The 112959-nt window shown below is 70.3% G+C and carries 99 protein-coding genes, 2 tRNA genes, 4 pseudogenes and 1 other annotated feature (2 of these 106 only partly in view); of the genes and pseudogenes, 59 read left to right on the top strand and 46 right to left on the bottom strand.

Annotated elements, in window-relative coordinates:
• A protein-coding gene (locus DK412_RS00620) for a LysR family transcriptional regulator (RefSeq protein WP_109970355.1) crosses the window boundary here: on the top strand, positions 1-172 show its final stretch. Its footprint begins 755 nt before the window's first position; 172 of the gene's 927 nt are visible here — the last part of the coding sequence; its start codon lies beyond the left edge, outside the window; its stop codon occupies positions 170-172.
• Positions 173-176: 4 nt separating this feature from the next.
• Here the strand turns inward: DK412_RS00620 and DK412_RS00615 are convergent, their stop codons facing one another.
• Entirely contained in the window at positions 177-626 is a 450-nt protein-coding gene (locus DK412_RS00615; RefSeq protein ID WP_245447365.1) for a MarR family winged helix-turn-helix transcriptional regulator, read from the bottom strand.
• 210 nt (positions 627-836) lie between these two features.
• Between DK412_RS00615 and DK412_RS00610 the strand changes: the two genes are divergently transcribed.
• Entirely contained in the window at positions 837-3317 is a 2481-nt protein-coding gene (locus tag DK412_RS00610) for a PAS domain S-box protein (RefSeq protein ID WP_109970354.1), read from the top strand.
• Between the two features lie 251 nt (positions 3318-3568).
• On the opposite strand, the gene DK412_RS00605 is transcribed toward DK412_RS00610, so the two are convergent.
• Both DK412_RS00605 and DK412_RS00600 read right to left on the bottom strand, forming a co-directional pair.
• Positions 3569-4669, bottom strand: a complete 1101-nt coding sequence (locus DK412_RS00605; RefSeq protein ID WP_109970353.1) for a tartrate dehydrogenase — start codon at positions 4667-4669, stop codon at positions 3569-3571.
• A 14-nt stretch (positions 4670-4683) separates the two neighbouring features.
• Positions 4684-6063, bottom strand: coding sequence for an aspartate aminotransferase family protein (locus tag DK412_RS00600; RefSeq protein WP_109970352.1), 1380 nt, complete (start codon positions 6061-6063; stop codon positions 4684-4686).
• A 420-nt stretch (positions 6064-6483) separates the two neighbouring features.
• Between DK412_RS00600 and argE the strand changes: the two genes are divergently transcribed.
• From argE to DK412_RS00530, 15 genes are all read left to right on the top strand, one after another.
• Positions 6484-7632: an acetylornithine deacetylase gene (gene argE / locus DK412_RS00595; protein ID WP_109970351.1), complete on the top strand. Its 1149-nt coding sequence runs from the start codon at positions 6484-6486 to the stop codon at positions 7630-7632.
• 72 nt (positions 7633-7704) lie between these two features.
• Positions 7705-7992 carry a hypothetical protein gene (locus DK412_RS30780; protein WP_109970350.1) on the top strand — a complete coding sequence of 96 codons (288 nt, stop codon included), beginning with the start codon at positions 7705-7707 and terminating at the stop codon, positions 7990-7992.
• A gap of 853 nt (positions 7993-8845) precedes the next feature.
• Complete coding sequence (locus tag DK412_RS31300; protein ID WP_280953967.1) at positions 8846-8977, top strand: hypothetical protein; 132 nt, start codon at positions 8846-8848, stop codon at positions 8975-8977.
• A 136-nt stretch (positions 8978-9113) separates the two neighbouring features.
• A complete protein-coding gene (locus tag DK412_RS00585; protein ID WP_109970349.1) occupies positions 9114-10550 on the top strand; it encodes an aldehyde dehydrogenase family protein in 1437 nt (478 codons plus the stop codon).
• A gap of 4 nt (positions 10551-10554) precedes the next feature.
• Positions 10555-11709 (top strand): CaiB/BaiF CoA-transferase family protein, encoded by a 1155-nt coding sequence (locus tag DK412_RS00580; protein ID WP_109970348.1) that lies wholly within the window; start codon positions 10555-10557, stop codon positions 11707-11709.
• Positions 11710-11848: 139 nt separating this feature from the next.
• Entirely contained in the window at positions 11849-13360 is a 1512-nt protein-coding gene (locus DK412_RS00575; RefSeq protein ID WP_109970347.1) for a fumarate hydratase, read from the top strand.
• Positions 13361-13641: 281 nt separating this feature from the next.
• On the top strand, positions 13642-14319 hold the full coding sequence (locus DK412_RS00570) for a DUF1045 domain-containing protein (RefSeq protein ID WP_109970346.1): 678 nt from the start codon (positions 13642-13644) through the stop codon (positions 14317-14319).
• Positions 14320-14321: 2 nt separating this feature from the next.
• Positions 14322-14939: a chloramphenicol acetyltransferase gene (locus tag DK412_RS00565; protein WP_109970345.1), complete on the top strand. Its 618-nt coding sequence runs from the start codon at positions 14322-14324 to the stop codon at positions 14937-14939.
• A gap of 75 nt (positions 14940-15014) precedes the next feature.
• Complete coding sequence (gene phnC, locus DK412_RS00560) at positions 15015-15836, top strand: phosphonate ABC transporter ATP-binding protein (RefSeq protein ID WP_245447364.1); 822 nt, start codon at positions 15015-15017, stop codon at positions 15834-15836.
• Between the two features lie 32 nt (positions 15837-15868).
• Positions 15869-16795, top strand: coding sequence for a phosphonate ABC transporter substrate-binding protein (gene phnD / locus DK412_RS00555; RefSeq protein ID WP_109970344.1), 927 nt, complete (start codon positions 15869-15871; stop codon positions 16793-16795).
• Positions 16796-17078: 283 nt separating this feature from the next.
• Complete coding sequence (gene phnE, locus DK412_RS00550) at positions 17079-17963, top strand: phosphonate ABC transporter, permease protein PhnE (RefSeq protein WP_109970343.1); 885 nt, start codon at positions 17079-17081, stop codon at positions 17961-17963.
• A complete protein-coding gene (phnE, locus tag DK412_RS00545) occupies positions 17960-18829 on the top strand; it encodes a phosphonate ABC transporter, permease protein PhnE (protein ID WP_109970342.1) in 870 nt (289 codons plus the stop codon). Before phnE (DK412_RS00550) ends, phnE (DK412_RS00545) begins: the two co-directional genes overlap by 4 nt.
• Before the next feature lie 191 nt (positions 18830-19020).
• The gene (locus tag DK412_RS00540) at positions 19021-19767 is read left to right on the top strand and encodes a YebC/PmpR family DNA-binding transcriptional regulator (protein WP_093570442.1); all 747 of its coding nucleotides are present in this window, start codon (positions 19021-19023) and stop codon (positions 19765-19767) included.
• 199 nt (positions 19768-19966) lie between these two features.
• Entirely contained in the window at positions 19967-20479 is a 513-nt protein-coding gene (locus DK412_RS00535) for an Hsp20 family protein (RefSeq protein WP_109970341.1), read from the top strand.
• Between the two features lie 91 nt (positions 20480-20570).
• Complete coding sequence (locus DK412_RS00530) at positions 20571-21110, top strand: hypothetical protein (protein WP_109970340.1); 540 nt, start codon at positions 20571-20573, stop codon at positions 21108-21110.
• Between the two features lie 123 nt (positions 21111-21233).
• Here DK412_RS00530 and DK412_RS30775 read toward each other — a convergent pair whose 3' ends face one another.
• From DK412_RS30775 to DK412_RS00510, 4 genes are all read right to left on the bottom strand, one after another.
• Entirely contained in the window at positions 21234-21431 is a 198-nt protein-coding gene (locus tag DK412_RS30775) for a LysM peptidoglycan-binding domain-containing protein (protein WP_348629358.1), read from the bottom strand.
• A gap of 205 nt (positions 21432-21636) precedes the next feature.
• Entirely contained in the window at positions 21637-23433 is a 1797-nt protein-coding gene (locus tag DK412_RS00520; RefSeq protein WP_109974976.1) for an ABC transporter ATP-binding protein, read from the bottom strand.
• A complete protein-coding gene (locus DK412_RS00515; protein WP_109970338.1) occupies positions 23423-24550 on the bottom strand; it encodes a beta-glucosidase in 1128 nt (375 codons plus the stop codon). The genes DK412_RS00520 and DK412_RS00515 overlap by 11 nt, the downstream gene beginning before the upstream one ends.
• Entirely contained in the window at positions 24547-26694 is a 2148-nt protein-coding gene (locus DK412_RS00510) for a sugar nucleotide-binding protein (protein ID WP_109970337.1), read from the bottom strand. The genes DK412_RS00515 and DK412_RS00510 overlap by 4 nt, the downstream gene beginning before the upstream one ends.
• Before the next feature lie 316 nt (positions 26695-27010).
• Between DK412_RS00510 and DK412_RS00505 the strand changes: the two genes are divergently transcribed.
• From DK412_RS00505 to DK412_RS00480, 6 genes are all read left to right on the top strand, one after another.
• Positions 27011-28270, top strand: a complete 1260-nt coding sequence (locus tag DK412_RS00505) for a glycosyltransferase (protein WP_245447363.1) — start codon at positions 27011-27013, stop codon at positions 28268-28270.
• 34 nt (positions 28271-28304) lie between these two features.
• Positions 28305-29465, top strand: coding sequence for a UDP-galactopyranose mutase (gene glf / locus DK412_RS00500; protein WP_109970336.1), 1161 nt, complete (start codon positions 28305-28307; stop codon positions 29463-29465).
• 211 nt (positions 29466-29676) lie between these two features.
• Complete coding sequence (locus tag DK412_RS00495) at positions 29677-30069, top strand: DUF2231 domain-containing protein (protein ID WP_245447681.1); 393 nt, start codon at positions 29677-29679, stop codon at positions 30067-30069.
• Complete coding sequence (locus DK412_RS00490) at positions 30066-31376, top strand: sorbosone dehydrogenase family protein (protein ID WP_109970334.1); 1311 nt, start codon at positions 30066-30068, stop codon at positions 31374-31376. The genes DK412_RS00495 and DK412_RS00490 overlap by 4 nt, the downstream gene beginning before the upstream one ends.
• A gap of 26 nt (positions 31377-31402) precedes the next feature.
• Positions 31403-32080, top strand: coding sequence for an alpha/beta fold hydrolase (locus DK412_RS00485; RefSeq protein ID WP_109970333.1), 678 nt, complete (start codon positions 31403-31405; stop codon positions 32078-32080).
• 49 nt (positions 32081-32129) lie between these two features.
• On the top strand, positions 32130-33440 hold the full coding sequence (locus tag DK412_RS00480) for an erythromycin esterase family protein (RefSeq protein ID WP_109970332.1): 1311 nt from the start codon (positions 32130-32132) through the stop codon (positions 33438-33440).
• A 133-nt stretch (positions 33441-33573) separates the two neighbouring features.
• Here DK412_RS00480 and DK412_RS00475 read toward each other — a convergent pair whose 3' ends face one another.
• Together DK412_RS00475 and DK412_RS00470 are read right to left on the bottom strand one after the other, a co-directional pair.
• Positions 33574-34206 carry a GDSL-type esterase/lipase family protein gene (locus DK412_RS00475; RefSeq protein WP_109970331.1) on the bottom strand — a complete coding sequence of 211 codons (633 nt, stop codon included), beginning with the start codon at positions 34204-34206 and terminating at the stop codon, positions 33574-33576.
• 98 nt (positions 34207-34304) lie between these two features.
• Positions 34305-35168: an alpha/beta hydrolase gene (locus tag DK412_RS00470; RefSeq protein WP_109970330.1), complete on the bottom strand. Its 864-nt coding sequence runs from the start codon at positions 35166-35168 to the stop codon at positions 34305-34307.
• A gap of 219 nt (positions 35169-35387) precedes the next feature.
• Here DK412_RS00470 and DK412_RS00465 point away from each other — a divergent pair, with 219 nt between their 5' ends.
• Positions 35388-35882: a hypothetical protein gene (locus tag DK412_RS00465; protein WP_348629357.1), complete on the top strand. Its 495-nt coding sequence runs from the start codon at positions 35388-35390 to the stop codon at positions 35880-35882.
• A gap of 83 nt (positions 35883-35965) precedes the next feature.
• Here the strand turns inward: DK412_RS00465 and DK412_RS30770 are convergent, their stop codons facing one another.
• Both DK412_RS30770 and DK412_RS00455 read right to left on the bottom strand, forming a co-directional pair.
• A complete protein-coding gene (locus tag DK412_RS30770; RefSeq protein WP_245447362.1) occupies positions 35966-36724 on the bottom strand; it encodes a hypothetical protein in 759 nt (252 codons plus the stop codon).
• The gene (locus DK412_RS00455; protein WP_109970328.1) at positions 36721-37101 is read right to left on the bottom strand and encodes an SPW repeat protein; all 381 of its coding nucleotides are present in this window, start codon (positions 37099-37101) and stop codon (positions 36721-36723) included. Before DK412_RS00455 ends, DK412_RS30770 begins: the two co-directional genes overlap by 4 nt.
• 340 nt (positions 37102-37441) lie before the next feature.
• Here DK412_RS00455 and DK412_RS00450 point away from each other — a divergent pair, with 340 nt between their 5' ends.
• Together DK412_RS00450 and DK412_RS00445 are read left to right on the top strand one after the other, a co-directional pair.
• Entirely contained in the window at positions 37442-38500 is a 1059-nt protein-coding gene (locus tag DK412_RS00450; RefSeq protein WP_109970327.1) for an SDR family NAD(P)-dependent oxidoreductase, read from the top strand.
• Positions 38501-38759: 259 nt separating this feature from the next.
• Positions 38760-41666 (top strand): formate dehydrogenase subunit alpha, encoded by a 2907-nt coding sequence (locus DK412_RS00445; protein WP_245447361.1) that lies wholly within the window; start codon positions 38760-38762, stop codon positions 41664-41666.
• A gap of 136 nt (positions 41667-41802) precedes the next feature.
• On the opposite strand, the gene DK412_RS00440 is transcribed toward DK412_RS00445, so the two are convergent.
• The 4 genes from DK412_RS00440 to DK412_RS00425 all read right to left on the bottom strand — a co-directional run bounded on the left by DK412_RS00440 (position 41803) and on the right by DK412_RS00425 (position 43914).
• The gene (locus tag DK412_RS00440; RefSeq protein WP_162596062.1) at positions 41803-41961 is read right to left on the bottom strand and encodes a hypothetical protein; all 159 of its coding nucleotides are present in this window, start codon (positions 41959-41961) and stop codon (positions 41803-41805) included.
• 442 nt (positions 41962-42403) lie between these two features.
• Positions 42404-42700: a hypothetical protein gene (locus tag DK412_RS29895; protein WP_162596061.1), complete on the bottom strand. Its 297-nt coding sequence runs from the start codon at positions 42698-42700 to the stop codon at positions 42404-42406.
• Positions 42701-42964: 264 nt separating this feature from the next.
• A complete protein-coding gene (locus DK412_RS00430; protein WP_109970323.1) occupies positions 42965-43207 on the bottom strand; it encodes a hypothetical protein in 243 nt (80 codons plus the stop codon).
• Positions 43204-43914: a Crp/Fnr family transcriptional regulator gene (locus tag DK412_RS00425; RefSeq protein WP_109970322.1), complete on the bottom strand. Its 711-nt coding sequence runs from the start codon at positions 43912-43914 to the stop codon at positions 43204-43206. The genes DK412_RS00430 and DK412_RS00425 overlap by 4 nt, the downstream gene beginning before the upstream one ends.
• Before the next feature lie 384 nt (positions 43915-44298).
• Here DK412_RS00425 and DK412_RS00420 point away from each other — a divergent pair, with 384 nt between their 5' ends.
• Positions 44299-44721, top strand: coding sequence for a cyclic nucleotide-binding domain-containing protein (locus DK412_RS00420; protein WP_109970321.1), 423 nt, complete (start codon positions 44299-44301; stop codon positions 44719-44721).
• Here DK412_RS00420 and DK412_RS00415 read toward each other — a convergent pair.
• The 4 genes from DK412_RS00415 to DK412_RS00400 all read right to left on the bottom strand — a co-directional run bounded on the left by DK412_RS00415 (position 44689) and on the right by DK412_RS00400 (position 48815).
• A protein-coding gene (locus DK412_RS00415) for an IS3 family transposase (protein WP_109970320.1) occupies positions 44689-45872 on the bottom strand; the annotation gives its coding sequence in 2 pieces (ribosomal slippage) (positions 44689-45608 and positions 45608-45872; 1185 coding nt in all). The two genes, DK412_RS00420 and DK412_RS00415, sit on opposite strands and share 33 nt — an antisense overlap.
• A gap of 33 nt (positions 45873-45905) precedes the next feature.
• Complete coding sequence (locus DK412_RS00410; RefSeq protein WP_245447360.1) at positions 45906-46397, bottom strand: hypothetical protein; 492 nt, start codon at positions 46395-46397, stop codon at positions 45906-45908.
• A 118-nt stretch (positions 46398-46515) separates the two neighbouring features.
• Complete coding sequence (locus tag DK412_RS00405) at positions 46516-47994, bottom strand: protein adenylyltransferase SelO (protein ID WP_109970319.1); 1479 nt, start codon at positions 47992-47994, stop codon at positions 46516-46518.
• A gap of 569 nt (positions 47995-48563) precedes the next feature.
• Positions 48564-48815 carry a hypothetical protein gene (locus DK412_RS00400; protein ID WP_109970318.1) on the bottom strand — a complete coding sequence of 84 codons (252 nt, stop codon included), beginning with the start codon at positions 48813-48815 and terminating at the stop codon, positions 48564-48566.
• Between the two features lie 160 nt (positions 48816-48975).
• Here DK412_RS00400 and DK412_RS00395 point away from each other — a divergent pair, with 160 nt between their 5' ends.
• Together DK412_RS00395 and DK412_RS00390 are read left to right on the top strand one after the other, a co-directional pair.
• Positions 48976-51297, top strand: a complete 2322-nt coding sequence (locus DK412_RS00395) for a CHASE3 domain-containing protein (RefSeq protein ID WP_245447359.1) — start codon at positions 48976-48978, stop codon at positions 51295-51297.
• Between the two features lie 623 nt (positions 51298-51920).
• Positions 51921-52214, top strand: a pseudogene (locus tag DK412_RS00390) (response regulator); the annotation flags it as partial.
• Here DK412_RS00390 and DK412_RS00385 read toward each other — a convergent pair.
• Both DK412_RS00385 and DK412_RS00380 read right to left on the bottom strand, forming a co-directional pair.
• Complete coding sequence (locus tag DK412_RS00385) at positions 52175-54718, bottom strand: HWE histidine kinase domain-containing protein (RefSeq protein WP_109970316.1); 2544 nt, start codon at positions 54716-54718, stop codon at positions 52175-52177. The pseudogene DK412_RS00390 and the gene DK412_RS00385 overlap by 40 nt on opposite strands.
• Positions 54719-54847: 129 nt before the next feature.
• On the bottom strand, positions 54848-55432 hold the full coding sequence (locus DK412_RS00380; protein ID WP_109974974.1) for a hypothetical protein: 585 nt from the start codon (positions 55430-55432) through the stop codon (positions 54848-54850).
• 264 nt (positions 55433-55696) lie between these two features.
• Here DK412_RS00380 and DK412_RS00375 point away from each other — a divergent pair, with 264 nt between their 5' ends.
• A complete protein-coding gene (locus tag DK412_RS00375; RefSeq protein WP_109974973.1) occupies positions 55697-58525 on the top strand; it encodes a PAS domain-containing sensor histidine kinase in 2829 nt (942 codons plus the stop codon).
• Between the two features lie 279 nt (positions 58526-58804).
• Here DK412_RS00375 and DK412_RS00370 read toward each other — a convergent pair.
• A pseudogene (locus DK412_RS00370) lies at positions 58805-59026 on the bottom strand (IS701 family transposase); the annotation flags it as partial.
• Between the two features lie 47 nt (positions 59027-59073).
• Between DK412_RS00370 and DK412_RS00365 the strand changes: the two are divergent.
• A pseudogene (locus tag DK412_RS00365) lies at positions 59074-59739 on the top strand (transposase); the annotation flags it as partial.
• Positions 59356-59494, top strand: a sequence feature (AL1L pseudoknot). (Overlaps the previous pseudogene by 139 nt.)
• Before the next feature lie 7 nt (positions 59740-59746).
• Here DK412_RS00365 and DK412_RS00360 read toward each other — a convergent pair.
• Complete coding sequence (locus tag DK412_RS00360) at positions 59747-61147, bottom strand: IS30 family transposase (protein ID WP_109970315.1); 1401 nt, start codon at positions 61145-61147, stop codon at positions 59747-59749.
• A gap of 44 nt (positions 61148-61191) precedes the next feature.
• Between DK412_RS00360 and DK412_RS00355 the strand changes: the two are divergent.
• Positions 61192-61518, top strand: a pseudogene (locus tag DK412_RS00355) (integrase core domain-containing protein); the annotation flags it as partial.
• A 36-nt stretch (positions 61519-61554) separates the two neighbouring features.
• Here the strand turns inward: DK412_RS00355 and DK412_RS00350 are convergent.
• From DK412_RS00350 to DK412_RS00340, 3 genes are all read right to left on the bottom strand, one after another.
• Complete coding sequence (locus DK412_RS00350; RefSeq protein WP_348629356.1) at positions 61555-62514, bottom strand: DUF6538 domain-containing protein; 960 nt, start codon at positions 62512-62514, stop codon at positions 61555-61557.
• Positions 62515-62887: 373 nt separating this feature from the next.
• Positions 62888-63697 carry an AP2 domain-containing protein gene (locus DK412_RS00345; protein WP_109970313.1) on the bottom strand — a complete coding sequence of 270 codons (810 nt, stop codon included), beginning with the start codon at positions 63695-63697 and terminating at the stop codon, positions 62888-62890.
• Positions 63698-63870: 173 nt separating this feature from the next.
• A tRNA-Ser gene (locus DK412_RS00340) sits at positions 63871-63962 on the bottom strand.
• A 199-nt stretch (positions 63963-64161) separates the two neighbouring features.
• Between DK412_RS00340 and DK412_RS30765 the strand changes: the two genes are divergently transcribed.
• Together DK412_RS30765 and DK412_RS30760 are read left to right on the top strand one after the other, a co-directional pair.
• Positions 64162-64494: a hypothetical protein gene (locus tag DK412_RS30765; protein ID WP_245447358.1), complete on the top strand. Its 333-nt coding sequence runs from the start codon at positions 64162-64164 to the stop codon at positions 64492-64494.
• A gap of 602 nt (positions 64495-65096) precedes the next feature.
• Positions 65097-65354, top strand: coding sequence for a hypothetical protein (locus DK412_RS30760; RefSeq protein WP_245447357.1), 258 nt, complete (start codon positions 65097-65099; stop codon positions 65352-65354).
• A gap of 11 nt (positions 65355-65365) precedes the next feature.
• Here DK412_RS30760 and DK412_RS00325 read toward each other — a convergent pair whose 3' ends face one another.
• The 6 genes from DK412_RS00325 to DK412_RS00300 all read right to left on the bottom strand — a co-directional run bounded on the left by DK412_RS00325 (position 65366) and on the right by DK412_RS00300 (position 71743).
• Entirely contained in the window at positions 65366-66343 is a 978-nt protein-coding gene (locus DK412_RS00325; protein ID WP_109970311.1) for an alpha/beta hydrolase, read from the bottom strand.
• Between the two features lie 189 nt (positions 66344-66532).
• Positions 66533-67738 carry an acyl-CoA dehydrogenase family protein gene (locus DK412_RS00320; protein WP_109970310.1) on the bottom strand — a complete coding sequence of 402 codons (1206 nt, stop codon included), beginning with the start codon at positions 67736-67738 and terminating at the stop codon, positions 66533-66535.
• Between the two features lie 110 nt (positions 67739-67848).
• On the bottom strand, positions 67849-68385 hold the full coding sequence (locus DK412_RS00315; protein WP_109970309.1) for a hypothetical protein: 537 nt from the start codon (positions 68383-68385) through the stop codon (positions 67849-67851).
• Complete coding sequence (locus DK412_RS00310; RefSeq protein ID WP_109970308.1) at positions 68382-70205, bottom strand: PQQ-dependent dehydrogenase, methanol/ethanol family; 1824 nt, start codon at positions 70203-70205, stop codon at positions 68382-68384. The genes DK412_RS00315 and DK412_RS00310 overlap by 4 nt, the downstream gene beginning before the upstream one ends.
• 215 nt (positions 70206-70420) lie before the next feature.
• The gene (locus tag DK412_RS00305) at positions 70421-71002 is read right to left on the bottom strand and encodes a Rieske (2Fe-2S) protein (RefSeq protein WP_162596060.1); all 582 of its coding nucleotides are present in this window, start codon (positions 71000-71002) and stop codon (positions 70421-70423) included.
• A gap of 168 nt (positions 71003-71170) precedes the next feature.
• Complete coding sequence (locus tag DK412_RS00300; RefSeq protein ID WP_162596059.1) at positions 71171-71743, bottom strand: SCO family protein; 573 nt, start codon at positions 71741-71743, stop codon at positions 71171-71173.
• Positions 71744-72035: 292 nt separating this feature from the next.
• Between DK412_RS00300 and DK412_RS00295 the strand changes: the two genes are divergently transcribed.
• Positions 72036-72536, top strand: coding sequence for a cupin domain-containing protein (locus DK412_RS00295; protein ID WP_109970305.1), 501 nt, complete (start codon positions 72036-72038; stop codon positions 72534-72536).
• A gap of 134 nt (positions 72537-72670) precedes the next feature.
• Here the strand turns inward: DK412_RS00295 and DK412_RS00290 are convergent, their stop codons facing one another.
• From DK412_RS00290 to hisC, 4 genes are all read right to left on the bottom strand, one after another.
• On the bottom strand, positions 72671-73399 hold the full coding sequence (locus tag DK412_RS00290) for an SDR family oxidoreductase (RefSeq protein WP_109970304.1): 729 nt from the start codon (positions 73397-73399) through the stop codon (positions 72671-72673).
• Positions 73400-73409: 10 nt separating this feature from the next.
• A complete protein-coding gene (locus DK412_RS00285; protein WP_204165469.1) occupies positions 73410-74615 on the bottom strand; it encodes a patatin-like phospholipase family protein in 1206 nt (401 codons plus the stop codon).
• Between the two features lie 117 nt (positions 74616-74732).
• On the bottom strand, positions 74733-75665 hold the full coding sequence (locus DK412_RS00280; RefSeq protein ID WP_109970303.1) for a prephenate/arogenate dehydrogenase family protein: 933 nt from the start codon (positions 75663-75665) through the stop codon (positions 74733-74735).
• Positions 75658-76791, bottom strand: coding sequence for a histidinol-phosphate transaminase (hisC, locus tag DK412_RS00275; RefSeq protein ID WP_109970302.1), 1134 nt, complete (start codon positions 76789-76791; stop codon positions 75658-75660). Before hisC ends, DK412_RS00280 begins: the two co-directional genes overlap by 8 nt.
• A gap of 240 nt (positions 76792-77031) precedes the next feature.
• On the opposite strand from hisC, the gene DK412_RS00270 reads away from it, so the two are divergent.
• A complete protein-coding gene (locus DK412_RS00270) occupies positions 77032-77811 on the top strand; it encodes a DUF1499 domain-containing protein (RefSeq protein WP_109970301.1) in 780 nt (259 codons plus the stop codon).
• Positions 77812-78177: 366 nt separating this feature from the next.
• Here DK412_RS00270 and DK412_RS00265 read toward each other — a convergent pair whose 3' ends face one another.
• Both DK412_RS00265 and DK412_RS00260 read right to left on the bottom strand, forming a co-directional pair.
• A complete protein-coding gene (locus tag DK412_RS00265; protein ID WP_109970300.1) occupies positions 78178-79104 on the bottom strand; it encodes an MBL fold metallo-hydrolase in 927 nt (308 codons plus the stop codon).
• 352 nt (positions 79105-79456) lie between these two features.
• Positions 79457-80461, bottom strand: coding sequence for a DUF2865 domain-containing protein (locus tag DK412_RS00260; protein WP_245447356.1), 1005 nt, complete (start codon positions 80459-80461; stop codon positions 79457-79459).
• 259 nt (positions 80462-80720) lie between these two features.
• Here DK412_RS00260 and DK412_RS00255 point away from each other — a divergent pair, with 259 nt between their 5' ends.
• Positions 80721-81074: a CsbD family protein gene (locus DK412_RS00255; RefSeq protein WP_109970299.1), complete on the top strand. Its 354-nt coding sequence runs from the start codon at positions 80721-80723 to the stop codon at positions 81072-81074.
• A 94-nt stretch (positions 81075-81168) separates the two neighbouring features.
• Here the strand turns inward: DK412_RS00255 and DK412_RS00250 are convergent, their stop codons facing one another.
• Together DK412_RS00250 and DK412_RS30755 are read right to left on the bottom strand one after the other, a co-directional pair.
• Complete coding sequence (locus tag DK412_RS00250; protein ID WP_093570421.1) at positions 81169-81891, bottom strand: sigma-70 family RNA polymerase sigma factor; 723 nt, start codon at positions 81889-81891, stop codon at positions 81169-81171.
• Between the two features lie 471 nt (positions 81892-82362).
• Positions 82363-82680 carry a hypothetical protein gene (locus DK412_RS30755; protein WP_245447355.1) on the bottom strand — a complete coding sequence of 106 codons (318 nt, stop codon included), beginning with the start codon at positions 82678-82680 and terminating at the stop codon, positions 82363-82365.
• A gap of 309 nt (positions 82681-82989) precedes the next feature.
• Between DK412_RS30755 and pstS the strand changes: the two genes are divergently transcribed.
• The 6 genes from pstS to phoB all read left to right on the top strand — a co-directional run bounded on the left by pstS (position 82990) and on the right by phoB (position 88600).
• Positions 82990-84030 carry a phosphate ABC transporter substrate-binding protein PstS gene (gene pstS / locus DK412_RS00240; RefSeq protein ID WP_109970298.1) on the top strand — a complete coding sequence of 347 codons (1041 nt, stop codon included), beginning with the start codon at positions 82990-82992 and terminating at the stop codon, positions 84028-84030.
• A gap of 242 nt (positions 84031-84272) precedes the next feature.
• On the top strand, positions 84273-85247 hold the full coding sequence (gene pstC, locus DK412_RS00235) for a phosphate ABC transporter permease subunit PstC (protein ID WP_109970297.1): 975 nt from the start codon (positions 84273-84275) through the stop codon (positions 85245-85247).
• 33 nt (positions 85248-85280) lie between these two features.
• The gene (gene pstA / locus DK412_RS00230) at positions 85281-86189 is read left to right on the top strand and encodes a phosphate ABC transporter permease PstA (protein ID WP_109970296.1); all 909 of its coding nucleotides are present in this window, start codon (positions 85281-85283) and stop codon (positions 86187-86189) included.
• Between the two features lie 27 nt (positions 86190-86216).
• Positions 86217-87029: a phosphate ABC transporter ATP-binding protein PstB gene (gene pstB / locus DK412_RS00225; RefSeq protein WP_109970295.1), complete on the top strand. Its 813-nt coding sequence runs from the start codon at positions 86217-86219 to the stop codon at positions 87027-87029.
• A gap of 80 nt (positions 87030-87109) precedes the next feature.
• A complete protein-coding gene (gene phoU / locus DK412_RS00220; protein WP_109970294.1) occupies positions 87110-87829 on the top strand; it encodes a phosphate signaling complex protein PhoU in 720 nt (239 codons plus the stop codon).
• A gap of 69 nt (positions 87830-87898) precedes the next feature.
• Positions 87899-88600 (top strand): phosphate regulon transcriptional regulator PhoB, encoded by a 702-nt coding sequence (gene phoB / locus DK412_RS00215; RefSeq protein WP_109970293.1) that lies wholly within the window; start codon positions 87899-87901, stop codon positions 88598-88600.
• Between the two features lie 262 nt (positions 88601-88862).
• Here the strand turns inward: phoB and DK412_RS00210 are convergent, their stop codons facing one another.
• A complete protein-coding gene (locus tag DK412_RS00210; RefSeq protein ID WP_109970292.1) occupies positions 88863-89375 on the bottom strand; it encodes a GcrA family cell cycle regulator in 513 nt (170 codons plus the stop codon).
• A gap of 618 nt (positions 89376-89993) precedes the next feature.
• On the opposite strand from DK412_RS00210, the gene DK412_RS00205 reads away from it, so the two are divergent.
• Positions 89994-90887: a cell envelope integrity EipB family protein gene (locus tag DK412_RS00205; RefSeq protein WP_109970291.1), complete on the top strand. Its 894-nt coding sequence runs from the start codon at positions 89994-89996 to the stop codon at positions 90885-90887.
• Between the two features lie 35 nt (positions 90888-90922).
• On the opposite strand, the gene DK412_RS00200 is transcribed toward DK412_RS00205, so the two are convergent.
• Both DK412_RS00200 and DK412_RS00195 read right to left on the bottom strand, forming a co-directional pair.
• Positions 90923-92248, bottom strand: coding sequence for a DNA polymerase IV (locus DK412_RS00200; RefSeq protein ID WP_109970290.1), 1326 nt, complete (start codon positions 92246-92248; stop codon positions 90923-90925).
• Positions 92245-92532 (bottom strand): DUF3572 domain-containing protein, encoded by a 288-nt coding sequence (locus tag DK412_RS00195; protein WP_245447354.1) that lies wholly within the window; start codon positions 92530-92532, stop codon positions 92245-92247. The genes DK412_RS00200 and DK412_RS00195 overlap by 4 nt, the downstream gene beginning before the upstream one ends.
• A 135-nt stretch (positions 92533-92667) precedes the next feature.
• Between DK412_RS00195 and DK412_RS00190 the strand changes: the two genes are divergently transcribed.
• A complete protein-coding gene (locus tag DK412_RS00190) occupies positions 92668-93048 on the top strand; it encodes a response regulator (RefSeq protein ID WP_093570411.1) in 381 nt (126 codons plus the stop codon).
• A 27-nt stretch (positions 93049-93075) separates the two neighbouring features.
• Positions 93076-94443 carry a PleD family two-component system response regulator gene (locus DK412_RS00185; RefSeq protein ID WP_109970289.1) on the top strand — a complete coding sequence of 456 codons (1368 nt, stop codon included), beginning with the start codon at positions 93076-93078 and terminating at the stop codon, positions 94441-94443.
• A gap of 260 nt (positions 94444-94703) precedes the next feature.
• On the opposite strand, the gene DK412_RS00180 is transcribed toward DK412_RS00185, so the two are convergent.
• Positions 94704-96206: an NAD(P)H-hydrate dehydratase gene (locus DK412_RS00180; RefSeq protein WP_109970288.1), complete on the bottom strand. Its 1503-nt coding sequence runs from the start codon at positions 96204-96206 to the stop codon at positions 94704-94706.
• Positions 96207-96408: 202 nt separating this feature from the next.
• On the opposite strand from DK412_RS00180, the gene DK412_RS00175 reads away from it, so the two are divergent.
• The 8 genes from DK412_RS00175 to rpmG all read left to right on the top strand — a co-directional run bounded on the left by DK412_RS00175 (position 96409) and on the right by rpmG (position 104117).
• Positions 96409-96747 carry a P-II family nitrogen regulator gene (locus DK412_RS00175; protein ID WP_060845473.1) on the top strand — a complete coding sequence of 113 codons (339 nt, stop codon included), beginning with the start codon at positions 96409-96411 and terminating at the stop codon, positions 96745-96747.
• 100 nt (positions 96748-96847) lie between these two features.
• Positions 96848-98260: a type I glutamate--ammonia ligase gene (gene glnA / locus DK412_RS00170; RefSeq protein WP_093570408.1), complete on the top strand. Its 1413-nt coding sequence runs from the start codon at positions 96848-96850 to the stop codon at positions 98258-98260.
• A 101-nt stretch (positions 98261-98361) separates the two neighbouring features.
• The gene (locus DK412_RS00165) at positions 98362-98703 is read left to right on the top strand and encodes a hypothetical protein (RefSeq protein WP_109970287.1); all 342 of its coding nucleotides are present in this window, start codon (positions 98362-98364) and stop codon (positions 98701-98703) included.
• 144 nt (positions 98704-98847) lie between these two features.
• Positions 98848-101127 carry a ribonuclease R gene (gene rnr / locus DK412_RS00160; RefSeq protein ID WP_245447679.1) on the top strand — a complete coding sequence of 760 codons (2280 nt, stop codon included), beginning with the start codon at positions 98848-98850 and terminating at the stop codon, positions 101125-101127.
• Entirely contained in the window at positions 101124-101642 is a 519-nt protein-coding gene (locus DK412_RS00155; protein ID WP_109970286.1) for a DUF983 domain-containing protein, read from the top strand. Before rnr ends, DK412_RS00155 begins: the two co-directional genes overlap by 4 nt.
• Entirely contained in the window at positions 101608-102336 is a 729-nt protein-coding gene (locus DK412_RS00150) for an NUDIX hydrolase (protein ID WP_109970285.1), read from the top strand. The genes DK412_RS00155 and DK412_RS00150 overlap by 35 nt, the downstream gene beginning before the upstream one ends.
• A gap of 316 nt (positions 102337-102652) precedes the next feature.
• A complete protein-coding gene (locus tag DK412_RS00145) occupies positions 102653-103822 on the top strand; it encodes an MFS transporter (protein WP_109970284.1) in 1170 nt (389 codons plus the stop codon).
• Between the two features lie 127 nt (positions 103823-103949).
• Complete coding sequence (gene rpmG, locus DK412_RS00140; RefSeq protein WP_048427126.1) at positions 103950-104117, top strand: 50S ribosomal protein L33; 168 nt, start codon at positions 103950-103952, stop codon at positions 104115-104117.
• 89 nt (positions 104118-104206) lie between these two features.
• Here the strand turns inward: rpmG and DK412_RS00135 are convergent, their stop codons facing one another.
• Both DK412_RS00135 and DK412_RS00130 read right to left on the bottom strand, forming a co-directional pair.
• A complete protein-coding gene (locus DK412_RS00135; protein ID WP_109970283.1) occupies positions 104207-104671 on the bottom strand; it encodes a hypothetical protein in 465 nt (154 codons plus the stop codon).
• A 377-nt stretch (positions 104672-105048) separates the two neighbouring features.
• Positions 105049-106476, bottom strand: a complete 1428-nt coding sequence (locus DK412_RS00130; protein WP_109970282.1) for a multicopper oxidase family protein — start codon at positions 106474-106476, stop codon at positions 105049-105051.
• A gap of 177 nt (positions 106477-106653) precedes the next feature.
• Here DK412_RS00130 and DK412_RS00125 point away from each other — a divergent pair.
• From DK412_RS00125 to lon, 5 genes are all read left to right on the top strand, one after another.
• A tRNA-Leu gene (locus tag DK412_RS00125) sits at positions 106654-106738 on the top strand.
• A 135-nt stretch (positions 106739-106873) separates the two neighbouring features.
• Positions 106874-108298: a trigger factor gene (gene tig, locus DK412_RS00120; RefSeq protein ID WP_109974967.1), complete on the top strand. Its 1425-nt coding sequence runs from the start codon at positions 106874-106876 to the stop codon at positions 108296-108298.
• Between the two features lie 111 nt (positions 108299-108409).
• Complete coding sequence (locus tag DK412_RS00115) at positions 108410-109039, top strand: ATP-dependent Clp protease proteolytic subunit (protein ID WP_048427128.1); 630 nt, start codon at positions 108410-108412, stop codon at positions 109037-109039.
• Between the two features lie 273 nt (positions 109040-109312).
• Complete coding sequence (gene clpX, locus DK412_RS00110) at positions 109313-110584, top strand: ATP-dependent Clp protease ATP-binding subunit ClpX (RefSeq protein WP_048445376.1); 1272 nt, start codon at positions 109313-109315, stop codon at positions 110582-110584.
• A gap of 270 nt (positions 110585-110854) precedes the next feature.
• A protein-coding gene (gene lon / locus DK412_RS00105; protein ID WP_109970281.1) for an endopeptidase La crosses the window boundary here: on the top strand, positions 110855-112959 show its 5' portion. The gene runs 319 nt beyond the window's last position; 2105 of the gene's 2424 nt are visible here — the first part of the coding sequence; it begins with the start codon at positions 110855-110857; the stop codon falls past the right edge of the window.

The following is a 112959-nucleotide window of genomic DNA, read 5'->3' as shown; positions in this document are numbered from 1 at the left end:
GGTGGCCGACGGACTCCTGGTCGCCCTGCCGCTGGCCGATCCCGGCCTCACCGCCGTCGAGGCCCGGATCGTCACCCGCCTCGGCCGCCAGCTCTCGCCGGCGGCGGCCAAGCTCCTGCAGCACCTCGCCCGCGGGATGGCGGGGGAGGGGAAGGGCGCGGCAGGCTCCTGACCGGTCAGGGCTCCGCCCCGAACGCCTCCCGGAACTCCGGCCGAGCCAGCCGGTGCAGGAGGTCGCGCAGGAGGTCGGCCTGATCGGGCCCGAAGGCGGTGTCGAAGCGGTCCTGGGCCGCGCGCCACAGCGGCGTCGCCTCGGCGAGCTTGGCGGTGCCGGAGGGAGTGAGGGCGATGCGCCGCGCCCGGCGGTCCTGCGGGTCCGGCACCACGCTGACGTAGCCGTCGCGGGTCAGGGGCTTCAGGGTGTGGGCGAGCCCCGAAAGGTCCATCACCATCGCGTCGGCCAACTCGCCCATGGTCGGCGTGCCGAGGCGTCGGATCGTGCCGAGCAGGCCGAACTGCGTCGTGCGCAGGCCGCTCGGCGCCAGGGCGTCGTCGTAGAGCTGCCCGACGCTGCGCGTCGCCCGGCGCAGGGCCGCGTTGCTGCAACGGGTCGGTGGGATCGTCACGCAGTCCTCCGGGCCCGGTCGGCGCGGGGCCGCCCTTAGATATGCGTCCTTCGCCGCCCCGCCGCAATGCGGCCCCCGATGCGGGCCATGACCCCCGCGGATGGTCGCGGGCGGGAGGGTGGAGACGCAGGAGCGGCCTCCGCTATATGGGCGACGGGGATGAGGCGGACCCGCGCGAGACCGCGCGGCGCCGGTGCGGATGGGAGAGGAATGGCGGATCCCGGAGACGGCCCGGACCTCGCCGCGGAGAATGCGCGGCTGCGCGCCGCCCTGGCGGCGGCGGAGCAGGCGCGGGCGAAGGCCGAGGCGGCCACCGAGGCGGCCTTGGACGAGGCGGCGCTGGCACGGGCCGGACGGCCCCGGGACGGGGGCGGCGTCCTGACGGATCCGCGCCTGCACGCCGCCCTCGACATCGAGACCGTCGGGGCGATCGTCTTCGACATGGCCGGCCGGGTGCGGGAGGCCAACGACACCTTCCTGGCGATGAGCGGCTACAGACGCGAGGACCTGGATCGCGGCCGGCTCACCGGCGCCACCCTGGTGCCGCCGGAATGGCAGGCGACGTCCCGGCGCGTCATCGCCGAGCTGCAGGCGCGGGGCCGCTCGGACTCGACCGAGCGGGAATACCTGCGCCGGGACGGCTCGCGGTTCTGGGGCCTGTGCGCGGCGACGCGCCTGGCCGAAGGCACCGGCTTCGAGTTCATCATCGACATCACCGCCCGGCGGGAGGCTGAGGAGGCCCTGCGGCGCAGCGAGGCGCGCTACCGCACCCTGTTCGAGGCGATCGATGCCGGCTTCTGCGTCGTCGCCCTGCGCTTTACCGCGGAGGGCCGGGCCGAGGATTACCGCTTCCTGGAGGTGAACCCGGCCTTCGCCCGCCAGACCGGCCTCGACGACGCGGCCGGGTGCTGGATGCGCGACCTCGCCCCGGATCACGAGCAGCACTGGTTCGACCTCTACGGCCGTGTGGCGCTGACCGGCGAGTCCGTGCGCTTCGTCAAGCCGGCGCAGGCGCTCGGCGAGCGCTGGTACGAGGTCTACGCCTTCCGGGTCGATCCGCCGGAGGCCCGCCACGTCGCGATCCTGTTCAACGACATCACCGCCCGGCGCCGGCTCGAGGACGCGTTGCGCGGCCTCAACGAGACCCTGGAGCGGCAGGTCGCCGCCCGCACCGCCGAGCGCGACCGGATCTGGCAGGTGAGCCGCGACATGCTGGGCGTGGCCGATGCCGACGGCGTCTGGCTCAGCGTCAACCCGGCCTGGACGGCGATCCTCGGCTGGGAGCCCGCGGAGGTGGTGGGACGCACCTCCGCCTGGCTCGAGCACCCGGACGATCAGGACCGGACCCGGTCCGAGATCCGCCACCTCGGCACCGGCGAGCCGACCACCTCGTTCGAGAACCGGTTCCGCACCCGGGACGGGGGCTACCGCACCCTGTCCTGGCGCGCGGTGCCGTTCGAGGGCAGCCTGTACTGCGTCGCCCGCGACGTCACCGAGCAGCGCGAGCGGGCGCAGCGCCTGCTCCAGGCCGAGGAGGCCTTGCGGCAGTCGCAGAAGATGGAGGCGGTAGGCCAGCTGACCGGCGGCGTCGCCCACGACTTCAACAACCTGCTCACCATCATCCGCTCGTCGGTGGACTTCCTGCGCCGGCCCGAGCTGCCGGAGGCACGGAAACGCCGCTACCTCGACGCGGTCTCCGACACGGTCGACCGCGCCGCCAAGCTCACCGGCCAGCTCCTCGCCTTCGCCCGCCGCCAAGCCCTCGCGCCGGAGGTGTTCGACGTCGTCGCCCGGCTCCAGGGCGTCGCCGACATGCTCGACACGGTCACCGGCGCGCGCATCCGCGTGGTGACGGAAGGACCCGACCGGCCGTGCTTCGTGCGCGCGGACCTGAGCCAGTTCGAGACCGCGCTGATCAACATGGCGGTCAATGCCCGCGACGCGATGGAGGGGGAGGGGACCCTGACCCTCGCGGTCGCGTGCGGGGCGGAGAAGCCGGAGATCCGCGGCCACGCCGCGGCAACAGGGCCCTTCGCGGCGATCGCGCTCACCGATACCGGCACCGGCATGACGCCGGCGGTGATCGAGAGGATCTTCGAGCCGTTCTTCACCACCAAGGAGGTCGGCAAGGGCACGGGTCTGGGCCTCAGCCAGGTGTTCGGCTTCGCCAAGCAGTCCGGCGGCGACGTCGACGTGACGAGCCGTCCGGGCGAGGGCTCCACCTTCGTCCTCTACCTGCCCGAGGCGGCGGCACCCACCGATGCCGACCGGCCGGCGCCGGTGGACGAGGGCCTGGCGCCGGCCCGGGCCGGCCAGCGGGTGCTCCTCGTCGAGGACAATGTCGGGGTCGGCCGCTTCGCCGCGCAGATCCTCACCGATCTCGGCTACGTCGCCACCTGGGTCACCAACGCCGAAGCCGCCCTCGACGTGCTGGCGCAGGACGCCGCCTACGACGCGGTGTTCTCCGACGTGGTGATGCCCGGCATGGGCGGCATCGAGCTCGGCAAGGTCCTGCGCCGGCGCCATCCCGGCCTGCCGGTGATCCTCACCTCCGGCTACAGCCACGTGCTGGCGCAGGAGGGCTCCCACGGCTTCCCGCTGCTGCACAAGCCGTACTCGGCCGAGCAGCTCTCGCGCATGCTGGCGGGCGCGATCGGGCAGCGGCGGCGGGACGTGGTGGCGGCGACTTAGTGCACCTCACAAAACTCCCGCCGCGCTGACGCCGCCACAGCCAGCGACAACGGCGATCGGGAGTTTTGTGAGAGACACTAAGATCCAGGGCATGCGGCTCGACCCCGCCGAGCGTTTTGGTCGGCATCCGAGTCGACAGGCTTCCTGGTTGTCATCGCGGCGCACTCGTTCGGCGTGACGATGCCATGTCGGGTCCCGTGCCGCCATCGCGGATGAGCCGGACGCCTCGCGCATCCGGCCCACCCCACGCCTCACCCCGCCACGAACGCCCGCAGCACCGCCTCGCCCGCCTCGCGGGTCGTCGCCGTACCCTTGAGGTCGCGGGTGCGGGACGCCGGCTCGCGGAGCGCCGTCTCGATCGCCGCCACGACGGCACCCGCCGCCTCGACCTCGCCGAGATGCTCCAGCATCATCGCGGCGGTCCAGATCTGGCCGACCGGATTGGCGATGCCCTGGCCCGCGATGTCCGGCGCCGAGCCGTGGACGGGCTCGAACAGCGAGGGGAAGCGCCCCTCCGGGTTGATGTTGGCCGAGGGCGCGATGCCGATCGTGCCGGTGCAGGCGGGACCCAGATCCGACAGGATGTCGCCGAACAGGTTCGAGCCCACCACCACGTCGAACCGGTCGGGATTGAGCACGAAGTGCGCCGTCAGGATGTCGATGTGGTACTTGTCGCGCCGGACATCGGGATAGCGCTCGCCCATCGCCTCGACGCGCTGGTCCCAGTACGGCATCGTGATGGCGATGCCGTTCGACTTGGTGGCCGAGGTCAGGTGCTTCTTCGGGCGCGACTGCGCGAGGTCGAAGGCGAATTTCAGGATCCGGTCGACGCCGTGGCGGCTCATCACCGTTTCCTGGATCACGATCTCCCGCTCGGTGCCCGGATACATCGTGCCGCCGACGGAGGAATACTCGCCCTCGGTGTTCTCGCGCACGACGTAGAAGTCGATGTCGCCGGGCGCGCGGCCGGCGAGCGGGCAGGGCACGCCCGGCATCAGCCGGACGGGACGCAGGTTGACGTACTGGTCGAACTCGCGCCGGAACTGCAGCAGCGAGCCCCAGAGCGAGACGTGGTCCGGCACGGTGGCCGGCCAGCCGACGGCGCCGAAGAAGATCGCGTCGGTGGGGGTGAGGATCTCCTTCCAGTTCGCCGGCAGCATCGTGCCGTGCGCGGCGTAGTAGTCGCAGGAGCCGAAGGCGTGGTGCTGCAGGTCGAGGCGGAAGCCGAACTTCTCCGCGGCGGCCTCGAGGACGCGGACGCCTTCCGGCACCACCTCCTTGCCGATGCCGTCGCCGGGGATCACCGCGATGCGGTAGTGGCGGTTCTTGCAGGGCCGAGTCTTGCCGGTCATGTCCGAGAGCCTTCTCACGCCAAAGCGGCGCGCACGTCGGCGACGTCGAGGACGTCGTTCAGCGTCTGCTCGAAGCGGGCGAGCAGGGTGTCGATGTCCGCGTCGGTGCAGCAGAGCGGCGGTGCGAAGCCGACGATGTCGTCGGCGAAGGCGCGGAAGATCACGCCGTTCTTGTAGCCGAAGCGGGCAAGGTGGCCGGAGATGCCGAGCTCGGCCGAGGGCTTCGTGCGCTTCGCCTTGTCGGTGACGAGCTCGACGCCGGCCAGCAGGCCCCGCACCCGCACGTCGCCGACGAGGGGATGGTCGGCGAGGCGCTGGAGGCCCGCGGTGAAGCGCGCCCCGGCCCGGCGGCCGTTCTCCAAAACGCCGCCCTCGGTGTAGAGCCGCAGAACCTCGAGGCCGACCGCGGCGCTGACCGGATGCGCCGAGTAGGTGAAGCCGTGGCCGATCGGCTTGCCCGCCGGGGCATGATCCGCGATGGCGCGGTAGATCCGGTCGGACATCAGCACCGCGCCCATCGGGCTGTAGCCCGAGGTGAGGCCCTTGGCGGTGGTCATCAGGTCCGGCACCACGCCGTCGTGCTCGACGCCGAAGAGCGGGCCGGTGCGGCCGAAGCCGGTGATGACCTCGTCGGCGACGAACAGGATGTCGAGCTCGCGCGCCGCCTCGCGCATCGCCTTCAGCCAGCCGTCCGGCGGCACGATCACGCCGCCCGAGCCCTGGATCGGCTCGGCGAAGAAGGCCGCGACGGTATCCGCGCCCAGCTCCTCGACCTTGGCCTTCAGCGCCGCCACCGAGGCGGCGATCACCGCCTCGTCGCCGTCGCCGGCCGGGTTGCGGTAGGGATAGGGCGAGGGGATGTGGTGCTGGAGCTGCGTCGGCGCGTCGAAGCCGTCGTGGAAGGCCGGGATCGCCGTGAGCCCGGCGCCGATGGTCGAGGAGCCGTGGTAACCCCGCTCCAGGGCGATCATGTGCTTCTTCGCCGGCCGGCCGGTGACGTTGTAGTAGTAGCGGATGAACCGCACCGCCGAATCGACCGCGTCCGAGCCGCCCAGCGTGAAGTAGACGTGGTTGAGGTCGCCCGGCGCCAGCTCGGCGAGGCGGGCGGCGAGCCGGATCGCCGGCTCGCTCGAGAAGTGGAAGTAGCCGGTGGCGTAGGGCAGCCGCCGCATCTGCTCGGCCGCCGCTTCCACGATCGACTCGTGGCCGTAGCCGACATTGACGCACCACAGGCCCGAGAACCCGTCGAGCAGGGTGTGGCCTTCCGCGTCGGTGAGATATGCGCCTTGCGCCGATTGCAGCACCGTGGCGCCACGCGCCTCGTGGCCCTTCCACGAGATCACCGGGTGGATGAGGTGGTCGCGGTCGAGCTCGATCAGGGAATTGGGGCGCATGGGGCAGGCTCCGGGCGGCGAGGCCCCGACCATGCGCGGAGGGCGGCGGGATATTTTGCCGATCTGGCCCCACCGCACCGCGCGGGGTGCGGGTTTGGCGGGGCGAGGCGGCAGAAATGACGGGCGGGTCGGGATCGCGTCGGCTCCGGGCCGGCGGCGCGGACGGCGTTGCGCGATCTGACCGATCTCCCTCCGCGACGCGCCGGCCCGCTTGCACTCCACGTCGGAGCGCCGGCCGGATCGGCGGTGACCGGAATTGTCACCTGGCAACTCGCGCGGAACCGTACCCTCCCGAACGATGACGGTTTCCTGCCGCGCCGGGCGTCTCCCGCCGCAGGTTCTGCCGCCGGAGCCCCCGGTTCGGCCGGAGCGCGACCGCCCGCCCGGTTTATGCTCCGTCGAAGCCGCCCGAGAGCCCCGATGACCGACGCCGCCGCCCTCCTCTCCGACCTCGTCGCGTTCCCCTCCGTCTGCCGCACGCCGAACGGCGCGATCGTGGAGTGGGTGCGCGACACCCTCGCCCGCCACGGCGTCGAGGCTCGTGTCCTGCCGGGGCCGGAGGGCGACCGCGCCAACCTGTTCGCCACGATCGGCCCGCGCGACGTGCCGGGCATCATCCTGTCGGGCCATCTCGACGTGGTGCCGGCCGGCGAGGGCTGGAGCGGCGACCCCTTCGCCCTGCGGTCGATCGGGGACCGCCTGGTCGGGCGCGGCGCCGTCGACATGAAGGGCTTCGTCGCCTGCCTGCTGGCGCTCGTGCCCGAGATGGTGCGGGCACCTCTCACCCGCCCGATCCACCTCGCCCTGTCCTACGACGAGGAGGTCGGCTGCGTCGGCGTACGCCACATGATCGCACGGTTGCCCGAACTCTGCGCGCGGCCTGCGGCCTGCCTAGTCGGCGAGCCTTCCGAGATGCGCCCGGTCCTGCGCCACAAGGGCAAGGTGGCGGGGCGCCTCACGGTGCGCGGCCGGGCCGGCCATTCCTCGCGGCCGGACCTTGCCGACAACGCGGTGCACCTCGCCGCCGACATCGTCGGGCTGGTGCGCAGCCTGCACGAGGGGTTCTCCCGGCAGGGGCCGTTCCACCCGTTGTTCGAGCCGGCCGCCTCGACGCTCCAGGTCGGGATCATCGCCGGCGGCACCGGGGTCAACGTCGTGCCCGACACCTGCCGGGTCGAGTGGGAGGCCCGCGCGGTGCCCGGCACCGACCCGATGACGATCCACGACGCGCTCCAGGCCGGCATCGAGACCCTCGTGGCGCCGCTCCGCGCGGCCGGGCGCACGATCGCGGTCGAGAGCGAGGTGCTGTCGCTCTACCCCGCCCTCGACCTGCCCGACGAGGCCCCCTTGCGCGGGCTCGCCGAGGCCTGGTCCGGCCGGGAGGCCCTGGGGGCGGTGAGCTACGGCACCGAGGCGGGCCTGTTCCAGGCCGCCGGCATCCCGTCGATCATCTGCGGGCCCGGCCGCATCGCCGAGGCGCACCGGCCCGACGAGTCGATCGGGCGCGCCGATCTGGAGGAATGCTGCACGATGCTGCGCCGCATCATCGTGCATCACAGTCGAAAGTAGTTGAACCGGACCAGTTTGCGCGCGTTGTCGGGTCCAGGATCTAAAGAATTCGGGATCCGACAGGAGAGCAGCATGCGTTCGATTTTCGCAGGACTCGCCGCCGGCCTTCTCGTCGCCGGCGCGGCGTCGGCCCAGACCGCCGCCCCCTCCACGGCCCCCGGCACCATGCAGACGGGACCTGCCACCACCGGCACCGTGGCACCGATGCAGAACAACACCGGCGGCGGCGCCGGCGGCGTGATCGCGCCCGGACCGACCGGCGCCTCGACCATCACCAACAACTCGGCCGCCGGCGGCAATGCCGGCCAGCCGGAGCGGGCGGTGCCGCAGGGCAGCAGCAACAGCGGCGGCGGCAAGTAAGGCAAGCGAACAAGTAACGCGAGAAAACCGGAGTGGGGACGGAGCGCGCCGCGCGCCGTCCCCGCCTTGGCAACCGGCCGCGGCCTCGACAATTCGAAGGCAACGATCCCCGGAGCGATCCGGGCCGGCCCCTTCATGCTGTCGAGGTCGCCCCATGGCCCGCCGAGGCCACCGGGCCGGCGCGCTCGGTCCGGTTCATCGCCACCGGCGTGGATGACGGCGGGGCGCAGAGCGTCTTCGCCCTCGTCGACGGCGCCGACGGGCACGTCTTCGCGGCCTTGCTGACGAAGCACGGCCACGGCCTGCGCGAGACCGTGCTGCAGGACGATGTCGGCCCCGAGGGCTCCGCCCAGTTCCTCGACGGGGTCGCGCGGACCATCGACTTCTTCGACACCTCGCCCGGCTTCGTCCGCGACCTGATCGCCCACGGCCTCGCCACCGGCTTGGCGGCGGGGGAGCCGCCGCCCTTCGATCTGCTCCGCTTCCTCGACCTCGTCGGCCTGCCGCCGATCGCGCCGGCGCGCCTGGAGCCCGAGCAGATCGTGGCGCAACTCCTCGACGGACTGCCTGGGGAGCGCCGCTCGGACGGCGCCACGAAGACGGCGCTCGCCGCGTCGGGTACTGGGCAAAGGCCTATCATTTCCCGGAAAGCTGGTTCGAGCCGGACGCGATCAAGGTCACGGTCACCACCCTCACCACCGGCCGCAAGCGGCAGGGCGCGGTGCTGTCGCGGATCGTGGAGCCGCAGCGGGCCACTTTCGGGGAACTGCTCGCCTGGATCGCCAAGGCCGCGTAGGGTGGGGCGGAGACGCGTGCGCGCGCGCCGGCCAAGGTCGGCCGCGGCCGGCGCAAGGTGCCGGCGGCCGACGCCTGGATCGACCTGGCCCTCGTCGCCCGCGCCTTCCCGGACGTGACGCCGATCGACGAGATCCCGCTTGCCGCCGCGATCGCCCGTCAGACCGTCGCGGTGCAGGGCCGCGGCTGAGGCTCGGCGCCATATCGCGATTCTATCGCGTGCACCTGTCGATGATATTGGATTACGACCTCCCGGCGCGGTAACACCGCGCCCAAGAGTGGGCCGGCTGCCGCCAGGGGAGCCGGCCGCCACGGGAGGTTGAAGCATGAACGCCCACCAGCATTTCATCGGCGGCACCTGGACCGGCAGCGAGGCGACCCTGCCGGTCGTGAACCCGTCGCACGGCCAGGAGATGGCCCGCATCGCCCGCGGCGGCGCCAAGGAGATCGACGACGCCGTCAAGGCCGGCCACGCCGCCATGGACGGCGAGTGGGGCCGCCTCGATGCCGCCTCCCGCGGCCGGCTGCTGCTGAAGCTCGCCGAGCTGATCCGCCGCGACGCCGAGATCCTCGCCAAGATGGAGAGCGAGGACGTCGGCAAGCCGCTGACGCTCGCCCGCAACGACGCCCAGGTCTGCGCCCGCTACTTCGAGTATTACGGCGGCGCCGCCGACAAGGTGCACGGCGACACAATCCCGTTCCAGAACGGCTTCACCGTCATGACCGTCTACGAGCCGCACGGCGTCGTCGGCGTGATCGTGCCGTGGAACTATCCGCTCCAGATGACCGGCCGCTCGGTCGCCCCGGCGCTCGCCATGGGCAACGCGGTCGTGCTCAAGCCCGCCGAGGACACCTCGCTCTCGGCGCTCCACCTCGCCAAGCTCGCGGCGGAAGCCGGGTTCCCGGCCGGCAGCCTCAACGTGGTGACCGGCCTCGGCGAGGAGGCGGGCGCGGCGCTCGCCTCCCACAAGGGCATCCACCACATCAGCTTCACCGGCTCGCGCGAGGTCGGCACGCTGATCCAGACCGCGGCGGCCAAGAACACGATTCCGGTCACGCTCGAGCTCGGCGGCAAGTCGCCCCAGGTCGTCTTCGCCGATGCCGACCTGTCCGAGGCCGGCAACGTCATCGTCAAGGCGATCACCCAGAATGCCGGCCAGACCTGCTCGGCCGGCTCCCGCGTCGTGATCGAGGACACGATCTACGACAGCTTCGTCGCCGATCTCGCCAAGCGCTTCAAGGACCTGCGCGTCGGCTCGGGCGAGCAGGACCTCGACCTCGGCCCGGTCGTCAACGCCAAGCAATGCGAGCGGGTGCAGAGCTACATCGATCTCGCCCGCCGCGACGGCCTGACCATCCTGGCCGAGGGCGAGCTCGGCACCAACGTCCCGGGGGACGGCTACTACGTCCGTCCGACCCTGATCGGCGACGTGCCGCCGGACCACCGCCTCGCCCAGGAGGAGATTTTCGGTCCCGTCCTGGTGGCGATCCGGGTGCGCGACGAGGCCGAGGCGCTGAAGGTGGCGAACGGCACCGAATATGGCTTGGCCGCCGGCATCTGGACCTCGGACCTCGGCCGGGCGCTTCGGCTGTCGAAGGGCATCAAGTCGGGCCAGGTCTTCGTCAACAATTACGGCGCGGGCGGCGGCGTCGAGCTGCCCTTCGGCGGCGTGAAGGGTTCGGGCCACGGCCGCGAGAAGGGCTTCGAGGCGCTCTACGGCTTCGGCTCGATGAAGATGATCGCGATCAAGCACGGAGTCTGAGGCGATGGCAGCGGGGCGCGGGGCAGTGGGGAATGGGGTCCTGCCCCTCAAGGGCCTGACCGTGGTGGCACTCGAGCAGGCGGTGGCAGCCCCCTACTGTTCCTCGCGCCTCGCCGACGCGGGCGCCCGCGTCATCAAGATCGAGCGGCCGGAGGGCGACTTCGCCCGCGGCTACGATGCCACGGTGAACGGCCTGGCGAGCTACTTCGTCTGGCTCAACCGCGGCAAGGAGAGCCTGGTCGCCGACATCAAGGACCCGGGCGACGCGAAACTCCTGCACGCCGTCCTCGCCGGGGCCGACGTGTTCATCCAGAACCTGGCGCCGGGTGCGGCCGCCCGCGCCGGGTTCGGCTCGGACGACTTGCGGGCACGCTATCCGCGGCTCATCACCGTGGACGTCACCGGCTACGGCTCCGGCCATGCCTACTCGGACATGAAGGCCTACGATCTCCTGGTCCAGGCCGAGAGCGGGCTGGCCGAGATCACCGGCCACCCGGCCGGTCCCGGCCGGGTCGGGGTGTCGGTCTGCGACATCGCCTGCGGCATGGCGGCCCATTCCGCCGTGCTGGAGGCGCTGATCGCCCGGGGCATCACCGGGGAGGGCGCCAAGCTCGAGGTCAGCCTGTTCGACGGCATGGCCGACTGGATGAACGTGCCGCTGCTCTACTTCGAGGGCACCGGCCGGGCGCCGCAGCGGGTCGGCCTCGCCCACCCGTCGATCTGCCCCTACGGCGCCTTCCCGACCCGGGACGGGGCCCTGGTGCTGATCTCGATCCAGAACGAGCGCGAGTGGCGCAAGTTCTGCGCCGGGTTCCTGCGCCAGCCCGACCTGCCGGCGCGCGCGGGCTTCGAGAGCAACAACGCCCGGGTGGCGAACCGCCCCGAGGTCGACGCCGTGGTGGCGCAGGTCTTCTCGGACCTCAGCCGCGACGAGGCGGCGGCGCGGCTGCGCGAGGCCGGCACGGCCTTCGGCTTCGTCAACGGACTCGCCGACCTCGTCTCGCATCCGGCGCTCAGGCGGGTGACCGTCGAGACCCATGCCGGCCCGGCCTCGATCGTCGCGCCGCCGGCGCTCCGCAACGGGCAGGCGCCGGTGCTGGGGCGCGTGCCGGGGATCGGCGAGCACAGCGAGGCGATCCGGCGGGAATTTGCAGTTTAGACTTTTGCCGACATCAGTGAGTCGGGCGCACTCCCCTCTCCCACACCTTGGAGCGATACCGGGCAAGGATCTCTGGCAAGCCCGGCATCGCCTGGAGAGGGGATCCGGCGATTCGATAAAAAGCCCCGGGAGGACCACCATGGCCACCATTCGCGAAGACGACCTGGTCGCCTCCATCGCCGACGCCCTGCAGTTCATCTCGTACTACCACCCGGCGGACTACATCCAGAACCTCGCCGAGGCCTGGCGGCGCGAGGAGAGCCCGGCGGCGCGGGACGCGATGGCGCAGATCCTGGTCAATTCGCGCATGGCCGCCTTCGGGCGCCGGCCGATCTGCCAGGATACCGGCACCGCGCAGATCTTCATGAAGGTCGGGCTGAACGCCCGCATCGTCTCGAACCGCTCGCTGCAGGAGATCGTCGACGAAGGCGTGCGCCGGGCCTGGCGCGAGGAGCGCAACCCGCTGCGCGCCTCGGTCGTGTCCGAGCCGCTGTTCGGCCGCCGCAACACCGGCGACAATGCGCCCGCCATGCTCCACGTCGAGATGGTGGCGGGCGAGACGGTCGAGGTCCACGTCGCGGCCAAGGGCGGCGGCTCGGAGAACAAGGCGAAGTTCGCCGCCCTCAATCCGAGCGACTCGGTCGCCGATTGGGTGGTGCGCACCGTCGAGACGCTCGGCGCCGGTTGGTGCCCGCCCGGCATGCTCGGCATCGGCGTCGGCGGCTCGCCCGAGAAGGCGATGACGCTGGCCAAGCTCTCGCTCCTCGATCCGATCGACCTGCCGCAGATCCGCGCCCGGGGCCCGTCCTCGAAGGAGGAGGAACTGCGCCTCGAGATCTTCGAGCGCGTCAACGCGCTCGGCATCGGCGCGCAGGGGCTCGGCGGCCTCACCACGGTGCTCGACGTGAAGCTGAAGACCTTCCCGGTCCACGCCGCCTCGTTGCCCGTCGGCCTGATTCCGCAATGCGCCGCCGACCGGCACGCCCACTTCACCCTCGACGGCAGCGGCCCGGCGGTCTTCTCCCCGCCCTCCCTCGATCTCTGGCCGCAGGACATCAGCGTCGCGACGGCCGCCGGGCGGCGGGTCGATCTCGACCGGCTGACCCGCGAGGAGGTGGCGACCTGGCGCGCCGGCGAGACCCTGCTGCTGTCGGGCCGGCTGCTCACCGGGCGTGACGCGGCGCATCTGCGCCTGACCCGGATGCTGGAGGCGGGCGAGCCGCTGCCGGTCGATCTGCGCGACCGGGCGATCTACTATGTCGGGCCGGTCGACGCCGTCGGCGACGAGGCGGTGGGGCCCGCGGGGCCCACCACCGCGACCCGGATGGACAAGTTCCTGGAGCCGATCCTGTCGCAGACCGGCCTCCTTGTCATGGTCGGCAAGGCCGAGCGGGGCCCGGCGGCGGTCGAGACCATCGCCCGCCACGGCGCCGCCTACCTGATCGCGGTGGGCGGTGCGGCCTATCTCGTGTCGAAGGCGATCAAGGCGGCGCGGGTGCTCGCCTTCGCCGATCTCGGCATGGAGGCGATCCACGAATTCGTCGTCGAGGACATGCCGGTGACGGTCGCGGTCGACGCCGCCGGAACGTCGGTGCACCGCGACGGGCCGGCGAGATGGCGCCGGCCGGTGCGGGAGATGGCGCCGGCGTAACGGGAAATCGGTCGAGCGCGGGCTGAGCCCTCCCCCCTCTGCGGGGGAGGGTGCCCCACGGAGTGGGGCGGGAGAGGGGACGCCGCTTCCGGAGAATGTCTTGCGCTTCATGAAGGGCGCCACCTGGAAGAACGTCGCGCTGCCCCTCTCCCGGCCTACTCCGTAGGCCACCCTCCCCCGCAGAGGGGGGAGGGTTCATGCTCCCGATCCTCGCGCCCGTCCCCCACCGTCACCGTTCAGTCACGCCCCCGTGCTGAATCACGCGGAACAAGGAGAACCGCGTGACCGGCATCCCCCGCTACGCCCTCTACTTCACGCCGAAGCCCGGGTCGGACCTCGCCCGCTTCGGCAACGCCGTGCTGGGCACCGACAACCACACCGGCGCCGAGATCCCCCGCCCCGACGGGATGGCCGACCTCGCCGGCGTGACCGAATCCCCCCGCCGCTACGGCTTCCACGCCACCCTGAAGGCGCCGATGCGTCTCGCCCCCGGCGTGGGCGAAGCCGACCTCCTGGAGGCGGCGACCGCCCTGGCGGCGGATCACCCCCCGGTCCCGGTCGGTCCCTTGCGGGTCGCGACGCTCGGGGCCTTCACGGCGCTCATCCCGCAAGCCGCGCCGCCCGAGCTCGGCCTGTTCGCCGCCGAATGCGTCGCCGCCTTCGAGCCGTTCCGCGCAGCCCTCACCGAGGCCGAGACCGCGCGCCGGCATCCGGAGCGCCTGAGCCCCCGCGGCCGCGCGCTGCTGGCGCGGTGGGGCTACCCGCACGTCTTCGAGGAATTCCGCTTCCACATGACCCTGACCGACGCCCTGCCGGAGGAGGCCCGCGTCCCCTGGCGCGAGCGGCTGGCGGCAGCCTACGGCGCGGGCGAAAACCTCACCCTCGACGCCCTGTCGGTTCTGCGCCAGGACGGCTCGGGCCCGTTCCGGGTCGTGCAGCGCATTCCGTTCGGAGGTTGATCATGGCCGGACAGCTCGGGCTAGACCCCGCCATCGACCCGACCGCCCGGGTGCGGGAATGCCGCCTCGGCCGCTACACCGAGATCGGCCCGCGCACGCAGCTCACCGAGACCGTGCTCGACGATTATTCCTACATCGGCAACGACGGCGAGGTGATCTACACCACGATCGGCAAGTTCTGCTCGATCGCCGCGATGGTGCGGATCAACCCGGGCAACCACCCGATGGAGCGGGCCTCGCAGAGCCACTTCACCTACCGCGCCGCCTCGTACTGGCCGGAGGAAGCGAACGAGCCCGCCTTCTTCGAGCGTCGCCGGGCGAGCCCGGTGACGATCGGCCACGACGTCTGGATCGGCCACGGGGTCGTGGTGCTGCCCGGGCGCCGCATCGGCACCGGCGCGGTGGTCGGGGCGGGCGCGATCGTCACCCGGGACGTCGCGCCCTACACCATCGTGGTCGGCAATCCGGCCCGCCCCGTGCGGCGGCGCTTCGACGAGGCCACCGCCGAGCGCCTGCTCGCCCTCGCCTGGTGGGACTGGGACCACGACCGGTTGCGCGACGCCCTTCCGGACTTTCGCCAGCTCACGATCGAATCCTTCCTTGATAAGTATGCCGGCTAAGCACTGACGGACTGTCATCCAGCTGTCGTTGAACCGGCGTTTACGTTCGCCCGAACAGTGAAATCGGGCGAACGGATGCTGGTTGTCGAGAATCTCACGCGCCAATACAGGACGCGCCGGGCCGTGGATGGCGTCGGCCTCGCCATCGAGCGCGGCAGCTTCGTCGGCGTGATCGGGCGCTCGGGCGCCGGCAAGTCGACCCTGCTGCGGATGATCAACCGCCTCGCCGATCCGACGGCGGGGCGCATCCTCTACGACGGCACCGACGTCACCGCCCTGCGCGGCAGGGCCTTGCGCGCCTGGCGCGCCCGCTGCGCGATGATCTTCCAGCAGTTCAACCTCGTCGGACGGCTCGACGTGATGACGAACGTGCTGATGGGCCGGCTCGACCAGGTCCCGGCGCACCGCTCGCTCCTCAAGCTGTGGCGCGAGGAGGACAAGGCGCTGGCGCTGGCCGCGCTGGAAAACTTCGACATGGGGGGCTTCGCCGCCAACCGGGCCGACCAGCTCTCGGGCGGCCAGCAGCAGCGGGTCGCCATCGCCCGCGCCCTGGTGCAGGAGCCGGAGATCATCCTGGCCGACGAGCCGGTGGCCTCCCTCGATCCGCGCAACACCCGCCTGGTGATGGACGCGCTCGCCGACGCCAACCGGCGCTACGGCATCACGGTGCTCTGCAACCTGCACTCCCTCGACCTCGCCCGCGCCTATTGCGACCGGCTGATCGGCCTCTCGGCCGGCCGGGTGGTGTTCGACGGCCGCGGCTTCGACCTCACCGAGGACGTCGCCCGCACCCTCTACGGGCTCGAGGCCGGCGAGGTGATGGACCGGGGCGAGCCCGAGCCCGGGCGCTTCGCGGCCCCGATCCCGGTCCGCCACGCCGAGGCGCTGAGCGCCTGAGACATTCCCCGTTCCAAGAAGGACCCAGACCGATGCTGAACCGTCGCACCCTCGTGGGCGCCGCCGCGCTGCTGCTCGCCGCCGGCCCGGCCCTGGCGCAGGACTGGAAGGCCAAGTATCCCGAGCTGACGCTGGGCGTCATCCCGGCCGAGAACGCCTCCGGCACCGTCGACCGCTGGACGCCGCTCACCGCCTACCTCACCAAGGCGCTCGGCGTTCCGGTGAAGCTGCGGGTCGCCAACGACTACGCCGCGGTGATCGAGGGCCAGCGCGCCGGCAACATCCAGATCGGCTTCTACGGCCCGGCCTCCTTCGCCCGCGCCGTCATCACCGGCGTGAAGATCGAGCCGGTGGTCAACCAGAAGCACGAGACCGGCGTGTCGGGCTACTACTCGGTGATCTACGTGCGTGCCGACAGCCCGTACAAGACGATCGAGGACTTGAAGGGCAAGAGCCTCGCCCTGGTCGATCCGAACTCGACCTCCGGCAACCAGGCCCCGCGCTTCTTCCTGCACAAGGCCGGTCACGACGTCGACAAGCTCTTCGGAAAGACCTTCTACGCCGGCAGCCACGAGAACGCCGTCCTGGCGCTCGCCCAGGGCACCGCGGACGCCGCCGCCAACTTCTGGAACTCCGACACCGACAGCAACCTGTCCCGCATGCTGACCAAGGGCATGGTGAAGAACGCCGACGGCACGCCGATGAAGCAGTCGGACTTCCGCATCGTCTTCAAGTCCGAGTTCCTGCCCGAGGGCCCGTTCGCGGTGCTCTCGAGCCTGCCCGACGACCTGAAGACGGCGATCCGTCAGGCCTTTGTCGATCTGCCGACCAAGGACAAGGCCGCCTTCGACAAGCTCTCGGACGGCAAGGATCTCGATCTCACCCCGGTGACGCTGAAGGACTACCAGCCGATCATCGAGATGCTTCGCCACAACGACGAGCAGCGCAAGCGGTCGTGAGGGTGGCCGCCCTCCTCCGCTGAGGAGGGCCGCTACGACACCAGGACAAGGCGCGGGTCTCCCCTCTCCCGTTTGGGAGAGGGGCCGGGGGTGAGGGTGGCGCGCTTCCGCTCAAGGCGCTGAGCGTGGTGCTGGCAGCATGACGATTCAGATCTATCCTGAAGCGTGCCACCCTCACCCCTACCCCTCTCCCATACGGGAGAGGGGGTCCCGCGCTCCGAATTTTGCCGGACGGTCCTCCGAGGAGAGGGTGCTCCATCCGGCCCCGGAGACGCAAGCACCCGTGACCGTCCAGATCGACAGACTGCCCCCCGAGCGCGAGACGACGCTGCTCGCGACCTATTCCGGCGCCGTCGCCTCCACCCGCCTGCGCACGCTGGCGGTCTTCGTCGCGGTCGGGGCGCTCTATCTCCTCGCCGGCTGGATGGCCGAGGTGCGGCCGCTCACCTTCCTCGACAACATCCAGAACTTCACCGCCTACATCACCCAGATCCTGCCGCCGCTGACCTGGGCGAACCTGCCGGCCGACCTCGCGGCCTGGTACTGGGGCCTGCCGAAATGGCTCGCTCTCCTCGCCGAGACCATCCTGATGGCCTATCTCGGCACGCTGTTCGGCGGCCTCGCGGCCTTCGTCCTGTGCTTCCTCGCCTCCGCCAACCTGGTGCGCTCGGCCACGCTCCGCTTCTGCGCCCGGCGCTTCCTGGAAGTGTGCCGCACCGTGCCGGAGGTGGTGTTCGCCCTCATCTTCGTCATCGCCTTCGGGCTCGGGCCGATGGTCGGCGTGCTGGCGCTCGCCATCCACACCACGGGGGCGCTCGGCAAGCTCTTTTCCGAGGTCGTCGAGAACATCGACATGAAGCCGGTCGAGGGCCTGACCGGCACCGGCGCCGGCCTCATTGAGACCGTGCGCTTCGCGGTGGTGCCGCAGGTCCTGTCGAACTTCGCCTCCTACGCGCTGCTGCGCTTCGAGATCAACGTGCGGGGGGCCGGCGTGATGGGGTTCGTCGGCGCCGGCGGCATCGGCCAGGAGTTCCTGGTGGCGATCCGCAACTTCTACTACGCGGACGTGAGCGCGATCCTGCTCCTCATCATCCTCACCGTGGTGACGATCGACCTCGCCACCGAGCGGTTGCGCCACCACCTCCTCGGCCGGGAGGCCCACGCGTGACACGCCGCCCGCCCTCTCCCTTGCGCCAGGCCGCGCTCGCCGACCTCGACGGGTTGCGCGCCCGCCACCCCAAGGTCTTCCGGGCCTCGTGGTCGCGCCGCGCCGTCGTCCTCGGCACCCTCGCGGCGGTCATCGGCCTTGCCGTCGTCGCGATGGTCCGGCTCGACTTCTCGCTGCTGCGGATCCTCCACGGCCTGCACCGCCTCGGCGACTTCGCCGGCATGATGCTGCCGCCCTCGGCGCAAGGGCGCCTCGGCCTGTTCCTGACCGCGCTCGGGGAGACCCTGGCGATCGCCTTCCTGGGCACGCTGACGGCGGCCTGCCTCGCCTTTCCGATGGCGTTCCTCGCCGCCCGCAACGTGGTGCCGAACCCCTTCCTGCGCTTCGGGGTCCGCCGCGGCTTCGACGTGATCCGCTCGGTGGACGTGCTGATCTGGGCCCTGATCTGGATCAACGTCGTCGGCCTCGGGCCCTTCGCCGGCGCGCTCGCCATCGCGTGCTCGGATGTCGGGGCGTTCGGCAAGCTCTTCTCCGAGGCGATCGAGACCGCCGACCGCAAGGCGCAGGAGGGCGTGACGGCATCGGGCGGCAGCCGGCTGCACCGGGTGCGCTTCGGCCTGGTGCCGGCGGTGCTTCCCGTCCTGGCGAGCCAGGTGCTGTACTTCTTCGAGTCGAACACCCGCTCGGCCACCATCATCGGCATCGTCGGGGCCGGGGGCATCGGCCAGTACCTCACCGAGCTGATCCGGGTGCTGGAGATGCAGCAGGTCGCCTTCCTGGTGCTGATGATCCTCGTCACCGTGGCGCTGATCGACCTCGTCTCGGGCCGCCTGCGCCGGGCGATCATCGGGGGTGCGGCGCACTGATCCGCATCGCGTAGGGGCCTGATTCCACCGCGCTTTCGCGCCCGCGAAGGCGCCTGGAAACCGCGCGCGGCGCCATTGTCTTACCCCTGGGCGGGCGCCTATAAGCCGGCTGTCTCACGCGTCCCTCGCGGTGTCGAGAGCCCCGCCGGGCGCTCTCCGCGCGCGAGGACGATCATCCGCCGGGGAGCACCATGGCCGGGCATTCACAGTTCAAGAACATCATGCACCGCAAGGGCCGCGTCGACGCGGTCCGCTCGAAGGTCTTCTCCAAGCTCGCCCGCGAGATCACCGTGGCGGCCAAGCTCGGCACGCCGGATCCGTCGATGAACCCGCGCCTGCGCGCCGCCATCCTGGCGGCCCGGGCCGAGAACATGCCCAAGGACAACATCGAGCGCGCCATCAAGAAGGCGGCCGGCGGCGACGCGGAGAACTACGAGGAGATCCGCTACGAGGGCTACGGCCCCGGCGGCGCCGCCCTGATCGTCGAGGCGCAGACCGACAACCGCAACCGCACCGCTTCGGACGTGCGCTCGGCCTTCACCAAGTCCGGCGGCAGCCTCGCCGAGACCGGCGCCGTGTCGTTCATGTTCGACCGCGTCGGCCTCGTCGCCTTCGACGCCAAGGTGGCCGATGCCGACACGATGCTGGAGGCCGCCATCGAGGCCGGCGCCGACGACGTGAAATCCGACGAGAGCGGCCACGAGATCACCTGCGAGCAGGGGGCGATGGGGGAGGTCTCCAAGACCCTGGAGGCCCGCTTCGGCGAGCCCCGCCGCACCGCCCTGATCTGGCGCGCCCAGAACACCGTCGACGTCGACGACGAGACCGCCGAGAAGCTGATCCGCCTCGTCGAGACCATCGAGGACCAGGACGACGTGCAGAACGTCTTCGTCAACTTCGCGGTCTCGGACGCCATGCTGGCGAAGATGCAGGGGTGAGGCGGAGGGGCGGCCCTGTCGCGGCCGCCCAAAAAATTGTGCCGATCCGCGGAACCCGTCGCGGCTCGGCGCGTTCCCTGCGCGCGAGGCCCCGATGGGCTCGCAATTCGGGCGCCGGACCCACCGTCCGACGACGCGGACGATGCTCCAGGTCTCCGGCGGCCCTCGTCATCACGTTGCTCTTCAGGAGGATGTGGTCATGAGGACTTACGACTTCGCCCCGCTCTACCGCTCCACCGTCGGCTTCGACCGCCTGTTCTCGATGCTCGACCAGGCCGCCCGGGTCGAGCCGTCGACGCAATGGCCGCCCTACGACATCGAGAAGGTCGCGGACGACGCCTACCGCATCACCATGGCGGTGGCCGGCTTCTCGCCGGACGAGATCGAGCTGACCCAGCACGACACCACGCTGGTCGTCACCGGCCAGAAGAAGGACCGGGACGCCGAGCGCGCCTACCTGCACCGCGGCATCGCGGCCCGCGCCTTCCGCCAGACCTTCAACCTGGCCGACCACGTGACGGTCACGGGTGCCAGCCTGGAGCACGGCCTGCTCGCCGTCGACCTCAAGCGCGAGGTGCCCGAAGCGCTCAAGCCGCGCCGCATCGCCATCGGCGGCGGCCAGGCCGCCCTCGGGCAGGACAACGCGCCGGCGCGGGTCGAGGACCGGAGCGCCGAGGAGCGCGCCCAGGAAGACCGCGCCAAGGCCGCCTGATCCCTGCCCGATCCGTGGAGGAAGCGACCTCGGGGGCAGGTGCCCCCGGGGACCGGCCCCGTTTCGTCGTGCACATCAGGGAGGATGATCCATGTCGACGATGGAGACGCATCTCACCCGCTCCGGACCCGTGAATTCCGGACCCATCAACCCGCCGACCATGCCGCCGGCCTCGTTCGACGCCTGGCAGGCCCTCGTCGCCCCCGGCGACGTTTTCCGGCATCCGCGGGAGGTGCTGGCGCACCCGCACCTGACGCGGGCCGAGAAGCGCGCGGTCCTGGCCTCCTGGGCGTCGGATGCCTGCGCCCTCGAGGGGGCGCCGGGCCTGCGCTGCCTGGCCGGTGCCAGGGCCGAGCCCGTCTCGGTGGATGCCGTGCTGGCGGCGCTGGCGCAGCTCGACCACGACGCGGCCCACCCGGCGAGGAGCGAGCCGCCGCGCAAGCGCCCGCGTGGTCTCGCGACCCTGCGCCGTTATGTCCGGCCCCGCCGGCGGGACGACGATGACGATCCGCCGCCATGCCCGGCGGTGGCGATGCCCCGGCCGCGGACGCCGGCGGGCGCCGCGGCGCTCGCCCTCGGTGGCGTCGCGCGCTGCGGACCCGAGGCGCGCCTGCACGCGGCTCTTGCATGACCGGAAGGCGGCGGCCGGCCCGGACCGGCCGCCGCCTTTCTTTCTGCGGAACCCGGCGGTGATCCTCGCCTGCGGTCGCGACCGAGGCCGGATCCGCGCCTTAGCCGGGGATGGAACTCCGGTTCATTCGCGCTTCCCCTCCTGGCCGGTGTCGCGAATCTCCTGGTTCGGCAGGACCAGGACCTGTCCGGGGTAAATGAGATCCGGGTCGCGGATCTGGTCCTGATTGGCGCCGTAGATCGCGGAATGGCGCTCCCCCTCGCCATAGGTGCGCCGGCTGATCCGCCACAGGCTGTCGCCCCGCACGATGCGGTCCGTCACGATTCCCGAAATGTACACTTCGGAAGAGTTTTGTTCCGGGTCGGGGCGGAGCAGCTGCGGCCAAGCCGCCGGTGCGCACGCTGCCGGTGCTGGTGGGAGGCGGCGGGCCGGCCGGGTCCGCGTGGCGCGCGGATACGCTGCTCCTCTGGGCCCGGTCCGGCTGCGGTTCAGGTCGGGACACGGCCGGATCCGGGCCACTCTGATATCAAGCCACATCCATCACGACGTCGGCGGAGAGGCCCTCGGCCTGAAGCTCCCACATCTGCGCGAACAGCCCTCCCGCCTCGCGCAAGTCGCGCACCGTGCCGTCCTCGACGATTCGTCCGTCGCTGACGACGAGGATGCGGTCGAAGGCGGTGAGGGTCGAGAGGCGGTGGGCCACCGCGATCACCGTGTGATCGCGCATCAGCCGCACGATCGCGGCCTGAATCGCCATCTCGGTCTCGGTGTCGAGCGCCGAGGTCGCCTCGTCGAGGAGGAGGATCGGCGCGGCCTTCAGCAGGGCACGGGCGATACCGATGCGCTGGCGCTGGCCGCCGGAGAGCCGGGTGCCGCGCTCCCCGACGACCGTCGCGTAGCCCTCCGGCAGGGTGCGCACGAAACCGTCACAGGACGCGGCGCGGGCGGCGGCGAAGACCGCCTCGTCGCTCGCCTCCGGCCTGGCGAAGCGGATGTTGTCCATCACCGAGCGGTGCAGCAGGCCGATCTCCTGCGGCACCACCGCGAGGGCGTCGCGCAACGAGTCCTGCCGCACGCCCGCGATCGGCTGGCCGTCGATGCGGATCTCGCCGCTCTCGACGTCGTAGAGGCGCTGGAGCAGGTGCACGAGGGTCGACTTGCCGGCTCCCGACGGGCCGACGATGCCGACCTTCTGGCCGGCCGGGATCGTCAGCGTCACGCCGTCGAGCACCGACCGGCCCGCGCCGTACGAGAACGTGACCCGGTCGAGCGCGACGGCGCCGCCGCGCGGCACCAGCGCCGGGGCGCCGGGTTCGTCGCACACGGTGACCGGCTTGGCGATCACCGACAGCGTCTCCTCGATGAAGCCGAAATACTGCGCGACATCGACGAGGGAGAGCGCCATGTCCTTCGAGGAATGGACGATGCGCAGGGTCAGGCTCGCCACCACCACGACGCTGCCGGCGCTCACGTCGCCCCGGCTCCACAGGTGGAGCGTCCAAGTCAGGATGCCGGCGGCGAGCAGCCAGAGCGCGACGTCGTGGATGAGGCGGGCCTTCTCGAGGTAGAGCCAGCTCCGGGCTTGCGCCGCGGCCTCGCGGCGGAATCCCACCTCGAGCCGCGTCCGTTCGCGGGCCCGCGCCGAGAAGGCCTTCACCGTCCACATGTTGGCGATGGTGTCGACGAGATCGCCGGCGATGCCGGCGGCCTCGCCCGAATAGGCCCGATGGATCGGCCGCCCCCGCGTGCCGAACCGGATCAGCCCGGCGGTGACGACGACGATCAGGGCGACCAGCGCCGCGGTGAGCCCGCGATCGAGGCTCGCGAAGACGATCACCGCGCCGGCGACGTCGACGACCGGTGGGATGATGCGCCAGACGAAGGTGTTGACCAGAGCACCGAAATTGCCGGCCGTCGCCGTGACCCGCTGGCCGAGCGAGCCCGCGAGGTTCTCGGCGAAGTAGCGCATCGACTGGGCGCTCAGGAAATCGAATAGCTCGGTCCGCAGGTCGACCCCGACCCCGACCGTGGCGCGGCAGGCGAGCCAGCCGGTGAGGCGCGCAAGCAGCGCCTCGGCGGCGATCAGGACCAGGAATAGCGCGAGGGCGGAGAGCGCCGCGCCCTGCAAGCCCGGCGGCCCCGCCATCGCGTCGACGAGGAATTTGAGGCCGACCTGCTGGCCGACCCCGCAGGCCGCCGAGGCGACGACGAGCGCGAACAGGCCGCCGAAATGCCAGCGCCAGGCGCGCATGTGGTGCAGGACGAAGCGGCCGCCGCTCGCCAGATGCGCCGGTCCGGTCTCCTGCATCGTCTCAGGCCGCATCGCCGTCACCGTCCGCCGCGAAGCGGGCTCGCTGCGCGCCGAGTTCCTCCGCCAGGGGCCGGTCGAGGCCGCGGCGCCCGGTCGGATCATGCGTGTGGAACAGCCCGACCGCGCAGGGGCGGTCGTTGTCCCAGCCCGGGTAGTCGAGGATCGGGTAGAGGCAGATCCCGAGAACCGGCACCCCGGCCGCCCGCGCCGCCCGGACCTCGCCGCAGACGTAATGCAGCCAGGCCGCCTTGGCGGTGCCCTCCGCCCCGGTCTCGGCGACGAGGAGCGGCCGGCCGTAGCGGGCATGGACCTCGGCGAGCATCTCCCGGAACGGCCGGTAGGCGTGGTGGCCGAGCGGAATCGTCGAGCCGCCATGGACCCACTGGTTGTCGGGGTAGAAGTTGACGCCGACGACGTCGAGGAAATCGGGGCCGCCGCCGAGCTCGGGGGCGAGGCGTCCGCCCACCATGTCGAGGGCCTCGTACTGCACCTCCCGGTACGCCGCCGCCGCGGCCTCGCGCTCCGGATCCCCGACGACGTGGATCGCCGGCTCGGCGTGGAGGAAGCGAGCACTCGGCTCGACCGCCCGCACCGCCCGCATGCCTGCGAGGGACGCTTTCACGAGCTGGCGCTTGAGCGCCGCCCCCTGCCCGGCGGCGAGGGGGCCGATGCGGCCGACCTCGGCCCCGGCCCAGGCGAAGTAGGAGATCTCGTTGACGGGACAGAAGAACGGGCTCTCGCCGGACGCCGCCCGCACCTGCCGCGCCGCCGCCGCCGCGAAGGCTGCGAAGCGGGTCACGAAGGTGTCCGACCAGATGTCGAGATCGTCGGGCCAGCCGTAATGGCACAGGTCCCACACTACCTGGATCCCCGCCTCGGCGGCGGCCTCGATCATCGGCAGGGCGCTCGACCAGTCGTAGCGGCCGGGCGCCGTCTCGATCCGGTGCCAGCGCAGGCCGTCGCGGGCGGCCCGAATGCCGTGGGCTGCGAGCGCGCGGTAATCGGCGGGCGCGTGGACGTCGTGGCCGGTGGCGGCGAGGAGGTCGAGCCGACGGCCGTCGGCGCGGCGCTGGGTGGAGCATTCGAAACCGGCGAGGAAAACGCTCCGGAACGGGGACGCGACGCTCATTCGGCGGCGAGCCTCCCCGGGACGCGCGGGCGGCAGGCCGCAACGAAGCGCGCGACCGCGTCGTCGAGGGGCGGCATCAGCCGGCCCCTGGCGCTGGCGAGCGCGGTGTTGCGCCCGCCTTCCGGCTCCGGCGAGACGGGTCGCGGCAGGCCGGTCGCCCGGGCGAGGCTGGCGGCGAAGCCGGCTCGGCTCGGCTCGCCCGCATTGACGAGGTGCCAGGAACCGCTCTCGCCGTCGATGAGGAGGTCGAGGGCGGTGTGGACGAGGTCGGGCAGGTAGGTCGGCGAGACGATCTCCCCCCGCGGGAAGCTCCGGCTGAATCCCTCGGCGAGATCCGCCAGGATGCGTCCGGCCTCGTCGCTGCCATCGTCGAGGCCGAAGACCAGGCTGGTCCGCGCGATGAGCGCCCGCGGATGTGCCGACAGGATGCCCGCCTCGCGCTCGGCCTCGCTCATCCCGTAGAGACAGCTCGGCTGCAGGGGGTCGCTCTCCACGGCGGGCCGGCCGAGCCGGCCGTCGAAGACGAGGTCGGACGAGAAGGCGAGGAGCGGGAGGCTGGCCCGGGCACAGAGCCCGGCGACGCGCCCGCCCGCCCGGATGTCGGCCCGGAAGGTCCCGCCAGGATAGCGCTTGGCCGAAGCGGCCGTGGCCAGGGATGTGGCATCGATCACCGCCCAGGCCCGCCCCTCAGCGAGGAACGTGGTGAGCGCCTCCTCGTCGACGAGGCGGGACGCGAGGCCGCGCGCCGTGCAGATCCGCCCGATCACCGCGCCGTAGGGACGGATCCCTGCCAGGATGGCGATGCAGGCACCCGGAATGGCATCGGTGGCGTGCGGAGCCGGCGGCAGGCTGTTCTCCGTCGCTTCCCGCTCCCGGGTATAGAAGCGGTCGGCCCGGCCCCACCAGCCCGGCGCGGCGAGGACCGGGTGGCGCATCCGTCCGGTCCGCACGAGGTCCTGCGCGGCGCGGCCGAGCGCCGTGAGCCGTGGTTCGGGGCTGCGGATGTCGAAGGCGCCGGGCTCGTAACGGCCGTCCCGGCGCAGGAGGAGCGAGTTCCAGTCCATCGCGCCGAACAGCGACCAGAGCGTCACGGCCTGGACCGGCACCCCCGCCTCGTGCAGGTCCCAGGCCGCGTCCCAGACCGCGGCCAGCCAGCGCAGCTGGTCGTCGCGCGTGCAGCCGTGATGCACCTCCGTGACCGCGAGGGGCCGCCGGTAGCGCTCCCAGACTTCGGTCAGGCGCGCCCTCGGCCCGGTGAGCCCGGCGAGGTGGCGGATCCGCACCGCCTCGGCATCGGCGTAGAGTGAGCGCCCGTTGCCGCCGTGGAGATGCGCCGGGTAGGCCTCACGCCCCTCGTCGAGGTAGCGCTCGCTCGTCAGGTAGTGGTTGACCCCGATCACGTCCGGGCAGGCCTCGCCGCCGAGGAAGTCGTCGAGGTCCGACCGCGAGACCCCGGCGGCGCGCAGGCGCGCGTGCCAGGGATGCGCCGGATCGACCCGGCCGCAGACGAGATCGAGGCTGAGCCAGCGCCGCTCGTTCTCGTAGGCCGCTTGGCCCGCGAGCGCCGGCGTGCTGAAGGTCTTGCCGACATCCTCGGTCTGGATCAATCGCGCCGCGGGCGTGACGGCGCGGATCGCCCGCATGGCAAGCAGCGTCGCCCGGCACTGATTGACCACCATGCGCAGGAAGGCGTCCTCGCTGCGGGCGTGCGGGTACCAGTGGCCGTAGAGGCCGGCGAAGCGGGCGGTGGTGAGCGGCTCGTTGACCGGCGTGAAGGCGGTGATCCAAGGGTAGCGCGCGGCGACGCGCCCGGCATGCCGGGCGAGCCCGTGCGGGAAGCCGGGATCGAGGAGGTTCGTGGTGCGCGGCCCGCTGCCGTGGTGGACGAGGCCGACGATCGGCGCGAGACCGAGGCGCGTCAAGCGCGCCAGCCTGTCGTCGTGCCAGGCCCAATCGCAGGCATCGGGATCCTCCGGCGCAACCGACTCCCACAGGACCGGGTAGCGCAGGGTGGCGAGGCCGAGGGACGCGACGCGGTCGAGATCGTCCGGGCGGTCGCGGTGGCCGGTCTCGGCGACCTGGTCGCGCCAGGCGTCGCCCACCCGGACGATGCTGCACTCGATGCCACCCCAGAGTTCCAGCATCCCGTCGCGTCCCGCCGCCTCGACCGCTCTGCAACCTGCACAAGCCTCTCCCGTTGGCATCGTTCCGGGCCGTCGCATGTCTGTTGTGCTGTGGCTATCACAAGTTAAAAACCAGCGCCCAGGCCGGGACCTCTGCCAAAAACACAAATCATGACATTAACATACGCCTATTATCGGCGTTAAATATAATCAGAAATGCGAGAACGCCAGAAGATATCCGGCGTTAGTTGGTTCGATTGCCCACTCGCATGAAGGGTAGAGTGTGAAAGACTCGCACGCCATCGATGGCGCACGCCAGGCCGGTCAAAGCCGCAACATGCCTCATGGCCGCGGCCAGACCCAGGCCAAGGGCACTCACGCCAAGGACACCCACGCCAAGGACACCCACGCCAAGGATCACGACGGTCCTTCCTCGATGGTCGTCGTCGACGTGCCGCCCCGCCCGCTCCTGGTCTGCTTCTCGCACCTGCGCTGGAGCTTCGTCTGGCAGCGCCCGCAGCACCTGCTCAGCCGTGCCGCACGACATTTCGACGTCCTCTTCATCGAGGAGCCGGTCTTCGAACCGGCGGAGTCGCCCCGGCTGCGGGTCGAGGCGGTGGCACCCGGTATCGCCGTCGCGGTGCCGGTGCTGGAGCAGAGCCGCATTTACGCGGCGGACTGGATCCAGGCGCGGTTGATCCGCGACTACCTGCAGAGATGGGACAGCGAGACGCGGGTGTTCTGGTACTACACGCCGGCCGCGCTCGGCGTCTCGGCGGAGCTCGCCCGCGACATCACCGTCTACGACAACATGGACGAGCTGTCGGCCTTCCGCGGCGCGTCGCCGGACCTCGTCGCGCAGGAGGCGGAGCTTCTCACGCAGGCCGATCTCGTCTTCACCGGCGGACGCAGCCTCTACGAGGCCAAGCGCGGGGCGCATCCGTCCATCCACTGCTTCCCGTCCTCCGTGGATGCGGCGCATTTCGCCCGGGCGCGGGAGGCGGGGCCGGACCCGGACGATCAGGCCGCGATCCCGCACCCGCGCATCGGCTTCTTCGGCGTCATCGACGAGCGGCTCGACCGCGAGCTCCTGGCCGCCACGGCCTCCTTGAGGCCGGACTGGCACTTCGTGATGATCGGCCCGGTGGTGAAGATCGAGCCCGAGAGCCTGCCGCATCGCGAAAACATCCACTGGCTCGGCCCGAAGCCCTACGGGGCGCTGCCGGACTACCTGCGTCACTGGGACCTCGGGCTGATGCCGTTCGCCCTCAACGAGGCGACCCGGTTCATCAGCCCGACGAAGACGCCGGAATTCCTGGCGGCGGGTCTGCGCGTGATCTCGACTCCGATCGTCGACGTGCTGCGGGACTACGGCGAGGCCGGCCTCGTGGCGATCGCCGAGACGCCGGCGAGCGTCGCCCTGTCGATCGATGCCCTGCACGCCGAGCCACCGGAGGCCTGGCGCGAGCGGGTCGACCGCCACCTCGCGCACAACTCCTGGGACCGGACCTGGGACGCGATGCACGCGCTCCTGCGCGAGGGGCTGCGGCAGGATGAGGCTCCGCTTCTCCTGGTGCACACGCCCACCCCGGCCTGATGCCCTTCTTTCTGCACCCGAAAGGTCCCGAGACATGTACGATTGGCTGATCGTGGGCGCGGGCTTCGCCGGCAGCGTGCTGGCCGAGCGCTTGGCGCGTCGGCGCGGCGAGCGCGTCCTCCTCGTCGACCGCCGGCCGCATGTCGGCGGCAACGCCTACGACCGTCTCGACGAGGCGGGCGTGCTGATCCACCAGTACGGGCCGCACATCTTCCACACCAATTCCGAGGCGATCGTCGATTACCTGTCGGCCTTCACCGCCTGGCGCCCCTACGAGCACCGGGTGCTGGCGATGGTCGACGGGATGCAGGTGCCGATCCCGATCAACCTCGACACGATCAACCGCCTCTACGGCCTGTCGCTGACCTCCGAGGAACTGGAGGCCTGGTTCGCCGCGCGGGCCGAGCCGGTGGCCGACATCCGGACCTCCGAGGACGTGGTGGTGTCGGCGATCGGCCGCGAACTCTACGAAAAATTCTTCCGCGGCTACACGCGCAAGCAATGGGGGCTCGATCCCTCCGAGCTCGACCGCCAGGTCACCGCCCGGGTGCCGACCCGCACCAATCGCGACGACCGCTACTTCACCGACACGTTCCAGGCCATGCCGGCCCAGGGCTACACGCGGATGTTCGAGCGGATGCTCGACCACCCCAACATCCACGTGATGACGAACGCCGACTTTCGCGACGTGCGCGAGGTGATCCCGCATCGCCGGGTGATCTATACGGGGCCGATCGACGAGTATTTCGACTTCCGCTTCGGCCGGTTGCCCTATCGCTCCCTGCGTTTCGTGCACGTGACGCGAGATGTGGCCCAGCACCAGCCGGTGGCCGTGGTGAACTATCCCCAGACCGAGGCCTATACCCGCATTACCGAGTACAAGCACCTGACCGGGCAGGAGCACCCGAAGACCTCGCTCACCTACGAGTACCCGAGCGCCGAGGGCGACCCCTACTATCCCGTGCCGCGGCCGGAGAACCAAGCGCTTTTCAAGCGCTACGAGCGTCTGGCGCGGGCGGAACCCGACGTCTGGTTCGTCGGCCGGCTCGCGACCTACCGCTACTACAACATGGACCAGATCGTCGGGCAGGCGCTCTCCGCCTTCCGGCGCATCGATACCCAGCTCGGGCGGCCCGCCCCGGCGCGCCCGGCCGCGACGCCCGCCGCGACCGGCCCGTCGCTGGCCGCCGGCTGACCCCCGTTACGGTCACGACACCGAAACACCCCGACGCGAGGTGCGGTCGCGCCGGAACGTCCGCCCGACCTGACGTTGTCCGACACGCCCGCATTCCCCCGGAGGATTCATGACCGACAGCGCCGTGACCCGCCGTGCCGCGACGGACCGAGCTCCAGAGCCCGGCAATCCGCCCTCGACGGCGAAGATCGCCGGGCATCCGCTTCACCCGATGCTGGTGCCGTTCCCGATCGTCTGCTTCGTCGGGGCCTTCGCCACCGATCTCGCCTATTGGCGCACCGCCGACATGCAATGGGCGAACTTCTCCGCCTGGCTGCTCGCCGCCGGGCTGGTCTTCGGGGTGCTGGCGGCGCTCGCCGGCCTCACCGACTTCCTGAGCCACCGCCGCGTGCGGGCGCAGAAGCCGGCCTGGGCGCACATGCTCGGCAACGTCCTGGTTCTCGGCCTGTCGCTGGTCAACGCGTTCGTGCACAGCCGCGACGCCTGGACCTCGGTGGTGCCGACCGGGCTGATCCTCTCGGGCGCCGTGGTGTTGATCCTGTGCGTCACCGGCTGGCTCGGCTGGGCGATGGTCTACCGCCACCGCGTCGGAGTGGCCTCATGAGCCCGCGCCTTTCCACACGCGTCGTCGGCTTCGCCCTGCTGCTCGCAGGCTGCCAGGACGAAGCCTTCGACGCACAGAGCCAGGTCGGCCCCGATCCGGTCCTGCCCGAGCCGCAGCAATACCTGCTGCCACCGATGCGCATCGCGCGTGCCGTCGGCTGGTCCGGAGAGGCAACGCCGAGCGTGCCCGAGGGCTTCCGGGTCAAGGCCTTCGCCACCGGCCTCGCGCATCCGCGCCAAGTCTCCGTCCTGCCGAACGGCGACGTGCTGGTGGTGGAGGCCAACGGCCCGAACGTCGAGCCGGTGCGGCGGCCGAAGGACCTGATCATGGGCTGGGTCAAGGCCTTCGCCGGCGCCGGCGCCAAGGGCGGCAACCGCATCACGCTGCTGCGCGACGCCGACGGCGACGGGACCCCGGAGGTGCGCAGCGTGCTCCTCGAGCACGTCAACTCGCCGTTCGGCGTGGCGCTCGTCGGCCAGGATCTCTACGTCGCGGCCACCGACGCGCTGCTGCGCTTCCCCTACCGCGAGGGCGACACGAAGATCACGGAGCCCGGCATAAAGGTCACCGACCTGCCGGGGGGCCCGATCGACCACCACTGGACCAAGGCGCTCGCCGCGAGCCCCGACGGGACCAAGCTCTATGTCGGCGTCGGCTCGAACAGCAACATCACCGAGCACGGGCTCGAGGCCGAGCGCGGCCGGGCCGAGATCTGGGAGATCGACCGGGCGACCGGCGCCCACCGCACCTTCGCCAGCGGCCTGCGCAACCCGACCGGCCTCGACTTCGAGCCGCAATCCGGCCGGCTCTGGGCGATCGTCAACGAGCGCGACGAGATCGGGCCGAACCTCGTGCCGGACTACCTCACCTCCGTGCGCGAGGGCGCCTACTACGGCTGGCCCTACAGCTACTGGGGCCAGCACGTCGACCCGCGGGTGCAGCCGCCGCAGCCGGACCTGGTGGCGAGCGCCGTCAAGCCGGATTACGCCCTGAGCTCCCACGTCGCGCCGCTGGGCCTCGCCTTCTCGCGCACCGACCGCCTGGGCGCCGACTTCCGCGGCGGGGCGTTCGTGGGCGAGCACGGCAGCTGGGATCGCCAGGAGTTCAACGGCTACAAGGTCGTCTATGTGCCTTTCGCCGACGGGCGGCCGAGCGGCAAGGCCCGGGACGTGGTGACGGGCTTCCTCGATCGCGAGAACCGGGCCCGCGGCCGCCCGGTCGGCGTCGCGGTCGATCCTCGCGGCGTGCTCCTCGTGGCGGACGACCTGGGCAACACGGTCTGGCGGGTGACGCCGGCCGGGCCGTGACCGCAGCCGATCCGGAGGTGAGACGGATGGAGCAGGCAGACCCCCATTCCTCGGGGATCCTCGCGTCCCGGCCCGGCGACGGACCGGCGGAGCCCGCGGCGGCCGGGACGCATCCTCTCGGCCTCGGCCGAAGACGGGACGGGGTCTTCAACGTTCCGGCCGGCGCCACGCGGCCGGTCCCCCTCCTGATCATGCTGCACGGGGCCGGAGCTTCGGCACAGGACGTCCTGCCCCTCGTTTCCGCGGCAGCGGAGGAGCACTCCGTGGCGGTGCTGGCACCCGATTCGCGCGGGGCGACCTGGGACGTCATCCAGCACGCCTACGGGCCGGACATCGATTTCCTCGACGCGGCCCTGGCCCGGGTCTTCGCGCAGGTGTCCGTCGATCCTCGGCGCATCGCCGTCGGGGGCTTCTCGGACGGCGCTTCCTACGCGCTCTCGCTCGGCCTCGCCAACGGCGACCTCGTCCGGGACGTCCTCGCCTTCTCGCCCGGCTTCGCTGCGCCGGCGCGCCGGAAGGGCGCCCCCCGCCTCTTCATCTCGCACGGGCGACAGGATCCGGTCCTGCCCTTCGAGCGCTGCGGCGACCGCCTGGCGACGGTGCTGGCGCAGTCGGGCTACGATGTCGCCTACCACCCGTTCAGCGGCGGCCACGTGGTCCCGACGGCGATCGTCGAGGCCGCGTTCCGCCGCTTCCTGGCCTGAGGCCGCGGAGGCTCACGAGAGCAGCCCGTCAACGAAAGGAACAGCCGGCATGGTCGTCTCGGTGGCCCGGACCCGGATCACGCCGCTCCTGCGGGAGCGGCTCGTGCCGTTGCCGGAGGTGGAGGATCCCGACTTCGCCGCCTTCGCCGACCGGTTCGCGCAGGCCCGGGTCGTGCTCCTGGGTGAGGCCACCCACGGCACCTCCGAGTTCTACCGGGCCAGAGCCGCCATCACGCAGCGCCTCGTCGCGCGCCACGGCTTCCGCGTCGTCGCGGTCGAAGCCGACTGGCCGGACGCGGCGAGGATCGACCGCTATCTCCGCCACCGGGCCGACACGCCGTACCCGGACGAGACCTTCGCCCGCTTCCCCACCTGGATGTGGCGCAACCGCGAGATCCTGGACCTCGCGCGTGGGCTGCGCGCCTTCAATGCGGGGCGAGAGGCGGCGGATCAGGTCCGCTTCCGCGGTCTCGACGTCTACAGCCTCGGCGCCTCGATGGCGGCCGTGCTCGACTACCTCGACCGGGTCGATCCTGCCGCGGCGCGCCAGGCCCGCGACCGCTACGGCTGCCTCTCGCCCTGGCACGCCAAGCCCGAACGCTACGGCCGCGAGGTGATGTTCGGCGCCAAGCACCCCTGCGAGGACGCGGTCACCGGCATCCTGCACGACCTCCAGGAGAAGCAGCTCGCCTACGCGGCTCAGGATCCGGATGCCTACCTCGATGCGGCGCAGAACGCCCGCATCGTGCGCGCCGCCGAGCAGTACTACCGCATCATGTACCGCGGCTCCGTCGAATCCTGGAACATCCGCGACCGGCACATGTTCGACACGCTCCGGCACCTGATGGCGGGCGGTCGCAAGGCGGTCGTCTGGGCCCACAACTCGCATATCGGCCACGCGGGCGCGACCGCGATGGGCTGGGAGGGCGAGTTCAACATCGGCGAACTCGCCAAGACGGCCTACGGCGACGAGGCGGTTCTCGTCGGCTTCGGGACCGACCGCGGCACGGTGGCGGCGGCCGACGACTGGGACGAGCCGATGCAGGTGATGACCGTCCGGCCGGTCCGGGACGACAGCCACGAGGCGTTGTTCCGGGAGGCGGGCCTGCCGCGCGCCTTCCTCGACCTGCGCGAGCCGGGGGCAGGCGCGCTGCGGGAGGCCTGGACCGCGCCGCGCCGCGAGCGGGCGATCGGCGTCGTCTACCGCCCACGCACGGAGCTGCAGAGCCACTATTTCGAGGCCGTGCTGCCCGAGCAGTTCGACGCCTATGTCTGGCTCGAGGAGACGCGCGCCGTCACGCCGTTGCAGGCCGGAGAGATCCGGTCCGGCGAGAGCGAGACCTTCCCGACCGGGTTGTGAGCCCGGCAAGCCGCTCGCGATTGCCGGAGCAGGGCCATGGCGAGGGCCGGATCACGGCGAGCGCTGGTCCAGCGCCCCGAGGAATGCCGAGAGGGCATCGCTGGCGGCGCCCTCGCGCCGGGGCGGTCGGTCCTCACGGCCGCGCGATGATCAGGCCCCCGGCGATCCCGGCGTCCCGGCGCAGGAATGCCGCGATCGCCGCCGCGATCTTCTCCCCACCCTGAACCGACGGCTCGATCGGGTTGGCGAAGTCCGCATCCTCGCCGCACAGCACCCGCAGGTCGAGGAGCGTGAGGCCGCGCGCGGCCGCCTCGCGCGTCACGACGTCGTTGAGGATCGCCAGGGCCGTCGCGGTCAGGCGTCGGCGGACCGGATCGGGATAGCGCGGGTCGTAGATGGTGCAGAGGGCCGTCGGGCGCCCGCGCGCCAGCACGGCGTCCAGCATCGCGCGGTACTCCGCGCGGAAGCGATCCTGCGTGCTCGCGAGCCGCTCGATCGCCTCCGCCACCGAGCGCACCGGTCCATCGAGCACGCCGGACGCGCGCAGGGCGTCGTTGCCGCCCGCGCTGACGACGAGGTGGGTCGCGTCGTTCGGCAGGCCGGCGAGCTGATCCGGCACGTCCGCCAGCACCGCCCCGTCGACCGCGAGCAGCGTCGCTCGCCCGCCGGGCAGGAGGGCGCGCAGCTGGCGTACCACATCGGGGCCGCCGCGCACGTAGGCGGCGTTGTCGAACACGGAATCGCCGATCAGGACCGCGTGCGTCATGGACCTCTCCGTTTCGGGCCTCTCGTCGCCTGCGCGTGCCGACACCCCTCGCGCGAGGAAGAGCACGGACGCTGCCAGGACCTCGCGCCGTCCCGGCCTCATCCGGTCAGGAAGGCGGTCAGCTCCGCCGCCACCCTCTCCGGCTCCTCGTGGTGGAGCCAGTGCGTCGCCTCGGGCAGCCACGCGATCCGGCCCTGCTCGCACAGCTCCAGGCAGGCGGTGGCGAGGCGGGGACTGAGCGCCGGATCCTTGCGGCCCCACAGGATCAGGGTCGGAACCGGGATCGGCGCGAGTTCGCGACGGTCCTTCAGCCGCATCGCCCGGTACCAGTTGAGCATGCCTTCGAGCGCGCCGGGCTGGGCCCAGGCCTCGCGGTAGCGGGCGATGTCCTCGTCCGTGAAGGTGCCCGGCCGGCTCGTCAGGTGCAGGGCTTGGCGCAGGGCGAGGAAGTCCGCCGCGCGCAGGGCCGCCTCGGGCAGGGCCGGCACCTGGAACAGGGCGAAGTAGACGACGCGCAGGGCCTGGATCGGGTGGCGGCGCGCGAAGGCCGCGAGCACGTCGGGATGCGGCGCGTTGAGGATCGCGAGCCGGTCGATCCGCTCGGGAGAGCGTGCGGCGAGCCACCAGCCGACGATGCCGCCCCAGTCATGCCCGACGAGCCGCACCCGCTCGGCGCCGTGCCGGTCGGCCAGGGCCAGCACGTCGTCGGCGACGCGGTCGAGATGGTAGGCGGCGATCTCCCGCGGCTTGTCGCTGCGGTTGTAGCCGCGCAGGTCGGGCGCCAGCACCCGAAGGCCCGCGGCGGCGAGCGGGCCGATCTGGTGCCGCCAGGCGAACCACGCTTCGGGAAAACCGTGGAGCAGGATCGTCAGCGGCCCGTCCGCCGGGCCGGCCGCGGCGACGTGCAGGGTCACGCCCGGAAGAGGGACCAGGGAGAGTTCGGGATCGGGCCAGGATGCCATCACGGAACCAGGAAGTCGTTGCTTGGCAAGGATGCCTCGGGCCCGCGCGGCGGGCATGGGCCTTGGGCCCGCGCGGCGGGCATGGGCCTTGGGCCCGCGCGGCGGGCATGGGCCTTGGGCCCGCGCGGCGGGCATGGGCCTTGGGCCCGCGCGGCGGGCATGGGCAACGTCCCCTCGCTGCGGCGGATCCCACCGCGAGGCGGGTGCGTTGGCGAGGTGATGCAACTCTATCTCGACTGTGACGGCGTACTGGCGGATTTCGACGCGGGCGCGACTCGCGTGCTCGGCTGCCCGCCGCGCGAGTACCAGCGGCGCCACGGCCCTGCGCGGTTCTGGGCCGCGCTCGCACGCGCACCGGACTTCTACGGGCAGCTCCCGCTGATGCCGGACGCGATGGCGCTGTTCGACGCCGTTCGGCCCCTGGAGCCGGTGATCCTCACCGGGTGCCCGCGCGGGACCTGGGCGCAGCCGCAGAAGCACCGCTGGGTTGCGGAGCACTTTCCGGGCACGCGCCTCATCACCTGCCTGGCGGTCGAGAAGCGTCTCCACTGCCGTCCGGGCGACGTGCTCATCGACGACACGCCGACCCACCGCGCCCTCTGGGAGGCGGCGGGCGGCATCTTCATCCTGCACCGCTCCGCCCGCGCCTCGCTGAAGGCCCTGGCGGCTCATTGGCCCGGCGGTCCGTCCGGCGGGGGACCCGCCGTCGCGTGACGCCGGCCTCGTGATCGCGAGGGACGCCAGGGCCCTCGACGAGGCGCGGGGGGATCCCGCCCTAGGGATCGCGGCGTGACCACTCAGCTCGTCGACTGCATGTTGGGATCGTCGCTCGGTCCGATCGGCGGCAGGGCGCCGGTACCCGGCGTCACGTCCGGATTCATGTGGCGCGGATCGGCGTGCGGGCCCGCCGCGGGCATCCGCGACGAGGCGTCGCTCAGGCGCCGGAGGGTCGCCGGCGGCGTCTCGGCTTCGGTCGCCGCGACGGTGTCGGCGCTGCCGCCCGCCACCGCGTCGAGCCGGGCCCGGTCGGAGGCGATCCGCACCACCTCCGCCTGCCAGTCGGGCTCGCGGTCCATCCGGCGCCGCAGGTCGTCGGGCCGCGCGACGTCGAGGGGATCGTCCTGCCCGAAATCCTGGCCGTTACGGTCGGTGTAGGGGTCGAAGTCGCGCAAGTTGCGGCGGGGCCGGGCAACCCTGCGGTCCGGTTCCGTCCCGGTCCGCTCCGGCCCACGGTCGCTCATCGCCACCAGGGCGAGTTCGGCGAGGCCGAGCGCCACCAGGAGGGCGCGGTCCTCGCGCCGCTCCCCGCGCATCAGCAGCCCGGCACCGACGAAGGAAAGGGCGCTCGCCGCGTCGAGGGCGAGATGCGCCCGCATCGAGAGGACGGGCAGGAGGCCGCCCTCGTGCCGCGTGAGGAGCGTGTAGGCGAGGTGCCAGACCGGACCGACGCTCATCACCCTGCGCGTCCCGGGGCCGCGCCCCTTCGTCCGACCGAGCGCCGCGATGAAGGCCGGAATGGCGTAGTCGCTGGCGGCGTGGAGGCGTCTGCTGATCACGCGGCGGCTCCCGTGGAGGTAGCGATGCGGTCGTCGCGCGCGGCGCGCGTGGTCAGTCCCGCGCCGATCTCGAGGACGCCCATGAGCACGTGCGGCCACGTCACCCGGTCGGCGAACCCGAACAGCCACGGCGAGACGACGAGCAGCAGCCCGGCCGCGACGTCGGCGCCGAGATGGACCGGCAGGGGGACGAGCTTGACGGCGGAGAGCTCGTAGTCGGTGCACAGGCTCATCAGCAGGAGCGCGGCGCCGACGGCCTGCATGACGTACTGCGCCGCCGTGCCGTCGGCGAAGCCGAGCAGATAGGGCAGCGCGATGAGCACGAGCCCGGCTCCGTAGTCGAGGATGGCGTGGACGCGTGAGGGAATGAACCGCATGGATCGCTCGCGAGAGGGGGCGGAGCCTCGAAGCGAGGTCCGGCCCGGGGAAGATCCACAGGCAGCGCGGAGACGATCGCCAGCGCGGGAGCAGCTGGCCGGGAATGATCGCTGGCCAGTGTGCCGGAACGCCTCCGCGCCGAGTGGGTTGGCTGCCTGCACAACAACACGAAAGCCGGCGTGCGCTCATTGACTTTCGTTAAATCGATTTCTCTTCATGAGGCAGCGATTTGATGAATGTTAAGCGCGGCACCAGACTTGCTGGACTTGTTTCAGCATGCGCGTCGGCGCGTTCCGTCGTAATCCCTTGAGGCAGCGCGACAGTCAGCGGGGATGAGGCATGGCGAGAGACGACAGGCCGAGCGATGACGGGGCGAGGGATTTCGCAGGACGGACGGTCGTGATCACCGGCGCGTCCAGCGGGATCGGATGGGCGGCCGCCCTGGCCTTCGCGCCCCGGGGCGCCGCCCTGGTTCTGGTCGCGCGTCGGCGCGCGCCGCTCGAACGGCTGGCGCGCCGTTGCGAGGACCTCGGCGCGAGGGCGCTCGCGATCGAGGCTGACGTGACCGATCCCGAGCGGATGCACGCCGTCGCGGAGGCGGCGCAGGCCGCCTTCGGTGGCATCGACGTCTGGATCAACGGCGCCGGCCTGAGCCTCTGGGGGGCGTTCGCCACCATCCCGATCGCGCATCAGAACCGCCTGATCGCCGTGAACCTGATCGGCGTGATGAACGGCAGCCACGCCGCTCTCCGGGTCATGCGCCCCCGCGGGCGCGGCGTGATCATCAACGTCTCGTCCTTCGGCGGCCGCCTGCCGATGCCGTTCGCGGCGGCCTACAGCGCCAGCAAGTACGGCGTGACCGGGTTCACGGAGGCGCTGCGCGACGAACTGGCGGCGAGTGCCATCGCGGTGTGCGGCGTCTACCCGGGCTTCGTCGACACGCCGACCGACATCCACTCGGCGAACTATACCGGGCGCGCCCTGCGGCCCGTCCCGCCCGTCCTCACTCCCGAGCGGGTGGCCGAGGCAATGGTGTCCCTCGCGCGCCGGCCCCGGCGGGCGGTCCGTCTCGGGCTGCACCACGCCCTCGCGGGTCCCTACGCGCTGGCGCCGGACACGACCGGGCGCGCCGTAGCGGGCCTCGCCCGCCGGTTCCTGCTGGAGTCCGGCCCGGACGCGCCACCGTCCGACGGGATCCTGTACGGTCCGATGCGCGAGGGGACCGGTGCGCGGGGCGGCTGGGGCCAGCCCACCCGCCGGGTTGGCCGCGCCACCGTATCGGCCCTCGCCGGGCTCGCGATCCTGGCCGGGCTGGTGGGTTTCGCGCGGCACAGGTTTGCAGGCAGGCCGCCGCGAGTCGCTGAGCGGTTCGGCGAGACCAGCCGTCGCCGGATGTGACGGCCCGCGTCGCGTTCATGCGCACCAGCCAAGTCCACGCAAGGTCAGGTCCGCGCGAGATTTCATCGCGATGATTAACGAGCGTGAACGCGCCTTCGCCGGGATTCGGGATGCTGGCCGGGCCACGCGCTCCCGGCACTCGAACCTGGCTGCCGATGAGTGGCCGCGTCCCGCCGCGCGTGAGCGAAAACCGCGCTTCGGGAGCAAGCTCATGCTGATGCGACGCAAAGGCACGGTTGAGGCGATCGGGCGAGAGCCGATGCGTCCCGGGAGCGCCGTGCCCCAGGAGGGAACGCCCGCCCTCGACCGTCGGAGCTTCCTCCGCCGCTCCGGCCTGACCGCCGGCGGGCTCGTGGGCCTCGGCTCGTTGCGGCTCGGAGCCGTGCGCCGGGCCGAGGCCGCCGGCTCCTCGGCGAACCCTGCCGAGACGGTGATCCGCAAGAACATCTGCACCCATTGCTCGGTCGGCTGCACCGTCACGGCGGAGGTGGTCCACGGGGTCTGGGTCGGCCAGGAACCGTCCTGGGAGAGCCCGATCAACCGCGGCGCCCATTGCGCCAAGGGCGCGGCGATCCGCGAGCTCGTCACCAGCGAGCGGCGCCTGAAATATCCGTTGAAGCTCGTGAACGGCGAGTGGCAGCGCCTCTCCTGGGACCAGGCGATCGAGGAGGTCGGCGACAAGCTCCTGGCGATCCGGGCGGAATCGGGCGCTGACTCCGTCTATTGGCTCGGATCGGCCAAGTACACCAACGAGGCCGCCTACCTGCTGCGCAAGTTCGGGGCGTTCTGGGGCACCAACAACGTCGACCACCAGGCCCGCATCTGCCACTCGACCACGGTGGCGGGCGTGGCCAACACCTGGGGCTACGGCGCCCAGACCAATTCCTACAACGACATCCGCAATGCCAAGACGATGATCATCATGGGCGGCAACCCCGCCGAGGCCCACCCGATCTCCATGCAGCACATCCTCTCGGGCAAGGAGATCAACCGGGCGAACCTGATCGTCATCGACCCACGCTTCACCCGCACGGCGGCGCACGCGACCGAGTACGTCCGCCTACGGTCGGGCACCGACATCCCGGTGATCTGGGGCATGCTGTGGCACATCTTCCAGAACGGCTGGGAGGATCGCGACTTCATCGCGAGCCGCGTCTACGGCATGGAGGACGTGCGCGAGGAAGTCGCGAAATGGACGCCCGACGAGGTCGAGCGGGTCTCCGGCGTGCCGGGAGCACAGCTGCGCCACGTCGCCGAACTGTTCGCCAAGGAGAAGCCCGCGACCCTGATCTGGTGCATGGGCGCGACCCAGCACACGGTGGGGACCGCCAACGTGCGGGCCTTCTGCATCCTGTGCCTGGCCACCGGCAATGTCGGCAAGCCGGGGACGGGCGCGAACATCTTCCGCGGCCACACCAACGTCCAGGGCGCCACCGACATGGGGCTCGATGTGACGAGCCTGCCGCTCTATTACGGCCTCGTCGAGGGCGGCTGGAAGCACTGGGCCCGGGTCTGGGAGGTCGAGTACGACTGGCTGCAGTCGCGCTTCGACGAGGTGCCCGCCACGGGGTCCCGCAAGGCGCGCTCGCGCAAGGAGAACATGGAGACCCCGGGGCTCACCTCGACCCGGTGGTTCGACGCCGTGAACCTGCCGGCAACCCAAGTCGACCAGAGCAGCCGGTTGCGCGCGATGATGATCTCAGGCCACGGCGGCAACACCGTCACGCGCCTTCCCGAGGCCCTCGACGGGCTCAACAAGCTGGATCTCCTGGTGGTGGCCGATCCCCACCCCACCACCTTCGCGGCCCTGAATGCCCGGCGCGACAACACCTACCTGATGCCGATCTGCACCTCGCTCGAGATGGACGGCTGCCGCACAGCCTCGAACCGCTCGCTGCAATGGGGTGAGCAGATCGTGAAGCCGGCCTTCGAGTCGAAGAACGACTACGAGTTCTTCTACCTGCTGGCGAAGAAGCTCGGCTTCGCGGAAGCGCTGTTCAAGAACATCAAGGTCGAGAACAACGTTCCCCTGGCGGAGGACATCCTGCGGGAGATCAACCGCGGCGGATGGTCGACGGGCTATTGCGGCCAGAGCCCGGAACGGCTGAAGGCCCATATCCGCAACCAGCACGTCTTCGACATCGTCACCCTGCGCGCGCCGAAGGACGCGCCCGAGGTCGGCGGCGACTATTACGGCCTGCCCTGGCCGTGCTGGGGCAAGCCCGAGATCCGGCACCCCGGCAGCGCCATCCTGTACAACACGGCGCTCCACGTGAAGGACGGCGGCGGCACCTTCCGGGCCCGGTTCGGCACCGAGCGCAACGGCCAGACGCTGCTCGCCGAGGACTCGTTCTCGCTCGGCTCCGACCTCACCGACGGGTATCCCGAGTTCAGCATGGCGGTGATGCGCAAGCTCGGCTGGGACCGGGAACTGACGCCGGAGGAACAAGCGGTCATCGCCCGGATCGGCGGCAGCAACCCGGACGCGGTGAACTGGTCGACCGACCTGTCGGGGGGCATCCAGCGGGTCTGCCTCGACCACGGCGTCATGCATTACGGCAACGGCAAGGCGCGGGCGAATGCCTGGAACCTGCCCGACCCGGTGCCGGTCCACCGCGAGCCGATCTATACGCCCCGGCCCGACCTCGTCGCGAAGTACCCGACCCGGCCGGACGAGCGGCAGTTCCGCATGCCGAATGTCGGCTTCTCGGTGCAGCAGGCGGCGGTCGAGCGCGGCATCGCTCAGGCGTTCCCGATCATCCTCACCTCGGGCCGCCTCGTCGAGTACGAGGGCGGCGGCGAGGAGACCCGCTCGAACCCCTGGCTCGCCGAGTTGCAGCAGGACATGTTCGTCGAGGTGAACACCCAGGACGCGGCCGAGCGCGGCATCAAGGACGGGCAGTTCGTCTGGGTCTACGGCCCGGAGAACGCCGCCAAAACCAAGGTGAAGGCGCTGGTCACCGACCGGGTCGCCAAGGGCGTCGCCTTCATGCCCTTCCACTATTCGGGCTGGTACCAGGGACGGGACATGCGGGAATACTACCCGCGCGACACCGACCCGGTCGTCCTCGGCGAGAGCGTGAACACCGTCACCACCTACGGCTTCGACCCGGTCACGGGGATGCAGGAGACGAAGGCGACGTTGTGCCAGATCCGGGCGGTCTAACGCCGGCCGCTGCCGGCACGGGGCGTCGAGCGGGAGATCTCTTTTGCTCGACGTACAAGCTTCGGGCTGGATATCCGGTGCCGCGCCGGAACACGCCGCGGAGACGCGTCTCCGCTCATCGGCCTCCCGATGCCGGCTATGCTTCGATCATCCCACGGATGACGGCGAGCGCCGATGCATCGGCCACATGGAAGGCGACCGGCAGGCTATCCTGTGGATCCTCGTTCTTTCCATATTCGAAGCGGTACTCGCTCTCTGAGTAAGTCTCCTCAACCCAGAGCAGGGCTTCGGCCACGTAAAAATAGTCGCCGCCTGTGATCTCTGGCCCACGATAAACATGCATAAGTTTCATAGCAAGATTCAGGTCTACAGCTGGCACTCAGGTGCATACGCACCGGAGAGTTCGAGGTTCATGGGTCATGCAAAACATATGATCAAATGGGAGGAAAAATATTGATCAGGCCAATCTTGGCAAAGCTTCCGTGGTCACGATCAGGCTCTCTGCTCGCAGGGAACCGGCGTGAGTCGGGGTTGGGACGCACCATCCGCTGGTGAAGTGCCCCGTAGAGAAGAGCCACACAGGGAGCCGTGGGCGCGCCTGTCAAAGGCGATCGGCAACGACGACGCGACGCATCGTCGTCATCGGAGGCAGCCTTGGAGGGCCGCCTAGGCGCTGGACTATTGCCCGTCGAGCGTACAACGCCCGCATGGCAGAACCACACCGCTCACGCCCGCCGTCACCGGTCGCTGAGCGGGCCTCGGGGGAACGGTCTGACCGATTGTACGCCATCCTGCGGAGAACCTGGCGCATCGATCGGTCCGAAGTCGACCCGGTCCCCCAGGATCCGGCGCGCCGACATGATCTTCTGGAGGGTCTGCCGGTTGTCACCACTGTGCCGCGCAAGATCCTCCAGGCGACGGAGTTCTTCGATCGTTCGTACGGTCAACGCGTCGCAGGATGCGTCATGATCATGCGCGAGTTCCAGGACGAGATCGCTGAGTTCGCCGTCGAGTTCGACATGCGCTCGTTCCACTGTCGTCGATCCCTATATGCCGGGTTGCTCCTAGGCCTTATTATGTATGATGCAGAGGTAGGCCCTCATTAACCTATGCATCGACCGCCGCGAAAGGTTATTTTCTGACATTGCACGCGCGCACGCACTCCCGCATCCGTGAACGAAGGGCCACGCGGCGGAGTCGTGGAGGTCCGTGGGGTTCGCATTGCAGGCAGGTCATCCGGCCGTCGCGACGAGTTTCGGGTCCGGGGACGGGCGCTTCACATGACAGGATCCAAGATATCAATGTTGGTCCAGCCGATGGCGGATCCAGTCCTGTGCCTCGCTCAGGTCGGCGAATTTGGGTTTCACGGGGTCGTCGGCGCCGTCGAACCCGGCTTCGAGAAACCATTTGCCCGCATCCTCGTCGTGATCGTCGGAGAGGCGGACCAGCACGGCGACGAGGAGGCCAGCTGCAAAGACCAGTTGCCCTTCCGTGTCATGGCTGCCCGTCTTCACGCGAACTGGCTGGAGGTGGAAGGTCATGTGGTTCTTCGTTCCAGATGCAGGTACGCAGGATCAAAGTCGCATGAGTCGGCAAGTTCCTGCCATTTGTTAATTTCCAGCCTTCCGCCCTGGAGGCTGATCCATTCCTTGCTGCGCAATTCCCTGAGGGTGCGGTTGACGTGGACGTTCGATAGCCCGAGCGCGTCGCCGAGCTCCGATTGCGTGAGCGGCAGCCGGCAGGCGTGGTCCCGCGCGAGCCCCATCGCCTGAAGCTTGAGGTACAGCTCGCAAAACAGGTGCGCGACGGCCTCGCTCGCCGTGCGGCGGCCCAGCCCGGTCATCCAGGCCCGAAAGATCGCGGCATCCACCAGCGTGTCGCGCCAGAGGATCGCCGCGATCCCGGGGAAGGCGGCCGTCAGGTCGAGGAGTGGTTCGTGCGGGATGAACGCCACGATGGCGGAACTCAGGGTACACACGCCGTGGTCCATGACCCGCATGTGCAGGCTGTGCAGGTCGGGGATGTCGCCCGGGATGTGGAACGAGAAGATCTGGCGCTTGCCCTCGCTGAGGAGCTGGTAGCGGCAGGCCCAGCCGTCCAGCAGCAGGCAGCATTGTGACGGCCTGTCCTTCTCGCGCACGATGTCCTGATGCGGGCCCAAGGGCCTGACCGTGACGGGCAGCTGCGCGATGGCCCGCCTCTCCTCGTCGGAGAGCTGCGCGATCCCGTCCAGCTTGCGAATGAGCATGTCCGTGGAGTGGTTCGGTATCGGGGCCACAGCGCCTCCACCTTGCTTTGCAGGTGGAAGCGCCCGTCTCTCCCTGCCGTCGGCACCTGGCTCGACCTAGCCGATGATGACCATGAAATACGTCATGGATCATGCCCGGCAACTGTCATTCGTCATATCGTTCTACTGGGTATGCTATCGAACAAAGGCTGTTCGAGGAGGATGCCGAACGATAGGAGGGCACTTTGTTATTTTTCGATGTGGCACCGGTTGCGCATCGAATCGCCGCTTCCACCCCCAGGGGACCATTCACATAGGCGAATGACGCTCCGGCCGTGCGGTGCGAGGCACGTCGTCCATCTGCTCACGGTCAGGCTCTGACCCGATGCGGCAATCGGGACGACCATGGCCCACCCGTTTCAGAACTGCCTTCTCCGCGCGCTGCCGGACGCCGACCTCGCGCTGCTCACGCCCCACCTCGTGCCCGTGCCGCTCGAGATCGGGACGGTCGTCGTCGGCGTGAACGAGCCGTTCACCCACGCCTACTTTCCCGAGGGCGGCCTGGCCTCGATCATCTCCAAGACTCATGACCAGCGTAATCTTGAGGTCGGCATCTTCGGGCGGGACGGCATGGTGAGCACGGCTCTCGTTCTCGGCGCCGACCGCACGCCGCACGAGACCTCGATCCAGGCACCCGGGACGTGGCTGCGCATCGAGGCCGACCGCCTGCGCGAGGCGATGCGGCAAAGCCCTGCCCTGACTGATCAGCCCCCACGAGGTGGCCCGAGTGGAATGTTAGTGGACCGTGGGCCTTTCCACCACGGGTAGCTTGGCCGGCGGAGCCGGTCGGGTGAGCGCAGCCGGCCAAGCGGTTAAGGCTGGGACGAACACCTCCGGGGCCGGCGGGCGGTAGCCGAGTGAGGCGTGCGGCCGAACCCCATTGTAGTGTCTCCTCCAGCTCTCGATCAGGATCTGCGCCTCCCGCAGAGAGTAGAAGATCTCCCCATTCAGCAACTCGTCCCGCAATCTCGCGTTGAAGCTCTCGATGTAGCCGTTCTCCCACGGTGAGCCAGGCGTGATGTAGGCCGTCTTTGCGCCCACGGCGGTGATCCACTTCTGCACAGATTGGGCGATGAACTCCGGTCCATTGTCAGAGCGAACGTGCGCAGGTACGCCACGCAGGATGAACAAGTCCGAGAGCACATCAATCACGTCCGGGGCCTTGAGCTTGCGCGCTACCCGGATCGCCAGGCACTCGCGGGTGAACTCGTCGATGACGTTCAGCAGGCGGACCTTGCGCCCGTCATGCGTGCGCGCCTCGACGAAGTCGTAGGACCAGACGTGGTTGCGGTGCTCGGGCCGCAGCCGGACACAGGAGCCATCCCCGTCCCACAACCGGCCCTTCTTGGGCTGGCGGGCCGGAACCTTCAGCCCTTCGCGCCGCCAGATCCGCTCGACCCGCTTGTCGTTGACCAGCCAGCCCGCCGCCCGCAGCAGGGCGGCGATCTTGCGGTAGCCGTAGCGGCCATACCGGCGCGCCAGCTCGACCAGGTCGGCCAGGAGCGCCGCCTCGTCGTCTCTCCCCCGCGGCACCTTGCGCTGCGTCGAGCGATGCTGGCCAAGCGCCCGGCAGGCGCGGCGCTCAGAGACGTGCAGGACGTCCCGGACATGCTCGATGCAGGCGCGCCGGCGCGCGGGGCTCAGAAGTTTCCCCGGGCGGCCTCCTGCAGGATCAGCTTGTCGAGGGTGAGATCCGCGATCGCCTTGCGCAGCCGCTGGTTCTCGGTCTCCAGCTCCTTCATCCGGCGCACCTGGTCGGACTTCAGCCCGCCGAACTCCTTGCGCCAGCGGTAGTACGTGACCTCCGTCACGCCGATGGCGCGGATCGCATCAGCCACGCTCTGCCCCTGCGAGACCAGCACGTCCACCTGCCGCAGCTTGGCCACGACCTCTTCCGGCTTGTGTTTCTTCGTTCCCATCGCGTCCGTCCTCCGTCGGCTCAGTGCCATACTTCAGGGCGGACCACTCCGATGGGGGCTGACCAGCGTGAGTAGAATGCGGAGCCCCACCTTCTCGCACAAGGCGAAGAGGTCGTCCCACAGCCGAACCATCGCTGGCACAAACCGACCAACAGGTTGCTCGATGTAGCGGTGACGGACTTGAGCATATTCGAGCATCAAGCGCAGGCAAGTGACACCGTGATCTGCCAGATAGGAGAGGTAAGCTTCAACGGCAGGGAGGTCGCGACGACGAAAGAGACCGGCGAGTTCGACCCAGCTGATGGCGTCGTTCTGACCGACCGGCGTCCAGGCAGCGCCCGTCTCGGTGGCGAAGTAGGGCGCGCCAAATTTCCCGACTTGGATCCAGGGTAGCGGTCCGGGCTCACGGCTTTCAAAACGACTATTTGTTTGGAAATCTGCCCTGCTATATTGATTAAAATCTATGATATCATCGACGGTTTCTTCTAGGTCGGCATTATGGGTGTGTTGCTCGCGCTCATCCATTTGGCAACAATCTCTCAATCATATCACGACCAGACGTCAGCAGTATTCAGGAATGGATGTTCGCGAAAGGCTATAAATTTGATCGCGTCGATTATTGCCTGCTTGACGGTCGCCTTGCTCACGTTCCACAGAACGTCCGATACCCAATGCCGCCACCTTTCGGGGCCTCGGCGTAATGCGCATGCATCGGCTGATCGTCGTATGGTCTTGAGAGAACCGCCAGAAGATTTTCGAAAGGTGCAAAATCTGCTCGCTCGATAGCAGCTTCGATCATCTCCTCCACGCGGTGATTGCGCGGGATGAAAGCCGGATTGACCGCGCGCATGGCGGCCGCCTTGGAAGACGCGTCGCCCGGCTCCTCGGCCTGCCGCTGTCGCCAGCGAACGGCCCAGCGGTCATACGCGGTCGGATCGACGAACAGGCTGCGCACCGCCTCGTCGGCCTCGGCCGCCTCGCAGGCTCGGCTCAGGTTCCGGAACGTGAGCGTGAAGTCGGCTTGGTTCTCGGCCATCAGCTTGAGGAGGTCTCCGGCCAGAGCTGGATCTCCTTCCTGCATGGTGGCGAGACCGAGCTTGCGATTGAGGCCGCCGTGGAAGGCGGCCTCGAACCGCGGCCCGAAGCTGCCGAGGGCCTCTTCGGCCTCGGTCACGGCTCGCGATTCGTCCGGATCCAGGAGCGGCAGCAGGGCCTCCGCCAGACGGCTCAGGTTCCACAGCGCGATCTGCGGCTGAGCGCCGTAGGCGTACCGTGCATGCCGGTCGATGGAGCTGAAGACGGTTCGAGGATGGTAGGCGTCCATGAAGGCGCAGGGGCCGTAATCGATGGTCTCACCGGCGACCGACATGTTGTCGGTGTTCATCACGCCGTGGATGAAGCCGACGAGCAGCCATCGGGCAACGAGATCGGCTTGGCGCGCGGCGACATCGGCGAGGAGGGCACGATACGGCTTCTCGGCCGCCCTGGCCTGCGGGTAGTGCCGATCCAGCACGTGGTCGGCCAGAGCGCGCAGGCCCGCGATGTCATCGCGCGCGGCGAAGAACTGGAAGGTGCCGACGCGGATGTGACTGGCCGCGATGCGGGTGAGGACCGCGCCCGGGAGCAGGGTCTCGCGGACGACGCGTTCGCCCGTTGCGACGGCAGCCAGTGCGCGAGTGGTCGGTATGCCCAGAGCCGCCATGGCCTCGCTGACCAAGTACTCACGCAGCACCGGACCGAGGGCTGCTCGCCCGTCTCCCCGGCGCGAGAATGGCGTCGGGCCCGAGCCCTTCAGTTGGATGTCGCGGCGCTGGCCGTCACGGTCGAGGATCTCACCGAGCAAGAGGGCGCGTCCGTCGCCGAGTTGCGGCACGAAATTCCCGAATTGGTGGCCAGCATAGGCGGTGGCAATCGGCTCGGATCCCTCGGCGAGGCGGTTTCCAGCCAAGATCTCGGTGCCCTCAGGACTCGCAAGCCAGTCTGGATCAAGGCCGAGGGTCATCGCGAGCGCGCGGTTCAGGCGGATCAGCTGCGGCTCGGCAACGGGCGTCGGCTGGGTGCGGGCGAAGAAGCGGTCAGGTAGGCGGGCGTAGCTGTTGTCGAACGGGATCTGGGGCTTCATGCGCGCACATGGGTATGAGGAGGCTGCAAAGGGCCAACGGTGAAAGCAGCGTCGGGTTCAAATCAGCGGATCTTTGCACTCGGTTTGCATTCGGTCTTTCAGGCTCGACTGTATGGATACCGATCGTTCCCAGATACCCGGACGGACCGCCGGCGCTGATGCGCTTGACGCGAGAGCCCAAGGATGCGGCAAATGTCAGGAGACCGTGTCAAGGCATCACATGTCCGGAACACCCCCGCGACCGGACATTCCCCACGGCAGCCGGGAGGGGCCGCGTCGGGGCAGCATTTCGCATGTCGTATAGTCGGCTGTGCACCATCGGCTGACCATGGTCGCCTGCCATCCGACGGTCTGGTCATCGGGTGCGAGAGCGCTTCACGATCACGCTGCAATCGCGAAGCTCTCTAGGTCTTTGATCCTGGCGCATTTTCTACGACGAACCGGCATCCACTTCGTCGGAAAATGCTCTAGCGGACGCGCGCGACTCGATCATGGGACGTGGCGCCGGACAGGCGAGGTCGGCCCGGTCCCCGCCGGCATGCCGGGGACCTGGTCGCAGGCGCCGGCGCTCAGGCTCTTCCCAAGAGGCGCTGCGTATTGTCCGCGACCAGTTCCCGGTAGCGCGCGACGACCTCACCGGGACTGCCCCCCGCCATCAGCGTGTTCGCTGCCTCCATCGAGGCCACGACCTTCTCGCCCACCATCGAGACCATCTCGGCCTGGGCCTCGGCCCCGCCCCAGGCGATCCGCACCAGCCGCAGTTCGATGACCTTCTGCGCCTCGAAGGCGAGCAGGAACGCGGCGCAGAAGGAATTGAGCATGGGGACTCCATCGGGATGATGCCGTTCGACAACGCCGCAAGCCTGCCGAATGTCCCTGGACGAAGGCACGGGCGCCGGTGCCGGTGCCGGTGGCGCATCCGGCGCCCGTAAAATGCCCGCATCGCGGCGCAGGAGCTGACCTTGGGCCCACGAGCGGGCCTTGCCCCAAGGTCTCGATACCGGCCAAGGTGGCGCGGCGCTCGCACTCGTGAGCCGACCGGCACGCGACGGACGCAACCAGGACACCATGACCCAGTACCTCGTCAGGCGTGCGAACGTCCTCGTCCTCGGCGTGCTGATCGCCATCGTCACCCTGGTCGGCGCGGTGACCTGGGAGCGGCTGAACGCCTCGCGCGACGCCCGCACCTGGTCTCAGCACAGCTATCGGGTGCTCGACACGACCAAGGACCTCGCCATCGCCTTGCGCGATGCCGAACGCGGCCAGCGCGGCTACGTCCTCACCGGCAGGGCCGAGTATCTCGGCCCCTACGACGCGGCGCGCGACCGCCTCGGCCTTCTCCAGGGCGAGCTCCAAAGGCTGACCGCGGACAACCCCGCGCAGCAGGCGCGCATCCGATTGCTGGCCCCGGCCATCCAGCACAAGCTGGAAGAGCTCGCCCAGACGCTGCAGGCGCGCCGCGACGGCGGCCTGGAGGCGGCCCTGCGCATCATCAACGGTGACGCCGGCCGCAACCACATGCGCGAGGCCGAGACCATCCTCGCCACCATGCTCACCGACGAGCAGCGGCTCCTCGACGAGCGCCTGGCGCAGAACGACGCCCGTGCGACCTGGGTGCGCTGGATGGTCATCGCCGGCTCAGGTCTGGCGGTCCTCACCCTGCTGTGGGCGGCCCGCCTCCTGAACCGGGCGTGGTCGCGCTCCTACAGGACCGAGGCCGAGCAGCGGGCGCTGGCCCTGCGCCTGCGCACCACGCTCGACAGCCTCAGCCAGGGCGTCGCGGTGTTCGGGCCCGACCGCAAGCTCGCGAACTGGAACGAGTGCTTCCAGGTCCTGCTCGACCTGCCGAAGGCAATGGTCCGGCCCGGCACTCCTTACGGCGCCTTCGTCGAGCACACCGGCGAACCCGGCCGTCCCGCGCTGGAGACCGAGGACCAGATCCGGCACGGCCGCCGGAATTCCGGTGAAGCCGTCACCTACGAGCGGGAGAACGCGGACGGCCATCACCTGGAGATCCGCCGGACGCCGATGCCGGACGGTGGCTTCGTCCTCACGGTCTCGGACATGACCAAGCGCGCCCAGGCCGAGGGCGTGCTGCGCGAGGCCCAGAAGATGCAGGCCATCGGCCAGTTGACCGGCGGCATCGCGCACGACTTCAACAACCTGCTGCAGGTCATCCTCGGGAACCTGGAGTTCATCCGGGCGAAGCTCGACGGCGACGCCAGGCTCCAGACGCGGATCGAGCGGGCGTCCTGGGCCGCCCAGCGCGGGGCGACCCTCACCGGCCAGCTCCTCGCCTTCGCCCGCAAGCAGCCGCTGGCGCCGGCCGCCATCGACCTCGCCGCGGCGATGCCGGACCTGATCCCGCTGCTGCGGCGGACCCTCGGCGAGACCATCGATGTCCGTTACGTCGAGACCGTCGGGCTGTGGCCCGCGATGGCCGACGCGGCGCAGTTGGAGAGCGCGGTCCTGAACCTCGCGCTCAACGCCCGCGACGCGATGCCGGGCGGCGGGCGCCTCACCATCGAGCTCGGCAACAAGGTCCTCGACGAGGAGTACGTCCGCCGGCACGCCGAGACCCTGCCGGGCGACTACGCCATGGTGGCGGTCTCCGATACCGGCCACGGCATGACCCCCGACATCGTCAAGCGGGTGTTCGAGCCGTTCTTCACGACCAAGCCCGACGGCAAGGGCACGGGGCTCGGCCTCGCCATGGTGTTCGGCTTCGTCAAGCAGTCGGGCGGGCACGTGAAGATCTATTCCGAGCCCGGCGAGGGCACGACGGTGAAGCTCTACCTGCCGCGCGCGGTCGGTGCCGCGGCAGTACCGGGCCCGCGGTCCGGAAGCCCCGTCGATCTGCCGCGCGGGTCGGGGACGGTCCTGGTGGTGGAGGACGAGGCGGCGGTTCGCGAGATCGCCTGCGCGATCCTGGCCGATCTCGGCTACCGCGTCCTGGAAGCCGCCGACGGCGAGGAGGGCTTGAGGATCTTCGGCGCCAACGTCGCGACCGTCGACCTGCTGCTCACCGACGTGATCCTGCCCGGCAAGGTGCGGGGGCGCGAGCTCGCCGAGCGGGTGCAGGCCCTACGACCCGAGGTCCGGATCGTGTTCATGTCCGGCTACACCGAGAATTCCATCATCCACCACGGCCGGGTCGACGACGGGGTGCATCTCATCTCCAAGCCGTTCAAGCGCGAGCAGCTCGCCCGGAAGGTCGCCGAGGTGCTCGGCTCCGCCGGAGCGGAGGTGCCCGAGACCGCCAACGTGGTGGCCTTGCGCCCGGTCAAGGGCGCAGGGTCGTAACGTCGAGCCTTAGAGCATTTTCCGACGAAGTGGATGCCGGTTCGTCGAGGACAATGCGTTAAAACAAAGACTTAGAGAACTTCGCGATTGCAGCGCGATCGTGAAGTGCTCTAGCGTCGGCGGATCGGGCAGGGGGCTGTGGCGCCGGGGGCTCGCCGGGCGGATCCCCCTCGGGCGGGGCCGGGTCCGGCGGCGGGTCGCCGATGGGCGGCAATGAAACGTCTCCCGGCCGCGGCGTGTCCGATCGCACGTCGTCCCCCTCCGAGGCGCCCTCGGGTAAGGGCGAACGCGTGACGCCGCCGAACGTCGCAGCCGGCGCCACGCCGCCTGCGCCCTGTCGCGGCGTTATCCGCCTTGGGACCATTGTCCCCGCGCCGGTGCGGACGACACCCACGCCCGGAGGGGGCCATGGACGCAGGGATCGAGAGGCTGCGGCGGCGCGAGCGCGAAGCCCGGGTGGTCCTGCTGGAGACCGAGCGGCAGGATGGCCTTCGCCGGCCCGCGCCCGGACAACGGACGTTCGCGGCGCCGGGGGTCTCCTGTTCACGGCAGCGGAGAAGACCCGCATGCCGCAGATCATCACCGATCCCAACCTGCCGGACAATCCCATCGTCTTCGCCAACCTGGCCGAGATCGAGCGCATCCCCGTTCGCTTCGAGGTGGTCTTTTCCGACGTGATGATGCCGGGGATGAACGGCCTGGAGCTTGCCGGCGAGATCCGCCGGCGACGGCCCGACCTGCCGATCGTCCTGACCTCCGGCTGCAGCGACGTGCTCGCAGCGGAGGGCACCCATGGCTTCGCCCTGCTACGCAAGCCATACTCCGTGGCCGACCTGTCCCGCGTCCTGCGCCGCGCGGTTCAGGATGCCGGGAAGCATCAGGACGGGAAGGCGCGCAGCAGGTCCGCCGCGCCGTAGGGCTTCTTGACCACCGGCACCTCCGCGAGGTCCGGCGGGATGCGGAAGCCGTCGCCGTAGCCGGTGGCGAAGGCGTAGGGAATACCGAGCGCGAACAGCCTGCGCGCGACGGCGATGCTCGTCTCGCCGCCGAGGTTGACGTCGAGCAGGGCGCGGTCGGGCGGCGCGGCGTCGATCAGGCGGAGCGCCTCGCGGGTCGAGGAGGCCATGTCGACCGCGGCGGCGCCGAGCGAGACGAGCAGCTCCTCCGTCTCGAGCGCGATGATCATGTTGTCCTCGACGACCAGCGTCGTTCCCGCAAGGCTGCGCGGCGTCACGGCCGCTGCAGGTTTCGCGGCCTTGACGGCGGCCTGCGGCGCGATCCGCACGAGGGATGGGGGAAGCGTGAAGCGCGCCTCGACGCCCGACAGTTCGTAGCGCACCTCGGCCTCACCCTTGAGCTCGTAGGGGATGGACCGCTCGATGATGGTGGCGCCGAAGCCGCGCCGGGTCGGGGCCCGCACCGGCGGGCCGCCGCTCTCGCGCCACTCGATCACCAGATGGTCGAGGGCGTCGCGGTGCCAGCGGACATCGACCCGCCCGAGGCTGTCGCAGAGCGCACCGTACTTCGCCGAGTTCGTCATCATCTCGTGCACGACCAGCGCGACGGTCGAGAACGCCTGGGGCTCCAGCAGCACGTCGACGCCGTCGAGGACGACGCGGTCGGCCTTGGGCCCGAGATACGCCGCGGCTTCCAGCGCAACCAGGTCGCGCAGCGACCCCGGGCCCCAATTGGACGAGGTGATCTGGTCGTGGGCCCGCGCCAGCGCCTGGATGCGATCGCCGACCGTGGCCGCGAAGGCGCTGTCCGCCCCGTCCTCCGTCCGGCTCTGCGTCACCACCCCGCGGATCAGGTTCAGGATGTTGCGGACCCGGTGGTTGAGCTCGGCGATGAGCAGTTCCTGGCGCTCCTGCGCTCCCTTGCGCTCCTTCTCGGCGGAATCGGTCAGGCGGAGGATCACTTCGAGCAGGGTGATGCGCAGCGCCTCGGCGGTCCGCATCTCCATGTCCGACCAGGGAAGGGAGCGCCCATGCACGGTCTCGCGCCACGCCTCGAAGCTCTTGCGCGGCGTCAGGCGGATGCCGTTCGGTCCGGGGACCACCGGCTTCACCGGATTGCCCGCCCATGTCACGGTCCGCGAGACCTCCCGCCGGAAGTAGACGAGGAAGTCCCGGGGTGTTCGGGACACCGGTATGGCGAGCATGCCCGCCGCCCGTTCGGTGAAGTCGCGGCCCGGCTCGTGGACGCGCCCGATCTCGTCGGTCGCGTAGGCCTTGCTGGCGGCCGTGCGGTTGAGGAAGCGCACCAGCCCGGCGAACTCCTCGGCCGTCGGGGTCGCGCCCTGCAGGGTGATCTCGCCGTTCACCCACAGGCCGACCCCGTCGCAGGGCAGGATGGCCGACAGGTCGTCGAGGAATTCGGACAGGTGCTCCAGGTTGGTTCCGCCGGAGGCCAGCGCGCCAAGGAGGCGGTTGTGCAACTCGCGCGAGCGGACCTCTCGCTCGGCGTCGGCCTCTCGCTCGCGGGCCTCGAGCAGCCAGGAGAACATCTGCCCGAACAACTCGGCGCCGGTCCGGCGTTCCAGGGAGATGTGCCGCGGCTCGGTGTGGTGGCAGGCGAACAGGCCCCACAGCCGGCCATTGCGCAGGATGGACACGGAGAGCGAGGCCGCCACCCCCATGTTGCGCAGGTATTCGAGATGGATGGGCGAGACCGTCCGAAGGGTCGACAGCGACAGGTCGAGGGGCATCCCCTCGGGGTCGCGCGGCGGCAGCACGGCGGCGCCCGGCGCGTCGACGTCGGCGATGATGCGCAACCAGTTGCGCTCGTAGAGGGCGCGGGCCTGCTTCGGGATGTCGGACGCCGGGTAGTGCAGGCCGAGATAGGAGTCGAGCCCGGACCGTACCGACTCGGCGATGACCTCGCCCGAATGGTCCCCGGCGAAGCGGTAGACCATCACGCGGTCGAAGCCCGTCAGCGCACGCATCTGCCGTGCGGCTTCGCGGCAGAGGGGGGCGAAACCGACGGTCTGCTGCAGGCGCGTGACCATGCCCCGCACGAGGTTGCCGGCACTCAGGTGTTCGGTGGCGCTCGGCTCGGCCTCGATGACGATGGTGGTGCCGGACATGTGGAGGGCCACGTCGAACTGGGCGCCGCCCGGCAAGAGCTGCAGGCCGAACATCCGGTCGACGGCATCGGGGCTGCGCAGGGTCTGCAGCTGACCGCGGATCGCATGGATGGCCTCGCGGTCGAGGACGCTGTCCAGGGGCAGGCCGAGGATGCCCTCGGCGGTGAGACCGAGCCAGGTGGCGACGTTGTCCGAGGCGCGGGTGACGATCCAGTCCGCCGAGACGCCGACGAGGAACCCGAATTGCTGCACCGAGCCCAGGATATGGATCGGCTCGCGGTCGCAGGACGAGAGATCGACTTCGGGCTCCGGCTGTGTTGCGTTCCGTGGGTTCATTTGCCCGCGAGCGTGTTGGACGTGGCAGGTTGGCTGCCGACCGCTTATCGGTCCCGGCGCGGATGGTGGCAAGGTCCACCGTTGTCGCGAAGCGGGAGCGGCCGGGGAGCCGCTCCCGGGACCCATCGCCTAGGGTGTGCGGCACTCCATTGCCGCCGTGACCTCGATCACGCTGAGGGCCCTGCGGCGGACCTCGAGCGATGCGTTCGGGCTGTCCGAGACGGCGGTCGCCTCGCGCTTGAGCGTCGCGTCGCAGGCGCATGAACCGTACCCGGCCGCATCGTAGCAGGCGTCATGGCGCATGCACGCGGCGTCGAGATCGTCGGTCGGAGGCAGGCCCTCGCCGCGCTGCCCCTTCCCACAGTAGTTCCCGTGGAAGAGTTCCTTGCCGGCCACGACGCGGCCGAGGTCGCCCTTCGGCGGCGCCGGCGGCTCGGCGCGGCCGCCGGGGTTGAGGTCGTTGGCCGGCCCGCCGGCCTTGGAGCCGGAGGCGCGCAAGGCTTTCGGGATGCCGGATCTCCCGCCGGGCTCGTTCAGGGCCTCGCCGCCGCGGCCGTTCGGATCGGAGAGTTCGGTGAGCGGCGGAGGTGGTCCCTGGCGCGGCTCGTCCGCCGCGGCGGATGCCGCGGGCACGTCCTGGACCTCTTGAGCGAGGACCGGGTTCGGGCCGGACGCGAGCAGCAGCACGAGCAGGGCGAGGAAGGATGGTCTCACGGACGGCTCCGGGATCAGCGGTCCTCCCAACTCGAAGCTCGGCATTTCCGTTCCAAGAGCGGTCCCGCCACGGTGAGACGTCAAGTGCTCCCATCCTCGGTCAGTGCCTGGCCGACCTTCGAACGCTCAAGCTCAAGGCACCGGAGCCCTGGCTGAGGCACCGCTTGGCGACAGCTGCGGCGCGGGCATCGAATCCAGTGCGATCAACCCCACGTCACTGCAATCCATGGGCAACTTCCATGGCTCGGCGCGCTTCTTATGGGCATGGACGCCGAAGTCAGATCGACCCTCCCACGCCTCTCCGTGACGGCACCTGAGAGCGTCACCCATGCGCACGACTGGAGCGCGACGCCGCTCGGTCCGCCTCAGACCTGGCCGGTCGCACTGAAAACTCTCTGCGACGTCATCGACGGCTCCGCGCAGCCGATGTTCGTCGTCTGGGGGGTGCAACGCATCCTCATCTACAATCAGCCCTACGCCGCCATCCTCGCCGACAAGCATCCGGAGGCGTGCGGACGCCCGTTCCTCGATGTCTGGTCCGAGATCGCGCAGGATCTGATACCGCTCGTCGAGCGCGCCTACGCTGGCGAGGCCGTCCAGATGGACGACATCACGCTCGTCATTCGCAGGAACGGTGTCGCGAAGCAGGCTCATTTCTCCTTTTCCTACACGCCGGTCCGGAGCGAGGAGGGGCACGTGGCCGGCTTCTTCTGCGCGTGTTTGGAAACTACGGCTCAGGTGCTGGCCGAACGCAAGCGCCAGGTCGTAACGGACAGGGTTCGGGCCGCCCTCGCCATCAAGACGGTCGGCATCCTCCACTGGGGCCCGACCTTCGGCTTGACGGAGGTGAACGAGGCCTTCCTGACGATGACCGGATTCTCGGAAGAGGAGGCGCTCGGCAAGACCTGGCAGGAACTGACGCCGGTGGAATTCTGGCCGGCTTCGGAGCGCGCTGTCGGGCAGGTGCTCACCCTCGGCGAGGCGGTTCCCTACGAGAAGCAATACTACCGCAAGGACGGCTCACGCTGGTGGGGGTTGTTCGCGCCGCGCAAGGTTGAGGACGGCGTCATCGAATTCGTGCTCGACGTCACAGAGCGCAAGGAGGCGGAGGAGCGCCTGCGCGAGCGCGAGCAGCGCCTGCAGCTCATCCTCGATTCCGCCATCGACTACGCCATCCTCACGCTCGACCCGGAGCGCCGGGTGACAAGCTGGTCCCCCGGGGCCGCACGCACCTTCGGCTACGAAGCCCAGGAGATCCTCGGGAAATCGGGCGATGTTCTCTTCACGCCGGAGGACCGCCAAGCCGGCGCGCCCGAGGAGGAGGCTGCGACGGCCAGACGGAACGGCTACGCACCGGACGTGCGCTGGCACCGGCGCAAGGATGGCAGCCACGTCTTCGTGAGCGGCTCGAACAACGTGCTGCGTGATCCGTCCGGCGTGGAGATCGGCTTTCTCAAGGTGGCGCGCGACGAGACGGAGCGGCGTCGCGCCGAGGAGGAGGTGCGCGAGACCGAGGAGCGCTACCGGCTCGCGGCGCGCGCCACCAACGACGCGATCTGGGACTGGAACCTGGCCACGAACCACATCCGCTGGAACGAGGCCGTCGAGACGCTCTTCGGCTATCGGCCGGAAGAGGTCGCGCCTTCCGGCGCGTGGTGGACAGCAAAGCTCCATTCCGATGACCGCGCCAGGGTCGTTGCCGGCATCACGGCCGCCATAGACGGCAAGACCGATACGTGGACCGCCCAGTACCGGTTCGAGCGCAGGGACGGCACCTACGCGGAGATCCTGGATCGCGGTACCGTGTTGCGGGATCGCTGCGGGCGCGCGGTGCGCATGGTGGGTGCGATGCACGACCTCACGCCCCATAAGCAGGCCGAGACCATGCTGCGCCAGTTGAACGAGACGCTGGAGCACCGCGTCGTGCAGGAGGTCGCCTCACGGCTGAAGACCGAGGACGCCTTGCGCCAGAGCCAGAAGCTGGAGGCCATCGGCCAGCTCACCGGCGGCGTGGCGCATGATTTCAACAACCTGCTCACCGTCATCCGGGGCGCCGCGCAGATGCTCTGCAGGCCTGCTCTGTCCGAAGAGCGCCGGCAGCGCTACGCCGAGGCGATCTCCGAGACGGCGGACCGTGCCGCCAAGCTGACCAGCCAGCTTCTCGCCTTCTCGCGCAGGCAGGCGCTCAAGCCCGAGGTCTTCAACGTCGGGCAGCGGATCGAGGCGGTCGTCGAGATGCTGCGCACCGTGGTCGGCTCCCGGGTCGAGCTGACCACCGACACCGAGTGCGACATCTGCTACGTCGAGGCCGACCCAAGCCAGTTCGAGACGGCTCTCGTCAACATGGCCGTCAACGCGCGCGACGCAATGGACGGCGTCGGCCAGCTCACGATCACCATCGAGCCGACGAAGGCGGTGCCCGGCATCAGGGGGCACAAGGCGGCCGAGGGAGACTTCGTGGCCGTGTACGTCACCGACACGGGGGCAGGCATCCCCGCGGAGAAGCTGGCGCAGATCTTCGAGCCGTTCTTCACCACGAAGGAGATCGGCAAGGGCACAGGCCTGGGCCTGAGCCAGGTCTACGGCTTCGCGAAACAGTCCGGCGGCGACGTGGCGGTGGAGAGTGCCCTGGGCAAGGGGACGACGTTCAAGGTCTACCTGCCGCGAGTCCCGGCCTCCGTTGCGGAGGCAGCCCTGGAGAGCGCGGCGTCGGACGAGGCGCGGGGGCACGGTCACGTCCTGGTGGTCGAGGACAACGAGCAGGTCGGGCAGTTCTCGACGCAGCTTCTCTCCGAGCTTGGTTTCGAGACGACCTGGGCACCGAACGCCGAGACGGCCCTGCGCTTCCTGGAGGAGCATCCACGCCGGTACGCGGCCGTGTTCTCGGACGTGGTCATGCCTGGGATGAACGGAGTCGAACTCGGCAAGGAGGTCCGGAGGCGACAGCCTGAGCTACCGGTGGTGCTGACCAGCGGGTACAGCCACGTGCTCGCACAGGAGGGAAGCCACGGCTTCGAACTGCTGCACAAGCCCTACGCCGTCGAGGACCTCACCCGGGTCTTGCGCAGCGCCATCCGTCAGCGGGCGACTTGATGAAGGCCGATCAAGCCCCCAAGCGACGCTCGCGATCACAAGTGAGACACTTGGAGCATATACACTATATTGCTATGTTGACGCTTCAGACGCATTCCAATCCGGTCGAATAGACTGCCATGGTTACGTATGCGGAGCTCCGGCGAGGCAAGTGGAGCCCGGATGGCGGCATGGGCCGTGTACTCGCATTACAGTTGCATGTATCTTTTGAGATGAGCTTGGCGGGCAGCGGCTTGGTGCGCGCGCCGCCAGACCGACCAGGCGATCACGGGAGCCGGTTCAATGCGCCGCTGGGCGAGCCGGTTCGCGACCCGCCGGATCTCCTGCAGCGACCAGGGTACGGGCGAGCTTGGCCCTTCGCTCGGTTTTTGGGGGCGGGCCGTTGGCCCGCTGGCGCACCCGCGCCAACACCGCGAAGGCCAGCATCACCAGACTGACGTGCCGGTGCCAGCCATGCCAGGAGCGGGTCTCGTTGTGGTCCAGACCCAGCTCGGTCTTTGAACCGCTCCGGGTTTCCCGGAGGCTCCCCCTTCTGAGAGGATGGAGCCATGACGAAGCGAACAACCCCGTTCTCCCCCGCGGTGCGCGAGCGCGCGGTGCGGATGGTGCGCGACCATGAGAGTGAGCATGGCTCGCCATGGTCGGCGATCCAGTCGATTGCCGCCAAGATCGGCTGCTCGGGCGAGACCCTGAGGAAACGGGGTGCGCCAGTCCGAGCGTGATTAAGGGGTGCGGCCCGGGCAGACGATGGACGAGCGGGAGCGGATCAAGGCGCTGGAGCGAGAGGTTCGCGAGCTGCGCCAGGCCAACGAGATCCTGCGCAGGGCGAGCGCATATTTTGCTTTTGCCGAGCGCGACCGCCGGTCGCGGCCATGATCAGCTTCATCGACGAGCATCGAGAGGTCTACGGGATCGTCCTTCGACAGGCTCAGGATGAGGCCGATCTGCAGGGTTCTGCCGATCGCCCCGTCGACCTACTCCCTGCATGCCGCCCGGCGTACTGACCCCGGCAAGCAACCGGTTCGTGCTCGCAGCGACGCCGCGTTGATGATCGAGATCCAGCGCGTGGTCGAGGCCAACTTCTGCGTCTACGGTGGCGAGCCTCACGCAGCGCTCAGGCGAGCTTCGTGCTGGATGCTCTGGAGCAGACCCTAAACGAGCGTCGCCCTGCGCAAGGCAGTGGACTGGCGCATCACTCGGATCGCGGCTCGCAACTTACGTTCAAGCGGTCATCGCAACACCATCTTGCACGGCGGCCAGCACAGCGTCGAGTGCCTCTGCCGGCGTCTTCCAGTTCAGCGTTTTGCGCGGTCTGCTGTTGAGGGCTGCGGCCACAGCAGCAAGATCGTCCACGCTGTGAGCGCTCAGATCCGTTCCTTTCGGGAAGTACTGCCGTAGCAACCCGTTCGTATTCTCGTTTGTCCCCCGCTGCCAGGGTGAGCGTGGATCACAGAAGTACACCTGCAGACCCGCGTCGATCCGCAAGCGCGCATGCTCGGCCATCTCGGCCCCCTGGTCCCAGGTCAAGGAGCGCCGCAGATGCTCCGGCAAGCGCGCGATCGTGCCGGTGATCGCCTCGCGGACCGCCGCGGCCCCGTGCCCCGCCAGCGCTGGGCCAGTCTTGGCGCGTGGTGTCACCCCATGGCCGTCCATCGGCGGAAGATGCAGCAGCATCGTAAAACGTGTCGTGCGCTCGACCAGGGTCCCGATCGCCGAGCTCTTCAGACCCAGGATCAGGTCTCCCTCCCAGTGACCCGGTACCGCGCGGTCCTCCACCTCGGGCGGACGCTCGCTGATCAGTACCTCGGGGGTGACGAACGACTTGCCGCGCCGCAGGCAGCGGGCCCGCGGCACTCGCAAAGCCCGTCCTGTGCGAAGACAGGCGGTCAACTCACGCTTCAGCGCGCCCCGACCCTGAATGTAGAGCGCCTGATAGATCGCCTCGTGACTGATGCGCATCGTCGGATCGTCCGGAAAGTCGAGCCGCAGGCGTTCGGCGATCTGCTGCGGGCTCCAGGATCGGCCCCAGCGCCGGCTCTGGCGTCGCCCGTGCCGCCGTCCCTTCCAGGCAACGCTCGGTCCAGGCAGAACGCTCCCGCCCGGTGTCGCGACAGCGCCGGCGAGCCGTTCCTGCACGTAGGTCCGTAGCGCGGTGTTCCCCACCAGCTTTGCGGGTTTGGGCCGGCGTGCCGCACGTTCAGCGTGCCACTGCGCCGTCGTCGCGCGATAGTCCAAGCCGCCACTGCGGGTCGCTGCATTGCGCCGCAACTCGCGCGAGATGGTCGACGCCGCCCGCCCCAGACGCCGGGAGACTTCCCGGACCCCATGACCTTGCGCCTGCAGTATCGCGATCTCCTCACGCTCCGCGAACGACAGATAGCGCGTAGAAGGTGACTTGGATGATGGTGACAGATGAGACGGTGCCATTCCGCCTGCTGTTCGGAACCATCGCGAGCCGACCGGTGGCGAGATCCCGACCTTCATCGCTGCGTCCTCGCTGGAGAGACCTTGGGCGATGAACGCCCAGAACTCCCGCCGCGTCACGCGTAAACCAACCCCGGGACGACCCGGTGACCGCAACTTCTCTCGAAGACACCGATCCGAACGCCGCCGACCTGCCATCACAGCCGCCCTCCGCCAAGCCGTTGCGACGACCACTTGAATCCACCCAATACCTGGCTTTGCGCTACACCGAGCGCCTGGCCGGAGCCGGGATCGAGCCGTCGGTCGGCAGCGTCGGCGACAGCTACGACAACGCCTTGGCGGAGACGATCAACGGCCTGTTCAAGGCGGAGAGCTTGCCCCGGACTTGATCCGGGGTGATCCATCGGCGCGGGCCGTGGCGTTCCTTCGAGGCCGTCGAGTACGCCACCCTGGAGTGGGTCGACTGGTACAACCATCGTCGCCTCCTCGCGCCGATCGGCAACGTCCCTCCCGCCGAGGCCGAAGCGCGCTATCATGCTCACGTCGGCGACCAAGCCTTGGCCGCCTGACACAAGCCAACCAGCCTCCGAAAAACCCGGAGCGGTTCAAAGGGTGAACCGGTCGGGCGCCTGGTCGAGGAGGTCGCGATACGCCTTGACGTCGTCGCGGGAAATTTCGCGGATCGGCTTGTCGCCCACGGCCCGGAGAAATGAGGCCAGTCGCCGGGGGACATCTTCCTGATGCTTAGCCCCGCCTCGGTTGCAAACCTCCTCGGCCTCGAATTTGGCGATGGCTTCCGAGAGCGGCATGCCCGACCACTTCTCGGTCTCGGCGCGAGCGAAGCCGTCCCGCAGTTCCGCCGTAATCATCTTTCGAACAGCCTGAACGTCCAGGGCCGGGGCCGCCGGGGCGAAGTGCGAGGCGAGCAGGGCCCGCAGCTGTTCGAAGGGGAAGTGAGCCTGCGGGACGGCGGCGCCTTCGCGCAGGACCGTAAGGGCGGAAAGCGCGGCGTCGAGGTCCCGGGCGCCCTGGTTCGTGTCACTCAGGCGACCGAGGCTCATCCTCACGACAGCTTCAAGGATCGCGACGGCGATCTTGTTCTCCTCGCCCTTCGGCTTCTCGCCGCGCAGCATCCGCAAGGCATCGTCGGCACGGACGAACAAGATGGGTTCGGCCTCCGGGTCCTCGGTCGAACCGGCGGTGTCGGTCCTTCGACCCACCGAGCGGTCGCCGTCACCCGTCCGGCGCAGGACACCGGCCGCTTCCTGAAGTAGCTGCTCGTTCCTCTCGAACGTTGCGGCGGTGCCCGAATTGGTCCGAAAAGCTTCATCCAGCAACGCCAGGGCGACGTAACGGGCGGGACGCATCGGGCGCTCGGGCCGCAGGACGGCGTAGACCTCCTCGACCCTGACCAGTACCTCAAGCGCCCTCCGTCGCGCCTCGCGGGCGCTGCGGGTGCGCAACGACCTGCGGACCTCGGCGATGCCGAGCACGTCCACGAGGTCTCCGGGAATGGCTTTACGAAACCACCAACGGTCGCCGCGCCTGACGACGTACGTGGGCACCCCGAACCGGAGCCTGGACCGCGATCCGGGCTGTGACGGGGTACTGTGACGTCCAGGGTCTGATGTTAGGCAGAAAACTCAATTATTTCAATGACTTAGAATGGCTGAGACGGAGGGATTCACGGTACACGACAGCTGCGTCTGGGCGGCTGGTACAGCTAAGGTTGATGCCCTGGCTGTGGGCGGTGCGCTGTGATGGACTGAGGGATTCTCCGCCAAGAGGATCCCCCGATGTCCTGTTGCCCGCGCACCGCCCTGATCGCGAGCCTATCGGCCCACCTCGTCCTCAGCAAATCTCGCCTGGTGTGAATCGATACCGAATCGGGACCCCGGGCTGGATTAGGAGCAAACCCTTGAAGATATATTAGAAATGTTACCCCAGGCGGGGTCCTGATCGGCGCCGATCAGGACCCCGCCTGGAGCCAGTCATTTGATGCATCATCAATGGTTTAGGTAACGTTCTTGGTGGGGATCCGCTTCGGTGCTGATACACACCCCGCTTGCGCTGCAGGTGTTTCCGGACGCACTCGACGGCCTTGAACTCGGGCGAGGCCTTGTCCCGGTACCGGACCACGGGCGCTAGCGCGATCCCGTCGTTCGTCCGTGCGAAGCGCTTGAACAGGATCCGGGCTGCGACGTCGTAGGCCCGCGCACCCTCCTCGGCGGTGGCGTAGGTGCCGAGGTACACCGTTTGGTTGTCGACCACGATCTTGGCTCTGAAGCGGTTGATGCTGGTCACCCAGAACACACCCTTGAACCCCGACGTGTTGTTCTTCGCGACGCCCTGGTTGTGCATGTTCTGCCGGTGGGTCGCGCGCCTGAGCATGCCTTTGCGGCAGTCGAGCGTGTTGCCGAAACGGTGGTCGATATCACCCCGGGGCTCCCCCATCACGAAACGGTGCAGGGCAATCTTCCGCTTGGCCCCGGTCTCGGGGTCGGTGTGCTGGGTGTAGGCGTAGCCGTTGGCTCGATTCCCGGGGTTCGCGTAGTGCCAGGAGCGTCGGCCGACGCGCTCAGCATCCTCCGCGTCGATGATGGCGACCATGCCCCGGGTCAGCGGCACATACGCCACATCCCCTTCGATCCTCAGCGCTCGTTTGCTCGCCATCGTCCAGCCCTCGAACAGGCCGGGAAACGGTTCTACGGCCTTGGAGCGGAGCTGGGTCGGTGTGGGCTCGCGCACAACTGATTCGCGCCTGGCCCTTGACAGGAATGGGGTGTGGAAAAGCCTGGAGCGAACCGGTTCAAACGGTTCATATTCGCCCAGGCTCGATCGGTTCAAACCGGATCAAACGGCCAGGGTAGATACTCGCCACTTCCAATGATTACAGCGACTTAGCGAGGGTCGCGCATAGGTGGCGGAGACGGAGGGATTCGAACCCTCGAAGCCCCTTTCGGGGCTTGCTCATTTAGCAAACGAGTGCCTTCAGCCGCTCGGCCACGTCTCCTGTGGGTCAACGCTCTAGGGAATCGGCGGGGCGCGGTCAACCGGTTTCGTCGCGCTCGCGGCCGAGGCGCGCACCCGCCCCATGCCGGTCGCGACGTCCCCGGCTGCGCCTCGACCGACGCACACGGCGCCATGGCAGCCGATCGTTAACCCTACCGGTCCTACATCTCCGCTCTGTCCGGCAGACGGGAGGGTGAGGCGTGAACGCACTGGTGCCGAAGGAACTCGCCGCGAAGCTGAGCGCCCTGCCGCGCCGCCCCTGCGCGCTGGGCGAGGCCGGGCACGAGCCGCACAAGCCCGTCTTCGCCGAGATCCTCGACCGGTCCGGCCACGGCACCGGCCATTTCGTCCGCTTGCCGCAGAGCATGGTGGAGATGATCACTCGCGAGGCGAGGGCCCCCGAGACGGTGCGCGCGCCTGAGCCGGCGCCGGAGCCCGCGAACGACATCGCCGAAGGCCCGACCGAGAGACCTGCCAAACCGCGCCGGAAGTCCGCCGGCACGCCCAGGCGCTCGGCCCGCGACGGGGCCTGAGCCTGCTGAACCGCGCGGCCTCAGGCCTGTCGTGGTAGCCCGGCCGTCAGACAGGCCGCCGAGGCGGTCCACCTGCCTGCCCTCGCTGCCCGTCATTCGTCGGAGCATCCTCGCGAGAGGTTGAGCGGGCGGTCGAGGCTGCGCGCCGCCGTTCTCCGTGAATTGGCTCGCCCGACGGCCGTTCCGACGCGCAAGGCGCAGGGTGAGCCGGGCGGTGAAACCTGTCCCCGGCGACGGCTCTTCGTGCGGGTTGCTCGACCGCGTCCCGGATCGACCCCGTCCCAGCCCTGCGACGCGAGCGATCGGTCTCCGACGCGCCGCCCGCGCTCCGCGGTCCAGACCTCGCGCCGCCGACGGGAAGCCCCGGCCGCGGGGCCCGGGCGAGGCCGCGGTGACGGGCCTCGGCAAGGCCGGGCGGGGCAAGGCGGAGCGGAGCGAGATGAAGCGCGGTAAGGCGGAGCACGGCGCGGCAGAACGCGAAAAAGGCCGAACACCCACACCCACGCCCGCATTCCGGCCAAGCCGGCCCGGGGCATCCCGCGGGGCCGCACGGGGCCAGCCACCGGGACGCCCAGGGGCCGGGGAAGACCGAGGGCAAGGCGATGCCCGAGGTCCGCGACGGCAGGCTGCCGGCCACTCCGGGCGGGGCGACCGCCGCCACGAAGCCGGCACCCGACAGCAAGCCCGCACTCCGCACCGAGGCCGCCCAGCCGGCGCCGGCTCCGCAGGCGGCCAAGGTTGCGCCGGAGACATCCGCCCCGGAGAAGACTGCCCTTGAGAAGATTGCCTCGGAGAGGACGGCACCGGCGAAGGCGCCGGCGGCGGTGAGCGCCGCGGCGAAGAGCTGCAAGGCGCCGTGAGCCGGCGGGCGCTAGCGTCCGCCGCGCCCGCCCTCCGGTCCACCCAGGCTCCAGCGCTCCCGCAGAGCCTCGGCCACGAAGGCGAGCACCGTCGCGGAGGTGCGCACCACGCGGCTCATCGTCAGGATGCCGTGGGTCTGGTCGGAGAGATGCAGCGCCGTGACCGGCACCCCCTCGCGCTCGAGGCGGTGGGCATAGAGGCGGCCCTCCTCGCAGAGCGGGTCGTGGCCGCAGGTCAGCACCAGGGCAGGCGCCGCGCCGGCGAGGCTCGCGGCGCGGGCCGGGGAGGCGCGCCAGTCGGTGCGGTCGCGCGGGTCGGGGGCGTAGTGGTCGACGAAGTAGCGCATCGTGCCGGCGGTGAGGGGCTGGCCCTCGGTGATGCGCTCGAAGCCCTCGCTGGTCAGGCCGAGATCGACGGACGGGTAGAGCAGCACCTGCATCGCCGTCCGCGGCAGGGTGCCGTCGCGGCCCATCAGGGCGAGCACCGCCGCGAGATTGCCGCCGGCGCTGTCGCCGCCGACCGCGAGGCGGTCCGGATCGACGCCCAATCCCTCCGCCCGCTCGGCCACGAAACTCAGCGCCGCCGCCGCATCCTCGACCGCGGCCGGGAAGGGATGCTCGGGGGCCAGCCGGTAATCGACCGCGATCACGCAGGCGTTCGTCAGGTTGGCGAGCCGCCGGCAGACCCAGTCGTGCGACTCGATGTTGCCGAGCACCCAGCCGCCGCCATGCAGGTAGACGAGGCAGGGCAGGGGCGTGCCGGGCGCCGTGCCCTCGCCGCGGTAGAGCCGCAGCGGCACCGGTCCGGCCGGGGAGGGGGCGGCGAGGTCGCGGATCTCGGCGACCGGGTCCGGCGGCGGCTGCAGGGCGCGGCGCCCGGCCAGGTAGCCGCGCCGCGCCGCCTCGGGCGGCATCGCCTCGAGGGGTTGCGCGTTCGCGGCGCGCAGCATCGCCAGCAGGGCCTGGACGTCGGGGTGAAGGGCGGGCATGGGCGGCTCGAGCGAGGTCTCGGGACGGAGAGCCTTAGAGCGCTTCACGATCGCAGTGCAACCGCGAAGCGCTCTAAGTCTTTGTTTTATCGCATTTTCCTCGACGACCCGGTTTCCGCTTCGTCGGACAATGCTTCGGCAGGTCTCCGCCGGTCTGGTTCCGGCTGTCTGGTGCCTGGCTCTCGCGCCTCACGCGGTCGGCCAGGCGAAGAAGCCGCGTCCCTCCGAGTCGAGGTGGCGGTTCAGCACCATGCGGTGGACCTCGTCGGCGCCGTCGACCAGGCGGGCCTGGCGGGCGTAGCGGTAGATCCACTCCAGCACCGTGTCCTTGGAATAGCCGCGGGCGCCGTTGATCTGGATGCCGATATCGGCCGCGCGGTGCAGGGTGTTGGCGACGTGGACCTTCGCCATCGACACTTCTTTCCGGGCGAAGCGGCCCTGGTCGAGCTCCCAGGCGGCGCGCATCACCAGGAGGCGGCCGATCTCGATGTCCATGGCGAGCCCGCCGAGCATCAGCTGCACGCTCTCGCGGTCGGCGAGCCGGACGCCGAAGCCCTCGCGCGTCACCGCGTAGTCCCGGGCGATCTCGACGCAGCGGCCGGCGAGGCCGAGCCAGCGCATGCAGTGGGTGAGGCGCGCCGGCCCGAGGCGGACCTGCGTCACCTTCAGGCCCTTGCCCTCGCCGCCGAGCACGTCCTCGGGCTTGACGGTGAGCCCGTCGAAGGCGAGCTCGCAATGGCCGCCATGCTCCTCCGGCCCCATGATCGGGATGCGGCGGACGATCTCCCAGCCCGGCTGGTCGCGGTGGAACAGGAAGGCGGTGAGCCCGTAGCGCGGATCGTCCGAGGTGCGGGCGATCAGGATGAAGTGGGCCGCGTCCTCGGCGCCGGTGATGTACCACTTGCGGCCCGAGATCCGCCAGGAGCCGTCGGGCTGGCGCTCGGCGCGGGTCCGGATCATCGACGGGTCGGAACCGCCGCCGGGATGCGGCTCGGTCATCGCGAAGGCCGAGCGCACAGCCCCCGAGACGATCGGCTCCAGCCAGCGCGCCTTCTGCTCCGGCGTGCCCAGCGCCTCCAGCACCATCATGTTGCCGTCGTCGGGGGCGGCGGAGTTGAACACGACGGGCCCGAAGATCGAGCGGTTCATCTCGGTGTAGCAGGCCGCCATCCCGACCTTGTCGAGGCCCTGGCCGCCGGTCTCAGGCTTGAGCTGCAGGCACCACAGGCCGGCCGCCTTCGCCTTGGCGCGCAACGCGGAGAGCGCCTCGGGGCCGATATTCTCGTGCTCGTCCCAGGTGCCACGATCGGCCTCGACGGGCAGGATCTCGCTCTCGACGAAGGCCGCGATGCGGGCGCGGAACTCCTCGATGCGCGGGGAGAGCGTGAAGTCCATGACCGAATCCTCGGGGCGGTGGAATTATAATTCCAAACGCTTGCGCCACCCGGAGGCCGCGGTCAAGCGCGGACCGGTCATCTCGTCGCCGCGCCCGCCCGCCGCCGCGCTCACTTGCCCTTCGGCGGCCCGGTCGGGACCAGCAGCGCGATGCGGTAGGTGCCGGCCTCGCGGCCGATCAGGAACACGCTGGTGGGGGCCGCGTCGCCCTCGACCGGCGGCTCGTCGAACACCACCCGCAACCGGTCGGTGATCGGCATGTTGGCCTTGAGGGTGCCGCGGGCGGTGGCTTCGGCGAGGCCGTCCTCCGGCATCGGTTCGAGGGACGCCGCCTTGATCGGCCGACCGAAGCCGGAGCGGATCTGGTAGAGCGTCAGGCGCTTGCGCTGCGCCCGGGTGCCGGTCCAGTTCACCAGCCGCTCGAAGGCGGCGACGTCGTGGTCGCGGATGGCCTGCGTCACGTAGGCGACGAGGGCGTCGGGCTGCGAGGGCAAGGGGGCCGCGCTGGCGGCGGCCGCTCCCTCCTGCGGGCCCGGTTGCGGGCTCTGCGCGCCCGCCGGCCCCGCGAGGACGCCGGCGAGCGCCAGGGCGGCGAGACGCAGCCCCGGCTTCATCGTGTGGCGGACCTTCAGTCGATGAAGGATCACTTGGCCGCCGCCTCCTCGCCCATGACCCGGAACACCCAGATCACGCCGCCCTGGGGCAGGACGCTGACCCGGCGCTCCTCGGGGATGAGCGCGTTGATGCCGGTGAGCATGCGCTCGGCATCGACGCCCCAGCCGGCCTGGACCGCGACGTACTGGATCCCGTCGACCATGTAGCTCGACGGCACGCCGGTGACGCCGGAATTGAGCCGCGTCTCCCACAGCACCTTGCCGGTGGTGCCGTCGAGCGCCCGGAACTTCCGGTCGCTGGTGCCGCCGGCGAAGATCAGCCCGCTGCCGGTGGTGAGCAGCGGCCCCCAGTTCGCCGAATCCTGGAAGTCGTGCTGCCAGGCCTTCTTGCCGGTCTTCGGATCCCACGCCTGGATCGCCCCGATGGCGAAGGGCTTCGACTTGTCGACGCCGTCGCGCAGGCGCAGGGAGTTCAGCACCTCGTCGATCGGGATGCCGATATAGAGCTCGCCGGGCTTGCGCGTGCCGGCCTGGGCGCCGGCCAGCTCCGAGCACAGGTTGTCGTTACTGGGGATGTAGAACAGCCCGGTCTTCGGGTTGTAGGCCTCCGGCGGCCAGTCCTTGCCGCCCCACAGGCCGGGGCAGAAGGCGGCGCGGCGGTTGATGCCGGGGATCTTGGACTGGTCGTAGGTCGGCCGGCCGGTCTTCGGATCGATCGACGAGAAGACGTTCTGGTAGACGAACGGCTTGCCGTCGACGAAGCTCAAGGGCCCGTCCTTGCTGCGCTCCAGGGTCCAGAGATAGCCGTTGCGGCCGGCATGGATCGCGGCCGGGATCTTCCTGCCGTCGCGCTCGATGTCGATCAGTACGGGGGCCGAGACCTCGTCCCAGTCCCAGGCGTCGTTCCAGTGGTACTGGTGATGGCCCTTGATCTTGCCGCTGTCGAGGTCGAGGGCGACGACCGACGAGGTGTAGAGGTTGTCGCCGGGCCGCGCATCCGGCGTCCACGGGCCGCCGTTGCCGGTGCCGAAATAGGCGAGGTTGGCCGTCGGATCGTAGCTGCCCTGGATCCAGACCGAGCCGCCGCCGGTCTTCCAGGCGTCGCCCTTCCAGGTCTCGGCCGCCGGGTCGCCGGGGCCGGCCACCGTGTAGGTCTTCCAGGCCTCGTTGCCGGTCTCGGCATCGAGCGCCGTGATGAAGCCGCGCACGCCGTACTCGCCGCCGGAGACGCCGACCACGACCTTGCCCTTCGCCACCAAGGGCGAGAGCGTCATGTAGTAGCCGTCCTGCCAGGGGGCGACGCACTTCTCCCACTTCACCTTGCCGGTGGCCGCACCCAGCGCCACCACGCAGGAATCGGTGGTGGTCATGTAGACGTTGTCGCCGTAGAGCCCGACGCCGCGATTGGTCGGGTGGAGCTGCGACAGCTCCGGCGGCAGCTCCTTCTGGTAGCGCCACAGGATCTCGCCGGTGCGGGCGTTGATCGCCATCACCTGGGCCTGCGGCGTCGTGACGAACATCACGCCGTTGTTGACGATCGGCGGGGCCTGGTGGCCCTCGCTCACGCCGGTCGACAGGCTCCAGGCCGGGACGAGCTTGGTGACGTTCTTCGCGGTGATCTGGTCGAGGGGGGAGTAGCCCCAGCTCTGGTAGTTGCCGCGGTATTGCAGCCAGTTCTCGGGCTCGGGATTGGCGAGGCGCTGGTCGGTGACCGGCTTGTAGTCGACCTTGCCCTCGGCGGCCTGCTTGCTGTCGGCGGGACCGGCCTGGACCGGGGCGGCGGACAGCGCGAGGGCCACCGCACAGGGCGCGACCGCGGCGAGCCAGCCCCTGGCTCGAACGAGACGTGACATGCTGCTCTCCTCAACCAAGGAGCCGGCGCGAGGGCCGGCCCGGCGTTTCCCGAAAACCCTCATGGTTTCGTCGTCCGGGTCCGCGTCGTTGCTGCGCGGGCCTCGGTCCCCTCTCGCCAGGCGGCGCGACGGCGCTGCCTGTGCGTCCTCGACGACAGCGCGGCAGCGCTGCCGTTTCTGGCGCGGGGCGGCGCACGAGCGCCGCCCCATCCCGCTCAGGCGGGACCCGGCCCCGGCTTGCCGACGAAGCTGCCGGCCACCATCAGCGTGCCGCCCTCGCCCTTGGCGAGGGGCAGCACCGGCAGGCGCTTGCGCGCCGGCCCCTTGGCCACCCGGCCGCCCTCGGCGGGCAGGAACTCGGAATGATGGCAGAAGCAGCTCAGGCGCTTCGTCTCGTGGCTCCAGCCCGAGATGGTGCAGCCCTGGTGGGTGCAGATGGCCGAGAGCGCGAGCACGCCGTCGACCGCGTGGGCGCGCTGGTCCTCGGCGACCTGGTCGGGCGCGACCCGCACGAGGATGATCTTGGCGAAGCGCGAGCCCTCGCGCTTGTTGCCTTGAGCGTCGACCGCCACCGCCTCGACGAGGTCGCCGCCGACGGGCAGGCCGTCGAGCGTCACGGGCTGGCCGGCCTTGGCGCCGTCGCCGAGCACCAGCCGGTCGCCCTTCTGCGGCAGCAGATCCTCGGGCCCTGCCCAGGCGGCACCCCCCGCCGCGCAGCAGACGACGGCCCCCATCACCACGCTGCGCCGGTCGAGCCCGGGCTCGGACCTCTGCGCGCGCCGTTCTCCGCGATCCATCGTTCCTCCCGGTGGAATCATTCTTTGTTCTTATGATTTTCTATATGAGTAGACGAGCGGGCGGTCGCGTCAACCCGTTTCATGCCACATCACGGGTTCCTGATGTTGCCTGTGCTTGGTGCGGTGCGAAGAAAAACCGTGCGATGCAGCGCGGTCGCGCCGCGTGTCTCACCGTGAGAGTGCGCGCCGCAGGATTCCGGCGAGCGCGTCCGGCGTGACCGTGACCGGGATCCGGCCGACCGGCACCCCCGCCGGGCCGACGAGGAAGAACTCGACCGGGTGGTCGACGATGCCGTCGTGGCGCCGGATCGGCGCGGCGTAGGCCGCCGCGAGGCCGTCGATGACCGCGACCGGGCCGGTCACCGCCACGATGGCGGGGTGGAACGTGTCGAGGTAGGCCGCGAGCACGCCCGGGCCGTCGCGCTCCGGATCGGCGGCGACCAGCACCGGCGCCAGCCGGGCGAGCAGGGCCGGCGGCAGCTCGTCGAGGGCCTGCGTCACCGTCATCAGGGCGGTCGGGCACAGGTCGGGGCAGCGGGTGTAGCCGAAATAGACCAGGCGCAGCCGGCCTGTGAAGCGAGCCTCGTCCACCGCCGCCCCGGTCTGGTCGACGAGGCCGCGCCCCGCGGGCCAGGCGAGGGAGCCGGCGGCGGAGGGGTGGGACGCCGCGGCGACGCCCAGCAGGACCGCCAGGGCCAGTCCCCGGCCGAGGCGCCGCAACCGTGACGAGACCGCACTCATCTTCACCCTCGCTCTGCTGGACGATGTAAGCGTCTCCCGCGCAAATCGCCAACAGAAGGCGGCGATCATCCCCGTATCTCGCAGGCTTTTGACGAACGACGGCGCCCCGTGCCGCCACCTATTGGATGATCGACAGCGGCGGCGAGGTTCCCTTAACCTTTCCCCCCGGGTATCGACGCATCGCCGCACATTCGAGCCATCGCCGCAGCCCTCCGTTAAGGGCGAAAGGTTTGTATGTCCCGATCAGCGAACGGGTTGCGGCGGACGGCGACCATCGCCTCGAGAGGACGTCATGGCACTCATCAAGCAGCTCATCACCTCGGCCGGACCGGTGCTGGCCTATATGGGCGTCGTGCCGGTGCTGCGGATGGTGCCGTTCCTGCGCCGCGAGCCGCCGGCGCTCCTCGACGGGCCGCTGCAGCAGACGGTCGACTTTCCGGCGGCGCAGCCCCCGGCCGATACCTACCTGCCGGCCTTCTCGACGATCCTGTCGGGCAACCCGGCACAGACCGCGACCTACCTCTACCGCAGCGCCGACGGCCAGTTCGCCGCCGGCATCTGGACCTGCCGGATCGGCAAGTTCCGCATCGACTTCGACCGCGACGAGTTCATCCAGATCCTCGAAGGCGTGGTGATCGTCACCGATGCCGAGGGCGGCTCGCGGACCTACCGGGCCGGCGACGCCTTCGTCACGCCGAAGGGCTTTTCCGGCACCTGGGACGTGATCGAGCCGATCAAGAAGCACTTCACCTGGTACGGGGCGGCGGAGGAGGGAGTCTGCTCCGCGTTTTAGGCGAGGCGGGCAAGTCGGTCGCTCAACAATCCTGGCACCCTCCGCGTCATCCCGGGGCCGCAAAGCGGAACCCGGGATGACGGAGAAGATATGACACCGGCGGGAGCCTCCGGAAGACCGCCCGCCCGATACCCCTACAGATCGAAATTCGTCGGCAGCATCACCACGTCGCGGATCGTCATGCCGCGCGGGCGCGTCAGCATGAACATCACCACGTTCGCCACCTCCGCGGGTTCGAGCAGGCTGCCGGAGGCGCGGGCCTCCGCCAGCTTCTCGGCCGGCCAGTCGGCGAGCAAGGCCGTGACGACGGGACCCGGCGAGATCGCGCCGACGCGGATGCCGTGCTTGAACACCTGCCGCCGCACCGTCTGGACGAAGCAGTTGATCGCCCATTTCGACGAGGCGTAGACCGGCTCCCACGGCGTCGGGTAATGCGCGGCGAGCGAGCTCGTCACGATGATGTCGCCCGCGCCCCGCGCGATCATGTGCGGCAGCACGTCGTGGACGTTCTTCATCACGACGTTGACGTTGAGGGTGAGCATCCGGTCGATCGCCGCCGACTCGGCCTCGACGAGGTCGCCGCCGACGTAAGTCCCGGCATTGGCGTGCAGGATGTCGAGGCGGCCGGCCGCCGCCAGGATCCGCGGCAGCAGGTCCGCGCAGGCCGCCGGATCGAGGAGGTCGAGGGGCAACGGGATCGCGGCCTCGCCGTGCGTCGCACACAGCGTCGTCAGCGCCGCCTCGTCGCGGTCGACCAGCACCACCCGGGCGCCGGCCGCCAGCATCGCCTCGGCGCTGGCGAGCCCGATGCCGGAGGCCGCGCCGGTGACCGCCGCGACCTTGCCGTCCAGCTCTCCCGCCACGGCGCGTCTCCTATCGCAGGGCCAGCGCCGGCACCGCCGGTACCGCCGGCTCGCCCTCGCGCGGCAGGCCCGACTGCCAGACCGTGTTGGCGCGGCCCTTCTCGTAGCCGTCGTCGTAGAGGCGGCGCATGTAGGCGGTGTCGAACCCCTGCGCGGCCGGGACCTCGGGGATGCGCCGGTCGATATAGGTCAGGTTGAAGCCCATCCCGTTGCGGCGGGCGAAGGCCTGGGTGCTGGCGAGCGTCGCCCGGGCGCGGGCGCGCCCGACGGTCGAGAGCGAGCGCACCGCGATCGGCAGGGTGCCGTTCTGCACCACGTCGAAGCTCGGCTCGATGCGGCCGTTGATGATGACGTAGATGTTGGGCTTGCCGCGGCTCGCGGCGATGCGCCCGTCCTGGGTCAGGAAGGCCTCGGGCAGGGTGAAGACCGGGGTCACCACCGAGCCGTCGACGTGCATCTCCTGGAAGGCGCGGTTGCCGGCCTGGGCGTCGATCAGCATCGGCGGGAAGACCGCCGGCACGCTGGCCGAGGCGGTGAGCACGTCGCGGAACAGGGCGGCCGCGTTGGGCTGGCCGCTCGCCGCGATGGCGCCCATGTCCCAGATCACCGCGCGCTGCGAATCGAGGTTGGTGGTGACGACGAGGAGGCGCCGGCCCTTGCGGTGCTCCTCGGCCACCGCCGCCAGCAGGTCCGGCGTGACGTAGCGCCCGACGAGGTCGCGCAGGCGCGCGTCGCCGAACAGCCCGTCGCCGATCAGCACGTTGAGCGGGTTGGGCGAGCGCACCAGGGTCGCGGCCTCGCCGCTGGTATAGATCTCGCGCAGGTAGCCGTCATAGGCCGGCCCTAGGAACGCGAAGGGCGCGATCAGCGCCCCGGTCGAGACGCCCGACACCATGGTGAAGTTCGGCCGCCGGCCGGTCTCGCTCCAGCCGTTGAGCACGCCGGCGCCGTAGGCCCCGTCGCCGCCGCCGCCCGAGAGGGCGAGGTAGCTGAACGGCTCGCGCGAGGCCTTCACCTGGTCGGCGACCGCCGCGAAGCTGCGGGCCGGACCATCGGCCCAGAAGCGCACGTCGGGGGCCTGCCCCGGCACCGTGGCGCCGGCGGCCTCGGCGGCCGTGTAGGGGGCGCGGGGCAGCGACGCACAGGCCGCAGCTTGCGCCCCGATCAGGGCCACCGCGAGGCCGCGCATCCAGGTCGATCGATGGGACACGATCATCACACCACGAGTTTCGCCAAGCCGCCTCGACCGGGAGTATCCGACGAAGACGGCGAAACGGCAACGCTTATGGCAAAGCTCGAACGGCGGAACGGTTCCGCCGCCGGCCCGTCGGTCCTATTCGGCGGCTTTGGGGCCGCCGGCGCGGCGGCCGAAATCCGGCTCGGCGGTCTCCTGGCCCATCGCGACGATGCCGCGGCGGATCGTCCGGGTGCGGGTGAACAGGGCGTGCAGGGCCTCGCCGTCGTCCCAGCGGATGGCGCGGGCGAGGGCCGCCAGGTCCTCGTTGAAGCGGCCCAGCATCTCCAGCACCGCCTCCTTGTTGGTGAGGAAGATGTCGCGCCACATCGTCGGGTCGGAGGCGGCGATGCGGGTGAAATCGCGAAAGCCGCCGGCCGAGAACTTGATCACCTCGGACTGGGTCACGGTCTCGAGGTCGGCGGCGGTGCCGACGATGTTGTAGGCGATGAGGTGCGGCACGTGGCTGGTGATCGCCAGCACGAGGTCGTGGTGGGACGGGGTCATCGTCTCGACGACCGAGCCGAGGCCCTCCCAGAACGTCCGCACCCGCGCGACCGCCGCCGGGTCCGTCCCCTCCGGCGGGGTCAGGATACACCAGCGGCCGTGGAACAGGCTGGCAAAGCCCGCATCCGGCCCCGAATGCTCGGTGCCGGCGACCGGATGGGCGGGCACGAAGCTGACGCCCGCCGGCAGGTGCGGCTCCGCCGCCGCCACCACCGCGGCCTTGACCGAACCGACGTCGGACAGGATCGCGCCGGGCGCGAGGGACCCCGCGATCTCGGCGGCGACCGCCCCGATGGCGCCGACCGGCACGCACAGGATCACGAGGTCGGCCCCGGCCACGCCCGCCGCGAGGTCGGTCGTGGCCTCGTCGGCGAGCCCGAGGGCGCGCACCCGCTCGATCACGCCCGCGTCGCGGTCGACCGCGACGATCTCGCCCGCGAGCCCCGACGCCCGGGCGCCGCGGGCGATCGAGGAGCCGATCAGCCCGAGGCCGACGAGGGCGAGGCGCCGAAACGCCTCAGCCACGCGAGCCGCCCTTCTGGGACGGACCACCTTGCACGAACTCGGTCAGCGCCGCGATCACGGCCTCGTTGGCCTCGGCGGTGCCGATCGTCATGCGCAGGGCGTTCGGCAGGCCGTAGGCGCCGACCCGGCGCAGGATCAGGCCGCGGGCGGTGAGGTAGGCATCGGCGTCGGCCGCCGAGCGGCCGGCCTCCGCGGGGAAGTGGATCAGCACGAAGTTGCCGACGCTCGGCGTCACGCTGAGGCCGAGCCCTTCCAGGGCCTTCGTGACCTGCGGCAGCCACGCGTCGTTGTGGGCCACGGCCTTGGCGATGTGGGCATCGTCCGCCATGGCGGCGGCGCCGGCGGCGATCGCCGCGGAGCCGAGGTTGAACGGGCCGCGGATGCGGTTGACCGCGTCCACGATCGCGGCCGGCCCCACCATCCAGCCGATGCGGAGCGCCGCGAGGCCGTACACCTTCGAGAAGGTGCGGGTCATCACGACGTTCTCGGACTCGGCCACCAGCTCGAGGCCGGCGGCGTAGTCGTTGCGGCGGACATACTCGGCATAGGCCGCGTCGAGGACGAGCAGCGTGGACTTCGGCAGGCCGGCATGCAGGCGCCGCACCTCGTCGAAGGGCAGGTAGGTGCCGGTCGGGTTGTTGGGGTTGGCGAGGTAGACGATGCGGGTCTTTTCCGTGACCGCCGCGAGCAGCGCGTCGACGTCGGTGGTGTGGTCGCGCTCCGGCGCCACCACCGGCGTGCCGCCCGCCGCCAGGATGGCGATGCGGTACACGAGGAAGCCGTATTGCGAGTACAGGCCCTCGTCGTCCGGGCCCATAAAGGCGTAGGTCAGGAGCGACAGCAGTTCGTCCGAGCCGGCGCCGCAGACGATGCGCTCGGGGTCGAGGCCGTATTTCTGCGCGATGGCCTGGCGCAGCTTGGTCGCGGCGCCGTCCGGATAGAGTTCCAGATGCGCCGCCGTGTCCTGCGCCGCGGCGATCGCCGCCGGGCTCGGGCCCATCGGCGTCTCGTTCGAGGACAGCTTGTGCAGCTTCACGCCGGCCGGCGCCGCGCTCTTGCCCGGGACATAGGCCTCGATCTCGAGGACACCGGGGCGCGGGACGGGGCGAAGGGCGGCGGCGGACATGAGCGAACCTTGGGGTCGATGTCGAACAACGTCACGCCGTCTAGAGCAAGTCGCGGCCTTTGGGAAACGGTGCGCATCGCGCGGGAGCCTTGCGTCGGCCACGGCGTCGATTCGCCGGTGTGCCGCGGGGCCGGCAGGTAGCGCAGGCGGGCGCGGGGCGGTACACCGGGCATCCCAAGGCCGCCCGTCCCGGCGCGGTCCGCGAAGCCGCCGGATCATGCAGCCGAGCTTTCCTGTTTCATGCGCCGCCTGATCGTCGAGGAGCCCGTCACCCGGGCGGCGCCCTGGGCCCTGCGCCTCGCCTGGCTCTCGCTGGCGGTGGTCGGCCTCGCGCTGCTGCTCGTGCGCGATCCCCGGGCCGAGACCGAGGCGGCGCTCGCGGCCCTGGGCTCCGGGGTCGGGCTCGCGGCCCTGGCGGTGCTGCTCGCCGTCGCGGCCTTCGTGCGGATCTGGCGCGAGGGCGCGCGCGGCCTCGGCGTCGCGGTCGGCGGCCTGCTGCTCGCGGCCCTGGTCCTGGCCTATCCGGCCTACATGGCGGCCCGCGGGGCGATGCTGCCGCCGCTGACCGACGTCTCGACCGATGTCGAGAACCCGCCGGCCTTCTCGCGCTCCCGGGCCGCCTGGGAGGCCCGGGGCGGACGGCTGCCGCGCGATTCCAATCCCGCCGCCCGGGCGCTGCAGCGCGAGGCCTACCCGCAGATCGCCCCGCTGACCCTCGATCTCGGCCCCGACGAGGCCTTCGCGCTGGCCATGAAGGCGGCGCAGAACCGCAAGTGGCAGGTGGTGGAATCCTACAAGCCCGGCGGCCGGGCCGGGAACGGCCGCATCGAGGCGGTGGTGCGCTCGCGCCTGCTCGGCCTGCCCTACGACGTCACGGTGCGGCTCCACCCGCGCGCCGACGGCACCCGCATCGACGTGCGCGCCGCCACCCGCTTCGGCGACCGCGATTTCGGGCAGAACGCGGATCACATCCGGGCCTACCTGGACGAGATCGGGAATCTGGCGCTGGCGGTGAAGTAGGCGGCATCCGGCGCCTCGCTCGCTCTCGTCAGAACGTGCACCCCCTCCCTCCCCCCTCTGCGGCAGGGCTGTCCGGGAAAGAAATGGCGCGGGTTTCCCCTCTCCCCGCGGGCGGGGAGAGGGCTGTGTTCCCGTTCAGGGAACGCAGCAAGCGGAGGCGAAAGCCGGAGCGGGGGTGAGGGGGTGTTTCCGGAGGAGCCTCATCCGGAGACACCCCCTCACCCCCGCCCCTCGGGCTCCCGGAGCCCCCTCGGAGCTCAGGCCTCTCCCCGCGGGCGGGGAGAGGAGAATTTCCGCGCCGCGTCTTTCCCCGGACAGTCCTGCCTCTGCGGGGGAGGGGGAAACCCGTGCCCGATCATCGGGCCCTTACCCCGGCCGATACTCGGCATCCAACGCCGGCAGCCCGTCCGTCACCACCCGCCCGCGCTCCACCAGATCCTCCAGATGGGCGAAGACCGAGAGCGCCGCGGCCGGCCGCAGCTTCGGGTCGAGGCCGGAATAGAGCGCGGCGACGAGGCCCGGGATGGTGCGCTCGCCGGCGGCCAGCCGCTCCAGGATGCCGGTCTCGCGGGCCCGGCGGTGGCTGAGGAGGCCGCGCACGAAGCGCTGCGGGTCGCGCACCGGGCCGCCATGGCCGGGCCAGTACACGCTCTCGGACCGGCCCCGCAGCTTGTCGAGAGAGGCCATGTAGGCGCCCATCGCACCGTCCGGCGGCGCCACGATGCTGGTCGACCAGGCCATGACGTGGTCGCCCGAGAACAGGGCGTTCTCCTCGGAGAAGGAGAAGGCGAGGTGGTTCATGGTGTGGCCGGGGGTGGCCAAGGCCGTCAGGGTCCAGCCCGGGCCGGAGACGCCGTCGCCCTCGGCGAGTTCGCGGTCCGGCCGGTGGTCGGCATCGCCCGCGGCGTCGAGCCGGCCCTGCTCGGCCCCGCGCACCGCGCGGGCCGGCCGGTGCGGGCCGCAGCCGACGATGGGCGCGCCGGTGGCCGTCGCGAGCGGGCGGGCGCCGGGCGAGTGGTCGCGATGGGTATGGGTGACGAGGATCGCCTCGACCGTTTCGCCGTCGAGGGCGGCCAGCAGCGCCGCCCGGTGCTCCGGATGGTCCGGGCCGGGATCGATCACCGCCACGCGGCCGTGCCCGACGAGATAGGTGCAGGTGCCGCTCTGGGTGAAGGGCCCGGCGTTGGGGCAGACCAGCCGCCGGATCAGCGGCGACACCGCCTCGACCCGGCCGCTCGCCGGGGCCTCGCGCAGGAAGGGCGGCGCCGCGTCGGGTGCCTCGGATTCGCTCACCGGACGGCCTCCCGCGGCGTTGACGACGCGTCCGGGTTAGCGGCCGCGCTCCCCCCTGTCGAGGGGCTTAGCCCCCGCCTGTCATGTGGCCATCCACGCCCAAGCCAGCAGTCCTGCGAAGAACAGGCCGGAACTCACGAAGACGGCCGCGACTTCGCGGTAGGGCAACAGACGATTCTCGAGCGCGGACGACATGGCGGGGGTCTTGGCGAACGACGATGCGGGGAGCCGGGCGGGGGCCTCGGCGCATTGAGTTTCGTCACGGGCGCCTGGGAATCGCAAGCGCCGCGACGGCACCGTTTCCCGGAAGAGCGCCCCTGTCTCCGGCCCGCAACAGAATCCGGCGGGTGGCTCAGCGGTACGGCGAGGGCGCGACGATCCGGATCGGAGCGGCGCTCGCGTCGCTGACGACATCGGCGAAGCCCGTGACCCCGGCGGCGTAGCGCAGGCGGCCGAACCCGCCGCTTTTCTCGGCGGCGAGCGAGCGGCGGAACTCCGCCCGCACCCGCTCCAGGCGGCTCACGTCGAGGGTGCGGTCGAGCTCGCGCCGCTCGCCCGCGGAGAGCATCGCGGCGCGGCGGAAATCGATGAAGCGGGCCTCGCCGGTCCCGCCGCGGCCGGCGAAGACCTGGGCTCCCGTCCCGCCCGCCACCGCGTCGCCGGGCCGCAGCGTCGCGTCGCGCAGGAGCAGCCGCGCGTAGCCGCCGGTGCCCGGGTTGCACGAGCAGCTCGGCGTCAGCCGGTTCCGGTACGAGAAGGCGGCGGCGAGGCTGCGATAGGGCTTGCCGGCCCGGTTCACCGCCTGGTCGAGCTCCTCGCCGGCCCGCACGGTGTAGAGGGCGGTCTCCGCCCCCGGGCAGGCCGCCGCGCAGGCCTGCTCCTGCGCCGGCGCCGCGTCGCCCTTCTGGAGATTCGCCAGCGGGAACATGTAGCCGTCGCAGGTGCGCACGCAGACGGTGCGGGCGTGGCTGCCAGCACCGTCGTGGCGGCTCGCGGCGGGGGCCGGCTCGCGGGTCTGGCGGACGGAGGCGGGTTTCGGCTCGGCGGCCTGCCAGCGCGGCGTCGGATCGCTCCAGCGCGGGCGCTCGGCGGCGGCGGCGTTGGCCGGCCGGCTCGTCCAGCGCACGCGCCGCTCCTTCAGTGAGGCCTCCGCCCGCGGGGCCCGCGCCGGCAGGCCGAGACTGCGCGGCACGTCGCCGAGCAGGAAATCGAGGACGCCGGCATCGTCCGCGGCATGAACCAGGGTGGTGCCGGCCCCCACGCCCCCGAGGCCGAGCAGCGTGCCCAGCGCCAGCGTGCGGACGAGGGCGCGCGTCCGGGCGCCACCGGCCGCGGTCGGAATCGGGGGGAAGTTCACGGGGTGCCTCACCAAAGATTAAGGCCAATTAACAATTCGCCCCTGACGCGCGCAACTGCGGAAAAGCGCTGAGTTAACAATTTGATGACTCCGCTCCGGCGGTGCGGTGATTCGACCTCCCGGCACCTCGTCCGGATCCTCTCCGCCAGCCAACTCCGAACGCCCGGCAGGCGGAGTCGCGAGACCGTTTCGGCTCCCGGCGCGTTGAGGAGGGGAGCGGCGGCCGTGCGCGGACCGCCCGCCACGAAGGAGAGACGCGATGGATTCCGACCGAATCATCGGCGCCGGCCAGGAGCTCGGCGGCAAGGTGCAGCAGCGCGTCGGCGAGTGGACCGGCGATGCCGGCACCCGGGCTCAGGGCCTCGCCGATCAGGCGGCGGGGACGGCCCGCACGATCTACGGCCAGGCGAAGGACGGGGTGAGGGGGGCGGTGCGCGGCCTCGCCGACGCCGCGCCGGACTCGCTCGACCAGGCCCGCGAGGCCGGGAGCCATTATTACCGCCGCGCGGACCGAGCGGTGGCCCGTCAGGTCGGCGACCACCATCTCGCGGCCCTGCTGCTGGCGGGCGGGATCGGCTACGTCTTCGGCTGGCTGATGCACAACCGGCACTGAAACGCGAAGCGCCCGCGGGATCGGCCGCGGGCGCCGTCATCGACGTGCGAAGGGAGCGAGGGCGTCGGACGCCCTCCCCTCAGACGCCTTCCCCTCAGACGCCCTCGCCCATGGCCGATTGCATCATCCGGTCGCCGGAGAGGTCGTCGTCGCCGTAGCCGAGGAGTTCGGCCAGACGGTTGCGGGCGCGGTTGACCCGGCTCTTGATCGTGCCGATCGCGACGCCGCAGATCCCCGCCACCTCCTCGTAGGACAGGCCCTCGGCGCCGACCAGGATCAGCGCCTCGCGCTGGTCCGGCGGTAGCTTGGCGAGGCCGGCGCGCAGGTCCTGCACGTCGAGGCGGTGGCCCTGGTCGGGGGCGGTGAACAGGCGCGCGGCGTAGGAGCCGTCCTCGTCCTGGACCTCGCGCATCCGCTTGCGCTGCTCGGAGTAGAAGGCGTTGCGCAGGATGGTGAACAGCCAGGCGTTCAGGTTGGTACCGGGCTGGAAGCGGTGCTGGTTCTGCCAGGCGCGCAGGATCGTGTCCTGGACGAGGTCGTCGGCCCGCGCCGCGTTGTTGGTGAGCGAGAGCGCGAAGGCGCGCAGCGACGACAGGGCGGCCAGCATGCCCTCGCGGAATTCCGGCTCGACGGCGCGGCCTTGCGCGGCGAGCGCCGCCTCCAGCCGCTCGATCAGCGCGAGGAAGATCTCGGGGGTCGCGGCGGTCTCGAGGGGCGCGTAGGCGGCGCGCAGCTGGTGGCCGAGATGGCGCTGGACGGTCGGGGGCAGGCCGGGCTTGGCTTCGGTGTTGAGGATGGGGTTGTCGGTGGACGCCATGCGACTCTCACGTTCTGAAGCGGGGAGGGCGGGGCGGCGGCACTCTGACGGGCCGCTCGCGACAAGACCCCGCCGGGGCTTCCTGGAAGGGGAAGTGGGGCGCGCCGCGCGCCTGTCGATCCGCGCGCATCGCCGCGGGTGGGGGAGGGCTCAGCAGCGGCGCATCCGGTGCCCCACCGCGTCCTCGATCCACACCTCGCCGCACCGCATCGTCGTCGCTCCGTCCCTCGCACGCATTTTCCGACGACGTGGAAACCGGTTCGTCGAAGACAATGCGGCCAACCAAAGACCCGGGGCATCACCCGATCGCCGCGATCCGGTGATGCCCGCGCGGCCGCACGGCCGCACGGCGCCCGGGCCGGTGGCCCGGGTCGCGAGGGGCAACGGTCTCGTACTGCCCAGGTTCCCTGCTCGACCGTCCGCGCTCGGGTTCCGGCGGTGTCCGGCTCCCGTCCGCCGGAGATCCGTGTCCTACCAGGTGCGGGCGCCGGGCTGGCTCCGGTACTCCGCCGCACGGATGCGGGTCATCAGGCGGTCGAGTTCGGCGAGCAGCGCGGCCTCCTCGCCTTGCGCGGCGGCCGCGGCGGCCGGGTCGGTGAGGTAGAGGCGTTCCTGCTCGGCCCGGGCGAGGCGCTGCTCCAGCTCCGCCCGCTCGGCATGGAGGGCCATCAGCTCCCGCCGCTTCGGGTCGTCGGATCTGGGATCGTCGGGTCCCGGGTCGTCGGAGCGGTCGGTCTCGCAGCCGCCCTGGCTCCGGTTTCGCTCTGTCGTCGTATGGAGGTTGTGCACGACGGTTCGTCCTGTCGGTGTGATCGCGGCCCGCGCGGGCCTGCACGCATTGCCCTCCCAACGCATGAGAGGGCCGGACCGTCGCATCCGGCCCGCGTCTGTCATCTCAGCGTCATGCAACCGTCATAGGGCCGGCGTCGCACCGGGCTTATCCCTCGCGCCGCGGCGGACGCCCCGGCAACGATCGGGACACGATCCGGCGCACCAGGGAAGCCGGTCGCGTCCTCACCGGCCGTCGACGCGCAGGGTGCGGGCCAGCGACAGCACGCCCGCATCGTGCCGGACCGATCCGAACACGGAGAGATACCAGTGAAGCCCTTCTCCTACGCGCTCGCCATCGGGCTCGCGACCGCCCAGATCGCCACCTCGGCGCTCGCCCTCGACATCACCGGCGCCGGCGCCACCTTCCCGTTCCCGGTCTATTCCAAGTGGGCCGAGGCCTACCGCAAGGAGACCGGCAACGGCCTGAACTACCAGTCGATCGGCTCGGGCGGCGGCATCAAGCAGATCCAGGCCAAGACCGTCGATTTCGGCGCCACCGACGCGCCGCTGAAGGGCGCGACCCTCGACAAGGACGGCCTGGTCCAGTTCCCGACCGTGATGGGCGGCGTCGTCCCGGTGGTGAACATCCAGGGCGTGAAGACCGGCGAGGTCAAGCTCACCGGCGAGGTCCTGGCCGAGATCTACCAGGGCAAGATCAAGAAGTGGTCGGACCCGAAGATCGCCAAGCTCAACGAGGGCGTGAAGCTCCCCGACGCGCCGATCACCGCGGTCTACCGGTCGGACGCGTCCGGCACCACCAACATCTTCACCACCTACCTGTCGGACGTGTCGCCGGCCTGGAAGTCCGAGCTCGGCGCCTCGACCACGGTCAGCTGGCCGGCCGGCCAGGGCGGCAAGGGCAACGAGGGCGTCACGGCCGTCGTCAAGCAGGTCCCGAACGCCATCGGCTACGTCGAGTACGCCTACGCCAAGCAGAACAACCTGCCGGTCGCGCTGATCCAGAACAAGGACGGCCAGTTCCCGATGCCGGGCGACGAGGCCTTCCAGGCCGCCGCCGCCAATGCCGACTGGAAGGCCGCTCCCGGCTTCGGCATCTCGCTGACCAACCAGGCCGGCGCCAAGGCGTGGCCGATCACCGCCGCGACCTTCATCCTGGTCCACAAGAACCCGGCCGACGCGGCCCGCACCGCCGAGGTGCTGAAGTTCTTCCGCTGGGCCTACAAGAGCGGCGACAAGCTGGCCTCCGACCTCGACTACGTGCCGCTGCCCGACAAGGTCGTCGGCCAGGTCGAAGACGAGTGGAAGACGATCGTCGGCAAGGACGGCAAGCCCGTCCTCGGCATGTAATCCAGAGCCTGTGATCAAGGTCGATCCGACCTGACAGACGGGAGGACGGGGCCCCGGTCCCGCCCTCCCGCTTTCCGCCGGCGAAAGACAAGGGGCCGCCCGGGATGCCGCACGCATCCGCCCCGTGTCCGGGCCCGCGCGGCGCTTGAGGAAAGCCGAGATCCCGCCGCCCGCCGGATCGCGTCCGACTCGCCTCGATCCGCCGAGCGCGCTAGAGGCCGCTCACTCCAAGGGAAACCCGGATGGTCGCGTTGTCTGAGAACGTCGCTGTGGCGGCGAGGCCCGAAGTCGCCCGCCGCCCCCCAAGCCCCGTGGGCGACCGCATCTTCCGCGGCGCCGCCTTCGCGTCGGCGCTGCTGGTGCTGCTGGTCCTCGCCGGCATCCTCGCCTCGATCGCCTATGGCGGGTGGCCCGCCTTCCAGGCCTTCGGGCCCCACTTCCTCGTCTCCAGCGCCTGGAACGTCGGGCGCGAGGAGTACGGCGCGCTCGTCGCCATCATCGGCACCCTCGTCTCGGCGCTGCTCGCCCTGGTGATCGGCGTGCCGATCTCGCTCGGCATCGCGATCTACCTGACCCAGCTCTGCCCCGGCTGGGCCCGCCGCCCGGTCGCGATGACGATCGAGCTGCTCGCCGCCGTGCCGAGCATCATCTACGGCATGTGGGGCCTGTTCATCTTCGCCCCGCTCTTCGCGCGCTTCGTGCAGATCCCGGTCTCGAACCTCGTCGAGGGCCTGCCGATCGTCGGCACCCTGTTCTACGCCCAGGTGCCGTCCGGCGTCGGCGTGCTCACCGCCGGCATCATCCTGGCGATCATGATCGTGCCGTTCGTGGCCTCGATCACCCGCGACATGCTCGACCAGATCCCGACCGTCCTGCGCGAGAGCGCCTACGGCATCGGCTGCACCACCTGGGAGGTCGTGCGCCACGTCCTGATCCCGCAGGCCTCGGTCTCGATCATCGGGGCGATCATGCTGGGCCTCGGCCGCGCGCTCGGGGAGACGATGGCGGTCACCTTCGTGATCGGCAACGCCAACCGGCTCTCGGCCTCGATCTTCGATCCGGGCTCGACCATCGCCTCGCGCATCGCCAACGAGTTCAACGAGGCCGACGGCCTGCAGCTCAACTCGCTGATGGCGCTCGGCTGCATCCTGTTCGTCGTCACCTTCATCGTCCTCATCATCGCCCGGCTGCTGGTGCGCCGCGCGAAGGTGGCCTGATCCCCCGACCCTGCCCAAGGACGCTTCTTTCCGATGAACGCCTCCCCCGCCGCGGTCCAGGGCACCGCCCCCGCACGGCCCGCTCCCCAGGAATGGGGCCGGGTCCGCGCCAGCCGGCGCTCCGCCGACAAGATCCTGATCGTGTCCTGCACCGTCGCGACGGCGCTCGGCGCGGTGGTGCTCGGCTCGATCCTCCTGATGCTCATCATCGAGGGCGTGCGCGGCTTCACGCCGGCCCTGTTCACCCAGGTCACCCCGGGCCCCGGCTCCGAGGGCGGCGGCATCGCCAACGCGATCCTCGGCAGCCTCGTCATGACGGCGCTCGGCATCGTGGTGGCGACCCCGATCGGCGTGCTCGCCGGGACCTACCTCGCCGAGTACGGCCGCACCTCGAAGCTCGCCGACCTGATCCGCTTCCTCAACGACATCCTGCTCTCGGCGCCCTCGATCCTGATCGGCCTGTTCGTCTACACCCTGATGGTGCGGCCGATGGGCGGCTATTCGGGCTGGGCCGGCGGCGTGGCGCTCGCCATCATCGCGACGCCGGTGATCGTGCGCACCACCGAGGACATGCTGCGCCTGGTGCCCGGCACCCTGCGCGAGGCCGGCGCGGCGCTCGGCGCGCCGATGTCGATCGTGATCCGCAGCGTCACCTGGCGGGCGGCGCAGTCGGGCATCGTCACCGGCGTGCTGCTCGCGCTCGCCCGCATCGCCGGCGAGACCGCGCCGCTGCTCTTCACCGCGCTCAACAACAATTCCTGGTTCAGCCCGAACCTGATGGGCGGCGTCGCGAACCTGCCGGTGATGATCTACCAGTTCGCGCTGTCTCCGTACGAGAACTGGCGCCAGCTGGCCTGGGCCGGCGCGCTCCTCATCACCGTCACCATCCTGGGCCTGTCGATCGTGGCCCGCCTCGTCCTGAGCGGCCCGAAGGGGCGCTGACCGCACATCCTGCCCGGAGACACACCGATGAGCGCCACCGCCACCGCCGCGCCGGTCGTGGGCCAGAGCACGGCCGACGAGTCCGCCCCGGTCCGCCTCGCCGTCAAGGACCTCAACTTCTACTACGGCGACTTCAAGGGGTTGAAGAACATCAACCTCAACTTCCTCGACCGCCAGGTCACGGCGCTGATCGGGCCGTCGGGCTGCGGCAAGTCCACCCTGCTGCGCACCTTCAACCGGATCTACAGCCTCTACCCCGAGCAGCGCGCCGAGGGGCAGATCCTGCTCGACGGCCGCAACATCCTGGACTCGTCGATCGACCTCAACGAGCTGCGCGCCCGGGTCGGCATGGTGTTCCAGAAGCCGACCCCGTTCCCGATGTCGATCTACGACAACATCGCGTTCGGCATCCGGCTCTACGAGCGCCTCGGCAAGGCCGATCTCGACGTCCGCGTCGAGGAGGCCCTGCGCAAGGGCGCTCTGTGGGACGAGGTGAAGGACAAGCTCAAGCAGTCCGGCATGGGCCTGTCCGGCGGCCAGCAGCAGCGCCTCTGCATCGCCCGCACGGTGGCGCAGCGCCCGGAGGTGATCCTGTTCGACGAGCCGACCTCGGCCCTCGACCCGATCTCGACCGGCCGCATCGAGGAGCTGATCGAGCAGCTGCGGGGCGAGTTCACCATCGCCATCGTCACCCACAACATGCAGCAGGCGGCGCGCATCTCGCAGTTCACCGCCTTCATGTATCTCGGCGAACTGATCGAGTTCGGGCCGACCAACCGGCTGTTCATGAACCCGTCGAAGCGCCAGACCCAGGACTACATCACCGGCCGGTTCGGCTGAGACCCGACGCCTCGTTGCGCCGGCCCGGCCCGGGCCGGCGCTGACCGTAAGCTCCACCCTATCGCGGGGAGTCAGCCCTCATGTCGAACCACATCGTCACCTCCTACGATCAGGAGTTGCAGAACCTGCGGCGCAGCATCGCCGAGATGGGCGGCATCGCCGAGAAGATGGTGGCCGATTCCGGCCAGGCGCTCCTGCGCCGCGACACCGCCCTCGCCCAGAGCGTCATCGCCGTCGACCAGCGCCTCGACGGCCTGCAGCGCGAGATCGAGGAGAAGGCCATCCTCCTCATCGCCAAGCGCCAGCCGATGGCGGTCGACCTGCGCGAGACGATCTCGGCGATCCGCGTCTCGGGCGACCTCGAGCGCATCGGGGACCTGGCCAAGAACGTCGCCAAGCGCGTCGTCGCCATCGCCGACCAGGTCCAGCTGCAGAAGATCGTCGTCGGCGTGGAGCACATGAACGAGCTGGTCCAGGGCCAGCTCAAGGACGTCCTCGACGCCTACGCCACCCAGGACACCGTCGTCGCCCTCGACGTGTGGGCCCGGGACGGCGGCATCGACGCGCTCTACACCTCGCTGTTCCGCGAACTCCTGACCTACATGATGGAGGATCCGCGCAACATCACGTTCTGCACGCACCTCCTGTTCTGCGCCAAGAACGTCGAGCGCATCGGCGATCACACCACCAACATCGCCGAGACGATCCACTACCTCGCCACCGGTGAGACGCTGCCGACCGATCGTCCCAAGAACGACCGTTCGAGCTTCGCCACCCTCGATCCCCAACCGGAGGCCTGACGGGTCGGCCCGCGCCGGGCTTCGCGCCCGGCGCGGGTCCCCCTCCGGATCCCGCCCGAAGTGCCCCGCATGAGTACCCGCATCCTGATCGTCGAGGACGAGGAGGCGCTGACCCTCCTCCTGCGCTACAACCTCGAGGCCGAGGGCTTCGAGGTCGACGCCGTCGCCCGGGGCGACGAGGCGGATATCCGCCTGCGAGAGCAGATCCCCGACCTCGTCCTCCTCGACTGGATGATGCCCGGCCTCTCCGGCATCGAGCTCTGCCGGCGCATCCGCGCCCGCCGCGAGACCGAGCGGCTGCCGGTGATCATGCTCACCGCCCGGGGCGAGGAGGGCGACCGGGTGCGGGGGCTCGCCACCGGCGCCGACGACTACATCGTCAAGCCGTTCTCGGTGCCGGAGCTCCTGGCGCGGGTCCGCGCGCTGCTGCGCCGCTCCAAGCCCGCCCACGTCGCCGACCTGCTGGTGGCCGGCGACATCGAGCTCGACCGGGTCAGCCACCGCGTCCGCCGCGACGGCCGCGAGCTGCATCTCGGCCCGACCGAGTTCAAGCTGCTCGAGTTCCTGATGCAGAGCCCGGGCAGGGTCTTCTCCCGCGAGCAGCTCCTCGACGGCGTCTGGGGCCACGACGTCTACATCGACGAGCGCACGGTCGACGTGCATATCGGCCGCCTGCGCAAGGCGATCAACCGCGGCCGCGATGCCGACCCGATCCGCACCGTGCGCGGCTCCGGCTACTCGTTCGACGAGATGTTCGCGCCGGAGCCGTGAGGCCGAGCCTTCGGAACAAGCGGTACCATCTGGACGGCCCGGCCATCGGTCACTCCACTCTCCAGGTCATCCCGGATTCCGCTGCGCGGTCCCGGGATGACGAGGTGGGTGTCAGAGATGTCGCCTGCTCCCGGGCGGCGGCGCCGACTCCACTTCGAGCGAGCCACCGGACAGGATTCGTTAGGATTTGAGCGATACGGTCGACCAATCGGAAGGGATGGGCGCGACGCCGCCTCCGGATTGGTCGTCCGGGTGCGGGCCTTCAGCGGAATCCGACGACCCTGCGGTCGCGCTTGCGCTCGGCGGCGGGCTGGTAGGCGATGCGGCTGTGGTGGGTGCAGTAGGGCAGGCCGGTGATGGCGCGGTCGCCGCAGAAGCGGAAATCGGGCGTCGACGGGTCGCCCATCGGCCAGCGGCACATGAATTCCCGCAGCTCCATGATGGTGACGCGGGCGCTCTCCGGCAGCGCGGTGGTGTCGGCTGGGGATGCGGTCTGATACAGGGCGAGTGCCGGCGGCGCGGGAGCCACTACTGACGGGGTCTCGCCGGCAGCGGACTCACCCTCGATCCGGGGACGGCGGCCGCCGGCCGGCGCGGTGCCGTTGGCTTTCACGACGCGCCCGGCCAGGCCGAGGCGGTGGACCTTGCCGATGACGGCGTTGCGGGAGACGCCACCGATCTCGGCGGCGATCTGGCTGGCGCTGCGGCCGTCGCTCCACAGCCGCTTGAGAAGCTCGACGCGTTCCTTCGTCCAGCTCGGACCCGAATCCATCATCGCCGCCTCCAATCCCCCGACATCACCCATGGAATCGGCACGCAGCCGCGAGCGGCACGCCGTTCGGCCGCGCGGTGACTCCGTCCGATCCTGCTGGTGATCGCCGCCACGCCCGGAGCGGTGGCGACGGGGGTGAACCTACAGGACGGCCTAACACCCGCGCAAGAGTCCGCCCCCCGCCGAGACGGTTTTTCCCCGCGGCCGCCCGGCGGTCCGGACCCGGCCGGGTTGCGCCGCCAGTCTGACGCGCGCCAAGGCCACGCCGGATCGCTCCCATAAATTATCTATCACCTTCAAGGGTTTGTCGGATCACCCCGGAGGGGGTGTCATACTGGGGCGCCGCATGATCGCAGGTTGCGCTGCCGTTGCGGCCGCCGACAGCCGGGGGGTGTCCCTCCGGTCTTCGGCAAGCGTGGCCGGAGCGCCACGCCCTCCTCTCCGGCAAGCGTGGCCGCAGCGCCACGCACCTCCGTGGCAAACGTGGCCGCGGTGCCACGCACCGGGCCGGCTGGCCGGCGGTCGCCGGCGCCCGGAACGTTGCCGGGGGCCGGGGCGGGACCTATCTTGCGAGGACCAACAGGGCCGACGCCAGCACCGACGGCCGCCCCGGGAGACCTCATGCGATCACTCCTCGCGTGCGTCCTGCTCGCGCTCTCGTCGCCCGTGGTGGCGGCCGAGGCCGTGCACCTCGCGCCCCACCGCGCCGTCTACGACCTGTCCTTGTCCGGCAGCTCCGGCACCCGCGCGGTCGAGAGCGCCCGCGGCCGGATCGTGTTCGATTTCACCGGCGATGCCTGCAAGGGCTTCGCGCTCCAGTACCGGCAGGTGACGGTGCTCGAGAGTTCGGAGAGCGGGACCCGCACCTCCGACCTGCGCAACACCACCTTCGAGACCGGCGACGGGCGCAGTTTCCGCTTCCGCACCCAGTCCGACCTCAACGGCAAGGCGGCCGCCCCGGTCGACGGCAATGCCGAGCGCGGCGACAAGGGTCTCGACATCACCCTCAAGCAGCCCAAGCGCGGCGAGATGGCGGTGCCGGGCGAGGTGCTGTTTCCCGCCGCCCACATGAAGCGGCTGATCGAGGCCGCCCGAGCCGGGCAATCCACCGTCGCCGTCAAGGTGTTCGACGGCTCGGACGACGGCCGCAAGGTCTACGACACCCTGGCGGTGATCGGCCCGCAGCGCGTCGCGGCCAAGTCCGAGGCGAAACCCGATTCCGGCGCACCCGACGCGTCCAAACCCTCCGGGCCCAAACCCTCCGGGCCCAAGCCCGCCTCCGCGCCCGCCGAGGCGCCGTTGCGCGACGGCGCTATGGCGTCGATGCCGCACTGGCCGGTGACGCTGAGCTACTTCTCGCCGGGGGAGGGGGAGCGGACCCCGGTCTACGTCCTCGCCTTCGACCTCTACGAGAACGGCGTCAGCGGCGCGCTGCGCCTCGATTACGGTGAGTTCTCGCTCAAGGGCGAGCTGTCGCGGATCGACCTCATGCCGGAGAGCAAGGACTGCAAGTAGGACGCCGCCACGGAAGGCAACCGGATCGGGGGCCGTCAGCGCGGCTTCCGTTCCGGCGGCTCCTGGCTCCCATGCGCCTTGCCGCGCGGATCTCCGGCCGGTGGCGCGAAGCCGAGTCCGCGCTGCACCGCCGCCGCGCCGAAGCGCTCCCGCAGGGCGTCGATCGCCGCCGCCCGGCTCGCCTCGCGCACGGCCGAGACGTCGGCGAGGTCGCCCCGGTCGGCATGGGCCGCGTCGCAGAGGTCGCCGGCCCCGATCCCGATCAGCCGGTAGGCGGTGCCGTCGCAGGATTCGCGCAACAGCGCCTCGGCCGGGCGAAACAGCCGCTCGGCGACCTGCGTCGGCGCCAGTCCCGAGCGGGTGCGGGTGCGCAGACGAAAATCCCGGTCCTTCAGCTTCAGGGTCACGCTGCCGGCGGCGAGCTCCGCCCGCTTCAGGCGCCGCGCCACCGTCTCGCACAGCCGCCACAGCACCGGCCGCAGGGCCTCGAAGGCGCGCAGATCCTCCGCGAAGGTGGTCTCGCCCGAGATGCTTTTGGTCTCACGCCGCGGCTGGACCACGCGCCGGTCCTCGCCGCGGGCGAGCGCCAGGAGGCGGGCGGCGTCGCGCCCGAGGCTCGCATGCAGCCGCTCCGGCGCGATCCGGCCGATCTCGCTGATGCGGTGGATGCCGAGCGCCGCCAGCCGCTCGGCCGCGGCCTGGCCGATCCCGGGCAGGATCCGCACCGGCCGCGGTGCCAGGAAGGCCTCGGCTTCCGCCCGGCCGATGATCGAGAAGCCGCGCGGCTTCTCGAGGTCCGAGGCGATCTTCGCCAGAAACTTGTTGGGCGCGAGGCCGACCGAGACGGTGATGCCGATCTCCGCTTCCACCGCGCGGGCGAAGCGCGCCAGCGTCACGGCGGGCGGGGCACCGTGCAGCCGCTCGGTGCCCGACAGGTCGAGGAAGGCCTCGTCGATCGAGACCGGCTCGACCAGCGGCGTGAGCGCCTGCATCATCGCCCGCACCTGCCGGCCGACCCGGGCGTATTTCTCCATGTCGGGCCGCAGCACCACCGCGTCCGGGCAGGCCTCGAGGGCGCGGAACATCGGCATCGCCGAGTGGACGCCGCGGATGCGGGCGATGTAGCAGGCGGTCGAGACCACCCCGCGCCGTCCGCCGCCGATGATCAGCGGCCGGTCGCGCAGGGAGGGGTCGTCGCGCTTCTCGACCGCGGCGTAGAACGCGTCGCAATCGACATGCGCGATGGCGAGGACGTCGCGCTCCGGATGGACGAGCAGGCGCGGCGAGCCGCAGGCCCGGCAGCGCGGGGCGTCGCCCGGCGGGCTCGCCCCGCAATCGCGGCAGAGCGCGCCTGCGCTCACGCCCCGAACTCGCCGGGATCCTCGGGCGGCTCGAGGCGGCGCCAGGCCTGGGTGATCCGCTCCGGCGGCACCTCCAGGGCGGCGGCGCAGGCGACGAGCAGCTCCTCGTCGGCCACCACGTGGTCGAGGAGGCCGGCGACGAGATCGGGACTGTCGGCCGCCTGCCGCAGCGCATCCGGCGAGAGACCGGAGCTCTCCATGAAGCGGAGCAGTCGCCCGGGCTCGCCGGTGACGTAGGCGAAGACGCGGGCGCCCAGGGCCTCCGCGGCGGATTCACTCAGCACTCCGCCACGGGGATCGGACCCCCTGGCAAATCCATCGAATTTGCGTTTCATCAACATGTGCCGCTTAACAGTGTTGCGGATCCGGTCGCAGCCGGGGTGTGACGCGGCCCGCGGGAGCGCCGGAGACAGCGAGCCATGACGAAGACGGTGCTCATCGTCGAGGACAACGAGCTGAATATGAAGCTTTTCAACGACTTGTTGGAGGCTCACGGCTACGCGACCCTCAAGACGGCCAACGGGATTGAGGCGATCGAGCTGGCGCGCCGGCATCGGCCTGACCTGATCCTGATGGACATTCAGCTCCCCGAGGTGTCGGGCCTCGAGGTCACTAAATGGCTCAAGGAGGACGATGAGCTCAAGAGCATCCCGGTGATCGCCATCACGGCTTTCGCCATGAAGGGTGACGAGGAGCGCATCCGCGAGGGGGGCTGCGAGGCCTACCTGTCCAAGCCCATCTCGGTCGCGAAGTTCCTCGCGACGGTCCGCACCTATGTCGGCGACGAGCGCCAGAGCTGAGCACAGCTGAGAGGGGCCTGGCCTTCCATGTCGGCACGCGTTCTCATCGTCGACGACCTCTTCCCGAATATTAAGTTGCTCGAGACGAAGTTGACCGTCGAGTATTTCGACGTCGTTTCGGCGATGAACGGGCCCGACGCCCTCGCGGTGTGCGAGAAGGGCCTGTGCGACATCGTGCTGCTCGACGTGATGATGCCGGGCATGGACGGGTTCGAGGTCTGCCGGCGGATCAAGTCGACGCCGACGACTGCGCACCTGCCGGTGGTGATGGTGACCGCCCTCGACCAGCCGAGCGACCGCCTGCGCGGGCTCGACGCCGGGGCGGACGATTTCCTCACCAAGCCGATCGACGACACCGCCCTGATGGCCCGGGTGCGCAGCCTGGTGCGCCTGAAGGCGGTGACCGACGAGTTGCGCAGCCGCGCCATGGCGTCGCGGGTCGGCGACCCGCTCGCGGCGGCCGCCGCCGAGACCGGGCACAATGCCAACGTACTGATCGTCGAGGATCGCCGCTCCTCCGCCGAGCGGCTGGCGGCGGCGCTCGGCCAGTACCATTGCGTCGAGACCGTGGCCTCGCCGCAGGAGGCCCTGGAGCGGGTCAAGGCGGGCGATTACGACGTGGTGCTGGTGAGCCTCGACCTCCAGGACCATGACGGCCTGCGCCTGTGCAGCCAGCTCCGCTCCCTCGACCGCACCCGCACCGTGCCGGTGGTGATGATGGCCGACGCCCATGACCGGGCGCGGATCATGCGCGGCCTCGATCTCGGCGTGCACGATTACCTCGTCCGCCCGATCGACCGCAACGAGCTCGTCGCCCGGGTCCGCACCCAGGTGAAGCGCCGGCGCTTCTCGGATTCGCTACGCGAATCGGTGCAGGTCTCGATGGACCTCGCGGTCACCGACGGGCTCACCGGCCTGCACAACCGGCGCTACCTCGACAGCTATCTCGGCGGCCTGTTCTCCGAGCCGTCCTTGCGCGACCGGCCGGTGGCGCTCTTGATCCTCGACATCGACCGCTTCAAGACGATCAACGACCAGTTCGGGCACGATGCCGGCGACGAGGTCTTGAGGGAATTCGCCACCCGCATCCGGGCCCAGACCCGCGGCATCGACGTGGTGGCGCGCTTCGGCGGCGAGGAGATCGTCGTGGTGGTGCCCGATACCGGGCTCGACGCCGCCCGCCAGGTCGCCGAGCGCATCCGCGAGCGGATCGAGGCGGCGCCGTTCCAGGTCCAGCGCGGCACCAGCGCCATCGACGTCACGGTCTCGATCGGGGTCGCCGCCCGCCAGCCGGAGGATGCCGACCCGGCCCAGATGCTCAAGCGCGCCGACCTCGCCCTCTATCAGGCCAAGCAGTCCGGCCGGAACCGGGTGGTCGCCGCCGTCGCGGCGTAAGGTTCGACGTACGCCTCGCCGGATGAGGCGCGGTTTTCCTCCTCTCCCCGCGGGCGGGGAGAGGGCTGTGTTACCGTTCAGGGAACGCAGCAAGCGGAGGCGAAGCCGCAGCGAGGGTGAGGGGGTCTCGACGCGTGAGACTCTTCCGGAAACACCCCCTCGCCCTGCGGGCTACCTTCGCACCCGACAAGGGGTGCGAAGGCCTCTCCCCGCACGCGGGGAGAGGAGAAGACCCGCGGTTTTCTTTCTCGGTCGGCTCCTCACCCCACCCTGAACCCCGCCAGCACCTCCCCCAGCACCCCCGGCATCATCTCAGGCAGGTCCTCCGCGATCAGCCCCGGCCCGTGCCGGCGCCCGGCCGCCGCGTGGAGCCAGACCGCGGCGGTGGCGGCCTCGAAGGGCTCCATCCCCTGGGCCAGCAACCCACCGATGAAGCCGCACAGCACGTCGCCGCTGCCGGCGGTGCCGAGCCAGGGCGTCCCGTTGGGGTTGATGGCGGCGCGGCCGTCCGGCGCCGCGATCACCGTGTCGGGGCCCTTCAGCACCACGACCGCGTCGAGATGGGCCGCGGCGGCCCGGGCGCGTGCGAGCTTCGAGCCCTCCGCCGGCACCGCCGCCACGCCCTTGAACAGCCGCGCGAACTCGCCCTCGTGCGGGGTCACGACCGCCTGCGCCCCTCCCGCCGCGATCATCTCCGCGAGTTCGTCGGCCTTCCCCGAAAAGCTCGTCAGGGCGTCGGCGTCGAGGACGAGGCCTCGGCCGGCTTCCGCGGCGACCCGCACGAGGTCGCGGGTCGGGGCGCCGGTGCCGAGGCCCGGGCCGGCGACGATCGCGTTCAGGCGCTCGTCGGTGAGGGCGTCGTCGAGGTCGTCGGCCCCGTCGCAGGGGCGCAGCATGATCGCGGTGAGCTGGGCGGCGTTCTCGGCAAGCGCCGGCGTCGGCGACAGCACGGTCACGAGGCCGGCGCCGATGCGCAACGCGCCCCGGGCGGCGAGCCGCGCCGCCCCGGTGCGGTGCGCGGGGCCCGACAGCACCACCGCGTGGCCGCGGGTGTATTTGTGGCTGTCCTCGGCGAGGCGCGGGAAGGCGGCGCCCCAGAGGTCCGGGCCGTTGACGTGGGCCTGCGGCGCGATCCCCGCCACGACGGCGTCCGGGATCCCGATCCGCGCGACCGTCACCGGGCCGCACAGGCGCCGGCCGGGCAGCAGCAGGTGGCCGGGCTTGCGCCGCACGAAGGTGACGGTCTCGGTCGCCGCCACGACGGGACCGCGCGCGGCCCCCGTATCGCCGTCGAGGCCAGAGGGCACGTCGACGGCGAGCACCGGCACGCCGGCCGCGTTGACCCGCCCGACGAGCGCTGCGGCGTCGCCGTCGAGCGGCCGGGACAGGCCCGCGCCGAACAGCGCGTCGATCACGAGCGCGACGCCCGCGGGCTCGACGGCGGCGGCGTTCGTCACCGGGCCCGTCCACTGGACCGCCGCGGCCGCCGCGTCGCCCGCGAGGGCGTCGCGCGCGCCGAGAAGCGCCACCTCGACCGCGAGGCCCGCCTCGGCCAGCAGCCTGGCGGCCACGAACCCGTCGCCGCCGTTGTTGCCCGGCCCGCACAGGATCAGGATCCGGCCGTCACCCGCGAGCACCCGGGCCCGCTCGGCGACCGCCCCACCGGCGCGGTGCATCAGCGTCAGGCCCTGCGTTCCGGCATCGATCGTCGCGGCATCCGCCCGCCGCATCTCGTCGGTGGTGAGCAGCTCGGTCCCGGCCATCGCATCATACTCCGAGAAGCGCCCGGACGCGGCGGCCTTGCCGCGGCGCCAGGCTTGAGAACGGCGGATTGCGCAACAAACGCGCAGCGATTGCTTATCGATTAGGCATTCCCGGTCCGCTCTCGGGAAATCCCCCGTGGCGGTCGGCGCGGCGCGATGCTAGGAATGCCGCCGGAACCGTTGCAGACCAGGCCCGCCCGGCATGAAGAAGATCGAAGCGATCATCAAGCCCTTCAAGCTCGACGAGGTGAAGGAGGCGCTGCAGGAGGTCGGCCTCCAGGGCATCACGGTGATCGAGGCCAAGGGCTTCGGCCGCCAGAAGGGCCATACCGAGCTCTATCGGGGCGCCGAGTACGTGGTCGACTTCCTGCCCAAGGTGAAGCTGGAGATCGTGCTGCCCGACACGCTGGTGGATGGCGCGGTCGAGGCGATCCGCAAGTCGGCCCAGACCGGCCGCATCGGCGACGGCAAGATCTTCGTCTCCTCGATCGAGGAAGCAATCCGCATCCGCACCGGCGAGACCGGTCAGGACGCGATCTGACGGCACTGCCTTCTCTGCAGCGACGAAAACCGCGGCCTGACCCCCAGGACCGCGGCTTCATGGCGGCCAAAACGCCGTTCTAGGAAGGGATCAGACGAGAATGTCTAAGACCGCGACGGACGTCCTCAAGGAAATCAAGGAAAACGACGTCAAGTACGTCGATTTCCGCTTCACCGATCCGCGGGGCAAGTGGCAGCACGTCACCTTCGACGTGTCGCTGGTCGACGAGGACATCTTCGCCGAGGGCACGATGTTCGACGGTTCGTCGATCGCCGGCTGGAAGGCGATCAACGAGTCCGACATGCTGCTGATGCCGGATCCGGCGACCGCCTGCATGGACCCGTTCTTCTCGGCCTCGACGATGTCGATCGTCTGCGACGTGCTCGAGCCGGTGACCGGCGAGCCCTACGGCCGCGATCCGCGCGGCATCGCCAAGAAGGCCGAGGCCTTCGTCAAGGCGAGCGGCATCGGCGACACCATCTTCGTCGGCCCCGAGGCCGAGTTCTTCGTCTTCGACGACGTGCGCTTCTCCGCGGATCCGTACCACACCGGCTTCAAGCTGGATTCGGTCGAGCTGCCGATCAACGGCCAGACCGAGTACGAGGGCGGCAATCTCGGCCACCGCGTCCAGATCAAGGGCGGCTACTTCCCGGTCCCGCCGCAGGATTCGGCCCAGGACATGCGCGGCGAGATGCTCGCCGCCATGCAGTCCATGGGCGTCAAGGTCGAGAAGCACCACCACGAGGTCGCGTCGGCTCAGCACGAGCTGGGCATGAAGTTCGACACGCTCACCCTGATGGGTGACCAGATGCAGATCTACAAGTACTGCATCCACAACGTCGCCCAGAGCTACGGCAAGACCGCGACCTTCATGCCGAAGCCGGTCTACGGCGACAACGGCTCGGGCATGCACGTCCACCAGTCGATCTGGAAGGACGGCAAGCCGGTCTTCGCCGGCAACAAGTACGCCGACCTGTCGCAGGAGTGCCTGTGGTACATCGGCGGCATCATCAAGCACGCCAAGGCGCTCAACGCCTTCACCAACCCGTCGACCAACTCCTACAAGCGCCTGGTCCCGGGCTACGAGGCGCCGGTGCTGCTGGCCTACTCGGCCCGCAACCGCTCGGCCTCGTGCCGGATTCCGTGGACGACTTCGCCGAAGGCCAAGCGCGTCGAGGTCCGCTTCCCCGATCCGATGGCGAATCCCTACCTGGCCTTCGCCGCCATGCTGATGGCCGGCGTCGACGGCATCAACAACAAGATCGATCCCGGTCCGGCCATGGACAAGGACCTCTACGACCTGCCCCCGGCGGAGCTCAAGGAGATCCCGACCGTGTGCGGCTCGCTCCGTGAGGCGCTCAACAGCCTCGACGCCGACCGCGAGTTCCTCAAGGCCGGCGGCGTGTTCAACGACGACTTCATCGACTCGTTCATCGAGCTGAAGATGACCGAGGTGATGCGGTACGAGATGACCCCGCACCCGATCGAGTTCGTGAACTACTACTCGCTCTGAGCCGTACGCGCTTCGAGGACGAGATGGGGGGCCGGAGCGATCCGGCCCCTTCCTTTTTGGCATCCGGCTTGCGGAGTCACCGGCGACAGCCCGGAGCCCCGATGACCGACTCGACCTCCCCCGCCGCAACCCTGCGCGCGCTCCTCGCCACCCTGGTCAAGTCCGCGCTCATCGCCGACGAGGCCCGCCTCGCCGCCTGGCGCCGCGAGGCGGCGGACCTGCACGGGCGGCTCCGGGGCCAGGATCTCTCCGCCCTCAAGCTCGACGGGATCTGGACGCTGGCCGTGCGCGAGGCGGAGGCGCCGGAGCTGCGGCCCGACGAGACGCAGGTCTCGCTGACGATGCCGCAATCCTGTCCGCTGTCGCTCGACGAATTGACTGGATCCGGCTTCGACGCCGATGCCGCCATCGACCGGGTGCGCAAATCGGCATCCACCGGTTGAACGGCGGCCGGCGTTGCTCGGTCCCCCGGCGCATCCCATATTATGGAGCGGAGCCCCTGGCCGTCGGCCGGGGCCGTTGTACGTCCTCCTTGAGTCGAGCTGTTGGCCAAGCGCATCCATCCCAAAGGAAATCCTGCCAAGGGCATTCCTCCGAAAGCGGCGCACGCCGTCCTGCCCAGCCGCGAGGCCGTGCTCGCCTTCATCGCGGACGCGCCCCAGAAGGTCGGCAAGCGCGAGATCGCCCAGGCCTTCGGCATCAAGGGCGCGGACAAGATCGAGCTGAAGCGCCTGCTCAAGGAGATGCAGGAGGACGGCGCGATCGAGAAGGACCGCGCCGGCCTGCGCAAGGCCGGAAGCCTGCCGCCGGTCGTCGTCGCCGACATCGACACCCGCCGCGACCGCGACGGCGAGCTGGTCGCGCGGCCGGCCAATTGGGATCCGGAGGCCGGGCCCGCTCCCCTCATCACCGTGCTGATGCCGCGCGGGCGTAGCGCCAGCGGGCCGGCCCCTGGCACCGGCGACCGGGCGCTCCTGAAGATCGAGCCCGACAGCGACACGCCCGGGCGCTATCTCGGCCGGGTCATCAAGGTGATCGGCCGCAACAAGGCCGAGACGCTCGGCGTGTTCCGGGCGCTGCCGACCGGCGGCGGGCGGATCGTCCCCGTAGACAAGAAGGCGCAGGGGCGCGAGATCGCGGTGCCGCCGGGCGGGGAGGGCGAGGCGCTGGACGGCGACCTCGTCACCGTGACCCTCGGCCGCGAGGACCGCTTCGGGCTGACGCAAGGGCGCGTCAAGGAGCGCCTCGGCAGCCTCGGTTCCGAGAAGGCGGTCAGCCTGATCGCCATCCACGCCCACGGCATCCCGCACGTCTTCCCGCGCGAGGTGCTGGCGGAGGCCGAGTTCGCCCGCGAGGTCGGGCTCGACGGCCGCGAGGATTGGCGCGACCTGCCGCTCGTCACCATCGACCCGCCGGACGCCAAGGATCACGACGACGCCGTGATGGCGGTGCCGGATCCCGATCCGGCCAATCCGGGCGGGTTCGTCGTCACGGTGGCGATCGCCGACGTCGCCGCCTATGTCCGGCCCGGCACCGCCCTCGACCGCGAGGCGCTGATCCGCGGCAACTCGGTCTACTTCCCCGACCGTGTGGTGCCGATGCTGCCGGAGCGGATCTCGAACGACCTCTGTTCCCTGCGCCCCGGCCAGGACCGGCCGGCGCTCGCCGTCCGCATGACCGTGACGGCGGAGGGCCGGAAGCTGCGCCACAGCTTCCACCGCGTGATGATGCGGTCGGCCGCGAAGCTCGCCTACGCGCAGGCGCAAGCCGCGATCGACGGCCGGCCCGACGAGGTGACGGGCCCGATCCTCGAGCCGGTGCTCCGCCCGCTGTGGGAGGCCTACCGGGTGCTCGCCGCGGCCCGCGATGCGCGGGGACCGCTCGCCCTGGACCTGCCCGAGCGCAAGGTGATCCTCAACGCCGAGGGCGGGGTCGATCGGGTGATCGTGCCGGAGCGCCTGGAGGCGCACCGGCTGATCGAGGAGTTCATGATCCAGGCGAACGTCGCGGCGGCCGAGATCCTGGAGGCGAAGAGCCAGCCGCTGATCTACCGCGTCCACGACGAGCCCTCGCTGGAGAAGATGCGGGGCTTAAGCGAGGTCATGGCCTCGATCGGCCTGAAGCTGCCGAAGGAGGCCAACCTCCGGCCCGCCCTGTTCAACCGCATCCTCGGCATGGTCGAGGGCAGCGAGCACCAGCTCTTCCTCAACGAGGTCGTGCTGCGCTCGCAGGCGCAAGCGGTCTACGCCTCGGACAATGCCGGGCATTTCGGCTTGGCGTTACGCCGCTACGCCCACTTCACCTCGCCGATCCGGCGCTATGCCGACCTCATCGTGCACCGCGCCCTGATCCGGGCCCTGCGGCTCGGCTCCGACGGTCTGCCGCCGGACATGGAGAGCGGGGACCTGGCCCAGATCGGCCAGCAGATCTCGGCCGCCGAGCGCCGCGCCATGGCGGCCGAGCGGGAGACCATCGACCGCCTGATCGCCCACCACCTCGCCGACCGGGTCGGCGCCACTTTCTCGGGCCAGGTCTCGGGCGTGACCCGCTCGGGGCTGTTCATCAAGCTCGACGAGACCGGGGCCGACGGCTTCGTGCCGATCTCGACCCTCGGCGCCGAGTATTTCCGCCACGAGGAGGGCCGCCACGCCCTCGTCGGCGAGCGCACGCGCCAGACCTTCCGCCTCGGCGACAAGGTCGAGGTGGAGCTGATGGAGGCTGCGCCCGTGGCAGGCGCCCTGCGCTTCGCGATCGCCGGCGGTGGCCGCGCCTCCGCCCCTGGCCCGGCCCGCGGTGGACCGCGTAAGGGGAGGCCCGCCCCGGCGAACCGGGACAGCCTGACCAAGCGCCGCGGGAGACGCGCATGATCGAGATCCACGCCGGCCCCGCCGCCGAACCCGCCGCCCCTTCGGGCTCGGGTCCCTCCTGGGCCCTGGCGATGTGGCGCGGCTTTCGCAATCGCTGCCCGCATTGCGGCGAGGGGCGGCTGTTCGGCCGTTTCCTCAAGGTGCGGGAGACCTGCGAGGCCTGCGGGACCGAGCTGCACCACCACCGCGCCGACGACCTGCCGCCCTACCTCGTCATCTTCGTCGTCGGCCATCTCGCCGGCATCGGGATCCTCGAGACCGAGATGCGCCTCGACGTGCCGCTCTGGTTCCAGATGACCTTCTGGCCCGGCCTGGCGCTGATCGCCTCGCTCGCGCTGCTCCAGCCGACCAAGGGGGCGGTGGTCGGGCTGCAATATGCCCTTGGCATGCACGGCTTTTCCGCGATACGCCGCGCCCAGACCCGGCCGGTGGACCATCCGGTCCAGGACAATCCGGCCCAGGACGAGACGGAGACGCGGGATGGCAGGACCGACGGACGGAGCATCGGCTCCTGAGCGGAAGAAGCGGCCGCTGCGGATCCGCAACGCCGCGACGCTGATCATCCTCGACCGCTCCGGCGACGAGCCGAAGGTGCTGATGGGCCGGCGCCATGCCGGCCACAAGTTCATGCCCGGCCTGTTCGTGTTCCCCGGCGGCCGGATCGAGCTCGGCGACCGCTCGATGCCGGTGGCCGGCACCCTCAACGACCGCGCTGAAGCTGCCCTGGCCGAGCGGGTCCACCCGCCGCTGTTCCATCTCGGCCGGGTGCTGGCGCTGGCGGCGATCCGCGAGACCTACGAGGAGACCGGGCTGATGATCGGCTCCCTCGATTACGGCCCGCCCGAGACGGCCCCGCCCGGCGCCTGGACGGCCTTCCGCGAGGCCGGCGTGATGCCCGATCTCGAGTTGCTGCAATTCGTCGCCCGGGCGATCACCCCGCCCTCCCGGCCCAAGCGTTTCGACACCCGCTTCTTCGCCGTCGACCGCGAGGCGGTGGTGGCCGAGACCCCCGGCGTCGTCGGCCCCGATTCCGAGCTGACCGAGCTCGCCTGGGTCGACCTCGCGGCGGCGCGCAAGCTCGAACTCCCGCGGATCACGTCGATCGTGCTCGACGAACTGGAGGCGCGGCTCGCGGCGGGGTTCAGCCCGATGCTGCCGGTGCCGTTCTTCCAAGACGTCGACGGCGAGCACACGCGGGAAGAATTGTGATCAGCATTCTTCTTGGTCATTTCTAATAAAGGTAGAGCGCATCTCCCCTCTCCCGAGTGGGAGAGGGGCCTGGGGTGAGGGTGGCTCGGGTTCCGATTAGATCGCTAAGCGTTGAGCTGCGCAGCTCGACGCTCGGAGCCTTGCACGGAAGCGCGCCACCCTCACCCCTATCCCTCTCTTACTCGGGAGAGGGGATCCCGCGCTTTGCTGGTTTCTTGAATGAGCTAGGCGGAACTCCAGTGATAAGGCCATGGGCCGGGCTGGCTTTCGATGCCTCGTTGGTCCATACGGGCCGGCCCCGACGGCCGGCCCCATCATGACCCCCACCACCCCCGCTTCCGAGTTCGACGCAGCGCGCCTCGCGGCCATCGCGGCCGCCATCGCCTGCGTGGCGGTGGTCGGCATCGGGCTCAGCCTGTCGATCCCGCTCCTCTCGCTCGAGATGGAGCGGATGGGCCTGTCCAACACCTGGATCGGCGTCAACACGGCGATCGCCGGAGTGGCGAGCATCGTCGTCCTGCCCTTCGTGCCGCGGGTGGCGGCGCGCCTCGGCGTGATGCCGCTCCTGCTCGGCGCCATCGCGGTCGGGGCGCTGACGCTCCTCGGCTTCCGGGCGGTCCATGATTTCGCCTGGTGGTTCCCGCTGCGCTTCGTGTTCTCGGCGGCGCTCGGCGTGCTGTTCGTCCTCTCCGAATTCTGGATCAACCAGGCGGCGCCGCCGGCGCGGCGGGGCCTGGTGATGGGGGTCTACGCCACCGTGCTGGCGCTCGGCTTCGCCATCGGCCCGGGGTTGCTGCGCGTCCTCGGCACCACCGGCTGGGCGCCCTACCTCGCCGGCGCGGCCTTGTTCTGCGCCGGCGCGCTGCCCCTCGTGATGGCGCGCGGGCTCTCGCCGGAGATCCCGCACAAGGGCGGGCGGGGCTTCCTCGGCTACCTGCGGGTCGCGCCCTCGGCGACGCTGGCGGCCCTCGTCTACGGCGCGGTCGAGACCGGGGGCTTCGCCATCCTGCCGATCTACGGCCTGCGGCTCGGCCTCACCGCCGAGCAGGCGGCGGGCCTCGTGAGCCTCGCGGCGCTCGGCAACGTGCTGTTCCAGATTCCCGTGGGCCTCCTGGCGGACAAGGTCGACAAGCGCCGGGTGCTGCTCGCCGCGGCCTTCCTCGGCGCGGTCGGGGCCGCCGCCCTGCCGCTCGGGGCCGAGGATCCCTGGCTCCTCGCCGCGATCCTGTTCGCCTGGGGCGGCATCGCCGGCACGCTCTACACCGTCGGCCTCGCGCATCTCGGCGCCCGCTTCGACGGTGCGGCGCTCGCCGGCGCCAATGCGGCCTTCCTGGTGCTCTACAATATCGGCCTGGTGCTGGGGCCGCCGCTCGTCGGCGGCGGCATGGACCTCGCCTCGCCGCACGGCTTCGCCTGGTCGCTGGCGCTGCTGTTCGTCGCCTACCTCGCGGTGGTCGGCGGGCGGATGATCCGGGCTGCGCCCTGACGTCGCTCGGGCTTGACGCCCGGGAGGCGATGGGGCAGGAAGGCGCCGCGTTCTGGCCGGGCCTGCCCGGCCGTTTTGCGTTTCGGTCCTCCGGGCGCAACACCCATCATCCAGAAGAGGTCGCGCCATGGCCAAGGCCGTCACCATCAAGATCAAGCTGCTCTCGACCGCCGATACCGGCTACTTCTACGTCACGAAGAAGAACTCGCGGACGAAGACCGACAAGCTGTCGTTCAAGAAGTACGACCCGATCGCGCGCAAGCACGTCGAGTTCAAGGAGACCAAGATCAAGTGATCTTGTGCGGGATCTAGCGATCCTGGGTGCATGACGCATCGTGAAAAAGGCCGCCCGCGAGGGCGGCCTTTTTCCGTTGAGGTAGCGTTTCAGCCGAACAGGTACATCGCCCCCGGCAGGGCGACGAAGCCGGCGGCGCAGCCATAGGCGAGCCACAGGCCGGGCCGGCGGGCGGCGAGGCGGCGCAGGCGCTTGGCGGTCGGCCCGGCCTTGACGGTGCGCCCGTTCACGCACGAGCAGAGCAGGTTGTGAGCCTCGCCGGTGCTCAATTCGAAGAAGCTGCGGGCCTCCCCGAACGTGTCGCCGGTGAGCCCGCTCGCCCGCAGGACCGGATCGGCATAGGCGAAGGCGAGCGGCGAGTTGTCGGCCCGGATCGCCGCCCGCTGCTTGCGGGGCACGAACTCGATCTCCTCCAGGGTGATGAAGCTGCGGCCCGGATCGCGTTCGAGGATCTCGGCGAAGCGCTCGAGCCGGGCCCGGCGCCCTTCGAGCAGGGCCGGGATCGTCTCGACGTCGGCGATGTCACGGATGTGGCGAAGCGGCTGATGTTCCATGCTGGGAACCTCATCGATGCGCTGCAGCCCATTTTGCGCTGCGGGTGCGCCAGCATGCTCCAAGCATCCGGCCGATGCATTGGCTCACGTTAACACAATCTCTTGATCGAATTGCTGCCAAGCTCGAAGCAGTCGCCGGTAAATCGGGCGCCGGCAAGGACTTGAATACATCGCCGGAAGCGTGGCCGTCGTTCGTCCGGAGGTCGACTGCGACCGCCGGACGCAGGGGGGTCGTGCTTCGGGGCCGGCGGCGATGGCGGACGGATGTGGAATCCTTCCTGTCATCCCGCGACCGCGCAGCGGAACCCGGGATGACAGGGAGGGGATGATGACCCCGAGGGGATATCGGCCCATGGGCCCGGTCGATCGACGCGCTCTCAGCTCACCTCGAACCAGCCCCACAGGCCAGTATCGAACCGCTCCAAAGCCGTCGCGCTCAACAACCAGCGGCCGGGATTGTCGGCCAGGAACGCGATGCGGGCGGTGCGGCCCTCCAGCAGCTGGAAGGTGTCGAGCCAGTAGGGCTCCCAGCCGTCGTCGAGGGGATGCAGCAGCCGGAAGACGTGGCCGTGCAGGTGCAGCGATTGCGGAAAGGCGGTGTTGTTGGTGAGCGCCAGCACCACCGCGGTGTTGCGCTTGACCGAGAACAGCGGCGGGTTCTCCGCCCGGCCGGCGGCGCCGTTGAGCGTCCAGATCCGGCTCGGGTCGCCGCCGAAGGCCGGGGCCGCCTCGGGCTTCCCCTTGTCGAACACCGCGCCGCCCGCGATGGCGATGTCGCGCCGGAAGGCGTTCTGGAGCTTGATCTCCGGCGGCAGCAGCTTGTTCTCGCCGATCGGCGCCACGGCCGGCCGGGCCGCGACCGGCTCGCCCTTGGCGACGATGCGGGCGAGCGGCATGCCCGGCCCGATCAGCGCCACCACGGCGCCCGCCGGCTCGGAGGCCGCCGGCACGTCGAGGAAGATGTCGTAGCGGGTGCCGGGCTGGAAGGGGAGGGTGGCCCGCAGGGGCTCGAAGGTATCGGTCGGCTGTCCGTCCACCGCCGCCACCCAGGCCTTGAGGCCGTCGAAGCGGATCCGGGTCGCCCGGGCGTTGCAGGCGTTGGCGAGGCGAAGCCGCAGCCGGGTGCCGGGCGCGGCCTCGATCACCTCCGGGGCCGGCTTGCCGTTGACGGTGAGCGCGTTGCCGAGCCGGCCCGAACTCGCCGCGAAGGCGACCTGCCCGAAGGGCGCGAGCGTCCCGTCGGCCTCGAGGCGCCAATCCTGCAGGACCAGCGGCACGTCACGGTCGACGACCGGGGCCTTCGCCTCCTCGACCACCAGGAGGCCGGCGAGCCCCCGCCCGGCGGGCTCGCTCGACCCGCCGACGACGAGCGGGCGAACCAGGAAGGTGCCGGCATCCGGCGGGGTGAACTCGTAGAGGAAGCTCGCCCCCGGGGCGACCGGGCCCTGGGTGACCCCGCCGACCCCGTCCATGGCGTTGCGGTTGCGCACCCCGTGCCAGTGCAGCGACAGGGGCCGCTCGGTCTTGTTCTCCAGCCTCAGGCGGACGGTCTCGCCGTGCTTGACGCGCAGGACCGGGGGCGAGGCCTGCCCGTCGAAGGCCCAGACCGGGGTCTCGGCCGCCGGCTCCGGCTTGAGCCGCGCCTTGGCGGGCGCGGCGGTCAGGCGTCTGGCCTCCGCCGCAGCCGGCGCCGGCTGGGAGTTGGTTGCGGCCGTGCCGCCCTGCGCCCGGGCGAGGGAGGGCGCGAGGGAGAGGGCGGCGCCGGCGAGCAGCGCGCGGCGCGAGGGCGGCAGGGACGACGGCATGGCACCTCGCTGAACGGAGATCGTTTTTGCTTCGGGCACGAGCGGTCCCCGGGCGGACCCGCCTTGTAGCCGGGCTGCCGGCGCGGGGCGAGGCGTGGCCTAAAATTCTTGCTGCGTGGCCGATACACCATGCTATAGAGCCGCGCCCGGGTGCGTCAGGCCTCGGGCGCGAGCGTCGCGGGCGTGGCGGAATTGGTAGACGCGCTGGATTTAGGTTCCAGTGACGAGAGTCGTGGGGGTTCGAGCCCCTCCGCCCGCACCACCTCCGCCAGGCGACACGACGGATTGGGTTCAAGCAGCAGGGCCGGCTCCTTGTCCTGACGGTCCCGTCGCACGGCAGCCGCCGTCCGGGCCCGCAGCCAAGCCGGATTCGAAGGTGCAAGGCGGAATGACGACGATGCAGGTGACCGAGACCAAGGCCGAGGGGCTGAAGCGCGAATTCCAGGTGGTTCTGCCCGCGGCCGAGCTGGAGAGCCGGCTGGCGACCGAGCTCGACGGGATCAAGGGCAAGGTGCAGATCAAGGGCTTTCGCCCGGGCAAGGTGCCGGTCGCCCACCTGCGCAAGGTCTACGGCCGCTCCGTGATGGCCGACGTCGTTCAGAACGCCGTCACCGAGGCCAACCAGAAGATCGTCGAGGACAACAAGCTCAAGCTCGCGCTCGAGCCCCAGGTCCAGATGCCCGAGGACAAGGACGAGATCGAGAAGGCGCTCGACGCCAAAGGCGATCTCTCGTTCAAGGTCGCCCTCGAGGTGATGCCGAGCTTCGACCTCGTCGACCTCTCGGACGTGAGCCTGACCAAGCAGGTCGTCACCCCCTCCGACGAGGAGGTCAACGAGACGATCGAGCGGATGGCCTCGGCCAACCGCCCGTTCACGGACCGTCCCGAGGGACAGTACGCCGAGTCGGGCGATCGCCTGACCATCAACTTCACCGGCCGGATCGACGGCACCCCGTTCGAGGGCGGCACCGGCGAGGACATCAACCTCGACCTCGGCTCGAACACCTTCATCCCCGGCTTCGAGGACCAGCTGCTCGGCGCCCGGGTCGGCGACGAGCGCCTGGTCAAGGTCACCTTCCCGGAGAACTACGGCGCCGCGCACCTCGCCGGCAAGGAAGCCGAGTTCGACGTCACCGTGAAGGCCATCCAGTCCCCGGGTGAACTCACGATCGACGACGAGCTCGCCAAGAATTTCGGCATGGACTCGCTCGACGCCCTCAAGGACGCCGTGCGCACCACCATGGGCCGCGAGTACGAGGCGGCCTCGCGCCAGAAGCTGAAGAAGGGCCTGCTCGACGCCCTCGACAGCCGCTACTCCTTCGAGCTGCCCCCGAGCCTCGTCCACCAGGAGTTCGCCGCCGTGTGGGCCCAGGTCGAGCAGGACCTGAAGAACCGCGGCAAGACCTTCGAGGACGAGGACACCACGGAGGAGAAGGCGCGCGAGGAGTACCGCCGGATCGCCGAGCGCCGCGTGCGCCTCGGTCTGGTGCTTGCGCAGGCCGGTGAGAGCGCCGATATCAAGGTCTCGGACGACGAGGTGAATCAGGCCCTGATCGCCCGCGTCCGTCAGTTCCCCGGCCAGGAGCAGCAGGTCTGGGATTTCTACCGCAAGACCCCGCAGGCGCTCGCCGAACTGCGTGCCCCGCTGTTCGAGGAGAAGGTGGTTGACCACGTCCTCGGTCAGGTCAAACTGGTCGAGGAGCCCGTCTCCAAGGAGGCGCTGTTCGCCGACGAGGACGACGCCGAGGACGGCAGCAAGGGCGAATCGGCCAAGGCCGACATGGCCGAGGCTGCTCCCGCGGGTGAGTCCAACCCGGCCTGATCCTCGTCCGGCCCCGAACGGGCGGCGGGGACGGGGCCTGCGAGGTCGTTCGTTTCCGCCGCTACCCCGGCCGCCCCGAGGCGGCCGGGTTCCGTTCAGAGGGCCATCGAGATGAGAGATCCGGTCGACTATTACAACAGCGCGCTCGTCCCCATGGTGGTCGAGCAGTCGAGCCGCGGCGAGCGCGCCTTCGACATTTATTCGCGCCTGTTGCGCGAGCGCATCATCTTCCTGACCGGCCCGGTCGAGGACTACTCCGCGTCGCTGATCGTGGCGCAGCTGCTGTTCCTCGAGGCGGAGAACCCGAAGAAGGAAATCTCCTTCTACATCAACTCGCCGGGCGGCGTGGTCACCTCCGGCCTGTCGATCTACGACACGATGCAGTTCATCCGCTGCCCGGTCGCCACGCTCTGCGTCGGCCAGGCCGCCTCGATGGGCTCGCTGCTGCTGGCCGCCGGCGAGGCCGGCCATCGCTTTGCCCTGCCGAACGCCCGGATCATGGTGCACCAGCCCTCCGGCGGCTTCCAGGGCCAGGCCACCGACATCCTCATCCACGCCCGCGAGATCGAGGCCCTGAAGCGGCGCCTCAACGAGATCTACGTCAAGCACACCGGCCGTGAGTACGAGGCGATCGAGCAGGGCCTGGAGCGCGACAACTTCATGACCGCCGACGCGGCCAAGGAGTGGGGCCTGATCGACGAGGTGCTCCAGAAGCGGGCCGAGGCGCCGGCGCAGGCCTAGTGACAGGGCCTCCCGCCGGAGGGTCCCGCGCCGCGGGACCTCCCCCGGCGGGAGGCCACCGCTCCGGAAGGCGGATCCCCGATGCGGCCATTTGGCGGGAGCCTGTCGCATCCGCGGGATTGATCCGGCGGTGGCTGCGTGTTTGCATCGCGATTCTGCGTCGGGCGCTCGGCGCGCGGGGGGCGGTGACTGTTTCTTTAGCCGGGCGCCACTATCTAAAAGCGATGCGGTCGTGCCCCCGGGGCGGGACCGATCGGGGACTTGGAGACCCATATGAGCAAGGCTGGCGGCAACGACTCGAAGAGCACGCTGTACTGCTCGTTCTGCGGCAAGAGCCAGCACGAGGTTCGCAAGCTGATCGCGGGCCCGACCGTCTTCATCTGCGATGAGTGCGTCGAGCTGTGCATGGACATCATTCGCGAGGAATCGAAGTCCTCGCTGGTGAAGTCGCGGGACGGCGTACCGACCCCGAAGGAAATTCGGCGGGTCCTGGATGACTACGTCATCGGGCAGGACTTTGCCAAGAAGGTCCTGTCGGTGGCTGTGCACAACCACTACAAGCGCCTGGCGCACGCGACCAAGCACAACGACGTCGAGCTGGCGAAGTCCAACATCCTGCTGATCGGCCCGACCGGGTCGGGCAAGACGCTTCTGGCCCAGACCCTGGCGCGCATCCTCGACGTGCCGTTCACGATGGCCGATGCCACGACGCTGACCGAGGCCGGTTACGTCGGCGAGGACGTCGAGAACATCATCCTCAAGCTGCTCCAGGCCTCCGACTACAACGTCGAGCGGGCGCAGCGCGGCATCGTCTACATCGACGAGATCGACAAGATCTCCCGCAAGTCCGACAACCCGTCGATCACCCGCGACGTGTCGGGCGAGGGCGTGCAGCAGGCCCTCCTGAAGATCATGGAGGGCACGGTCGCCAGCGTGCCGCCTCAGGGCGGACGCAAGCATCCGCAGCAGGAATTTTTGCAGGTCGACACGACCAACATCCTGTTCATCTGCGGCGGCGCCTTCGCGGGGCTGGAGCGGATCATCTCGGCCCGCGGCAAGGGCACCTCGATCGGCTTCGGCGCCACCGTCCAGGCTCCGGACGATCGCCGCACCGGCGAGATCTTCCGGAACGTCGAGCCCGAGGACCTGCTGAAGTTCGGCCTGATCCCCGAATTCGTCGGCCGTCTCCCGGTCCTGGCGACCCTCGAGGACCTCGACGAGACCGCGCTGAAGCGGATCCTGCAGGAGCCGAAGAACGCGCTGGTCAAGCAGTACCAGCGCCTGTTCGAGATGGAGAACGTCGACCTGACGTTCCAGGAGGAGGCGCTGAGCCTCGTCGCCCGCAAGGCGATCGAGCGCAAGACCGGCGCCCGCGGCCTGCGCTCGATCCTGGAGAGCATCCTGCTCGAGACGATGTACGACCTGCCCGGCCTCGACTCGGTCGAGCAGGTGGTGATCGGGCCGGAGGTCGTCGACGGCAAGTCGCGGCCGCTCTACATCCACGGCGACCGCGGCAAGGACGCGCCGGCGAGCGCCAGCGCCTGATTGTGACCCGGAGGCCGCCGCGAAAGCGGCGGCCTTTGCTGTGAGAGTAGCCCGGATGCGGCCGGGTGGCACGGTGCTTGAAAGCGGCACCCCGAGGAGCCACCTGAGAGTCAACGCGGCGGCCGCATGCTCACCGAATCGAGGTGCGGTGCCGCGACCCGGCCGCTCTCTCGTTTCCGACCCCCGCGGCCCGGTCGGCCCCCAACGTTCCTCCTGCTTTCCCGTCATGAGGGGAGGGATCTGGGCGTCACCACACAAGGAAGTCAGTCAATGACCCAGCCGAAATCGCGCCAGCCCGTCGTCCCCGGCACGAGCGGAACCTACGCGGTCCTGCCGCTGCGCGACATCGTGGTCTTCCCGCACATGATCGTGCCGCTCTTCGTCGGCCGCGAGAAGTCGATCCGGGCCCTCGAGGAGGCGGTGCGCACCGACCGCCACATCCTGCTCGCCACCCAGGTCAACGCCACCGACGACGACCCGGCCACCGACGCGATCTACACCATCGGCACGCTGGCGAGCGTGCTCCAGTTGCTCAAGCTCCCCGACGGCACCGTGAAGGTGCTGGTGGAGGGCGGCGGCCGGGCCAAGATCCAGGATTTCGTGCGCTCGGACGAGTACTACGCCGCCGAAGCCGAGGTGCTGCCGAACGATCTCGGCGACCGGATCGAGGCCGAGGCTCTCGCCCGCTCGGTGATCTCGGAGTTCGAGAACTACGTCAAGCTCAACAAGAAGATCTCGCCCGAGGTGGTCTCGGCGGTGATTCAGATCGACGAGCCCTCGAAGCTCGCAGACACGGTCGCCTCGCATCTAGCCGTCAAGATCTCCGACAAGCAGGCGATCCTCGAGATCCCGACCGTCGCCCAGCGGCTGGAGCGCGTGCTCTCGCTGATGGAGAGCGAGATCTCGGTGCTGCAGGTCGAGAAGCGCATCCGCACCCGCGTCAAGCGGCAGATGGAGAAGACCCAGCGCGAGTACTACCTGAATGAGCAGATGAAGGCCATTCAGAAGGAACTCGGGGACGAGGACGGCCGCGACGAGCTGGCCGAGCTCGAGGACAAGATCGAGAAGACCAAGCTGTCCAAGGAGGCGCGGGACAAGGCGCTGGCCGAGCTGAAGAAGCTGCGCCAGATGTCGCCGATGTCGGCCGAGGCGACGGTCGTGCGCAACTACCTCGACTGGATGCTCGGCATCCCGTGGGGCAAGCGCTCGAAGATCAAGAAGGACCTGCCCGGCGCGCAGGCCATGCTCGATGCCGACCATTTCGGCCTCGACAAGGTCAAGGAGCGGATCGTCGAGTACCTGGCAGTGCAGCAGCGCGCCAACAAGCTCACCGGCCCGATCCTCTGCCTCGTCGGACCGCCCGGCGTCGGCAAGACCTCGCTCGGCAAGTCGATCGCCAAGGCCACGGGCCGCGAGTTCGTCCGCATGTCGCTCGGCGGCGTGCGCGACGAGGCCGAGATCCGCGGTCACCGGCGGACCTATATCGGCTCGATGCCCGGCAAGATCGTGCAGTCGATGCGCAAGGCCAAGACCTCGAACCCGCTCATCCTGCTCGACGAGATCGACAAGATGGGCATGGACTTCCGCGGCGATCCGTCGGCGGCGCTCCTCGAGGTGCTGGATCCGGAGCAGAACGCGACCTTCAACGACCATTACCTCGAGGTCGATTACGACCTGTCGAACGTGATGTTCGTGACGACGGCCAACACCCTCAACATCCCGCCGGCCCTGCTGGACCGGATGGAGGTGATCCGCATCGCCGGCTACACCGAGGAGGAGAAGGTCGAGATCGCGCGCAAGCACCTGATGCCCGGCGCGCTCAAGAAGCACGGTCTCGAGCCGAAGGAATGGTCGATCACCGATGACGGCCTGATGCTCCTGATCCGCCGCTACACCCGCGAGGCGGGCGTGCGGAACCTGGAGCGCGAGATCTCGAACCTGATCCGCAAGGCGGTGAAGGAGATCCTGATCTCGGGGGTGAAGAGCGTGACGGTCTCGGCCGACAATCTCGACACCTTCCTCGGCCCGGCGAAGTTCCGCTACGGCGAGGTCGAGACCGACGATCAGGTCGGCGTCGTCACGGGCCTGGCCTGGACCGAGGTCGGGGGCGAGCTGCTCACGATCGAAGGCGTCATGATGCCCGGCAAGGGCAAGATGACGGTCACCGGCAACCTGCGCGACGTGATGAAGGAATCGATCTCGGCGGCGGCGTCCTATGTCCGCTCGCGGGCCGTCGATTTCGGCGTCGAGCCGCCGCTGTTCGAGCGCCGGGACATCCACGTCCACGTGCCGGAGGGGGCGACCCCGAAGGACGGGCCGTCGGCCGGCATCGCCATGGCGACGGCGATCGTCTCGGTCATCACCGGCATCCCGGT

This window comes from Methylobacterium sp. 17Sr1-1 (genome assembly GCF_003173775.1).
Lineage (GTDB): Bacteria > Pseudomonadota > Alphaproteobacteria > Rhizobiales > Beijerinckiaceae > Methylobacterium.
This window is presented reverse-complemented; position numbering and strand designations above follow the sequence as displayed.

What these genes read in the sequence shown, in the direction of transcription:
- DK412_RS00610 (WP_109970354.1), top strand. Translation starts at nt 837, where the DNA reads ATGGCGGATCCCGGAGACGGCCCGGACCTCGCCGCGGAGAATGCGCGG.
- DK412_RS00605 (WP_109970353.1), bottom strand. Translation starts at nt 4,669, where the DNA reads ATGACCGGCAAGACTCGGCCCTGCAAGAACCGCCACTACCGCATCGCG.
- DK412_RS00600 (WP_109970352.1), bottom strand. Translation starts at nt 6,063, where the DNA reads ATGCGCCCCAATTCCCTGATCGAGCTCGACCGCGACCACCTCATCCAC.
- argE (WP_109970351.1), top strand. Translation starts at nt 6,484, where the DNA reads ATGACCGACGCCGCCGCCCTCCTCTCCGACCTCGTCGCGTTCCCCTCC.
- DK412_RS30780 (WP_109970350.1), top strand. Translation starts at nt 7,705, where the DNA reads ATGCGTTCGATTTTCGCAGGACTCGCCGCCGGCCTTCTCGTCGCCGGC.
- DK412_RS00585 (WP_109970349.1), top strand. Translation starts at nt 9,114, where the DNA reads ATGAACGCCCACCAGCATTTCATCGGCGGCACCTGGACCGGCAGCGAG.
- DK412_RS00580 (WP_109970348.1), top strand. Translation starts at nt 10,555, where the DNA reads ATGGCAGCGGGGCGCGGGGCAGTGGGGAATGGGGTCCTGCCCCTCAAG.
- DK412_RS00575 (WP_109970347.1), top strand. Translation starts at nt 11,849, where the DNA reads ATGGCCACCATTCGCGAAGACGACCTGGTCGCCTCCATCGCCGACGCC.
- DK412_RS00565 (WP_109970345.1), top strand. Translation starts at nt 14,322, where the DNA reads ATGGCCGGACAGCTCGGGCTAGACCCCGCCATCGACCCGACCGCCCGG.
- phnC (WP_245447364.1), top strand. Translation starts at nt 15,015, where the DNA reads ATGCTGGTTGTCGAGAATCTCACGCGCCAATACAGGACGCGCCGGGCC.
- phnD (WP_109970344.1), top strand. Translation starts at nt 15,869, where the DNA reads ATGCTGAACCGTCGCACCCTCGTGGGCGCCGCCGCGCTGCTGCTCGCC.
- DK412_RS00540 (WP_093570442.1), top strand. Translation starts at nt 19,021, where the DNA reads ATGGCCGGGCATTCACAGTTCAAGAACATCATGCACCGCAAGGGCCGC.
- DK412_RS00535 (WP_109970341.1), top strand. Translation starts at nt 19,967, where the DNA reads ATGAGGACTTACGACTTCGCCCCGCTCTACCGCTCCACCGTCGGCTTC.
- DK412_RS00530 (WP_109970340.1), top strand. Translation starts at nt 20,571, where the DNA reads ATGTCGACGATGGAGACGCATCTCACCCGCTCCGGACCCGTGAATTCC.
- DK412_RS00520 (WP_109974976.1), bottom strand. Translation starts at nt 23,433, where the DNA reads ATGCGGCCTGAGACGATGCAGGAGACCGGACCGGCGCATCTGGCGAGC.
- DK412_RS00515 (WP_109970338.1), bottom strand. Translation starts at nt 24,550, where the DNA reads ATGAGCGTCGCGTCCCCGTTCCGGAGCGTTTTCCTCGCCGGTTTCGAA.
- DK412_RS00510 (WP_109970337.1), bottom strand. Translation starts at nt 26,694, where the DNA reads ATGCTGGAACTCTGGGGTGGCATCGAGTGCAGCATCGTCCGGGTGGGC.
- DK412_RS00505 (WP_245447363.1), top strand. Translation starts at nt 27,011, where the DNA reads ATGCCTCATGGCCGCGGCCAGACCCAGGCCAAGGGCACTCACGCCAAG.
- glf (WP_109970336.1), top strand. Translation starts at nt 28,305, where the DNA reads ATGTACGATTGGCTGATCGTGGGCGCGGGCTTCGCCGGCAGCGTGCTG.
- DK412_RS00495 (WP_245447681.1), top strand. Translation starts at nt 29,677, where the DNA reads ATGCTGGTGCCGTTCCCGATCGTCTGCTTCGTCGGGGCCTTCGCCACC.
- DK412_RS00490 (WP_109970334.1), top strand. Translation starts at nt 30,066, where the DNA reads ATGAGCCCGCGCCTTTCCACACGCGTCGTCGGCTTCGCCCTGCTGCTC.
- DK412_RS00485 (WP_109970333.1), top strand. Translation starts at nt 31,403, where the DNA reads ATGGAGCAGGCAGACCCCCATTCCTCGGGGATCCTCGCGTCCCGGCCC.
- DK412_RS00480 (WP_109970332.1), top strand. Translation starts at nt 32,130, where the DNA reads ATGGTCGTCTCGGTGGCCCGGACCCGGATCACGCCGCTCCTGCGGGAG.
- DK412_RS00475 (WP_109970331.1), bottom strand. Translation starts at nt 34,206, where the DNA reads ATGACGCACGCGGTCCTGATCGGCGATTCCGTGTTCGACAACGCCGCC.
- DK412_RS00470 (WP_109970330.1), bottom strand. Translation starts at nt 35,168, where the DNA reads ATGGCATCCTGGCCCGATCCCGAACTCTCCCTGGTCCCTCTTCCGGGC.
- DK412_RS00465 (WP_348629357.1), top strand. Translation starts at nt 35,388, where the DNA reads ATGCAACTCTATCTCGACTGTGACGGCGTACTGGCGGATTTCGACGCG.
- DK412_RS00455 (WP_109970328.1), bottom strand. Translation starts at nt 37,101, where the DNA reads ATGCGGTTCATTCCCTCACGCGTCCACGCCATCCTCGACTACGGAGCC.
- DK412_RS00450 (WP_109970327.1), top strand. Translation starts at nt 37,442, where the DNA reads ATGGCGAGAGACGACAGGCCGAGCGATGACGGGGCGAGGGATTTCGCA.
- DK412_RS00445 (WP_245447361.1), top strand. Translation starts at nt 38,760, where the DNA reads ATGCGTCCCGGGAGCGCCGTGCCCCAGGAGGGAACGCCCGCCCTCGAC.
- DK412_RS00430 (WP_109970323.1), bottom strand. Translation starts at nt 43,207, where the DNA reads ATGACCTTCCACCTCCAGCCAGTTCGCGTGAAGACGGGCAGCCATGAC.
- DK412_RS00425 (WP_109970322.1), bottom strand. Translation starts at nt 43,914, where the DNA reads ATGCTCATTCGCAAGCTGGACGGGATCGCGCAGCTCTCCGACGAGGAG.
- DK412_RS00420 (WP_109970321.1), top strand. Translation starts at nt 44,299, where the DNA reads ATGGCCCACCCGTTTCAGAACTGCCTTCTCCGCGCGCTGCCGGACGCC.
- DK412_RS00410 (WP_245447360.1), bottom strand. Translation starts at nt 46,397, where the DNA reads ATGGATGAGCGCGAGCAACACACCCATAATGCCGACCTAGAAGAAACC.
- DK412_RS00405 (WP_109970319.1), bottom strand. Translation starts at nt 47,994, where the DNA reads ATGAAGCCCCAGATCCCGTTCGACAACAGCTACGCCCGCCTACCTGAC.
- DK412_RS00400 (WP_109970318.1), bottom strand. Translation starts at nt 48,815, where the DNA reads ATGCTCAATTCCTTCTGCGCCGCGTTCCTGCTCGCCTTCGAGGCGCAG.
- DK412_RS00385 (WP_109970316.1), bottom strand. Translation starts at nt 54,718, where the DNA reads ATGAACCCACGGAACGCAACACAGCCGGAGCCCGAAGTCGATCTCTCG.
- DK412_RS00375 (WP_109974973.1), top strand. Translation starts at nt 55,697, where the DNA reads ATGGACGCCGAAGTCAGATCGACCCTCCCACGCCTCTCCGTGACGGCA.
- DK412_RS00360 (WP_109970315.1), bottom strand. Translation starts at nt 61,147, where the DNA reads ATGGCAGGTCGGCGGCGTTCGGATCGGTGTCTTCGAGAGAAGTTGCGG.
- DK412_RS30760 (WP_245447357.1), top strand. Translation starts at nt 65,097, where the DNA reads ATGCCCGAGGTCCGCGACGGCAGGCTGCCGGCCACTCCGGGCGGGGCG.
- DK412_RS00325 (WP_109970311.1), bottom strand. Translation starts at nt 66,343, where the DNA reads ATGCCCGCCCTTCACCCCGACGTCCAGGCCCTGCTGGCGATGCTGCGC.
- DK412_RS00320 (WP_109970310.1), bottom strand. Translation starts at nt 67,738, where the DNA reads ATGGACTTCACGCTCTCCCCGCGCATCGAGGAGTTCCGCGCCCGCATC.
- DK412_RS00310 (WP_109970308.1), bottom strand. Translation starts at nt 70,205, where the DNA reads ATGTCACGTCTCGTTCGAGCCAGGGGCTGGCTCGCCGCGGTCGCGCCC.
- DK412_RS00305 (WP_162596060.1), bottom strand. Translation starts at nt 71,002, where the DNA reads ATGGATCGCGGAGAACGGCGCGCGCAGAGGTCCGAGCCCGGGCTCGAC.
- DK412_RS00300 (WP_162596059.1), bottom strand. Translation starts at nt 71,743, where the DNA reads ATGAGTGCGGTCTCGTCACGGTTGCGGCGCCTCGGCCGGGGACTGGCC.
- DK412_RS00295 (WP_109970305.1), top strand. Translation starts at nt 72,036, where the DNA reads ATGGCACTCATCAAGCAGCTCATCACCTCGGCCGGACCGGTGCTGGCC.
- DK412_RS00285 (WP_204165469.1), bottom strand. Translation starts at nt 74,615, where the DNA reads ATGATCGTGTCCCATCGATCGACCTGGATGCGCGGCCTCGCGGTGGCC.
- hisC (WP_109970302.1), bottom strand. Translation starts at nt 76,791, where the DNA reads ATGTCCGCCGCCGCCCTTCGCCCCGTCCCGCGCCCCGGTGTCCTCGAG.
- DK412_RS00270 (WP_109970301.1), top strand. Translation starts at nt 77,032, where the DNA reads ATGCGCCGCCTGATCGTCGAGGAGCCCGTCACCCGGGCGGCGCCCTGG.
- DK412_RS00255 (WP_109970299.1), top strand. Translation starts at nt 80,721, where the DNA reads ATGGATTCCGACCGAATCATCGGCGCCGGCCAGGAGCTCGGCGGCAAG.
- DK412_RS00250 (WP_093570421.1), bottom strand. Translation starts at nt 81,891, where the DNA reads ATGGCGTCCACCGACAACCCCATCCTCAACACCGAAGCCAAGCCCGGC.
- pstC (WP_109970297.1), top strand. Translation starts at nt 84,273, where the DNA reads ATGGTCGCGTTGTCTGAGAACGTCGCTGTGGCGGCGAGGCCCGAAGTC.
- pstA (WP_109970296.1), top strand. Translation starts at nt 85,281, where the DNA reads ATGAACGCCTCCCCCGCCGCGGTCCAGGGCACCGCCCCCGCACGGCCC.
- pstB (WP_109970295.1), top strand. Translation starts at nt 86,217, where the DNA reads ATGAGCGCCACCGCCACCGCCGCGCCGGTCGTGGGCCAGAGCACGGCC.
- phoU (WP_109970294.1), top strand. Translation starts at nt 87,110, where the DNA reads ATGTCGAACCACATCGTCACCTCCTACGATCAGGAGTTGCAGAACCTG.
- phoB (WP_109970293.1), top strand. Translation starts at nt 87,899, where the DNA reads ATGAGTACCCGCATCCTGATCGTCGAGGACGAGGAGGCGCTGACCCTC.
- DK412_RS00210 (WP_109970292.1), bottom strand. Translation starts at nt 89,375, where the DNA reads ATGATGGATTCGGGTCCGAGCTGGACGAAGGAACGCGTCGAGCTTCTC.
- DK412_RS00205 (WP_109970291.1), top strand. Translation starts at nt 89,994, where the DNA reads ATGCGATCACTCCTCGCGTGCGTCCTGCTCGCGCTCTCGTCGCCCGTG.
- DK412_RS00190 (WP_093570411.1), top strand. Translation starts at nt 92,668, where the DNA reads ATGACGAAGACGGTGCTCATCGTCGAGGACAACGAGCTGAATATGAAG.
- DK412_RS00185 (WP_109970289.1), top strand. Translation starts at nt 93,076, where the DNA reads ATGTCGGCACGCGTTCTCATCGTCGACGACCTCTTCCCGAATATTAAG.
- DK412_RS00180 (WP_109970288.1), bottom strand. Translation starts at nt 96,206, where the DNA reads ATGGCCGGGACCGAGCTGCTCACCACCGACGAGATGCGGCGGGCGGAT.
- DK412_RS00175 (WP_060845473.1), top strand. Translation starts at nt 96,409, where the DNA reads ATGAAGAAGATCGAAGCGATCATCAAGCCCTTCAAGCTCGACGAGGTG.
- glnA (WP_093570408.1), top strand. Translation starts at nt 96,848, where the DNA reads ATGTCTAAGACCGCGACGGACGTCCTCAAGGAAATCAAGGAAAACGAC.
- DK412_RS00165 (WP_109970287.1), top strand. Translation starts at nt 98,362, where the DNA reads ATGACCGACTCGACCTCCCCCGCCGCAACCCTGCGCGCGCTCCTCGCC.
- DK412_RS00155 (WP_109970286.1), top strand. Translation starts at nt 101,124, where the DNA reads ATGATCGAGATCCACGCCGGCCCCGCCGCCGAACCCGCCGCCCCTTCG.
- DK412_RS00150 (WP_109970285.1), top strand. Translation starts at nt 101,608, where the DNA reads ATGGCAGGACCGACGGACGGAGCATCGGCTCCTGAGCGGAAGAAGCGG.
- DK412_RS00145 (WP_109970284.1), top strand. Translation starts at nt 102,653, where the DNA reads ATGACCCCCACCACCCCCGCTTCCGAGTTCGACGCAGCGCGCCTCGCG.
- rpmG (WP_048427126.1), top strand. Translation starts at nt 103,950, where the DNA reads ATGGCCAAGGCCGTCACCATCAAGATCAAGCTGCTCTCGACCGCCGAT.
- DK412_RS00135 (WP_109970283.1), bottom strand. Translation starts at nt 104,671, where the DNA reads ATGGAACATCAGCCGCTTCGCCACATCCGTGACATCGCCGACGTCGAG.
- DK412_RS00130 (WP_109970282.1), bottom strand. Translation starts at nt 106,476, where the DNA reads ATGCCGTCGTCCCTGCCGCCCTCGCGCCGCGCGCTGCTCGCCGGCGCC.
- tig (WP_109974967.1), top strand. Translation starts at nt 106,874, where the DNA reads ATGCAGGTGACCGAGACCAAGGCCGAGGGGCTGAAGCGCGAATTCCAG.
- DK412_RS00115 (WP_048427128.1), top strand. Translation starts at nt 108,410, where the DNA reads ATGAGAGATCCGGTCGACTATTACAACAGCGCGCTCGTCCCCATGGTG.
- clpX (WP_048445376.1), top strand. Translation starts at nt 109,313, where the DNA reads ATGAGCAAGGCTGGCGGCAACGACTCGAAGAGCACGCTGTACTGCTCG.